This window comes from Cupriavidus pauculus, assembly GCF_003854935.1.
In the GTDB taxonomy this organism is placed as follows: domain Bacteria; phylum Pseudomonadota; class Gammaproteobacteria; order Burkholderiales; family Burkholderiaceae; genus Cupriavidus; species Cupriavidus pauculus_C.
Genome location: NZ_CP033969.1, coordinates 2,676,428 through 2,790,838, shown reverse-complemented (window position 1 = coordinate 2,790,838; position 114,411 = coordinate 2,676,428). Strand labels below are relative to the sequence as shown.

Sequence of the window (114,411 nt, the reverse complement as noted above, 5' to 3'; positions counted from 1 at the left end):
AGGAAGTGCCCGGGGGTGTCCGGCCGGGGATTGATCGCGTCGCGCGCTGCCTTCAGCGCCAGCAGCATCTGGTTGCCTTCCTCGGATGTGATCGCGTGCTGGACTTCGTCGACGATCAGCACGACGTCGGTGCGGCCCTGGTCCACCACTTCGGACAGCGCCTGCGCCAGCGTGGCGCCGCCGGGCTCGCCCAGGTTTTCCAGCTTGAAGCCGAACTTGAAGCTGAAGGCGCCCACGTCGATGCCGGCCACCCGCTTGAGCTTGCGCCGGGCCGCCGCCGGCGGCGACTCCAGGGCTTCGAGCTTCTTGCGCACCGCGTCGCGGATCAGCGTGGCGGGGCTCCGCTGGGTGTCGCTCCACAGGTCGACGTAGATCACGATGGCGCCCAGGTCTTCCAGCGCCGGGATCAGGTCGTTCAGCAGGAACGTGGTCTTGCCGATCCGGCGCAGGCCAGAAAGGAACAGCCCGGACCGCAGGCCCTCGTCCAGCACGCTGGGGTAGAGCAACTGGCGCGCCATCTGGCTGGCCAGCTCGGGGCGCTTGTAGACGTAGCTCATCGGGTTTAGGTGAAATTATGAATTTCCAATAATTATAGGGAATCCATAAAACGAAGTAAAAGTCGGCGTGGAGACAAATCCTAGTCAAAGTGGATGACAGTGCACGTGGGCGTCATGCCGCCGTGGCAAAATCGCCAGATTCCAGCTTCGGGCGCCTTTCCATAGGCGAATTGCCATGCAGATGTCGCAAGCCATTCCGATCCTCCGCATCTTCTCGGAGGACAAGGCAAGGGAGTTCTACGTGGACTTTCTGGGCTTCAAGCTCGACTGGGAGCACCGGTTCGGCGACAACTTTCCGCTCTACGCGCAGGTCTCGCGCTCGGGGCTGGTGCTGCATCTGAGCGAGCACCATGGCGACGCCACGCCCGGTTCGGCGATCTTCATCCCGATCGACGACGTGGACGCGCTGCACGCCGAACTGACCGCGCGCGCGTATCGCTACGCCAAGCCCGGCGTGGAGGATGCCGGCTGGGGGCGGCAGTTGCAGGTCAAGGACCCGTTCGGCAACCGGCTCTGCTTCTGCCAGCAGACCGAGGCGTAGCGCAAGCTGCCGGGCTCAGGTTGCCTGCTGGGCGGATGCCTGGACGGGCACGCCGGGCTGGACATCGTCGAGCCGCACGTCGCGCAACTGCGCGGTGGCCTTGGCGATGGCGCGCGACAGCCGCGCGATCTCGTTCAGGTGCTCGATCATGTCGTTGGCCAGCCGGAAATTGGCCACATCGTCGTGGCTGCTTAGCTGCAGCTCGGCCATGATGCCCTGGCGCGCCGCCATCGCCATGGCTTCCAGCGCCGGCTTGGCGGCGACGATGCGCTGCACGGTGTCGGCGGACGGATGCGCGACGGTGTCCACGGCCTGCGCAAGCTGGTCCAGCACCGAAGCGGCAAAGGCCATGGCGTCGGCGTTGCGCCAGCGGCCGGCATCGGCGCTGTGCGACAGGCGCCGCTGGCTCAGCGCCAGCATGCTCGTGGTGGCCACCTCGCGCGTGGCATCGAGCGTGGCCGCGATGCGTGCCAGGTCCACCAGTTGGCGGCTCTCGTCCTCGCTGCCGTTGCCTTCCGACAGCCGGCCGATATAGCCGATGACCGCGGTGCTCAGCGCTTCGGCGGCCTGGTCCTGGCCGGCCATCGCCACGATATCCTGCGCGGTACCCTCCACGGCGATCTCGGCACTGCGGCGCACCAGCCCGTGTACCTGCCGGCCCAGGCTGGCCAGTTCGAGCTGCACGCGGGCGATGCCCAGCGCCGGCATGTCCAGCAGCGTGTCGTCGAGGTAGCGGGGCACGGCCGGGTCCTGCGCGGTCGTGCGCGTGGACGGCGCGATGCGCTCGGCCAGCCGGCCGATGGGCCCGGTGAACCAGATCAGCACCGTCGTGCTGAACACGCTGAAGATGGTATGGGCGTTGGCGGCCTGGCGCGGCGTCTCGGCCGCCAGCCGCGCGGCGCCCGTCAGTTCCGGCGCCGACGGCGATACCAGCCGCACAAGGTCCGCAAACTGCGGGATCAGGAAGGCGAAGAACAGCACGCCCAACACGTTGAACAGCAGATGGACGACGCCGACCTGCGTGGCTTCCGCGTTCTTGCCGATGGCGGCCAGCAACGCCGTGCCGCAGGTGCCGACGTTGGCGCCCAGGATCAGCGCGATACCGGATTCCAGCGGGATCAGCCCCTGGCTGCCCAGCGCGATCACGATGGCCAGCGTGGCGGCCGAGCTCTGCACGATGGCCGTGAACAGCGCGCCAATCAGGATGCCCAGCGCCGGGTTGCGCATGTCCTGCATCGCCGCGATGAACGGCTCGTAGTTGCGCAGCGGCCGCGTGGCATCGCCCATGAACTCGATGCCGAGGAACAGCAGGCCCAGGCCCAGCAGCACGCCGCCCAGCTGGCGCAGCAGTTCCTGCCGGGCAAAGGCGTGCAGCAGGAACCCGAAGCCCAGCAGGAACGGCGTGACCGCCGAGATATTGAACGCGATGATCTGCGCGGTCAGCGTGGAGCCGATGTTGGCGCCCATGATCACCGGGATCGACTGGCCCAGCGTCATCAGGCCGGCCGATACGAAGCCGACCAGCAGCACCGTGGTGATCGTGGAGGAATTGAGCAGGGCGGTGATGCCCGCGCCCGCCAGCACGCCGCGCAGGCGGCTGGCCGTGAGCGTGCCGAGCAGCGATTGCAGCCGCGCGCCGGCAATCGCCTTGAGCCCGCCCGTCATGCATTCCAGGCCGTAGAGGAAGAGGGCCAGCCCGCCGGTCAGCAGGCCCACGATTTCGAGCAGGTTCAGCGAGGCAGCGGACTGCATGGCATGGGGACCTATCGGGAGGGCGAGGCTGCCATTGTATGCCGCACGCCGGCGGATACAATGCGCTCCTTCGCCCCCGCCCGACACCGCCATGCGCCGCGCCGCCGCCCTCCGAATCCCGCCCCGCCTTGCCGTGACAACCCTGGCCACACTGGCCACCTTTGCCGCTACCGCCGCCGGTGGGCCGGCCTGGGGCGCCGATGCCGGGGCTGATGTCATCCGCGCGGCGGTTGACGCCGCCGTCCGGCCGGTCATGGCCAAGTACGACGTGCCGGGCATGGCCGTGGCCGTCACGCAGGGCGGCCAGCATCGGGTGTTCAACTACGGCCTCGCATCGCGCCAGGGCACCCGGCCGGTCACCGACGCCACGCTGTTCGAGATCGGATCGGTCAGCAAGCCGTTCACGGCCACGCTGGGCGCCTATGCGCAGGCGCGCGGCGTGCTGTCGCTGGCCGACAAGGCCAGTCGGCACATGCCCGCGCTGGCCGGCAGCGCCTTCGATGGCATCAGCCTGCTGGAACTGGGCACCTATTCGGCCGGCGGCCTGCCGCTGCAGGTGCCCGATGCCATCAACACGCTGCCGCAGATGGTGGACTGGCTGCGTCAGTGGCAGCCGGACTTCGCGCCCGGCACCCGGCGGCGCTATTCGAACGTGAGCATCGGCCTGTTCGGCCATGCCGCCGCGCAGGCGCTGGGCATGCCGTTTGGCGACGCCATGGCCGGGCAGTTGCTGCCGAAGCTGGGGCTGTCGCATACCTGGATCGACGTGCCGCGCGCCCGCATGGGCGACTACGCCTGGGGCTACAAGGGCGACAAGCCCGTGCGGGCGTCGCCGGGCGTGTTCGACGGGCAGGCGTATGGCATCCGGACCACGGCGGCGGACATGATCCGCTTTGTCGAACTGAACATCGACGGCCAGTCGGTGGCGGACCCGGCCGTGCGGCAGGCGCTGGCGACCACGCACGCGGGCTATTTCCGCGTGGGGCCGATGACGCAGGGGCTGGGCTGGGAGCGCTATGGCTGGCCGGTGACGCTGGATGACCTGCTGGCTGGCAACGACACCCGGATGGTGCGCGACGCGCAGCCCGTGCAGCGCATCGACCCGCCCGAGCCGGCGGCGGCCGACGTCCTGCTCAACAAGACCGGGTCGACCAATGGCTTCGGCACTTATGTGGCCTACGTGCCCGGCCGCCGCATCGGCGTGGTGCTGCTGGCCAACCGCAACGTGCCGATCCCGGCGCGGGTGACGGCGGCCTACGCCATCCTCCAGGCGCTCGACCGCGCCGGCGCCCCGGCCATCCGCTGAAAACCGTCCGCCCAAAAAAAGACCCGCCTGAGGGGATCAGGCGGGTTTGCAGGGGGAGGTTAAACAGGACGGGTCAGGTCCTGCGATGAAGCTTAGAGTGAGGCACACGCAGTCGATGTAGGCGTTTGTCTGATTTTGTATTTCTAGCATTTTGACCGCAACTTAATCGACCGAATGCAGCCAGTGCATGGTCGTTTCATGGTTGGGCCGCTGGCGTTTTGGCGATCTCCCGGCTACGATGTTGTTATGCAACTGGTTGCATAACAACATCCCGAGGAGACCCGCATGGAAGTTCACGGCCTGATTCCCGCCGCGCAGCAGACCCTGGCCGCCTGGCACGGCCTGCTGGCCCGCAACGCGATGGAGGAACTGGACCCGCTGCTGTCGGACCAGATCGTCTTCCGCTCGCCGGTGGCGCACAGCCCGTATCCGGGGCGGGCCGCCATCAAGCTGGTGCTGAAGACCGTCAATACCGTGTTCCAGGATTTCACGTACCACCGCGCGTTTGCGTCCACCGACGGCCGCAGCGTGGTGCTGGAATTCAGCGCCACGGTCAGCGGCAAGGCGCTCAAGGGCATCGACATGCTGCGCTTCGACGATGCCGGCCGGATCGAGGAATTCGAGGCGATGGTGCGCCCGCTGTCGGGCCTGCAGGCGCTGGGCGAGGCGATGGGCGCGCGGCTGGCCGGGCAGAAGGCCGTGCTGGCCGGCGCCGGCTGATGGCTTGGGCCGTCAGAGCGACAGGTGGACGACGCGCTGCGACGGGTCGTCCGGGCAGGGCGTATCGGCAAAGCCCAGCCGATGCGCCAGCCGCCGCATGCCGGTGTTCGATGCCAGCACGTAGCCTTCGATGGTGCCGAACCCGGCGGCGCGCGCGAATTCGATCAGCGTTTGCAGCAGCACCCGGCCCAGCCCGGTGCCTTGCCAGCCGTCGAGCACGGTAACGGCAAATTCGCAGGCGTCGCGGCCCGGCAGCGCCACGTAGCGCGCGCCGCCAACCAGATGGGCCCCCACGCCGTCCGTGCCGTCCACGGCGGCCAGCGTGCATTCGCTGCCCGGCTCCGGGTGGACCACGTCGTCCAGCAGGGCGTCCGGCAGGTCCTTGATCGCGGCCATGAAGCGCGTGTAGCGCGAATCCTCGGACAGTGCGTGGAAGGCTTCGAGCACGCCGGCCTTGTCGTCCTCGCGGATCTGGCGCACGACGATCACCTGCCCGTTGCGCAGGATTACCTGCATCGGCAGATAGGGCACGGTCGGCGTGTGTGAAACGGTGGCTTGCGGCATGGCAGGGCCCGCGGACTAAGGTCCTGTCATGGTAGGCAACGGGGCAGGGAAGGGCAAAGGGCGCCGCGTACCGCTGCGGCGCCCCAGGGGGGCACAAGACGCGTCCGGCTACGTCACTTGCGCAGGTCGAAGCGGTCCAGGTCCATCACCTTGGACCAGGCGGCGACGAAGTCCGTATAGAACTTGTCGGCGCCGTCGTCGCTGGCATAGACCTCCGACAGCGCGCGCAGTTGCGCGTGCGAGCCGAAGACCAGGTCCACGCGCGAGCCCGTCCACTTGACCGCGCCGGTCTTGCGGTCGGCGCCTTCGAACACGTCGCGCGACAGCGGCGTCCATTCCAGCGACATGTCGAGCAGGTTGCGGAAGAAGTCGTTGGTCAGCGTTTCGGGCCGGTCCGTCAGCACGCCGTGCGCATCCTTGCCGTGATGGACGTTGAGCACCCGCAGCCCGCCGATCAGCACCGTCATCTCGGGCGCGGTCAGCGTCAGCAACTGGGCGCGGTCGATCATCATGTGCTCGGCCGGCACGCGCACGCGCGGGTTGATGTAGTTGCGGAACGCGTCGGCGGTGGGCTCCATCGCGCCCATCGACTTCACGTCGGTCTTCTCCTGCGACGCATCCATGCGGCCCGGCGAGAACGGTACCTTCAGCGTCTTGCCCGCCTTCTCGGCCGCCTTCTCGATGGCCGCGCCGCCCGCCAGTACGATCAGGTCCGCCATCGAGACCTGCTTGCCGCCCGATTGTGACCCGTTGAAGTCTTTCTGGATGCCCGCCAGCGTTTCCAGCACCTTGGCCAGCTTGTCCGGCTCGTTGACGGCCCAGTCCTTCTGCGGGGCCAGCCGGATCCGGCCGCCGTTGGCGCCGCCGCGCTTGTCCGAGCCGCGGAACGTCGACGCGGCCGCCCAGGCGGTCTTGACCAGTTCCCCGATCGACAGCCCCGAAGCCAGCACTTTCTGCTTGAGCGCGGCAATGTCGTTGTCGTCGACCAGCGGGTGGTCCACCTTCGGGATCGGGTCCTGCCAGAGCAGTTCCTCCTGCGGGACTTCCGGGCCCAGGTAGCGCTCGATGGGCCCCATGTCGCGATGGGTCAGCTTGAACCACGCACGGGCGAAGGCATCGGCAAACGCCTGCGGGTCGTCCTTGAAGCGGCGCGAGATCTTCTCGTAGATCGGGTCGAAGCGCAGCGACAGGTCCGTGGTCAGCATGGTCGGCTTGAGCTTCTTCGACGGGTCGTATGCGTGCGGCACCGTCTCGGGCGCGTCCTTGGCCACCCACTGGTTGGCGCCGGCCGGGCTCTTGGTCAGCTCGTACTCGAAATTGAACAGGTTTTCCCAGAAGCCCTGGCCCCACTGCGTGGGCGTGTTGCTCCACGTCACTTCCAGGCCGCTGGTGATGGTGTCCGGGCCCTTGCCGGTGCCGAACTGGTTGCGCCAGCCAAAGCCCTGCAGTTCCAGGTCGGCCGCCTCGGGCTCGGGGCCGACATTGCTGGCCGCCGCGGCGCCATGGGTCTTGCCGAAGGTGTGGCCGCCGGCGATCAGGGCCACGGTTTCCTCGTCGTCCATCGCCATGCGGCCGAACGTATCGCGGATGTCATAGGCCGCCGCGAGCGGGTCTGGGTTGCCGTCCGGGCCTTCCGGATTGACGTAGATCAGGCCCATCTGGACGGCGCCGAGCGGATTCTCCAGGTTGCGGCCGGGATCGGTGCGGCTCACTTCCTCGCCGTGCTTCTCGGCATCGGCGACCAGCACGCCGCCGTCGTCGTCATTGCCCGCCGCGCCCTTGCCGTAGCGCACGTCGCCGCCCAGCCAGGTCTTCTCGTTGCCCCAGTAGACGTCCTGATCCGGTTCCCAGGTGTCCTCGCGCCCGCCACCGTAGCCGAAGGTCTTGAAGCCCATCGTTTCCAGCGCCACGTTGCCGGCCAGGATCATCAGGTCGGCCCAGGAAATCTTCTGGCCGTACTTCTGCTTGACCGGCCAGAGCAGCCGGCGCGCCTTGTCCAGGCTGACGTTGTCCGGCCAGCTGTTGAGCGGTGCAAAGCGCTGCTGGCCGCGGCCGCCACCCCCACGGCCGTCGCCGATGCGGTAGGTGCCGGCGCTGTGCCAGGCCATCCGGATGAACAGCGGGCCATAGTGGCCAAAGTCGGCCGGCCACCAGTCCTGTGAGTCGGTCATTACGTCGGCCAGGTCCTTCTTCAGCGCGGCGAAGTCGAGGCTCTTGAAGGCCTCGGCGTAGTTGAAACCCTTCTCCAGCGGATTGGATTTGTCCGAGTGCTGGCTGAGCAAGTCCAGCCTGAGCTGCTTCGGCCACCAGTCCGCATTGGTGGTGCCGCCGCCCGCGGCATGGTTGAAGGGACACTTTTCGTTAGACATGCTCTCTCCTTTGGGGGAACCATCGGTAGTTCTAGTCTTTCTCGCGTCAACACTTCCACGCGGCCCTGCGTTGGTCAGGTCCTGTCGCACGAGAAATATAGGCGAGAGCCCATGGCAAAAACATGAGAGCTTTGCAATCGCCGCGATAGGGCAACGCTATGACGCGAAAGGCATCGCGATTCGGGTTAGCCCGACCTGATCCCCCCGGTGCATGACCTATAGTTGCGGTACTCAGAACGACAGCGCCACGCGCGCGGAGGGTGCGATCATGACCATGTCAGTCAGGCTCGCGAGATGCCTGAGCCGCAACGAAAGCCATTTCGACACGGTCAGGCGCCCCGGCGACATCCGCGAAGCGGCCCCGTCCACGGCGCCAGCCGTGCCCCAGGACCGCCTGGCGCGCACTGTCCTGTTCGAGGACGAACGCGGCTACCTGACCGCCGTCATCCCCGCCAGCCACCACCTGAAACTGGCCGAGCTGCGCAGGCAGACCGGCCGCGAACTGGGCCGGGCCCATGCGGAAGGGGTGCGCGAGGTGTTCCGCGACTGCGATCCGCGCGCGCTGCCGCCAGTCGGCACGGCCTATGGCACGCAAACGTGGATCGACGAAAGCCTGCTGGCGCACGACGACGTCTATTTCGAATCGGGTGACCGCGACGCGCTGGTGCACATGCGCGTCGACGACTTCGCGCGGCTCATGGCGGACGCGAGGCGAGGGCGGTTTGCCCATCGTGTGATGTAGCGCGGGCCGTTGCCCGCGACGGGCCGCGCCATGGGACCAAGGTCCAATGGCGCGGCCGGCTTGCGTCTATTCCACGGGCTCCAGGTCGCCCGGTTTCCACGTCTTGTCGAACCACGGCTCCAGCGGCCCGTACAGCCGCAGGATCACCTGCCAGCTCTTGCCCGGCCGCGTCTGCACCCAGTTCGACGCCTGGCCCGGCGGCGCCTTCGGGCCGAACCAGATCGTGTAAGAGCCATCGGGGCCCGCCTTCAGGCCCTTGCTGTGGCTGTCGATGCCGGCCGCCTTCTGGTCGGTTTCGAGCATCGAGCGGGTCTGTGCGTCGTAGACCGTGAACGACCAGAACTGCCGGGCCGGCACGGGGCCGGGCAGGGTGATCCGGTAGGTCTTGCCGCCGTCCAGGTAGGTCCCGCGCGCGTCGCGCACGGCGAACGCGTAGGCCGAGCCAGTACCGGGCTTGGCGGCCGCCATGGCCGGCGTGATGCCGGTGGCGGCGTAGTGGAACAGCGTGCGGGCGTCGAGCATCCGCTCGCCGTGATCCAGGAACTGGTAGCTGTTGCCGATAAAGCCGTTGCCCCATTGGCGGTCCGGGAAGAACTTGAGCCGCGGGTCGCGCGACGCGAACAGGATGGCCCGCGCCGACGCATTGCCCACCGCCACGGCATCCACCAGCAGCGCCTTCATGCGGGCATCGGGCCGGAACGGCTGGCCTTTCTTGATGCCAATCGAGGCAAACAGGCCGACGATCTCCGGATCGAATGCGTCGGCTGGCTCGTGCTGGATGACCGCGTCGATTTCCTCGAAGAAACGGAAATCGTTGGCATGGATCGTGTTGAATTTCTTGCCCGACAGGTTCACGAACTTCGTCGGCGGCGGCTTGGCGGCGGCCGCCAGCGGATAGACGCGGGCGCGGTCCTTGACCAGCTTCACGGCCGCGGCCACGTCGTCGTGCTCGACAAACACGCGGCACAGGATCCAGTTGATATAGGTGGGCGATCTGGTGATGAAGTAGCCGCTGTCCGGCAGCGGGCCCTTGTAGTCGGGCGGCACAAACAGGTACTTGCCGCCTTTGCCCTGATCCGGGCCGGTCAGCCCGACGTCGGTCACGAAGCGGAAATAGGCATCGTCCACCGGCCCCAGCGCGTTGGGCGGGATTTCCACCACCACCGGGCCGTCCTTGAGATCGATGCAGAAGAAGTTGTAGACCGTGGTGGCGTTGGGCGTCAGGAACAGCGACCGGGCGTCCATCAGGTTCTCGGTGATGCCGATGGCCTGGTTCGGCGTGACGCCGGCCTCGCGCAGCCCGGTGCACATGGCCTGCAGCGAAGCGGCCGGGATGCCGGACAGGAACGCCTGGATGCCGCGCGAGAAATCAAGCTGGTCGTAGACCTTCTGGACCGTGGCGTCGTTGGGCAGGCCATCGAAGAACTCCAGCGGCCCGATCCGCGTGTCCACGCGGGACGGCGTCACGATATCGGGCGGCACACTGGCCGCGTAGCGCGGTGCCTGCGCCAGGACTGGCAACGACACCAGCCAGATCAGGGCGCCGATGAACAACAGACGTGTCGACATACGTTTCCTTTGCTGCGATGAATGGCCCATGCAGCATAAGGCGCCAGCGTCGCCGCGGATCGGGGTGCCGTATTGAATGTTTTCGGGGGCTGCGTTAAGTGGCTGGGATGGGGTTGGCGACAGACAGGTGTCAGAGGAACAATCTATCTTATGTTAAATGAAAGATGGATAACGACGGCCGACTCTGGTTTTCCCAGTCGAAAGACGCAAAACTATGTTTGATCGCGACGTAAATACGTGTCCGAATGCTCTTCGGCTCATACGCGCCAAAACAAACATACTTTTTCATTTGCATCCCTTACTGCCCACAGTTTTGTTATCGGCCGAATGCCTTCGACCCGTGCGATGATGTCCAACGCATACGTGCCGCAGGAGTTTACATGGCCGCTCAAGAAGATGGGCTAAGCATCTCACCGTTTCCTTCTTCCCTGAGGGATCTCCGAACTCTATGCCAACCAGGGCATCCTTGCGATCCCGTCGATCGCGCTTTACATGATGGCGCGTATCAGGAGCTGGGGACTGTACTGCAGTGGCTGTCTGGATTTGCTACCCATGCTACGGAGCGTGCCTATGAGAAGGAAGTCCATAGGTTTTACTGCTGGGCGCTCTTCATCGATCGAAAGCTGTTGGCCGAAATCACCCCGTCAGACCTAGACTTCTATGATGCATTTCTCCGGGATCCTCCAGACTCCTGGTGCGGAATGCGCAATCGGCGTCGTACTGCCGGAGATTGGCGGCCGTTCGAGGGAGCTTTGTCGGACGCGAGCTGCTCATTCGCATTTCGCGTCTTGGAAAGTTTATTTTCGTTTCTGGTCGATTTCCGGCACATCCAATATAACCTCTTCCGCGAGCGACGAATCCGTCGGAAGAAAAGTGCCATGGGATCCACAAAGCCCTCGAGATCCCTGCCCCTTTTGTCGTTTGTTCGATTACTCCGAGAGCTCGAGTTAGAGTGCGAGAAGTTTCCAGTCGGACATCCAGCGCATGACGAGGCCGAGCGGATGCTCTTCGTAATTCGGTTCATGGGAAACACTGGCATCCGCGGGGAGGAGTTGGCCTGTATCCGCCTGTCCGATTTGTTTTGCTACAAGTCACCAAGCTCCGGAGATGAAACGTGGTCGCTTTCTTTAAGGAACGCGAGCGGGCAGCAGGCAAGGAAGATTGTCCTGAATCCTTCGGCCAAGTATGCCATTTACAGATACTTGGCGGCACGTGGTATCCACATTCCTCCTCCTCCGTCAGCAACGCCCTTGGTATCCCGGCTCCACGGAGACGAGCAAGCTGTTCCTTTAGGCCGGGACTCAATCTATGGAATAGTAAAAAACGCCGTGAACCTCGTTGCCGACAGGATCGAACACAAAAATCCGGATGAAGCTGCCCGTTTTAGGAAGGCAACTCCCCATTGGTTGAGGGTCACGTATCGTCGAATGAACGTAGATTCTCGGCAAAATGTCTACGCAATCCCAAGGATGAGTGCTTAGCTTACGGCATATCGGCACCGCTGCACCCGCCCAGGGCACCACCATTCGGCATATGGATACGCGAATAGTCTCGGCATCGTTGTCACTGGCTGGGTTACCGGCTATACGAGCCTGTGGAGTGTTGTGCCGCCGCCAACTAGCGCTGAATCTGAAAATCCTCTAACTGCTATTTCTCGTTCACACATCGCGCCACGCTCGAGTGCTCAGGTTCGCCTTCAGCGCAATTCTGAGCCATAGAGACGAACAAAAGCCCGCTTGCGCGGGCTTTTGGCGGCCACCAATGAGACATTGGGGTGGCCTCGTAGGCTAGGCCTGCTTCCATTATGCCATCGCGAAGCAGGGCTTCATCTATCTCGCAGACGGGGGCAGATTCCAACTGCCGCCGATAGCCTGAAGATGGGCCGCACTGCCAAGGCAGCCAATTGCCTGGCGGTCACGGCAAAGCGTCGGTGGACGCGAGCAGAACGCTTATGATTGACTACTAGCCACGCATTGCTGCCACGATATCAGCGGATTGCCAAATGCACGTGCGTCATTCATGCGCAACGTATAGGTGATGCGACGAAAGCTGGCCTGCCCTGCCCTACGCGTTGACCCGTCGCCGTCCTATTAGCTTGCCGTTGCCGGTGACACCGTGACGTTTGTGAGCGCTTTCGCATTTGGCTGATGAACGACGAAGCCGGTTCTGCAATAGAGCGCTCCGATCGCGGGCGGCTCTATCGCGCCGCCCTCCCCGGCCAATGCAATTCCCGTTTCTAAGCCATGCTCCAGCACGTTGAGAAATTCAGCCTTGTCTTCCCTGGGAATCTCTCGTGTAGCGGGATACGGCGAGGTATAAGCAAACAACATGTCCGCTACTTGCCGCAACCATCGGGCAAAGCCCTCGCGCATTCCTGTGACGTTATCCTTTCTGCGAAACAAGCCATTGGCGATAAATTTCACGAACTCTACAACTGCGCCGTACTGCATGGACACGTTTGGCATTCCTTGAATCAGGTCGCGCGCTAGGCCGATCGCGTACCGGCGATTGAGCGCGGTTGCGAGGTGGGTGGCAACAAATTCAAGCGTCCGCGCCGCCATCTGCGGCTGCTGGAGTCCCCAAAAGACGTCATCTGCATGAAGGGCGAAAACGGTGCGATTGTGCAGCGCCGAGTTGAGGGCGAACTCTGCGTGATCACCACGTGAGATCTTGCCGTCCTGCAAGCCCTTCATCGCCACGAGATAGGGGAACACACCCTTGATACCAAACACTCCATAGACCCAGTTCCTAAGGCGTTCATCCACCGAGAACAAGGCTGCCCCCTTTTCGAGGCACAACGCGAGCGCGTCATAGGTATCTGTATCGAGAAGATCCTTTAGAAGGATGAGTTCGTGAGGCATTTGCTCCGGCCCATACACCGGGCAAACTTCGCAGTGTTCGTCCATTAGCCTCAATGCTTCGGTATATTGGCTTGCCTTCCACTTGCGAGCCTCTTCCGTGATAGGCAAGAATGCGAACTGCCCATCTATATCGGCCGCATGTCCCTCTGCGCGAGAATCCAACGCCTCGACTTCCGCTTGTTTGAATCGATCGTAGGTCCCCCGGCAAACATACACCCGTGGCAACACTGAGAGAAGATCACCCTGTCCAAAGCGGACAAGTTCAGCCAGCGTGAGCGCGTCCATCACAACGGGGAACGATTGGTCGAGCAACAATGCACTTGCGGCCTCAAGCTCTGGCGCTGTGGTGACACCACTTGCGAGCGGAGGGTTGCGCTGGTCCCAACTGAAGACCATTTGCATGCCGTCGGCGCCGAGCATTTGCGCACACAAGCCAAGCGGAAGCTTGCTCTCGGCGTATTGCTCCATTACCGATTTGCTACGTTGCGTTTGCGCCTTGAGTCGGTCATGGATGGGCGAGACATCCAGGTTCCCATCCTCTTTCTCGGTCAGGCTGAAGAGCTGCAGACCAGGCGCGGGTTCTAGCGATTTCGACAAGAGTTCGTGCGCGTACTCGCCCAGTCCTTGATGAGCATCACTGATCTCACGAATCGTGAAATTGCGAACATCGAACGTTCCCTCGATGTCAACGGTGTCGCCGCATGCCAGTCCTAGCATCGTTTTCGCCAGCGGGCTGTCCGCAGCAAGGAATCTCGCAGATTTCGGCAGATCCGTCATGCCTGCAGGATCGATCACGATTTTTACGATGCTCCTGTCCGCGCCCTCAAGCGTCACCATGGAGCCAGGCCTCACCTCCGGAAAGTGTGTTCTACCGTGTCTGGCTCGGTGACCGATCAAAACTCCCATTAGATAGGAGGAGGCGGCACTGACGTCGTCCATGTTCGAGCGGAACATGCGATAAAGCCGCGCGTACCCGACCTCTGGCTTGCCATACTGCAACTCTGCCGCCGCCAAGTGCGCGATCTGCTTCAGGGTCCCCGTAAGACGCTCGGGCGCCTCGCTGAAGGCGTTTCGGATTTGTGCGGGTGGTCTGGTATGAAGAACAACTTGGTACCAAAAGACCCATGCTTCCGCCCGCTCTGGATGGGCCTCGCGATGCAGTCTCGCAAGCAGTTCGAGCTGGCTCCAGTCATTGGCTTCTTGTGCGACGCCCATCGCTAGGCGGCGGAAGGCGTCATCTGAAAGCCATTCGGGTGGCACTTTTTCCAGGAGGTCTTTTGACTTTCGCCGGTACCCACCAAACAATAGGGCACGCAGTCGTCGCGTCTGAATTGGTAGGCTGCGGCCGCTGGGGTCCACCGACTCCAAGAGGCCGACGGCGTCGGAGAACTGATCGGCGCGAATCAAAATATCCGCGACGATCAGACGCTCGCGCGAACTCGAATGGGTGGAGACTCGCTTCTTTATGACCTCGACAAACCGGAGCGCTTCGCTGTCACGGCCGGCATTGAGCATCAGCCCCGCAAAGGCGCTGAGTGTAATCAGATCAAGGCCATCAGCGGGCGTCTCACTGACTTCCTTGACCACCTTTTCGGATTGGCCGGAGTTGCACGCGCACACCATTTCAAGCAGCTTGACAACCGGTTTCTCGTCCGGCGCATGCTCGCGCAATGCGTGAGTGATGCGAGCAAATGCCTCGGACTCGCCTCGGTTTGCGGCCGTTTCGGCCGCAAGGAGCAATCCGTCTTCGTCCAGCGCATTGAGGTGGGCTATGGAAAATTTAACAAGATCCTCGTGCCGGCGGAGGAAGAGCAAGGATCCGATGTGTAGGGCGGCCACGTTATCGGCATACTCAGGAATTTCCGTTTCGATTCGCTCGCATATGGCGAGCGCCACGCCAGGCTTGCCGGTTAGCATGTGGGCAAGCGCCACGTGCGAGGCAGCTTCGGCCCTGTGCTGGCTATTTTCGATCCGCCATAGTTCTGTTGCCGCAGGCTCGAACGCGGCGATTACCTCATCGAGACCCTCACGCAAATCTTCGGCGTAGGCGTCGAAGTCCGCGGAAATCCCGTCCTTTCCTGCGACGCTAACGATGATGCCTGCGGCCCCTTTGCGGGTGAAAAGGCCTGCATCCTTTGCGCGTAAAGCTCGCCGTGCGTAGGTTACCGCCAAGTCGCTCTGTTGCCGATAAAAGGCGTAGGCCATCATTTGCAGCGCATCTGCTTCTTCTCTGAAGCGCGCCGGCAATTCGGCTTCCGTCAAGTCCTCGTTCTCGCAGATTCGAGCATTGGTAGCCGCTAGCCAAACATGGAGCGAAAGCGGGAATAGGCCTAGCAGGCGTGCCCCTTCAGCGTTGGCAAGCTTGAGGTCTCCCTGGATGATATGCGCTCGGATTTTGTTAGCGGCGATGCGCTCGTCATCCCAAAACAGGTCATAGGCACGTAGAAACCACTCAGCAGCGACCTCCTCACGATTCTGTTGCCAGTGTGCAATGCCATTCTGAAGAGTCCAGCGCGCCTTCTGATGTCTGTCGAAGCTCGCGATCTCGGTTTCGAGAGTGGCAAGCAACTCCTGCGCAGCCTGAAATTTCAGGCCGCGCAGCAGGTCGTTCACCTTGTCAAGCTGCCTCGTCACAAGCCCATTCGGTGAATCTGTCCGACCTGTAGGCAACATCTGCAATAGTGCCGCCTTGAATGTTGCTTCCATCGTCGCAGGCATGGCAGCGATCTGCGCCCCAGTCCTTTCTCCCTGCTCACGTAGCACCGCAATGGCACCGCCCGCGCTGTTTGGGGAGTATTTCGGATGCAATGCGTCGTATCGTTGGATGTGGTTGCATATCTCGGTCCACGATTCCACTTCGACCAAGAATTGGCCATTGGCCTGCCGAAGGTCGCTGACTTCCTGTGCGTGCTTGACGAGCGCCGTGTCGCTTGCAGCTGTCGTGGCAATTATGAGGCGGACAATCTTCCAACCCGCCGCGTCGGCCGCGGCAACCTCATCATCAATTGTCTTGGTGGTCACCCCGCCATCGACATACCGCTTGCACTGGATGCCAATTCGACCGGCTCTTGATGTAACGAAAATGTCTACACCGCCCTGCTTCTGCCCTGATCTGCCGTTCCTCTTTGGAGTCGGATCGTCGAACACGACACCGTAGACATCCGTGCACATGTTTTCGAAGCTGTCAGCATTCGTTGGCTTTGAGATCTCGATCTCGAACGCGCGCATTCTGTAGGCCTTTCTAGTTCTGTGTCGACGGATGACCCTTGCAACCATTCCGCGGTCATTGCTTCCCCGCATTCTGCCAACAGGTCCCAGCGACTCCCCTTCCCTTCGCCGCTTGTTCAGACTGGAGCATCATCTTCGACGTGTTCACACGATGAAGTATTGTCCAATGACTGCCACAGGTCTTGCAGCGTAGGGTTGGCGTTGGCAATCGCCCGGTAGCACCTGATTTCCAATTGAGCAGTCCAGGTGTCGTGGCCCGCCTGGACGAGGCGTCCCGCTGCGATCTCCTCCGCAACCGCGCTTACCGGTAACCACGCAACGCCGTATCGCTCGACCACCATCTTCATCAGCAACATCGCCATGTCCGCCTCGTAGCAGCTACGCAGATGGTACGGTGCGTCGGCGCTGTTCAAGATCATATCGACAACGCGTCCCATGAATGTCGTGGCCGTGTACGCGAGGTACGGGAGCGGAGCGTCGGTCGTGCCCGGCAGCGAAAAGATCGGTTTGCCGCGGTCGTCTGGCGCAGATACAGGGATGAAATCCTCATGGCCTAACGTGATGCCGGCGAACTTGTCGCGGTCGAGCAGGATCGGCACGAGTGGATGGTGATAGCCGATCATCAAGTCGCAACTGCCTTCAGCCAATGCGACGACGGCATCGTGAACGTTCGCTGCGACGACTCGCGCATTGAAATCACCGGTTTGTTGGTGGAACTGCTTCAACCACCTTGGCAAGAACGTCAACGAGAGCGTATGGCCGGCGGCGATCTGGATGGAACGGCCTGGCATCTTTGCCTCCTGGCGCAGTTCCGAACGCAGTTCCGTAACACCCGCGCATAAGGGGGTATGGACATCCACCTCAGAACTTGATGCCCATGGACATCCGCCATCGTGGTCACCTAGTCAACTTCCCCACATTCCTTTTGTCTATCCGCCCTGAGACGGCGAGAAATCGCTCCCCCAGCAATGAGCGTTATTGCCCCGGCTACAAGCGAACGACGCGCATCTGACCCCGAACACCGTCAGGTGTCGACGTTTTCACTTTCAAAAAATGAAACTAGGGCAAGCCGGCATCGCCGGCGCGTCAGGCGTTCGAGTGTGTGCAACTTCGGAACCGCCGATAGGCGGCTGTCCACACCCTTGTGGTGTGGGCAGCGAAGTTGTGCACACGGGGAAGCGCTGAGCCCGAGTCGCGGGGCACATGAGAGCGTTCCGGAGCCAGCTCGTTTTCTGTGGTGCTATTTGATGAGACCTTCGGGGAGCATTGTTGCAACCAGTTGCCTAAGGCGCTTACGCTCGGAATTTGATATGCGACTCCACGCCAGCACTATTTCTGCGAGGTCTTCGTCTTCGCAATAAAAATATGCCGCTGGCACACGCAGCACCTTCGCCAACTTCAAAGCGATTTCAAACGGCGGTTCGTGCACGCCTGTTTCGTAACGGCTAATTCGCGCGCTCGCTGTATGTTCATCAAGTCCAATTTGGACGCCCAGTTTGTCTTGTGGAATATCCTCGTCGCGCCGGGCGGTCCGAAGCCGGCGGCCAAATAGAGACGCTGGCTGCTGTTTTTTCATTCTACGAATATCGTAGAAATCGCTTGTTGAATCTCTACGTAATTCGTAGAATCGATGATGCTACCGACCAACGTCGACGGACCGACTCTCAGCTTTGCTGAGGTCACTCCAACAAATACGTCCCTCAAAAAATGCAGCTAATGCCAAACTCAACCTTTAAAACTCTTGTTGGCCGGTGTCATGCTATTCACTGACAGCAGTTGGGAAGAGCTACATCCCATAAAGAAGAGGCTCATGCAGCCACTTCTTGCGTGGCGCTGCGTTGGATGGACGGACCTCACGCCGAACTTCTTTGTCGTGGCCTCCTCTCGCGGTGCGGACTGCGCGGCCCCGGATGGTTGGGTGGTGGACGGTGCCGAAGCGCTGATTCAATTGGTACTGCAACTTGGCGATGTTAGCTTTTCGGTTCACTTGTTGGCTCGTAGTGAGGATGACGCTTCCGTCACGCTCTGCCGAGTAAGCGGGTTGTGGCAGGAGGCAGAGGGAAACGATAAGGGTGTCGTGAACTACTGGTATTCGACCGCCGACGGAGAAACGAGACGGTGTTCGCCTGTCGCATTCGGTACGCGTGTTGAGAGACCACGGCTGGTGAAAGTATTGAGCTTCGAAAACGGGTGAGCACGTGCGAGATTCGAAATCTGCGGCGGCCTGCAGAACGCGCTTATCCGTGAAGGCCGGCGCAGTCTGGAGACCATGCGGGCTCAAACGCTCTCGCTTAAGTAAGGAATGACCATGCCGCGCTCTACGCGTGCTACAGAAAACGAAACATCGCTCGATGAGGAATGGGTGGACCACATCTTCCATCGCGCCGTGATTGCAGCCATCTTGTTCGACCCGAAGGTCGCTGAAACACTGCTTGAAATCCCTGATGCGGCGCTTGGTCGGCTCTTCAAGAATCATCTTTGCAAGGCCGTTGGCCAGGCCACGGTCTACGGCATCGATTTCCCCGCGCTTTGCGAGGAGGAAGATAGGCTTCGCGAGCGCGTTAGAGCTGAGTCGAAGCAGGCGCTAGAAAATAGGCGCTCCCGTAGGTACCACAATGCGAACCCGGAGCGCTACCCTCTCGTGCTTCAAGGCAAAGTGCTCCGAATGCATGACTTCCGCATCTCGGCAGGCCTCACGGAAAAGAAACTGGCTAAGCTTGTTGAATCGCAGCGAGTATTTCGCGTCTACTTTGGTCCCGAAGCCTTTTACCCAGCGTTCTTCCTCTCGACGACGATTTTTCGCGACGACTTCAGAAAGGTCATACGTGGTCTCGGCAAAGTCGACCCATGGTCTATGTTCGACTTCTTCACGACCGCGATTGAGGCGTTGGGTGGGGCTACACCGCTTCAACGACTATCCGCGGGGGATGTTAAGCCGGTAGTGCAAGAAGCCAAGACCGCCGCCGAACAATATGCCCGACTGTTTCCATAGGTGACCAATATTTCGTACCTCTGCTGGCCATGAAAGAACTTTTGAACTCCACTTTCAACGACTCCGACACTTCTGGTCGTGCCGGCAGTCGGGTTCGCTCTCAGCCTAGTCGGAGTTTCGTTTCGACGCTTGCCTACCGCGGAGCGCGCCAACCGCCCCTCAGAATCAGCGGAAGAAGAGATGAACTCTGATAGCCGTATCGACCTTGAGACTGCGCTTCGCAAGTTCCACGAATTGGGCTTAGAGGACGGGGACCTAGGATATGCCTACTGGTATGAAGTCGGACAGCTACTGAAACGAGCGGCAGGCATGCAAGCGCGAATAGAAGAGCTCAGCAAGGAGTTGGAACAGTGTCGCGCCGCGCGGCGGAAAGCGGATTGAAACGAACGTAGCGCCGCAGTGCCTGTGAGCTAGCCTGGATTAACTTAGGCGCGTGAGGCCGGTTGCTTTGAGAAAGGGTGACCCAAAATGTCGACGAACGCGAAGATTCCACCGCCGCCTGACGCCGACGATTTCATGTCCACCGCCGAAGCCGCGAAGCTGCTATTCGTTTCCCGTCCACATGTCGTGAAGCTGCTCAAGCAAGGCAAACTCAAGCTTCACCATAAAACTCGGAACAACCAGTTTCTAACGAAGGCATCAGTGCTAGCTTATCAGGCGCATCAGGATGCTGCGGTAAAAGCCTACAAAGCTTCGGCAGCTGACGAATAAGCTGAATCTAATAAAGCGTAGTGGTGTCTGAATCGCAAGATGATAATGTTCAGGTGGGCGGGCGATAAATATGGAGGCCGTACGATAGTCGGTTCAGGCAACTGCCGCCGCGATGGAGTAGCGCCGGACGCGAGGAGGCTTCGATGAAGGAAGGAATCGGTGTGGAAGAACGATTGTTCAGAAAATCGGACAAGCCGTCTGAGGACATGAGTTGCAACTGGCACTACAAGAAGTCCCCGCGCTACAACGACTTCGCATCTACCGATGCATCTGGGAAATGGTGCATCTTTGTGAGCCCCGCCGACGTGGACCAAGAATGGAACAAAATCAGCGGCGCTATCGAGAGCAACCAGTTAATGTGCGCCAAGGTATCCACCGCTCTGCGCAGCATTGGTCGCGATGGGCACGTCATCTGTGTCTACACGCGAGACTGGGCAGATAGGCAGGACCTCATGCGCGCACGCGAAGTGCTGCAGTCGCTGGGCTTCGTGAAAGAACTCGGCTACAAGCGTGACATTGATACACGGAACAGGATTTACGGCTCTGGTGAGTGGTACCTACGTGTATAGCCAGCCGTTGCAATCTAGTTCGAGAACCGATGTGTCCCATATGGAAGGTGAGAAGCGGTGTCGAAGCTTGTTGTTGTGGAAGTCGGCGCCGGCAGAGCGTTACCGACGGTACGACGCTTCAGCGAACGGTTCTCGTCGCAGAGGCTCATTCGAATCAACCTTCGGGAACCGAGCACGAAACCGTCGCATGGAGTCGGTTTAGAGGGCGCCGCCGCTGCGACGCTCAAAATGCTTGACGCTCAGTTGTGAGTCTTCGTAAATCACATTCAACCGCGTAGTGCGGCCACACCTTGGCAACTCGGTTCGGGCTCCGCCGAGCGAACTCGCGCGCAGGGCGACGACATGCGAGGCGTGTCGGATGGTCACACCGACCCGGCAGCTGCCACAGTTAGAGAGAGCGAGATGACAGACCGACATGTGCCTGATGATTTTCCGAGGCAACCGGACCCCGGTTCTGTAACCGGGGTTCAACCAAAACTTCTCGTTCGCGAAGTCGACGGACGCTATCAAAGCAGTCTCACTGAAGAACAACGGTGGGTACGCTATGACGCGTGCGAGGACCTTGCTAGTCAGCTAGCCGCGTACGCATCGCGAAAGATTACTACCTCCGGTCTGTCGTCAGACGTGGCGTTGACTCGCGCCGAGAGAGGCGTGAGATTGAAGGTCGACGCTGGCGAATGGGACTTCTCCCAACGTGAGGTGGCTTGGGTCATGAAGCGCACGCGGCAACTGCTACAGGGTGCGACCGATGACTAGCGAACGCGCCGAGAAAACAAGCACAGCATCTCGCCCGAAAGCGCGCGCTCGGTCAGTCGGTGACATACGCCACCCATATTTCTGCCGGCTCCAGGTGGACTCGTATCAACGCTCGAAGGCGTGTGTGAAGTCAAGTCATGCCGACGAACTTGAACATAAGAATCATCGTGCCGTGACAACGCCGTCTCTCTGGTCTCTCACTCACGTAGCGCGAGGGCTGAAAGGAGTTGGTCGCCCGTGTTGAAGACAGTAGCCCAAGCCTTTTTCTGTCGTAATTGCGGCGCCACTGGTCTTAAGTTTTCGGCGCAATCGATGGACATAGACTTCGATGGCATTTGTGGTTACGTCCTCTCCATGTCGGGAAAGTTCAGACGCGAGTTGGTCCTTTGTTACCACGCGACCGGCCCGCGTGGCGAATATTTCGAGAACCTCTATCTCTCGCGACGTCAAATCCAAAATCTGTCGACGGACCGTCGCTGTACGGCCGATGAGGTCGAACGATAGATTGCCGACCGTCACCTCTTCGGCCGGACACCTTGCTCCTCGCCTGATTAACGCACGAACACGTGCAAGCAACTCCGGGATTGAGAACGGCTTTGCCATGAAGGCGTCTGCGCCGCGGTCCAGTGCGTCGACTCTACGCTCGATAGTATCGACCACGCTGAGGGCGAGCACGGGCAGCTTTGACTCGCGACAGCGCAGTCTTGACAAAACCTGTGCTCCGCTTATGCCTTCGACATCCAAGTCCAGTATGAGCAGGTCGAAGGATTTGGCTCGCAACGCAGTGTCAGCGAGATTTCCGGTAGCGACTCTGTCGACCGCGTAGCCCGACAGCCGAAGTGCTTCTCGCACGACTTCTGCAATTTCATTGTCGCCGTCGGTAATCAGAACTCGCATAGAGACCCTTCGAACCTACTTAAGGCTACCCCTGGATGAAGGCGCAGCCCCCTTCGAACCTGCGCGTTTTAAGGCCGTCGAAATGCTCGCGCGACCGTGTTCAGCATGACATTCAGACTTGAGTGACAAACTTCGTGGTGAGATACCCGTCGAAAGTCTCAGTGCCACCTTCGCTACCCATCCCACTGTCTTTGATTCCACCAAACGGAGTTTCAGGCAGTGCCATGCCAGCGTGATTAATATTCACCATGCCCGCTTCAAGCTCAGTCGCGAGTCGATGTGCCGACCGGGTGCGCTCCGTGAATGCAAACGCCGCGAGTCCAAAAGGCAAACTGTTGGCCCGTGCGATTGCTTCATCCAATGTATCGAACTTCGCAAGCGGCGCGATAGGCCCAAATGGCTCCTTCTGCATGAGGTCGGCTGTGTCGTCGAGATTGTCCACCAAGGTTGGCGCAAAAAAGCTGCCGCCAAGCTCGGGGGCGAACCCGCCCGTTAGAACGTTCCCACCTCGCGCTTTCGCATCAGCAACGAACCGCTCCATTTCCTTGACTCGTCGAGCGTGAGCAAGCGGTCCCATCGTGGTTGAAGAGTCGATGCCAGGACCCAACCTGGCGGTTTCGAACGCCTCAATCATCTGGTCTCGAAACTTTGTATAGATGCCCGACTGAACGAAGAGTCGCGTAGGTGCGACACACACCTGGCCCGCGTTGCGCAGTTTCATCCGCATTGTCACTTGTACCGCCGAATCCACGTCCGCATCGTCACAGACAATCACTGGGGCATGCCCACCAAGCTCCATGGTTGCCCGCTTCATATGATGCCCAGCGAGCGCTGCTAGCTTTTTGCCCACATCGACGGAGCCAGTAAATGAGACCTTCCGGACCAACGGATGTTGAATGAGAAAGTCCGATACCTCGTGTGGAACACCCCAAACGATGTTCAGGACACCGGGCGGCAATCCAGCGTCGTGAAAAAGTTTCGCCAGCGCCACAATTGCACTGGGAGAATCTTCCGGCCCTTTGAGAACGATGGCGCACCCTGCACCAATAGCAGCTGTGATTTTTCTTATCGCCTGATTGAATGGGAAGTTCCATGGCGTGAACGCGACGCAAACTCCCACAGGCTCGCGCACGACTATCTGCCGGACGGCTGTGTCTCGCGGAGGAATGACACGTCCATAGATGCGGCGGCATTCTTCCGCGTGCCAATCTGCGTGGTCAGCACATGTGACCACTTCGGCGCGGGCTTCCGCAAGAGGTTTGCCTTGGTCCAAGGTAATGGCTTGCGCAATATCGTCAGCACGTTCCCGAGCAAGCGATGCTGCACGACGCAATATTTCTGAGCGTTGGAGTGGCGAGCTTTTCCGCCATTTCAGGAAAGCCGATTGGGATGTAGCTACGGCATGCGCTAGGTCTGCAATCGTTGCGTGAGGCAAACGTCCCAACACCTCACGTGTGGCCGGATTGGTGACGTCTTCTGATTTACGCTGTCCACCGACGCCAATAAATTCACCATTGATGTAAAGAAATAGCTCGGGATACACAGATGCTCCTGGAGAGTAACGCCGTTTTTGAAATGAGCCTGCCGATACGGTCGCTCACGCGAACGACGAGGACATCGGCCGGAAAGCCGTGTCCTCGCCTTCGTGGCTCGTGGGGATTTGCGGAGGAGCAGACTTGATAACCGGGCGACGACTACGAAAGCTGACGACGGCGGTTCACTCCATCCTCCGTTTGATGCTCGAGGTTTGACCGTACCGCTCGGCGGCCGATGATGAATGCGCACAATGACGACATAACACCTGAACCCGCGACGTAGGCACAAACGAGCCAAGGGCTTCCGCCCGCGAGGGTCACAAGTACCGTCGCAATGATTGGAGTGAGACCGCCAGCCGTGACGCTCGAAAACTGATAAACGAACGAGATGCCTGTGTACCGCACCTTGGCGTCAAACAACTCGCACAGGAAGACCGCGACAGTGCCATAGACTGCAGCGTAGAAGACACCGTAGGGAATCGCGATGGCGGCCCACAGCAACATTGTGTTACCCGCCGCATGCGTGAACACCCAGAACGCTGGATAGACCGATGCTGCAGTGATGAGCGCAGCGAAAGCGTAGAGACGCGGACGGCCCACAAAGTCCGAGATACGTCCGAAAATTGGGATAAATATGGTCAGAACAACGCCGCCAATCATCACCCCAATGAGCGCTTCATTCCGGCTGATACCGATATGACTCGTCAGATAGCTGATGGTGAAGACGCTGAAGATGTTGAAGAACACCCCATCGATGTGTCGCGCACCCAGACCAAGCAGCATGTTGCCCGGGAAACGCTTGCACATATCCAGGAACGGTACCTTCGTCTCGCTGTGGCTGCTCTTGACCTTCGCGAACTCGGGCGTTTCCATCACGTTGAGCCGAATCCAAAGACCAAACATCACGAAGATAAAAGACAGTCCAAACGCGAGTCGCCAGCCCCACGCCATAAACTGAGCGTCGGTCAACAGCGCGGACAGCGAGGCGATAATGGCAGCGGACAGTAGCACACCAACTGAAAGTCCAATCTGCGGCAGGCTCGCATAGAACCCTTTGCTTTCACGAGGAGCGTATTCATACGCCATGAGGACCGCGCCACCCCATTCACCACCGAGTCCAATCCCTTGGATGACCCGGAAAAGAAGAAGAAGACCGGGGGCCCAATAACCAATCATGTTGTAGGTTGGTACAAGCCCGATTGCGACGGTCGAGAGCCCCATAATCATCAAAGTGATGACCAGCATGCTCTTGCGCCCGACTTTGTCACCGAAGTGACCGAAGACTATCCCGCCGAACGGCCGAGCAACGAATCCGACGGCGAACGTTGCGTAAGCGAGAAGTGTCGATGTCGCAGCATCCCCAGGAGGGAAATACAACTTGTTGATGACGAGGCTTGCGACGACTCCGTAAAGGAAAAAGTCGTACCATTCTATGATGGCGCCGATGACGCTCGCAGCTGCAACGCGCCGCAGGGCTTTCTTGTCCGTGCTCATGATGTCTCCACTTCATGAAAATGTTGTCGCGCATCGATGTACGCGTTCTGCTCGGTGAAGCGTCGCCGTTGCGACGCTTTGTCTACAAGTTGGCAAGGCTCGTCAGCTGTGCTGCGCCTCCTGTTTGCTGAGCCCTACAATCTTCTCGGACCCAATCACGTGTGAAGTTTCGACTCGCCGGCGGTCGCCCTTCAGAATCATGTCGGCCGCTTTTTCGGCAATCATCACCGTGGGGATATTTGTGTTCCCAGATATGAGAGTCGGCATGATTGAGCAGTCAATGACACGCAGGCCTTCGACACCCCTAACGCGCAATTCACCGTCAACCACCGCCATAGGGTCGTCGGCCGAGCCCATTTTTGCCGTGCCGGACGGATGGAAAATCGTTGTCCCGTATTCCCGGCAGAACTGCAGGATTTCATCGTCCGTGCGTACGTTCGGGCCAGGTCGATATTCGCGCTTCATATACGCCGCCATCGGTTCTGTCGCCGCGACCTTGCGCGCGAACTTCACGCCGGCGACCGTCGTGCGTCGGTCGGTTTCAGTCGAGAGGTAGTTGCACTGAATACGCGGTGGCTCCAACGCCTCGAGGGAGCGAATCCGCACGAAGCCGCGAGATTCTGGGCGAAGCTGGCAAATCGAGTATGTGCAACCGGGGAAGTCGTGAACTTCTCCCGCCGTGCTATCCGCGGACAAAGCTGCGAAGTGAAACTGAATATCGGGAGTCGCGTTCTCGTCTGGCAACGCGCGGCAAAACATTCCGCCATGATTAATGCCGACCGCCAGAGGGCCACTGCGGCGCAAAAGCCATTGCAGCCCCATCTTCGCGCGACCGGTCAAGCTACGAACCGCATCATTGGTGGTAATCGGTTTGGTCACTTCGTACATCAATCGAACCTGCAGGTGGTCCTGGAGATTTTCGCCCACACCTGGTGAGACATGCACAGGCTTGATGCCGAACTCAGAGAGCAAAGCTGCAGGGCCAACGCCCGAAAGTTGCAATAGCTGTGGGGACTGGATGGCACCGGCACAGAGCAGGACTTCGCGCGTCGCTTTGACCTCGAGAGTTCGACCGTCTCGCACGTACCGAACGCCTGTGGCCCGTTTCCCCTCGAACAACACCTTGGTTGCTTGTGCAAGAGTCTCGATATGGAGGTTGGCTCGGCTCTTCGCCGGCTTCAGATACCCGACCGCGGTCGAGCAGCGGAAGCCGTTCTTTGTGCTGACCTGGAAATAACCTACTCCCTCTTGACGGCCATCATTGAAATCATTCGTGCGGGGTACGCCCAGGCGTTCAGACGCTCCAATGAAAGCGTCGACCAGTTCATGCTCCGGTGGAACGCTAGTCGCATGCATCGGGCCGCTATCGCCGCGGGTTGCTGACGCGCCTAGGTCGTTGGTCTCGAGCTTGCGAAAGTACGGTAGCACGTCGTCCCAACCCCAGCCGGGGTTGCCGAGGTCACGCCATTCGTCGTAGTCACGCTTTTGGCCGCGGATGTAGATAAGGCCGTTAATCGAACTGCTTCCGCCAAGTGTTCGGCCACGCGGTTGATAGATTTTGCGATTCGCGAGTTCCGGTTCAGGCTCGGTGTAGAAACGCCAGTTGTATTTCGGGTGTTGCATCGTCTTCGCATATCCGATGGGAATGTGAATCCACGGATACCGGTCTTTCGGGCCGGCTTCGAGAAGGCAAACGGTATATTTTCCGCTTTCGCTCAGGCGATTTGCGAGAACTGAACCGGCCGAGCCAGCGCCGACGATGACGTAGTCGAATGTTTGCATGCTGCCGTGTCTCCTGATTTCTATCGCGCTTTGGGGAGCGCCTTGCATTTGCAACTTGTATGCAGATGTCTTACCATATTGATACAACGGCACTTTTGGCGGTGCAAGCGAAAACGCGGTTGACTCTGGAATCTGAGCCTGAAGCCGCATTTTTGAACTGAAAAAGCACGCCGTTTGACCCTCTCGGAACGGACCCTGATGCAAGGAAACCCTGAAAAGCGCGGCGCATCGCGTCGACGTTTGACCCCACTTCCCCCGGCGCCGGAAACGACGGAGGATGACAACACAGCGGTTGCTGAAAAGCAGTCTGGAACTGTGGCGGGCGAGTCTCTTCTAAATCGGGAAAGTCCAACGGCGCTGTATATGCAGATTGCCGACCTGTTGCGCTCGGACATCGACTCAGGTTCCTTCGCGACTGACAGCAAGCTACCCGGGGAGAATGAGCTCACTCACCGTTTCGGAGTGAGTCGCGTGACGGTTCGCCAGGCCATTGCCCAGTTGCTGGCTGAGGGGTACGTCGTTAGCAAGCAGGGCAAAGGCACTTTCGTGTCGCGGCAAAAGTTCTTGCACGACCTGAAGCCGATGCGAGGGTTTTACGACGCACTCATCGCGCAAGGTGTGGAGCCGAAAACGAAGCTGCTTGAATTTGGGCCTGCATCTGCTTCAGAAAGCTTACGTCAGGCGTTTGGCGCAACCGATGCCGATTGCTTCCAGCTGCGACGCCTGTATCTGGTTGATGACGAACCCATTGCGCTTGTTGTGTCGACGCTGCCGCCGGAGGCTAGCGGATTAACTTGGGAGCAGGTGAACCGCACCCCCATTTATGGATTGTTGGAAAGCGTCTTGAAGCTAACCGTGACGAGAGCAGAGGTTCGAATTCGCGCTCGCTCTGCGGGCGCCTCAGTCGGCCAACTCCTGGGACTTTCTGCGAAGGCTGCCCTTCTCGTCATGGAGCGCGAGTCTTTCGGCAGCGATGGTGCTTTGCGCGAACGTACTTCGTTCTACATTCGCCCGGAAAATTACGAGTTTTCGCTGAGCGTTCAAGGTCCTTTGCCCGTGGCCTCGTCAATCAAGAACGTGAACGGCGCCGCATCCCGCGCAACAGAGAAATAAAGATGTGCGAAGTCGAGTCTTTCCTCAGAGGAAAGGCTCGACGGTCCATCGTGAGCGCAGGACTGGACTTGTTATTGGTTGGTCATCGCATCTTCGAAGACGCGCTCTCAGGCTCTCTCCAATCCCTTTCTCTTTCATCGCATTGCGGCACCGCTTACGCAATCAAAAATCAGACGAGGTGACTACGAATGCGGCGCAATTCATCGCCCATGCGGGTGAATCGCGCGTCGGTCATCTCCACGGAGGGCTTGGTGGTGCCAAGCGTGGGTGCTTCCTTTGTTACAACCAATTCCACGAAGGCCGGTGCCGGTCCACTCAAAATCGAGTGAAGCTTGCGTTCGAGGTCTTCCAGGTCGCAGATGCGTTGCGACGTCTTATAGCCTGCCGAACGGGCAAGGCCTACGAAGTCCACAGTCTCGGCGCCTGGCGTGTCCAGATTCCCTAAGCCGGAAAACTGAGTGCTGTTGTTGAACAGGAAGTGGACATACTTTCCCGGCGCAGCTTGCGCTACCGTCACCAATCCTCCCAACTCCATGAGAAGGCTGGCGTCTCCGTCGAGGACGAACACGGGACGTTTCGGCTGCGCCAAGGCAAGTCCCAGCCCCAAGGACGCCGCCCCGCCCATCAGGGGAACGCACGCGACGTTCAGCGGGTCGGTGGAAATCTTGTCCAGAGCGTTCATCGCACCCATTGTGCAAACGACGATGGCATCGCCACGGACCTTCTGAATTACTTCGCACGCTTCTGCAGTAGACATGTTCATGATTGGCTCCTTCAAACTGACTGCTTTACCTTGTCGGCATCGTTGGATTGCGCGAATCCCATGAAGTGACCCGCGATAAGTACAGCTGGTCCCTTGCGTTCCCGGGATGCGGCCCAAGCGGCCGCGATATGTCTTTCGTCCCCCGGCGCCTCGAGTCGCCAGTACGGAATATCGAGTGTTTCCAGCAAGGGCTCGAGCATTCGCACCATCAGACGACGGGATTCCCGTGGGTCCTTCCCAAGATTCGCGAACTCGCGTCCGAACTGGCCGACCACAAAAAGCATCGGAATCTTCGAGTCGAGGCCAAGCGCTCGAACACTGTTGATTGCTGCATAGAAGCCCTGGTTTTGCACGAGAATCGCGACACTGCGCCCGCCCGCGTACAGACCCGCGGCCACTTCGACCGCCTGGTCTTCGGTCGTTGTGGGCACTACGCGGATACCATTGTTCTGGTCCTCGAGCGCCTGATGAAGAGCAATCTGCAACATGTCCGGAACCGTCGTGACGAAGTCGATTCCGCACTTATGGAATTCGCCAATCACCTTGGCCGCGCTGACAGAGTGTTGAGTGAAATCGTTGTCCATACTGACCTCATTGCGCTGGCGCGCGTTACATGCCCGCATGCAGGATGGCGAGCGAATAGTTTTTGCGGCGGCTTGGGGCCGAAGCAACGCTGCCGTTCACAGTGACGGAAGCGTCGGAACGCAGCCTTGAACGGATAGAAAGCAGGAGTTGGTGCCACATCACGAAGATGGGCCGGAAGGTACACATTGGGGGTGTCTCCATCGTCGGTCGCTACCCAAGACGCACTGATTCTCGGGTTTACGACTTGTATCTAAATGTCTTATCATCTTGATACAATGCGAAGCAGACGACCGCAAGCAGAAACACGAGATTTGTCGGAATTTGAGACTAAAAATGCTTCTTCGAACAAGAAAGCACGATGCCCCCAGGGAGACGAATGACCACCTCCGATATGCTCCAAGAGCACAAGATGCTCAGGCTACTCAGCCTTCTCGAGCGGGTTTCTGCCTCGAATCAACCGGTCACAATTGCGCAGATAGCGATGCGACTGGATATTCCGAAGGCCAGCGCAGCGCGGCTCGTGGACCTGTTGATTTCTAGTCGGTATCTGGCACGGATGCCGGACACAAGAGGACTCATACCCGGCCCGCGTACCGTCCAACTTGCCGCGTCAACCCTCAGCAACAGTTCGTTCCGACGCGAATGCCGGGCAGTGCTTCGTGGGTTGGTCTCGCGCCTTGGCGAAACATGTAATCTCTCAGCTTTCGATGGTGATTGCGTGCTGTACCTCGAGCGCGTCGAAACGTCGGAGCCGTTGAGGATGCATCTGGAGCTTGGCTCCAGACACCCGCTTCACTGCACCGCAGGCGGAAAATTATTCTTGTCGCAGCTCCCGCCCGTTGAGCGCGCTGCACTTCTGGACCGGCTCACGCTTAGCCCGCGCACGCCACACACCATCACCAACAGAGCGAAGTTGGACGATGAACTCACGCGTCTTGCTGAGAAGGGAATCTCCACCGACAGGGAGGAATTCATCATCGGCATGGTCGGTGTAGCTGTGCCTGTAATTACGGGTTCTTCGCGCAATGCCATTGCGCTCGTATGTCACGCGGCTGCCCCCAGAAGCAGTCTGGAGGAGTTGCTTTTGAAACTGCCAGTTTTGAAGGAGGCAGCACTGCAGTTTAAGGCCCTGTTCGACGCGCAGACCGTGGATTGATGCTCGTGCCGGCACGCGTGCCCGTCTTTTGCGTGTCGTCAGGAAGGACTCATTCGGCCATACGCGTCCAGCAACGACGTCTTGTACACGACCCCGAGAATCGATGAACTGTTGGAGGTCGGGTCGATAACCGGAAGGCGTTCCCCACGAAACTTGAGGAACAATTGCAAGGCTTGGCCCAACGTCATATCTGGGGTAAGGACGTGAAACTCCGGTAAGAGGAAGTCCGACGCAGTTCTACGCCGTGGAATCCGAGGAGCCGCCAAATCAGAAGCGACGTCGTCCAATGCGACTACACCACAGAACTGCTGACGTTCGTCGACGACGTAGAGATACTTCACGGGATGTTCCGCAAACATACGAGTCATCGCCTCGACCGATGCGTTGAGCGGGACGATAGTGTCTGCGGGCCTGACCAACTCCCGCATTCTCATAGCAGCGAGTTTCGACCGGTCTTTCAACTCACGATTGCGCCGTACCGTCACTTCGTACATTGCACTGTGCTCGGCGTTGCGAGCCACGAAGTATGCGATGACACAGGAAAGCATTAGCGGCAGGACTACCTGATATGAGAGGGTCATCTCGAAAATCATGAGAATTGCCATCAAAGGCGCATTGGTGGCCGCTGTCAGGAAAGCGCCCATGCCGACGATTGCGTAGGCGTAGGGCTCGGCGCTCGCCTGTGGCCATATGTTCTGAACACCAATTCCGTAGATACATCCGATGACTGCCCCGACAAATAGCGTTGGCGTGAAAACGCCTCCAACTGCACCTGTCCCAGCTGTTGCGAGCGTTGCGATGATTTTTAAGACCAGCACAACGAGCAGCGCGGTCCACGTCCACGGCTGATGCAGCAGCGAGTTCACAACCTCGTAACCATTGCCCCACACCTCTGGCGCCCAAACGGAGACAATGCCTACTATTAAGCCTCCTAATGCGAGCTTCATCGGAAGAAAAAGTGGCAGCTTGCCAAATCCCTTCTTGGAAATCGCGAGCAGTTGAAGAAATCGAGGGGCCAGAATTCCGCAAAGTAGGCCGAGGACAACAAATGGGAGGACCTCCATCCCGGTGACCGTAGGAAACGACGGCATCTCATAGGGAGGTCTGTAACCAGCGAATTCACGCATGGTAATGTTGGCGACGACTGACGAAACTACGATGGGACCGAACCATTCCATCGCCATCGAACCGAGGACCAACTCAGTGACGAAGAACGCGCCAGCAATTGGTGCGTTGTACGCCGATGTGATGCCTGCTGCCGCACCGCACGCGACGAGCACGCGCAGGCGAGCCGGGTCGAAACGAAACAGCCGGCCGACAACCGAAGAGCACAGGGCCGCGAGTTGAACCATTGAGCCCTCTCGACCGATTGAGCCGCCGCTGGCAATTGAAAAAAGCGACGAAATAGTCCGCCAGATGCTTTGCCACACGGGCACTACACCGCCTCCAACGGTGACAGCTTCCATATAGTCAGCACCCGAGCCTGAGGAACCCCGACGCGCGAGAAGCAAGCACCCGCCAGCTATCAGGCCTCCCACCGTCGGCACAGCAATCCGAACAGGCCACGGCAAAGCCTTCGCAAACTCAACAAAATTCCCGGGCTCCCCCCCAATCGTTCGCTGCAGCAAATCTATACCTTCTCGAAATGCAGCCATCGCGTAGGCGCCAACAATTCCCACGACAACGGCCCAAAGAAGCATTGCGTGCGTGTCGGGTTGGCGCACGGCCTTCCACAAGAAGGTCCGGAGCAGGCAAGAGGCATTTTTCATAGCTAGCTGCGACAGTACGGTCCCCGAGGCTGACCGGTCGATGCGCAGTCGGCATCGAAACTCGTGGGGCAAAGAAGTGGCTCGGTATTGAAGCACCGAGAACAACGCCGCCATAAAGGCGGCGTTACGGTCCAACGGGTTGCAGCGCGCTCAGTGCCGCGGCTTGAGATGGACAGGAGATGTTTCTGATTGTCCGTGAGCAAACGTGGCTGGGGCCGTGTCACCTGAGCCCCCTCGCAGAAGGCGAAGCGTTTTTGTCTCCGGGTCGACTTCAACCAGCGAGCCGTGTGGAATGAGTTCGGTCACATCCTGGTCAAAGCCAGCCAGCATTGAGATTCCCCCGAGGGCTGCGCCTTGCGCCAGAATCGTGTTGACCGTGTTGAAGATGATTGCGACGGGTGCCATGTTCCGCGATTGCATCTCGTGGAGCATCCAGGCACTCGCTACCCCACCTTTCGCTGTGTCTAAAACCAGAACCCGGCCAACGTACGACTGGCCGACCAGCTTATGTGCCGGACGAGAGAAGACACCTTCGAGACGATTCAAGTCGTAGCGAGCGGAAAATCCATCCTTCGCAACCAGTGCTTCTCCCGAGACTTTCTTTCCGAGCGCGTGACGCGCCGTCAATACGAGTTCGCTCATGCCAGTTCTCCTTTTTCCGCAGCAGCGACGCACTCTTCCATCGATGCCAGCATCGGCGTGTATCCGTAGCCACCCAGAATGTTCACAAGCTTTGCGCTATTCGTCGCAAGCTTTTTCCAGCCCTTCGCTTCAGACATTTCACGTGCGTACGACTGGTAGAAGCACATACCAGACAGCACGGTACCTCCAGCGCTTTCGATGCGACGCGTATAGCCGAAGCGCTCCGAGTCGGGCGACACCTGAGGGCTAGTGACTGCAAGGAGCGGGACCTTGAACTTGCGGCCGTCGCAGAGTTCCGCAAGCGAGCGGAGTTCGTACAGACTCAGTTGCGGTGCGGAGAAGACGACGACATCGATAGATTTGGTCACTGCGTAGCTTGCAGCGAGCGCATCGATTTGTTCGCGGTCAATACGGTGATGAACCGGCAGCTTGTCGCCGCCAACGTCTTCGATGCGCTGAGCTTCCGGCGTAATACCGACGAGATGGAAGAGTGCGATGGAACCGAAACTGGCCATCGCGGCGCCGAAGTGCTTCAAGTCGTCGGAGGTCGGCGCACCCTCAATACCTTCAATCACCGGCACTTGCCAGTAGTTACCAGCCAGGCGACCGATAACGCCACCGAGCGCACCCCATTCGTTGAGCGTACGCGGCGTGAAATCAACACGGAAACGCATCGTCGCTTGACGCTGCTCGTCGAGATGGTAGCCGTAGCGTGGCGTACGGCCGGTCAACCCGGCTGACAATGCGGATGGCCCACCTTCAAAGTTCGAGCGTGCGCCGTTCACCGAATTCGAATAAATGACGACGCCGGTGTCACCAAATGCAACATGTTCGCCACGGGTTGCGGCCAGCACCGTCTGATAGTTGATGCAGGTGTCGGTCATGCTGACGCCCAAGCGTTCGAAAGCATGAATAGCGCGGCGCTCGAGTTCAACCATCCAGTCACGCTGACCGAGGTCGTTGGCTTTGCTGAAATCCGTGCCGCGCGGGTCGGTGATGGTCGGGATGCAAACAGTGTGGCGACCGTCGGAGGCCTCTGAGAGACCTTCGAGCCACATCACACCCGCCTGACCCAAGCTTTCCGTATCAGCCATCACGTGCGCCTGCGTCACGGGTACGAAATCGCGCGCTCCGAAGAAGTCGCCGACTTGAACCTGATGGCGCATCGCCATTTGCAGGACCTTTCCGCGCTCTCCGTTGAGCATTGCGGTTTCTTCATCGTTGAGAAGCATTCGCCGTCTCCAGTCTTATCTCGTAAGTGGGGCAGTACGCGTTGAGCTCATTCAGTTAGCTTCCGCGGGGAAGGCGTCACGCTCGATGACTGACTATTGCGATAAACAGTCCAGTTGCGTAGCGTGACCGCCATTTCGAGATGACATCGCCTCGTGAGATGTAAGGAAATGTCTATCTTCGACACCTTGGTTGTCTTAACTTGTATTAAGACAACATGAGCGAATAATAGCCAGTCGTCTTTGGGCTGTCAACAACCGGTTTGAGATATGTGTGACTTGCAGAAAGGCGAACGTGCGATGCCACGTAACCGGCGAAAAATACTGTTTGTGAGGAGTTTGGGCGGCGCAACGAAGAAGCGCGCGGCGAATGGCGCCGCGCGCCACAAACACTAGAACACCCATTACTGTCGCGCTGATTGCGCCACCGCGCTGTGGCAGAACTAGCGACGCCGTTCGGTGTGCCGGCTAGCGTGCTCACATCCTTCGAGGGCAAGGCAGCGCTCCACCTGAAAATGAATGAGCTCTTCAGGATGTTCGCCACGGGTCCGCAACGCGGAGCACCGAGGTTTTTCAGTCCTCAAACCACCCGTTCAACTGGCTCTCGTAGCCCTACGGGAGTGCATCCTCCACCAGCTCAATCCAGTGTCTGACGTCGGTGCGATGAGCGCCACCCAGATGAGTCTGGCACCCAATATTGGCTGTCACAATTAGTTCGGGGTTGCCGCTCTCCAGCGTATCAAGCCTGCACGCTGGGGCGCGCTACTTTGTTCAATACACTGCCGAAATGAGCCGGATTGACGCCTATCGACTGACGCGTCGCTCTGGAAAACTGTCTCATGTTCAAACCACACGAGACACCAATGTCGAATACGCTCCCCCTGATTCACCTCAGTCCCAATGATGTCGTGCGCTTGGTCCACCGCATCGGGCTCCCGCAATGTATCGCAGGCGTGGCTGAACGCATTGAGCAGGACTTTCTGCGTTGGTCGGAATTTGATAAAAGTGCACGCGTAGCCAGCCACTCACCTGACGGCGTTGTGGAATTAATGCCTATCGCCGATGCGACCCAATTCGCGTTCAAATACGTCAATGGCCATCCGAAAAACACCACTCTCGGCCTACCCACAGTGATGGCGTTCGGCGTTCTGGCAGATGTTGCCACCGGTGCGCCCATCATGCTTTCCGAACTTACGCTGACCACCGCGATTCGCACGGCAGCTATGTCCTCACTTGCCGCGCGCACGTTGGCGAGGCCCGGGTGCCGCACGATGGCTCTCATAGGCAACGGGGCTCAAAGTGAGTTTCAGGCAATGGCCTTTCGGCACTTGTTGAACATTCAGAGCATCCGACTCTACGATGTCGACAAGGCCGCAACCAACAAGCTCCTCTCGAACCTTGAAGGCTTTGGATTGGACCTCGTGGTCTGTAATAGCGCAGCGGAAGCTGCACTGGGTGCGGACATCATCACCACCGTGACGGCAGACAAGACGAATGCAACAATCATCTCGCCGGAGATGGTCACGCCTGGCGTCCATATCAATGCGGTCGGCGGTGACTGCCCAGGCAAGACGGAGCTGCATCGAGGCGTCCTTGAAATGGGTAAGGTCTTCGTCGAGTACGAGCCGCAGTCTCGTATCGAGGGTGACATCCAACAGATGGCTGCAGATTTCCCTGTGACAGAGCTTTGGCGGGTTCTGACGGGCCACGTGCCGGCGCGCCATAGCGCGAGCCAGATAACCATCTTCGACTCGGTTGGGTTCGCGCTCGAAGACTACTCCGCATTGACCTTCCTGTATGAGAAAGCTCGCTCGTACGGCTTCGGACGGGATTTGGCCTTGATTCCCGCTCTGAACGACCCGAAGAATCTTTTCGGCGCGCTGGAGCTGGCAAGCATCGCGCCGGAACCGTCGCTGGTCGACTGAAGCAGGCATACTGCGTTCGTGCCGCCGCGAAGTGATGTTCCCGGTTGGTACGAAGCACGCCTTCGAGCGCTGCAAATTGTGCACGAAGTTGCTCGGCCCGCTCGCAAAGCATAGAAAAAGACCCGAGCAAGCGCTCGGGTCAAGGTCTGCTCGCAACATCAGCGGACGAATGAAGACTTCGGGCTGAGAACTTGTGGCGAATCGCTACGAGCGCGCCAGCTTGGTTCTGAAGGCGAACCTGCGGCCAGAATGATGTCGCCAACATAACCAGAAGTGGTCGGATTAGGGGCATAGGAATTTGGCTGCCAGCAGGAGATTCCAGACCGCATACTGTGCTCCATAGCCATATGGGAGGTTGTTTGCGAAGTTCGTGTCTTTGCTGAAGCTATAGGTGCCACCAAATTGAAGTCCACCGAATATCGGACTGGTGTACTTATGTTGCTTACGCGGAGGGTGTTAATAACTATCTGAACGTCTTCAAAAGGATGCTGGTCTCCGTATGGCGGATGCCTTTAGTCAGCCTTATCCGCTCTAATACTTTTGAGAGTTCGGCCGGCGAGCTTGCCCGTAGCTCTGCAAGCAAATCCCACCGACCATTGGTGTCGTGAAGCGCAACGGCGGCAGGCTCTCCGAGCAGGCTTGCGATGACCTCTTGCGTGCGATTTCCGTCTACCTGTACGCCCATCCAGGCACGAATCCGTGTGTCGTCATCTTCGGGACGCAGCTTGAGCGTGTAGCCAACAATGACTTGCTCATCCTCAAGTTTGCGTAGCCTTGCCGTCACGGTACCGCGGGCAACGCCTAACTTGGACGCGAGCGTTGCGATACTGAGCCGCGCGTCTTGGCGTAATAAAGCAATCAATTTCGTGTCGATGTCGTCCATGATGCGCGGCAGGGCTTCAATTTTTTTGACGTCATTCAGCTAAGTAGCCGGCAGGGGAGAAGAACTGCTGTCAAAGGTCTACGAAGGGCAATCACATCGAGCTCGTTAGAGAGTCACCATTTGTTTCGACAACCAGCAGTCTTGCTCTGAGACCAAGCTTAGCCTTCGGGTTACTTCAGGCTTCCGGAAAGGAATTGCCGCAGCCGCTCACTTCGAGGGGAGTTGAGCACTTCTTCGGGAGGGCCTTGCTCCTCTGTACGACCCTGATGTAGAAACATGACATGATTCGACACGTTCCGTGCGAATCCCATTTCATGCGTAACTACAATCATGGTCCGGCCTTCTTCGGCGAGCTTCTGCATCACTTTTAGCACTTCGCCGACGAGTTCCGGGTCCAGAGCGGACGTAGGTTCGTCGAACAGCATGACGTCGGGATTCATCGCCAACGCACGTGCGATGGCAACCCGCTGCTGCTGGCCGCCGGACAGATGCGACGGATATTGCTTCTCGACACGGGGAGGCAAGCCGACTTTTTCAAGGTATTCGCGGGCTCGCTCTTCTGCCTCTTTTCGGCTGAGGCCGAGCACGTGTGTCGGAGCTTCAATGATGTTCTCGAGAACGTTCATGTGAGCCCACAGATTGAAGTGCTGAAACACCATCGACAGCTTCGTCCGCATACGCTGAAGTTGTTTGGGCTCAACGACTACCAAATCGCCTGTCTTGTCTTTCTTCGTTCGAATTTCTTCGCCATCGAGGAAGATTTGCCCCGATTTCGGGCGCTCGAGATAGTTGATGCAACGCAGAAACGTGCTCTTGCCGGAGCCGGACGCGCCGATGATGCTAATCACGTCACCCTTTTTTGCGGTGAGCGACACGCCCTTCAATACCTCGTTATCGCCGAAGCTCTTGTGGATGTCTTGGACTGCGAGCTTGCAGCTCATTGCCTGAGTTGTCTTCATTAACATGCTGTTCCTTCTAAATCGCTGGTCCGTCGTTTGCCCACCAGACAGGACAATGGGGTTGTTTAGTGGGGCCGAACCGCCAGATATGCCAGCCAGCGTTGCTCGGCTTGTCGGAAGAGTGCGACCAACGCAAATGAAACTGCGAGATAGAGCAACGCAGCAATCCCGAAAGACTGAAAGGACTGGTATGTCGCAGCATTGGCGTCGCGGGCGACCTTGAGGATGTCGGGCACTGTTGCGGTGAAAGCGACTGACGTAGCATGAAGCATCAGAATCACTTCGTTGCCATACTGCGGCAAGGAACGACGCAAGGCCGATGGAATGACAATTCGTCGATACATCGTGAACCAGCTCATTCCGTAGGCGCGCGCCGCTTCGATTTCGCCATGATTGGTCGTTCGCATCGCTCCCGCAAATATCTCAGTCGTGTAGGCGCACGTGTTGAGCGCAAATGCGATGATTGAGCAGTAGTAGCCGCTTCTGAAAACGGCACTCAACACTTCGGTCGAACGGACAAACTCGAATCCGTAAAGACCGGTGTAGATGAGCAGGAGTTGCACGTAAAGCGGAGTGCCCCGGAATACATAGGTGTAACACCAGACCGCTACGCTCAGAAACTTGTTCTTGGATATACGGGCTACCGCAAGTGGGACAGCCAGGATAAAGCCAATGAACAGCGACGCGTCGAGCAACCAGAGGGTGACCGCAAGGCCTGAAAACCCCTGTCCATCCCAATAAAGGAAGGCGCGCCAGAATTGGTTGAGAATATCAATCACGAATTACAGCTCCGCGTGCCGTACGCCGGACGAGTAATGCTTTGCCAGCCAAGCCAAGACGAGGTTCGAGAAGGTCGTAATAACCAAGTAGATGAAGGCTGCGCACAAGATGAAGAAGAACATTTTGAACGTACTCTTGCCCGCGTCTTGGGCCGCCTTCACGATGTCCGCCAGTCCGATGATGGAGACAAGCGCCGTCGCTTTAACGAGAACTTGCCAGTTGTTCCCAATTCCAGGAATCGCGAAGCGCATCATTTGCGGAAATAAAATCCGCCTGAATACAAGGGTGCCGTTCATCCCATAGGCCGCGCCGGCTTCGAGCTGACCGCGCGGAACTGACAGGAATGCTCCCCGGAACGTCTCGGTAAAGTAAGCACCGTAAATGAAGCCAAGCGTTAGAACCCCGGCAACGAACGGGTCGATATCAAATTGAGGCAGTCCCACCGCATCGGTCAAATTATTGATTCCGATTTGGATGCTGTAAAACAGCAGCAGCATTAAGACCAAGTCCGGAACCGAGCGGATAAGCGTCGTATAGCACCTACCAAGTTCCCGAAGGGGACGATTGAATGAGAGTTTTGCGGTTGCGCCCAACAGTCCGAGGACGATTGCGGTGGCAAGCGACAAGAGAGACAGCTCAATAGTTCTAATTGTGCCCGCGAGTAATAGCGGGCCGAATCCATACAGGAACACACTCGTCTCCGTGTTTAGTTTTGTATTGCGTGAGGACGTTACTTCGCGTCGAACCGACCAGGTTTGCGCATTCAGCCTGACCCGACCTCACATTCGATGCTTTTGTGGCGCGCGAAGGCCATCGACCGTAGGACATCTCTGATACCCGCGCTCGCCACTATTTGGTATGTATCTTTTGCGCCCGTGGTCGGCGCTGTAGACAACTATCTGGCGGGGCGGCGCATGATGCGCCAGCCCCGAAGCTGCGATGCCCCGTTGTGAATCGACTTACCCGACTCAGCTACCGTAGATGTTGAAGTTGAAATACTTCTTCGCAATCTTGTCGTATGTGCCGTCTTTTCTCAGGCTATCGATAGCGCCGTTGATAGCGTCGCGGAGCGCCGTGTCGTCCTTTCTGACGCCGATGCTAACGCCCGGGCCAAAGATGGAGTCGTCTTTGATAGCGGGACCTTGCGCAAAGACGAAGTCCTTGCCCGGAGGGGTCTTCAGGAAGCCTGCATCTGCTTGAGGAGCAAAGGCCATGGCCGCGTCGATACGACCTGCGATGAGGTCAGGCCAGATGAGGTCCTGCGTTTGGTAAGGCACAATGTCGACACCATTCCCGCCCCAATATTTACGAGCGTAGGTCTCTTGAGTGCTGCCCTGCAGTACACCAACTCGCTTGCCCTTGAGCGACTCAGCTGTAGCCACCAGCGGAGAGCCCTTTTTGACAACCAGCGCCTCGATGGGCGCGTAGAGCTTGCTCGTGAAGTCAATCACCTTGAGTCGTTGCTCGTTCTTCGACATCGAGGAATTGATTGCATCGAACTTGCGCGCCTGCAGAGCCGGAATCATGCCGTCAAAGGAGTTCTTGCGTATTTCGGACGAACGTGACCGGCCGTTTCGGGATGGTGACCGGCGATTTCGGCAACGTGACCGGGCATTTCGGGAACGTGACCGAGCGGACCGGAAGGCAGGATTGGCGTTGCGCATGACATCAACCACGCGGGCTATGCTCGCCGGCTTTTGCCGGAGAGAGCATGCCCGCGCACCGGATGAACATGCGCATGATCAAGGACGTTTTACGACTTAAATTCGACGGCGGCTTCTCGCACGATCGGATCGCCGCATCACTGGGCATATCCAAGGGCGTGGTCACGAAGTACATCGGACTAGCCGGTGCCGCCGGGTTGGACTGGGCAAGCGCCTGCGATATGGATGAAGGCGAGCTCGAGCGGCGGCTTCTCGGCAAACCCACCGGGCCGGCAGGCTACGCCCAGCCCGACTACGGACGCATCCATCAGGAGCTGCGTCGCAAGGGCATGACGCTGACGTTGCTGTGGGAGGAGTACCAGGCCGAGTTCGCGGACCGGCAGACCTACCGCTATACGCAGTTCTGCGAGCACTACAAGGCGTTCACGAAACGCCTGAAGCGCTCGATGCGTCAGATTCACCGCGCCGGCGAGAAGCTGTTTGTCGACTTCGCCGGCCCCACGTTGCCGCTGACGACTGGACGCCGCGCGCACATCTTCGTGGCGGCCATGGGCGCATCGAGCTACACATTCGCCTGTGCGACGCCGGCCGAAACGATGGAGGACTGGCTGGGCGGCATTGGTCGCGCGCTGACCTTCTATGGCGGCGTGCCGCAGTTGATCGTGCCGGATAACCCGCGCGCGATGATTGCCGATCCCGATCGCTATGAACCTCGCGCCGGCGACACCGTGCTGGACTTTGCACGTCACTACGGCACGTCATTCCTTCCTGCACGCGTATATCGTCCGCAGGACAAACCGAAGGTAGAGGTTGCGGTCCAGGTCGTCGAACGCTGGATCATGGCGCGCCTGCGTCATCACCGGTTTGAGTCGGTCCACTCGGTCAATGAGGCGATCCGCCCGCTGCTCAAGAACCTGAATGAGAGGCCGTTCCAGAAGCTGCCGGGATGTCGCGCCAGCGCATTCGCCCAGCTGGACGCGCCGGCACTGCAGCCGTTGCCGGCACAGCCTTATGAGCTCGCGCGCTTCAAGACAGTGACGGTTCACATCGACTATCACGTCGAGATCAACAAACACCGCTACAGCGTGCCGCACGCGCTGGTCGGTCTCAAGCTCGATGCGCGCATCACGGCGGGCGCTGTCGAACTGCTGCATCGCGGTCGCCGTGTCGCCAGCCACGCACGCAACGAGCGCGCAGGCGGCTACACCACCGTCGTCGAGCACATGCCGGCGGCGCACCGCGCTCATCTGGAATGGACGCCGCAGCGGCTGATTCATTGGGGACAGCAGATCGGCGCGGCAACCGGCGTGCTTGTTACCCGGCTGCTGCAGGAGCAACGTCATCCGGAACACGGCTATCGGGCGTGCCTCGGATTGCTCTCGCTCTCACGTCGCTATGGCCGCGAACGTCTCGAAGCCGCCTGTGCGCTAGCACTGGAGCTGGGCGTGCACCGTTACCGCCACGTGCGCGACATCCTGATCAACAACCGTGACCGCGCTGCAGTGGCAACGCCTGCCGACTGGATCAGCCCGAGCCACGCGCATGTACGCGGCCCCAGCTACTACCAATAAAGAAGACCCACCATGATGATGCAACAGACACTGACGCAACTGCGCACCCTGAAGCTGGACGGTTTCGCTGACGGCCTGGAAGAACAACTGACGCAGCCCGGTGCGGCCAGCCTGAGCTTCGAGGAACGCCTGTCACTGCTGGTCGACCGGGAAGCCAGCTGGCGTGATGATCGCCGTCGTACCCGATTGCTCAAGCAGGCGCGCCTCAAGTATCCGCAAGCCGCCATTGAAGATCTCGACACGCGCGCTGGTCGTGGCGTCGATCCGCGCTCACTCACGAGTCTCGCGCTCGGTGACTGGGTCGAAGCCGGCTACAGCCTGCTCATCAGCGGTCCAACCGGCGCTGGGAAATCGTGGCTCGCTTGCGCCCTGGCCCAATACGCTTGCCGGCGCGGGCATTCGGCCTTGTATCTGCGCGTGCCGCGACTTGGCGAGGAGCTTCGCGTTCTGCACGGCAATGGCGGCTTCACAAAATGGCTGCTGCAGGTCGCCCGCGTTGACGTGCTCCTGCTGGACGATTGGGGAATGGCTCCCCTCGACGCGATGGTCCGAAACGATCTGCTCGAAATGATCGATGACCGCTCGGCGGGAAAGGCGACCATCATCACCAGCCAGTTACCGATTGAGCACTGGCATGGATGGATCGGCGACGAGACCATCGCCGACGCAATGCTCGACCGTCTCATGCAGCGTCATCACCGGATCACGCTCACCGGTGAATCCCTCAGAAAGGCATCCCCAAAACCCAGCGTCCTGGAGCCCGAACTCGACCAGAACTAACAAGAAAATCTACAATCAACACCGCGCAACGCCCAACCCCGCCGAATCGGTCACGTTCCCGAAATCGGCGGTCACGTTCGCCGAAATACGCAAGTTCTCGACCCACACGCATTTCGCGTTGAGCTTGGCACAGATTGCATTCCCAAGGTCGATGTCGAATCCCTCCAATTCGCCGCTCGGCGTCTTGGATTCGAACGGAGGGTACGAACTATCGACACCAAAGCGGATTTGCTTGACGGTATCTGCTGCCGCTGCCAACGGCACGCAGGCAACGCACAACGCGGCAATAATCATCTTCAACTTCATTGCAAAACTCCTGTTTGCGACTGGCAGGAGCGTCCGTAAATCGAACGTTCGCCTGTTGCCTGTTATTGACTGATTAGGAGCGACGTTTGTCGCGCTTCGTACGCAGCCTCCGTTGGCGCTAGACATCCGTCGGCGCCCCGCCGACTTCACAGGGCGTGTTGGTTGTCAACGCTTAGGCGAATGATGCGTGGGTCAAGTCAATCGCGTCCAATGCGAATAAATCGACAGGTTATGCAAAAATGAGATAGGGTCGACCGGCAGACGAGCGAGCGGAAGAACAGACAGCTTGGCGGCGATTGCACGCACCAATGAGGCGAGTGTCTGCAGCGTAGATGCAGGTGGGTTGCGATTGATTGGTAATCGACAGCACCGCGGCGCGCGTCGAGCCGTGCCTGGCGACAGTGCTTGCCAGAGCGAGCTGCCCCGCAGCCAGTCCCGAGACGCCAGAATCCACCGATACAGCGTCTGCTATGTCGGACGTAATAGCACGCGCTATTCGACTAGCTGTGCGAAGAGGTAGCAGTGTGCGGTAGCGCCGCGTGCCGATAGGAAGAGCTACTTCTGCCACCCGGCGATTTCTCGCTCGAACTGGTCCCGCAACAGTCCGACGAACTGTTCAGCCAGCTGCGACATTGAGCTATGGGGCGGATATAAGAGGAAATTGGGATAGTGGACGGATGGGGAGAAAGGCAGGATTTTGACTCCTTGCCCCACGAAATCCGAGGCTACCAACGGATGGGCTAACGTCACGCCCAGCCCTACCTTGACCATTTCGCAGCAGCTGGCACTGTATTGTGCTTCGAGCGACATGTTGCGTGAGACGCCCTCCCGTTCAAACAGCCGGTCGGTCTCTTCTCTCGAGCCGTCGCCATGCACCAGTGAGATGTATTCCTCTCCCTGCAGGTCTGTCGCCTTTATTTTGGCTTTCCCGGCGAGTCGATGGTTCTTCGGCAGAATACAAACGACCTCAGAGTCGGGGAGCGCTTCAACCTGGCATGTCGCGGCGGCGGAGACGAAAGCGACGATGCCGATGTCGCAGAACTGTGAAGACACCCACTGCTCAACCGTATTAGAGGTGTTCGTATGAATCGAGACCGTGACATCGGGTCGAGACTGCTTGAATCGCTGAACCACGCGTGGCAGGAAGCTGAGTCCGATTCCTGGGATTGACGCGATGCGCAGCCGGCCGCTGCCAAGGTTGCGGATGGTGTCTGCAGCATAGGTGAGGCTTTTCAGGCCGACGAAGGCTCGCTCTACTTCTTTGAACAACGCCTTCGCCTCGGGCTTCGGGATGAGGCGTCCGCCCGTGCGCTCAAACAGGACCAGCCGAGTGTCGATTTCGAGCTGACTTATGAGGCGACTGACGTTCGATTGAGATGTGTGCAACTCTTGGGCGGCCCCAGTGGTCGACCCTGCCTGCATCACCGCACGGAAAGCTTCAATCTGGCGCAGTTTCATCTCACCTATCTCATTTTGGCATAGACACCGATTGTATTCGCATTTGACCGCATAAACGTGTCGGCTCAAGATTCGTAGCAACACAGAACAACTCTCGGCGGCAGTTGCCGGTACTGATTGGTTCTGAGGCCAAGTCCGCCAATCCCCGATAACTGCAGTTGGATTGTGGCTGGTGGGCTTGCCCTTTGCATGCATGCGCAAGCGCACAAATCCACCGGGGCCCGGCGAACTCTCCACGCCATGGTAGATAGGTTAGTGGCGGGCTGAAGTAATGCGGCCTGCACTCTGAGAATGCGGTAATGACAACACGTGAAATATCAAAGTTCTACGACACAGTCGTCATCGGTGGTGGGCTGGTTGGGTCTGCCGTTGCTTTCGGAATTGCGCGAGAAGGCGCAAAAGTCCTTGTAATCGATGAAGGGGATGATGCCTTCGGCGCCTCCGTTGGCAACTTCGGCTTGGTTTGGGTCCAAGGTAAAGGCGTCGGAAGGCCTAGCTACGCCTCATGGACACGCGCATCCGCAGCGCTCTGGCCGTCTTTTGCCGCTACGTTGCTCGCAGAGACTGAAGTGGACACACAACTACTTCAGCAGGGAGGCTTCGATTTGTGCTTCTCCGACGAAGAGCTCGAGGAGCGCGCAAGCCAGCTTTCGCAGATTGCTGACGAGTCAGATGGCGACTATCCCTTCGAAGTCTTGCAGCCGGCTGAACTTGCTGCGCGGCTTCCGGGTGTTGGAAAGTCTGTCGCCGGAGCGACCTATTCGCCGATGGACGGCCATGTCAATCCTCTCAAGCTTCTGCTTGCCTTGCGCCGAGGGTTTGCCAATCGTAACGGGGATTTGGTCAACTCTGAGCGCGTGCAACGCATCGAGCCGCAGGCCGGTGGATTCGTCGTGCATGGAAAACGTGGTCGATGGACGACGGCGCGCGTCATCCTGGCGGCCGGCTTAGGAAACAAAAACCTCGCGCCGATGGTTGGGCTTAACGCCCCCGTCGTCCCCATACGCGGCCAGGTCTTGATAAGCGAGCGCGTCGCGCCGTTCCTTCATCATCCGACGGTGACCGTCCGGCAAACGAATGAAGGAACGGTTCAGTTGGGTGACTCGTTGGAAGACGTGGGCTTCAACAACGGCGTGACGACCAACGTCATCTCCGAAATTGCTGCTCGCGGCGTGCGGGCTTTCCCGCTGCTACGTGACGTTCGGCTCGTACGCGCCTGGGGCGCACTTCGTGTGATGACACCAGACGGCTTCCCAATCTATCAAGAGTCTGAAGCGCATCCTGGCGCGTTCAACGTCAGTTGCCACAGCGGGGTCACATTGGCGGCTGCGCACTCCCTGCGCCTTGGCAGCTGGCTCACGGGCGGTGCGATACCTCCCGATTTCCAGGCCTTCTCCGCGGACCGCTTTCTGAAACCTTATGAAGCTTTTGCCCATGTCGACTGATTCACTGTTTGAGCAACTACCGACTTCGCAGGGTCCGACGGTACGCATATCGTTCGACGGCATCGACTATCAGGTACCGGCCGGGTCCAACCTCGCCGCCGCGCTACTGCTGACCGGCGTTCGGCGCTTTCGCAGCACGCCGGTGACGGCCGCCCCACGAGCGCCGTTTTGCATGATGGGCGTTTGCTTCGAGTGTCTTGTTGAAGTCGACGGAATGCCAAATACCCAGAGCTGCCTCGAGCCCGTTCAGGAAGGGATGGTCGTTCGTTCTCAACAAGGTGCACGCCAGGTTCGTCAGGGAGTCGATGACGATGCACCAGCAGCCCAACTGCGCCAGGAGTAGCGTTTGTGACGCCAGAATCATTTGATGTAGTCGTAATCGGAGCCGGCCCGGCAGGTATGACTACCGCTACGGCTGCAGCGCAGGCGGGATTGAGCGTCGTGCTCTTGGACGAACAAGAGGCGGTCGGCGGTCAGATTTATCGTTCGATTACTCGCACCGACGATAAACGACTGACGCTGCTCGGTCCGGACTACGCGGCTGGGAAGGACATCGCGTTCGCATTTGAATCGAGCAATGTGCGCCATGAGCGTGGTGCACAGGTGTGGCAAGTCAATGCGGACAGAACCGTCGAATACCTGCAGAAGGAACAGACGAAATCGGTGACGGGCAAGCAGATTGTCGTCGCGACCGGCGCGATGGAGCGCCCCTTCCCGATTCCCGGGTGGTCGTTGCCCGGCGTAATGACCGCAGGTGCTGCTCAAATTCTGTTGAAAGCCTCCGGGACGGTTCCTCGGCAGCCGGTCGTATTGGCAGGTTGCGGGCCGCTTCTGTATCTGCTGGCTTCGCAGTACCTTCGGGCAAAGGCGCCCATCAAGGCGCTCGTCGAAACAACGACTCTCTCCGACAAGCGCCGAGCAGCGAAGCACGTAGTAGGTGCGTTGTTTGGTTGGAGAGACCTTGCGAAGGGCGTTGGCTTGCTGCGCGTGCTGCGCCAGGCTCGCGTGCCGGTGTATCACGGTGCAAAAGACCTTCGTGTCGATGGAGCATCCGTCGCAGAGGCGCTCTCGTTCACCGCAAACAATCAGAGCCATCGGGTTGATGCAAGCTTGATTCTTCTGCATCAGGGCGTCGTTCCGAACACCCAGGCTTCCTGGTCGATTCGAGCGGAGCATCGCTGGGACGATGTACAGCTTTGCTGGGTCCCCAAACGGAGCGATGTTTTCGAGCTCGACGTCCCCGAGTTCTTCGTCGTCGGGGATGGCGGTGGCATTGCCGGCGCCAAAGCTGCGGCGACCCAGGGAGAGATTTGCGGCCTCGAGATTGCGCGGCGCCACGGAAAGATTCGCGACACCGAGTTCTCGCGGCTTGCTGCAAAGTTGCGCGCGCGCCTTTCGCAGCAGCTTTCCATCCGGCCGTTCCTCGACTCGCTCTATCGACCGAGCGACGCGACTCGGGTGCCGACGGACGACGGCGTATTGGTGTGTCGATGCGAAGAGGTGACGGCTGGAGAAATCCGACGTTCCGTCGCTCTTGGATGCGTGGGGCCAAACCAGATTAAAGCGTTCAATCGTTGTGGGATGGGCCCCTGCCAAGGACGCATGTGCGGGCTAACGGTCGCAGAGGTCATCGCGGACGAGCGAAAGGTCTCTCCCGCAGAAGTCGGCTATTACCGCATTCGACCTCCAATCAAGCCAATCACACTGGGCCAGTTGGCCGGTATCTTCCATAACGTCGATTGAGGAAACACAGATGCAGACTGAAATTAAGCGGCACGTGACCAATGCCCGGATGAGCCGAGCGGTGGAGTTCGGCAACTTGGTGTTCGTGGGTGGTCAAACCTCCGATAACGACGATTCGGACATTCGAACCCAGACCCGAGGTGCGCTCGCAAAAATCGACAAGTATCTCGAGATGGTCGGCACGGACAAGTCGCGAATCCTTTCTGCCCAAATCTGGCTCTCCGACATCGACGCAGACTTCGACGCGATGAACGAAGTCTGGGACGCGTGGGTTGAGAAGGATTGCGGCCCGGCACGTGCGACTGTTGAAGCGAAACTCGCCGGCCCCTTGTTGCGAGTCGAGATTGCGGTCGTCGCGGCGAAATAAGGCGATGTGCATTCAGGCGGAATCCGGACGTCATCGCGGAAGTCCTGCTGAGGGCTGAGGGCGCTTGCGAGGGATGTGGGCAGGCGGCACCGTTTCAGCGCGCAGACGGAAGGCCGTACCTCGAGGTGCATCATCGCCAACGGTTGGCGGACGGCGGCGACGACAGCATCGAGAATGTGATGGCCTTATGTCCGAACTGTCATCGCGAACGGCACTTCGGCATCAACTGCACAACCAGTTGATGCTTAACGTACATCAGTGCCAGAGAGCAAGCACCAACTGGGAACTGCTCGACTCGCGTATGGGCTTCACTCTCGCGCCTATGTTGATGCACAGCCCGACATTGTGGAGGCGGCCACACTCTGACGGAGGGAGGTGACGATGCAATAACCGTCGTTGCGGAGTTCGACGACTCGCGCCTAAGGGGCGATGATGTCGAAATCCCGCCTAGCCTCCAGTGTTGTAATTCCCGCGCACAGCCTCTTTGAATCAAGCAAGCGCACACGCCGATGCTCAGCGGTGTTGTCTGGCCAGTTGGCGATTGCGGTCGAACGTACGGACGTAGCATGCTCTCGAGGATGGCGTACTGAGCTGTCAAGTCGGCGGGATTCGGATTGGGCCGGTCAAGACGAAGCAGACGGGAGCGAACACGAAATCAGATGACGCTTCTTGTAGCTGACGAGAGGTTGCCGGGCCAACTCCCTATTTATTTCCGCGCCTTGGTTCAGTTTGGGTTGCTCCTCCACGTACAGATTTGTTGCGATTTCCGGAGCAGTCTGCAACTTGGTTCTTGCCTTTTCAGGCTTTCGCGAAACGCCGACGTCGTCCAGCACCCGAAGCGCTTCGACCTCGGACATCCCTAACGCCATCATCAGTGACGACGACTGGAGATACCGTCGTTCGTCGAGTGTCTTGGCATCGAGCTCTGCATCCCAGAACGTCTCGTATTCATCGTCGCTCAGTTTGAAGGCGCAGAAATCCTTCCAGTTGAAGAATCCATAAATTTTGGCTAGAAGGTCCAGACAAAACGTATGTGTGACCAAATCTTGACCGATGCGTTTCCTCAACTTCTTTGCCTTCCCCTTAAACCAATCGATAGATGGGGCGAAGACTATCTCATCCTTGCTTTCATACATCGAGACTCTCCTAAGAAGTGCATATCACTAGCCGTGCGACATGGCTTCTGACGACGAAGCCCAACTCACTTTAGAACTGCCATTAAAGACTGGGTGGGCCATAAAGCCCCAACGAGAGCGGGCATCGCTCAATACTTCAGTTGCTCGTCTAGGGCGCTAAAGAGTGCGGCCAAGGCGTCGGTTCGTTCGAGGTCGTGCCAAGTGCGCAGCAACCTATGCGTCTGTGGTTCGTCCTTGGATTCGTGCGGAATACTCGAGCTCACGATTTGCATCCTGCAGGAGGTGCATTCGTGTGCCCTGAATGGCACGTCAGTCTTTGTCATACAATTGCCCGTTTTCACGGTTCGCAGTGTCACCGAGGGTCGTTGCGTGTCCGCATCTCCCCCTTTGGGAAACGGAGCAAGATATGCATCTTTGAGGTCCTCCAACCGGATGCAATGACTGAGCAGCGCGAAGTACCGCGCGGTCATCCAAGGATTGGTATGCTCAAGTAGCGCAGCAAGCGCTTGTTGCCGTCTCTCCCGAATCATCCCCATCGCTAGCTCCTCAATTCAATATGACGCACGCTTATGCCTAGGAGGCCACATAGCCCAATACTCCTCGACATAGTCAGCATAAACTTCAAAGTTAGCTTAGCTGGTTAGCGCAGAGAAATCAAAGAAAATTCGGGAGCAGAAAGTACCTCACAAACGAGTCGGTGAAGTCAATTCTGGCACGTAAATTGTCCTAATTATTTTATGTTATACATCGATTGAAATTGTGGGTGATGGTACGTATAGCGTGAATATATATCTATCGGATAAAGAATGTAAATTTCATGGTATAGCAATTATCATAAGGATAACGAATATAAAATTGTATTGGTCAGGTAGATAGTACCGTTGATGGAAATTCGTGCATCGGAGGCGAGTTGCAAGTCCTATAGCATCAAATGCTGAATTGACCTTCGTGAATGAAATCCTTGTCGATGACGCGGGAAGAGTTGCTTCACGTTGGATATGTCCAACATCACTCCGGAGTCGTCAGAGTGATAAAGATACGGTCTGAACTGAGTCGACCATACCCTTGAATAAGGACAGAGCTTTTGCTAGATTGGTGACAGGACGCAATGTCCATAGGTTGTTCTCGCATCCGAAGACGTGACTGCCCGTTATAAAGTAAGCCCGGTCTGGCTATTTATGAGAGGGGTACGTCGGAGAGAATGCGATGCAGCGTGAAGTCATGGAGTTGGATTTCCCCAAGAGGACAAGATTCGAACGGTTCTTCTCAGAACAATACTTCATAAGTGAGGTTCCGTCGTATCCTTGTCGCTGCTCAAGCAGCGCACGCTCGCACGGCTCGTTGCTGACATTCCCGCACGACTGCCCCGATTCAATCCAACATTCATCCATCATTCCTTTTGACGCTTGTGGATTTGCACTGATTCCATCGGATTCTCTCTGTTGGAGCGCTCCGGCTTCATCTACATGCGCACCGACCGGTTGTAGCGGACGACCCATCGCCTACGTCGAAGGAGTCAACCATGGCGTGGCTTGATTGCATCCAACACGAATTTCAGGAGGCGACGCTTGACGAGTGTGGTCGGCTGGTCTGGACGAAGTCGCCTGATAAGAAGCCTGTTGAGCGGCTACCACAAATCTTTTGGGCAGACCACAGTCCTTGGGATGAGGCAAACGCCTGGAGCACGGAAAGGACAGCCTCGTCTGCGGTCGACGCAGAAACCGTCAGGCGCGAAATGAAACACCTGTATCGATACGCGAACTGGCTTGAGAGCAAGGGACTTGATTGGCGGCACTTCCCTGTACGCCAGGCAGAACAGGTACTCCGAATATTCAGAAAACATCTGGTCGATGAGCGCAAAGCCGGCAGGCTACGGGGTAGTACGGTATCGAATTGCATGAATGCAGTTATCCGCTTCTATCGATTCGCAAACTTGCACAATCTTGTCGGCAATACTGTCCCAATGTGGCATGACCGCCACATCGCTATTCCGATTGCTGATTCGTGTGGTTTCAGGCGAGCCGTGCTTAGGATGAGTAGCGACCTGTCAATTCCCTATCGCAGAGTAGTGGGCGACCAACTCGAGGACGGTCTTTTACCCCTTCTTTCCGAGGACATGAATCGGCTGCTCAGGTACACCGCAGAGCATGAAACTGAGGAGCTGCATCTAATGCTTTGCCACGGGTTCTTCACCGGTGCACGAGTCGGTACGAACGTCACTTTGACCGTTACTGGGCTTGAAATTGCGCGAGAAGACCCGTTCATGCCTGGCGTATTCCTGCTTGCCGTTGGGCCGGGGACAGGGATAGCAACGAAGGGCTCGGTCTCAGGCAATCTCTGGGTGCCCAAAGTGGTTTTGGATGACCTGAAGCGGTATGCGACGTCGACGAAGCGTTTGATGAGGGAAACAAGGGCGCTTCCGAAGCATAAGAATTTACTTTTCCTGACGCGGAGCGGTCGGCCATACACCGTCGCAACCGTAGACCGACTCGTCCTTGATATGAGAGCACGTGCGGTCATGGCCGAAATGCGCTTCATGGAGCAATTTAAATTTCATCAGTCGCGGGCAACGTTTGGCACATGGTTTCTTGACATCCTGCTCAAGAGCGGCGCAAGCACGACTGAAGCAGTTGGTGTCCTTCGAGATGCCATGCTTCATAAGCACGAGCAGACAAGCCTTCGATACGTGAAGTTCCGCGAGAAAACCCGGGTGAAACAGGAGGTCTCAGCTGCATTCAGCGCAGCATTTACCGGAATCCGACGTAGGAATTGGAACCACGTTCAAGCGTAACGGCCTAGTCTATGCGAATCGATGAAGTGCTATTTGATTTTAGCTTTCCCAGTGTCCATTTTGGAGACCAGGAAACACCATGGAACCTGCATATCCTCCTCTATGAAGGTGGGGCGCAGGCGCGGACTGACTGTGTCGAGGAGATGATAGCCAGTGGAGCGCTTGGAAAGCCGAAACTTGAACGCTTGGAGCTAGTACGTGCATTACACGAGCAAATCAACTTAGAACTGGAGGGAGGAGGCTCGAGAGAATACGCTGACAAGCAGATTCTGAACTTGAGATATTTTTTCAGATTTGCCGAGAGCAAGCGTCATCCTTTGACCATGGAGGCGGTTACCGGAACCTTCTGCGCTTGGGCTGATTTGTTGCTGTACAGGACACGCAATGGAAGACGGCCTCCACCGGGCATACGCAACTCCGATAGCTATCGCATCTCGATGGGTACGGCATATGGATATGCCTCAGCAGTGGGAAATTTGCTGGATAAGATTTTCGACCGGCATACCTCCGCAATGGACCTAACGCGACTGGAGCGGAAAGGTCATCGAAAATCCGCAGTTGGCATCCGCGCTGAAAAGCAGAATCTGAGCGACACTTTTGCTTTTGGGCACTTGCTACAGGATATTTGCGATGGTCTGCCTCTTCAGACCGTTCTAAAGGCTCCCCTACCTGTCAAAATTGCGCTGAGGAGCGGGAAGTCGATAAAAAGAATGGGTCACTACACAGGTCTCCGCGAGATTGCGCAGGAGACAAGGCTAGGGGAGCGATACCCTCTTGCAAACTTGAGGATAGAAGCTGAACTACACATGTTCATCGGCCAGACGGGGATGAATTTGACTCCAGCCGTTGACCTCAAGCTACGTCGGTTCTCATACAGTAGCTACCTTAACGGTTATCAGGTGAAGGAATATAAAGCTCGGCGCGGGGGTGACGTCTTATTTGAAATATTCGCGGAGTACAGACCTCATTTTGAGCGCTATCTCGAGTGGCGAAGAAAAATTTTTCCTCGTTCAAAGCTTCTTTTCCCTTTTATTGGGATGAAGGGAAGCCGGCTAGGGGTGAGTTCCAGCGGACACCGTCTACGGAAAATCTGCAGGGAGCAGGGAATTGCCTTTGTCTCGCCACTCATATTGCGGAACACTCGAATCAACTGGCTGCTTCGTGAGACTGCCAATCCGGAGCTAACCGCAGAAATGGCGCAGCATTTGAAGGGGACCTTGCTTAGCGTCTACAAACGGCCAAGCGTTCAGACGGCCATCGTTGAGTCGGCAAAGTTTTGGTCGAAAAACGACCCACATTCGGCCCGTACGCAGGCAGTGGCTCCAGGTGGTTGTACGGGCAAACCTAAAGAGATTGAGAGCATTCCAAGAGGGGCGCCGCGACCGGACTGCGATAAGGCGTCTGGATGCCTATGGTGCGTAAACCATCGGGATGTGGATTCGTTTGAGTACGTTTGGTCGCTAGCATCGTTCGGACAACTAAAGCTAATTGAGCTTAGCAAGGCGAGATTGCCCCACGCGGATGAGCCTGAACCCCCGTCTAAGTTAGCTCGAGACAGAATTCTGGAGAAGTTGAGGTGGTTTGAACGGTCAAACGATGCGAGGCGGAGTTGGGTGCACGAAGCACAAGAGCGTATCAATGAGGGTGATTATCACCCGGACTGGCGGCAGGTGCTGCTTGAATTGGAGGGGATGGAATGAATATGCTCGTCACCCAACTTGCTTTGAAAATATCTGGCGACCCTATCTCGCCCGACTGGGCTTGCTATCGTCCACCGCACTGGCCACCACCGGACGATTGGGTAGTCAGCGTAGACTTGAATGGGATACCTGTATCACGATGGCGCGAGCCGAGTTGGGACTACTCTGTACAAGTAGGAAGAAGCTTCGTACTGGAGTTGACCCTGTAACTCAGGACACCCGGACACCGTTAAGTTGATGATGTTGCCGCTCGCCGGAACTCCCGAGGCGAACGATATTTCAACGCTTTATGCGGATGCCAGTCATTGTATTGCTCGAACGCGACCGTTAGCTCAGAGAGGGCAGTTGGTACGTCAGGCTTGTTCATGAACGCGATGTAATCGCGCTTCATGGTCTTGACGAAGGATTCGGCCATACCGTTGCTCTGCGGGGAACGCACCGGCGTGGTCAGTGGCTCCAGGCCCAACTCCCGCGCGAAGCTGCGCGTACGATGGTCGATGTACGCCGAGCCGTTATCCGAGAGCCATTCGATGGTTTGCAGAGTTTGCACAGCGCCAAAGCGCTGCTCGACGGCCGCCAGCATGACATCCCGAACAATGTCCCCACTGTGGCCGCCGGTGGTTGCCGCCCAACTGATAGCTTCCCGGTCATGGCAATCGAGCGCAAAGGTGACGCGTAGCGGCGAACCATCATCGCAACGGAATTCAAAGCCGTCTGAACACCAGCGGGTATTGCTACGATCGACAGCGACACGACCATCATGGCGACGTGTATCGAGTCGTCGCCCAGGCCGGCGAAGCAGCAACTGGTGGTCGTGCATCACACGATAAACACGCTTGGCGTTCACGGGCGATGCCCCGCTCAGCTCATGACTGCGCCGTAGCAAAGCCCAGACCCTTCGGTAGCCGTATGTCGGCAGGCCCGCAACCAGTTCATGGATTTCAGTCACCAGCGCCGTGTCGTCGTATTGGCGGGCGCGGCGGCCATCCCGCCATTCCGACGAACGGGCCTGTTTCGCTGCCACCGCAGAGCGCGCCACGCCGAGGACATCGCAGACCGTCTTCATTGGTCGTCCCCGGGCAGTAAGGGCGAGCGCGCAATCCAGTTTTTTGAGCGACCGTACTCCACGGCTTCTTTCAGGATTTCTGCTTCCTGCGTCTTCTTGCCCAGCAGTCGCTGCAGCTCCCTGATCTCTTTGAAGGCTGCCGCCAACTGGGAGGCTGGGACTACAGCTTCGCCAGCGCTCACGGCAGCCAGGCTTCCGTCCTGGTACTGCTTGCGCCAACCAAACAACTGATTGGGATTGAGCCCGTGCCGCCGCGCGACCGCTGAAACGGTGGCTCCTGGCTCCATCGTTTCCTGAATGATGGCGAGCTTTTCTTGGACTGAACGGCGCCGCCGCCGCTCAGGTTCGGTCAAAACTTCGATGCTTTCCACGATTTGCCTAGGCTTGAAACTAGTCACAAGACTCCCTCTTATTGTAAGAGGTGCCGGGTGTCCTGAGATTCAAGGGGCCGCTCCACGTACTCAAATTTACTGGAGGGCACCATCCTAAAGTACCACCATTGGGCTCAAAAAATGAACAATTGCTGAGGCTGGCGACTACCTGGATAATGTGGGGAAGCCGCGGTAGCCAAAGTTGGAGCTCAATTGATGTCGCGTTCAGTTCTGTGCGTCGCATTGTCGTTCTTTGCGAGCATGAAGGCATTACGGCGGACCAGCTAAGCAAATTCCCTCGATTGTTTCCGAAGGTCATCGGATTATTCCCGAGCAAACATCACAAGAAGCGTGTCCTTGTCCTTCTCGACCGACTTTTTAGAGCGCGAGAAGAGATTGGATTTGTTATATTCGATGAGATAGCGCTTCGTTACTTTTCGCGACATATCAGTGAGTCCGCAGATGACGAGCACGTCCAAACCGCCTACATACCACCTCGAATATGGGTTTACCAAGTTCAGCGACTAAGACTATTTCTCGATGATTTTATCGCACATAAGCGAAAAATAGAGGCCTGCTTTGAATTTTGCGTAAAGGCCTACGAACACAACTTCGGTTCGCTTGAGAATGCAGTCTCAATGGTCAGTCCATCAGATACATACCTTCCTTTTACGAAGCAGAAAAAAGGAGCAGGAAAGTGGACTAAGCGAGAAAGCTATGGTCGCTTCGAAACAACCGCAGAGAACTATGGCATCGCTCCGCTCCTTAAGCGATGGGTAGGTTCGGGGGATAACGAGGACATTGACGTAAGGTCTCTGTCGACATATTTTACGTTGGTTCAAAACGTGGGTCTTGCGTACGTTTTGAACTTTACGTTTCAACGGCTTGAAGAGGCGGCCGGATTGAGGTCGGATTGCTTGCTGTGGGAGGAGAACTCGGTCTTGGGGCGATATTTGATTGTTCGAGGTGAGACCACCAAGACCGACCCCGATAGCGACGCGTGGTGGCCGACAAGTCCCCACGTCGAGGTGGCGATAGAGGCGATTTCGACGGTCGCCAGAATGCGTGTGCGATGCGCTGAAGCAAACCCAGCTGCCTCATGTAGTGACGACGACAAAGCTAACCCATACCTATTCCACGGTTCTTTTGAGCCTTGGTCAACCTCAAGGCGCAACAAACCGTACGCTGTGCGACCGGTTCCTCAATCCTATCAAAGTGTTATCAAAGGATGTCCAGCCTTGTTTGACGACGAAGAGCTGAGGATTACAGAAGAGGATATGAGAATAGCAAAAATGTTTACTCCAAACTTGGAAAAAATGGGGAAATTCACCATTGGTGAAAAATGGCCATTAGCTTGGCACTGTCTCCGCAGGACCGGAGCAGTCAATATGTTCGCGAGTGGACTACTTAGCAACACTTCCATCCAGGTGATTCTGAAACATCTCACTGTGCTTCAAACTCAATACTACGGCGCTAACTACAGCCGCATGCGCCTCAATGGCGAATATGAACAGCTGACTATTGCTGCCCGTTATGAGGTGGTTGCAAAGCAGATTCAAGCTCTAACCAGCGACCGATATGTCTCACCTTTAGGCATGCAGCGAAAGCAAGAGATTGTAGAGCTCGTCAAAGTCAACGAATTCCGCGCTCTTGTAAAGGCTGCTCGCAAGGGAGAAGTGACGTTTCGTGCAACTCGACTTGGAGGGTGCGCAAAGAGAGGCGACTGTGAGTACGGAGGGATTGAATCTGTGTCACCGTGTGCAGGAGGCGATGGAAGGAAGCCTTGCAGGGAGGCATTGTTTGATAGTGAGAAGCGGGAATCTGTGAAGCGTCAGCTTGCCGCCCTCGAACGTGAAATTGAACAAGCTAAGCCGGGCAGTCCAAGAGTACGGAAGCTCGAAATCGAAGCGAACGGCCTGAGGAACTTTCTAAATGTCATCGACGAGTGAAACCGCAGAAGAACGATTCCGTCAAGCCTTTGAACGTCTGAGAGACGGTCATCCTCGGCTGCTTCCGCGCGGCACCGTCGTTAGTCAGAACAATGTGGCTAGGGAGGCTGGTGCTGACCCTTCGGCTCTGAAAAAGAGTCGCTATCCGGTTTTGGTTCGCGAAATTCAGACGTGGGTGGAGATTCATGACCAACTTCGGGAGGTAAAGGCGGAACGCCAACGTCGACGGCGCGAGCGAGAAACCCTTGAAAGCAAAGTCAAGCGGCTCACGATGGAGCGAGATAGTGCGCAATCAAAGCTGGAGAATGCACATCGCGCGGTGCTCGAACTCTTGCAAGAGAATGCGCTGTTGCGAGTCCAAGTTGACGAGTTGCAGCCTCCGCCGACGCCCTTGAGAAGGTAATGCGGTGCATCGCTGTAAGTAGTGTGGGTGTAGCCATTGCAAGCGCAGCGGAGATTGATTCAAACCCAGCGTCGCATCCCGAATCGCGTGACGAGCGCGATTCGCATCGCCTCGAAATCATCAGCACCTAGCCCAATCATGGACATGGACACGACAAAGGACGCCTTTGGTGAGCCATAGGTATGGACATGCTTGCGGGCCAATAAAGTGCTACGAATTCAATGGGTTACGCGATGTCCATGCCGACCTAACTCTGGGGTGCTGCGTTGGCACCGACGGATTCTTTGCTTTGCTCGCAGAACCTGCGGCCAGCAGGCGTCAATTCGACCGGGTAGGTGCCTCGGTCTACCAATTCGACGCCAACCCAATCTTCCAGCGACTTTACGCGTCGAGAAAGTGCTGATTGCGTAACAAATCGGAGCTCTGAGGCCCGGGAGAAGCTGTGCGTCTGTTCGATCGCCAAAAGATCTTCGATCCACTTCAGTTGCATTTGGCACCTCTTTGCCGCTGAGGGTCACACGTACCCAAGTGGGCAGCCGAACGCCCACGTAAACCCCATGTATGGACCGAAAACGCAAGAAATAAGCGAATCCTGATCATCAAAGTACAGCATAAAGTGCGCTATGTGGCGCTCCAAGCAAAACTATTCTGGTATGGAATAGTTTCAATTTACATCCTCATAAAGTGGATTCCATTGCGCTCCTAGAATCCGGTTGGCAAACAAGGCGCACTGATGAGGAATGCGATGGCTATTCAACAAGATTTCAAGGGAACGCGGCGCGAGCATGACTTGCTTGGCTACCGCGAGGTGCCGGCAGACGCGTACTACGGCATTCATACGCTGAGGGCACTGGAGAACTTCCCGATCACTGGCGACCCAATCTCGCGTCCAAGGACCAGGATCACATTAAGATGGTCGTGGAGCAGAATCCGCAAATCCCGGATCGCACGGCAAATCTGCTGCGCCACGAAGCGGACCCGACAGTTGCACTCTACGCAACCTGCAAACGTCTGGAATCTGAGGGGGCAAACGCCATTGCGATCCCCTGCAATACCGCCCATGCGTATGTTGAGCGGATTCAGCCGCATCTCTCGATTCCGATCGTCAACATGCTGACGGAAACCATCGGACACATCGTCGGCAAGTATGGAAAGGGAACGAAAGTTGGACTTCTTGCGACGTCGGGCACGGTGGAGAGTCGGGTATATCACGATGCTGCCGCAGGGCAGCTAGAACTGATCACACCGTCGCCCGACTTCCAGGCGATGGTGATGGAGGCAATCTATGGCCCGACAGGCGTGAAGGCTGGCTACACGCAGGGGCACTGTGCAGCGTCGCTTCGGGCAGCCATCGAGCACCTCCAAAATAAGGGTGCGCAAGTCCAGATCCTCGGCTGCACCGAACTCCCGCTCGTTTTCTCGCAGACCGACAGCTTCCCGGTCGGAAGCGCGAGCGTCGCACTAGTGGACCCAACTGATGTCCTTGCAAAACGGTGCGTCCAGCTAGCGTCCTCCGCCCAGGCGTAGTCACCTACACAATGCTCTCCTCGAGGCGGCCTCACGCCTCGGCCCACGCACGACAGTTCATTGATGCCTTTTTTGCGCTTCACTCGTTTTCTTGCCGCCTCGGCATTTGCTTTCGGCGCCCTCCCCCTCCCCGCAACGGCCGCGCAGGCTCCACAGATTGCAGCACGCTCTTACATTTTGCTCGACAGCGGCTCGCATCGCGTCATGCTCGAGAAGAATGCTGACGAGCGTCTACAGCCCGCGTCGCTAACTAAAATGATGACAGCCTACGTCGTGCTTGACGCCCTGAAGGCGAGCACGATCAAGTGGGAACAGTTGGTGCGTGTGGAGGCCAGCGACCTTGCTCATGTGGGCGGCGACGAGGCAACCATGCGCCTCCAGGCCGGCCAGATCATCAGCATTCAGGACCTACTGACGGGTCTCATTGTTGTCTCAGCAAACGATGCGGCAATGGTCCTGGCCCGTACGGTCGCCGGGTCGGAGGACGCATTTCTAGGGAAAATGAACGATTACGCCAATCGTCTAGGGCTGAGTGCCAGTCACTTCGCCACCCCTTCCGGCATTACCACGCCAAACCACTACTCGACTGCCCGAGACATTGCCCACCTGTCGGTGCGCTTGACGGAGGATTTTCCGGTCTACCTGGCCTTCTCCGCTCAGCGGGATTTCAGCTATGGCAGCTTCACCAGACACAACAAGAATCGGCTGCTGGACGATCCAACTATCGATGGCCTGAAGACGGGCCATACTGCCAAGGCAGGCTATTGCCTGGCGGTCACGGCAAAGCGCTCGGTGGCCAAGGGCAAAGCGATGCGACGTGTTTTCGCTGTGGTTCTCGGCGCACCCTCCAACGATGGGCGCTTCGTCGCGGGCAGGCAACTGATCGATTACGGCTTTCATTGAGCCCGCTGCGGCTCTGAGCCGCTCGTCGCTGGGGATGGTCAACGGCAAGCAGCGGTATAGCCCTCTGACTGCATGTTGTGCCGGCGTATGGGGGCGCGCAATGCGAAGCACGAGAACTCCAGGTCGCCGTTGACGGGAGTTTGTGTAATTCCTGGCACGTTAAGACTCTCCCTCACTAGCGGGTTGACGATGCTCACCCCTGCGCTTGGCGAGCGTGATGCGAACCGGTGCCGGGGCAAACGCAGTCTCATGCCGGATGCGCTAACTCCCCTTTGCCCTGCGCCCGCGCGACGTCGGCTTCGCCGGCACACTTCTCCCATACTCATTCCACCACGCTGTCAGCGCCTCCATCGTGGCCCCCAAGCCGCGCGCCTTTGCCGTGATCTCGTACTCGACGCGCGGCGGCACCTCAGCAAACACCGTGCGCGATATTAGGCCATCCGCCTCCAATTCACGAAGCTGTGCCGTCAACATGTGCTGAGTGATCCCCGGTATGGCCTTGCGCAGTTCCCCAAAGCGATAGATCCGCTGGTTGAGCAGCCACATGATTTCCAGCTTCCACTTTCCCGACAGTAGCGCAAATGCCCGGCGCATTTCCTCGTGCATGTTGATCTCATCGCCGCCATTAGTCTTCTTTTCCATACTAACCACCAGTTTTTCATCCTACTTGCTGACTTTTAGCTTAGACGACATTCTGTTGCGTGTCGATGCAATCCCCCAGCTTTAGGAAACCTCATGACTCAAAGTTACGTGTACTGGATCAGCACGGCGCTGCTCTCCTTGCTCTATCTCGCTTCCGCGACGATGTATTTAGCCAAACGGGCTTGGGTTGTCCAGGCACTTACAGACCTTGGCTATCCCGGCTATCTCGTACCGTTTCTCACTGCGGTAAAGCTCCTGGGCGTGGCCGCCATTTTGGCGCGCGTCAGCGCGCCGCTAAGCGACCTGGCCTACGCCGGCATGTTTTATCACCTGCTGCTGTCTGGTTTGGCTCACCTTGGCGTCCGTGAACTGAGAGGTGCGCTGCCTGCGGTAGTCGGCGTTGTGCTGCTCGTTTCGTCGTTCGCAACACAGAACATCGCTCGCGAGACCCCGTCCCCCTACGCTCCATTTGCGGAGCGCCAAACATCCCTCAACTAACGGAGATCAACCATGGCTCGACTCAACGGAAAAGTCGCGATCATCACTGGTGCCAGCCGCGGCATCGCAAAACTGTTTGCCGCAGAAGGCGCCAAAGTGGCCGTTCTTTCGCGCACCCTGGCCAATGTGGATGCGGTCGTTGCCGACATTCGCGCTGATGGCGGAACGGCAATCGGCGCGCTTTGCGACATCGCCAATGCCGGCGAGATTAAGGCAGCGGTGGATAAAGTCGTCGCTACCTATGGCGGGATCGACATCCTCGTCAACAATGCCTTCGACTCATCCGCGCCGTTCTCTTCCATTACCGATCTGTCGACGGAACAGTTGCAGCGCAATTTCGAGATGGGACCGATTGCGTATCTGCGGACGATGCAGGCGGCGTACCCCTACCTCAAGGCGAGCGGTGAAGGACGTGTCATCAACTTCGGCTCAATGGCTGGTGTCCTGGGCTTGGTGGGATATGGTCCGTACAACATGGCCAAAGAGGCAGTGCGCGCTCTCACCCGCACCGCTGCCCGTGAGTGGGGCCCCGACAAGATCACGGTGAATAATGTACTGCCGGTGGCCGAGACATGGGGTCCGGAAACCAACGTCCCTCCGCCGACCAACCCGCTCGGCCGCTATGGTTCGCCGGAAGACGATATTGCGCCTGTCGTCCTGTTCTTGGCGAGTAAGGATGCCCAGTTTTTGACCGGATACAGCCTTACCCCCGACGGCGGCTCGATCATCGACAGCGCTCGATAGCTCGGAGCAACTGTCCGTGGTTCGAACACGTATGCAATGCTATCAAATTTGATCGGGCCACTAGCACCTGAGGCTGTGAAGCGGCAATTGAGAGAGAGATGAAAGTTACCCTTTTCGGAGCGACCGGGAAAACCGGGCCATCCCTTGTAAACGAGGGCCTGCAGCGCGGCTTCGAACTCACCGTCTTTGCACGTTCCAGCAGTAAGTTTGAGAACGCCAATGTGCAGATTGTCCGAGGCGAGTTTACCGATATTGACTTGTTGCGAGACGCAATCCGTGGATCAGATGCGGTGCTTTCGGCGCTGGGCCCTGCCAGGCAGCCACACCCGAAAGGTATGCCAATCACTACGGCGACCCGGGCAATCATCTCAGCGATGGAACGCGAGCAGGTGAAGCGGTTCATCGCGGTCTCGACCGGGACAGCCGCTGATCCTGGCGATGATTTCGACCTCAAGATCTGGCTGCCTGCCGCAATCATCAAGTTCGCGATGCCAAGTGCTTACGAAGATATGATCGGACTTGCAAGAGCGATCCGTATCTCGTCGCTTGATTGGACAATGGTTCGAGCGGCTGTATTGAAGAATCGCCACGCCGCGGAGCAACTCAACGTCGGCTTGTATGGTCACGCCAAGCATTCGCTGACGGTCGCCCGTGAAGACTTGGCCAAATTCATGTTTGATCAAATTGCGAACCACGATTTCGTTCGCCGGGCTCCCGGAATCAGCACCCGACAATGACTTCGGGGAGGAGACCGCTAAGCGCTTAACTGCCCGGCCCAGTGTTCATGAACGCTGATTTTCCGTCCTGCTTACAAAGCGGTAAAACACATCGATTTCCGGGACTGTTGGGAGTTGCACCGCCTTTCAGTCACGAACTGGACTCTCGGCGCATGAATGATGAGCGACCAAGAGTGTCGTACGGGACGGCGGCATTTGACGTCGGTGAAGGGCGCCTCCTACGGCCGTTCTCGTCAGTCCACAGCGCTGCCTCGAACTCTAATGGATGGCCTCGGCACGCAGCAGCTTCCACGTGCCAATTTGGTGGTCGAATACGGCCCCATCGGGAGCCACCGCAGATCGCACATCCCAAAATTGATACCGGTCTGCCTTCCCGCCGATGGCGATAGTTTGTCCGCGGGCAATGCTCGCGCCCTTCACCAACAAATGCCGGGTAATGATTCCGACAACATTCGCACAGTTTGGGATTTCGGCCGGGGCACTGACTTCCTTCATCCCAAAATTATGCATACCGCAACTATAGGCACCGCTGCCGGCCCCATCGACCGTCACGACAAACGCCCGAAGAATCCCATCGACGCCCTCGCTCGCGAAGTCCAGCCATTTTTGCGGCGTATGGGCAATGCCGACGTGCTCGACGAGCACACCCAGCGCCCCAGCTTGAACCACAGCGCTTGCCGCAGCCATCAGATGCATCATCCGATGCAAACTGCCCCCCGCGCCCTTGATAATGACGCACGACGCGTGCTGCCTCACTGCACGCATCTCGCTGGTGTCGTGCCAGTGCAGACCAAAACACCAAAAATCCAGCACGGTATTCCTACGACGTCCTTTCCGAAACTCGATGAGGACGCTCTCCCCCGTGTGCAAATCCGTGAGCATGCCGTCAACAAGACGATACTTTGGCGCTTGAGAACTTAGCGCGGATAGAAATTCGGCACGGGAGACCCACGCGCCCGGAAGGGAAAGAACAACGAGAGAGTTTTGCATCGGACGGCTACATGAAAGTTGTCGAAGCGGCGGCGGAGCGATGCTCGTCACATACCAACTTCGATTTGATCTAATCGACAAAGCAAGGCGTCGGTTAGCCAGGACAGGAAAGCGCACCATCCGCCGTGTGAGAGACCCTGGCCGTCAGGCGTATCGATCAGCCACCCCGACGACTGGCCCGGCGCGCAATCGAGTTGCCACCGTAGCCATCGACGGAGAGGCACCGTGAACTCCGACGGCACGTCGTCAAGGCGGATGTATTCTTCGGGTTCAGATTTGATGGTTTGCAGTCCGCCCGGCAACCAATTCGCCAATGCGCAGTGTCGTTGCGCTGGTGTCGACGTTCGTTCCTCCCTCGGAGGATCTTCGTAACCTACGGTCACCGCCGTCACGCAATCTTCGCAACTGAGCGCACCATCATTCTTTGCGCGTTGGATGTTGCGCAGAATCTCCTGCGTGCGAAGAAACTGGCGCTCGGAAATCTCCCGGGTCGCCCGGAGCCGGCGATTCGCCCGGTACAACGTTTCCAGCGGGTAGCGTTGGGCGAGTTGGACCACATCAAACAGGGTCGGACGCGCGAGGATGATAGGGATTTCCGCCGGGGTGCCGCGCAGTTTGGGGTTGGACCATAGGTGTGCACCCGCGCGAAACGCCAGGTCTCGGAATACAAATTTTTCAGCCATGGTACCCCTCCCAGCAACTCGAAACCGTCTTAGATCGACTCGCGCGATAGCACGGTGCCCTGCGGCACGTCCTCCGAACGATGCATCGTGCGCTTAACCGGTGCCACGACGCTAAGCGCCATGCCGACCAATTGCATTGGGCGAACGAGGTCCCGTTCCACATTGTCTAGCGATGCGATGGTCCGGAACGTTGTGCGCGGCCCCGGGCCCCGCGCATCGAACTCGTCCATGACGATTCGGTAGGCACCGGTCACCAGCGAATCGCCCGCGATGTTCTCGATCTCAAGCTGCCCAAGTGTTCGGCGGCAGTCTTCCTGTCCGTCTGGAATGAGTTCCACGGTCACGCGTAGCATGGTGTTCACTTCCCGCTGAGCGTGCTTGCGGCCATCCCCTGCAGTCGCTGGGTCAGGTCGCACCGTGTCGACGCGCTCGCAAGCCCCAGCGCCCCATCCGTCTCGACCAAGTGGTCGCGCAGCGCGACGGGCCAGCCCTCGCTGTCGTCGTCGATGGCCAGCCAATGTTCGGCCCGCAGCCCAGATCGCGCAACGTATCGCGCGATCTGGGCATACCGCGTGAGTTCGCTGAACCAGCTCGCGTCGATGCGGTGCGCACCCTCATGGTGTCGCGCCATGGCCGAATGCCAAGTAGCGCCGATCACGCGCGCCTGCAACGCAGCGGGCAGATAGGCTTGGGTTCGGCTGAAGCTCTTGAGCACGCGCACCCACGACGTGGAGAGAACAATCTGGACCTGGGGATAGGGGGCGAGAGCTTCCACGAGAATCGGCGCCCACATGAACAGCGAGCCTGCCGCACGCAATTGAGGCCGGCCATTGACCAGATAGGCCGCATCGGGGTGCAGAACACCGTCGTAGTCCAGAAACAAAATCATCGTGCATCGTGTCGTTGCGCTGACGCAGGGCAATGCGTAGCCGCTCGTGCCTGCCGCCCCAGATCCGCCGTTCGGCGGCAGGCCCTCTCGGTGCTATGCGCGCGGGGCGGCGATCGGTGTGCGCAGCAGTGTGACGCCGCGCGAAGCCCTTGGTTAAGGGCCGCTGCAAAGGCGGCATTGTGTCTCAACGACTACAGAATGAGAAGACCTTGACGCAAGAATATGTTCGGAAAGCCTTGTCTTTCATGGAAACGGCGAGCTTATATAGCAGGAAAATATTGTGACTCAACGACCACTGACAGATAAGGGAACGGTCCGCAATATGGACGCATGTCCCGTGTCCATCAGCCCTCCGCTCGTGAATTGCTCGCCCTGAATATTCGGCGACTGCGCGCGGCCTATGCATGGACGCAGGAAGATCTGGCCTGGCAAGCGGACATGGACCGTTCGTTTCTGGCACACGTCGAAAGGGCGGCCCGCAATTTGTCGATCGACGTCATTGAACGGCTGGCGCTCGCCCTGGAAGTCCCGGTCGCGGAACTGTTTCGCGTGCCAGACGTGACGCCCCCGCGCAAGCGCGCCCCGCGTCATTGAGCCAGGGGCGTTTGGCGCAGATTCCTCAGTCGATCTGAAAGAATTCCGGCTGCTGTCCGGCGTTGATGGCCCGCTGAAACCAGTCGGGACGCTCCCCTCGCCCATCCCAGGTTTGCCCCTCGGCATTTTGCGGTAGCGTGGCCGTGCCGCTGTGGGCGCGAAACAGCCGGCCGCCAATAAATCGGCCAGTGTCAGGCCCGATTGCGCCATCTTGATACGCACCCAGCGAATGGCGTCGGCGCGGGCAATCTCATGGGGCGCGTGCATGGGCGGTGGCTCGAAGCGGTTAGGCGGCGGCCTTGCGCCGTGCCCCGGATCGCACCTTGGCGCCGTCGCGCCAATTGCCCAGCAACTCGCGCGACAGGTCCCGTTCAGTCTCGGCACGCTCGGCCCGCCGGGTCATTTCTGCCAAGGCCTCCTGGGCGGCACCCAGTTGTTGCTGTCCGCTCTCCTGCGCGTCCTGCAGCGCCGCGCAACGTACCTGCGCCGCCTGCGCCTGGGCTTGCCAACTACCCAGCGCTTCGGCCGCGGCCACCGCTTCCTGCCGCTGCATGTCGCGCAAGCGATCCACCTCCACCCGCGCCGCATCGAGTCCCCGGTCACTCTGGCGCCGCGCCGTGCGTTCCTGGTCCAATTCCAGTTGGGCACGCCGCACGGCAGCGTCCCCGCGCGCCTCCATCGCTTCGAGTTGCTCGCGCATGCGCTCCAGCTCCGCCAGGAAATCACTGCGCGCGGCGCCCGCCTGCTCGCGCGCCGCCAGCAGTTCGCTCTGCAAGGCCTCCCGGTGCGTCGATGCGGCTGCTTCGGCGCCGCGCGCCTGCGCCACCTGCTCCTGCAACTGGCGGCATTCAGCCCGCAACGCCTCGCGCTCGCGCTCGAGCGCGGTGAGCGCGGCTTGAGCGTCGGCGAAAGCCATCTGCGCGGCATCCCGCTCGGCCGCGACGACTTGCTCCTGCGCCTCTATGTCTTGGCGCGTCGCGGCGAGTTCGGCCAAGACGGCTTCGCCGGCGGCGCGCCAGATGGTCTGGACGGCGTCGGCAGCCACCTGCTTCAGGCTGTCGGGGAGATCGGGATGGTCAATCGTGACCCGCGAACGGGCGCGCAGGTCTTGCCAGAACTGCTGCAGCGCCTGGGCCGGCGTGCCCATGCTGCCCTTGCGCACCAGTTGATAGAGCTTGTTGGTGGTGGGCGTGATGCCGTAGCGAAAGAACAGCAGCCCGCACACCTCGCGGTAGAGCGTGCGCGTGTCGGCGTGAAGGTGCCGCAACTGCTCGACCTCGGCTTCGAGGCGAAGGGGATCTACAGCGTCTGGCGTCATGGTCGAGCACCTTTTTGGACATTCAGAGTTAAATATTACTACGTAATACGTAGTGGATAACAAGATTCGTGTAAAAGTTTAGACATAAGTACGCTTATGTCTATAATATTGGCTCGAATCGCCTCCCCACGCTGCCCCTGTCGGTATGCATAAATTTGTGCCCTCTTTTTGCAGAATTTTGTTCCCGACCCCCATGGGCACGCCTGGCTGGCGCGCTGGAGCGCACGCACCGGCGGCAGGCGCGGCGTGACTCGGCTAGCTTGCGTGGCACGCCTGACGGCGAACGTCATCGCTTTGCGCAGCTGAATCCCGTCCATCGGATCGCCCCGCGCCGTCGGCGGGGTGAAGGCTGACGACGGACCGATGCGTTGGGGGAAGGTACAAAATTGCTTCAAGTGTCGGCTGGGGGAACAATTTCTTGCAGCGTTTCTCGACGCAATATTGTTACCATCGCCCTGCAATCGGCTTGCTGGCGTGCGACCAGCGGGAACAAATTTGTGCAAACCGACGCTTAGGCCGATACACCATGGAACTGCTCCCGATTAAACCTTTGGATGGCCTGGCCGCCCCGCTTCCCACCCCGCTGGAGCGCCTGCGCCTGACCCCGGCGCTGTCCGGCGCGGCCGGCAGCAACCGCGCGCCCGCCAGCGCCACGCGGATCGCCGCGGCCGACGACCTGGCCGCCGTCACCGCCTGGCTCGCGCGCTATGCCGACAGCACCGCGACGCTCACCACTTATCGCCGCGAGGTGGAGCGGCTGATCCTGTGGACCGTGCTCCAGGTGGGCAAGCCCTTGTCCTCGCTGACGCACGAAGACCTGCTCGCCTACGAGCGCTTCCTCGCCGATCCGCAACCCGCCGCGCGCTGGGTGCTGGCCGGCAGCAAGAAGCTTGCACGCGGCCACCCCGACTGGCGCCCGTTTGCCGGGCCGCTGTCGCCGTCCAGCGTGCGCCACGCGATGGTGATCCTGAACGCGCTGTTCGCCTGGCTGACCGAGGCGGGCTACCTGGCCGGCAACCCGCTTGCCCTCGCCCGCCGCCGGCGCGCCCCCACCCGAGCGCGCATCACCCGCTATCTGAGCCACGACCTGTGGGAAACGGTCAAAGACACCGTCGCGGCCATGCCGACCGAGACCGCGCGGGAACGCCGGCACGCCGCGCGCTGCCGGTGGGTGCTGACCGTGCTCTATCTGGGCGGCCTGCGCGCCTCCGAGCTGACGGCGACCCCCATGGGCGCGTTCTTCTGCCGGCGCGATGGCCAGGGCATCGAGCGCTGGTGGCTCGAGGTGACCGGCAAAGGCAACAAGACCCGGCTGGTGCCGGCGACCGACGAACTGATTGCCGAACTCGCGCGCTACCGTCGCGCCCACGACCTGCCGCCTACCCCGCAGTTCGGGGAGACGCGGCCACTGGTGCTGCCGGTGATTGGCAGAGAGGGTGGCGAGAAACCCCTGTCACGCGGCGCGCTGCACCTGATCCTGAAAGAGGTGTTTGGCATGGCCGCGGAGCGCCTGCGGGCGCGCGGGCCCGAGTGGGGGGCGCAGGCCGCGGTGCTGGCCAGCGCCTCGGCCCACTGGCTGCGCCACACCGCCGGCTCGCATATGACCGACCAGCAGGTCGACCTGCGTTATGTGCGCGACAACTTTGGGCACAGCTCGCTGTCGACGACGAGCGGCTATCTGCACAGCGAAGAGGATGCGCGGCACGAGGCCACGCAGGAGCGGCACCGCATCGGATGGATCAGGAAAGCATAAGGCGCGTCAGCACACCAAGCGAAGTGCATTTCCGCACCGATCTGGGATCGCATCAGAGATTGATGCCCAGCCTGATCGCAGGCCTCTACTACTCTTCCAGCCAGGCGTGCTGTCGCCTGGCCGCGTCCTCGCCGATCTTGGCCGTATGGGCCGCTGCCTGTTCAAGCCAAGGCGCATGCGCCCTGGGAACGACCAGCATCGCCAAACCCAGTCCGTCCAACGCACGCAGGGCGTGCTCGAGATTGACGCCCTTGCCGTTCTCGAGCTTGGACAGCATGCCGACCGAGACCCCGCAATGTCTTGCCGCCTGGTCAATGGGCATCCTTTTCCCTGCCCGCGTTGCTCGAATGCGGTCGCCCAGTTGGTGAATGGTGCGAATCGTCGCACGCGACGGTGGCTTCGGATCAGGTAGTGGTCGTGGCATGGAGGTCGTTCTTGCAAAAGGAACACCAGCGTGGAGAGCGGTTTTCTGTGTTGTTTCACTATCGTGAAATTATACTCTCACAATGGCGGCCGGATGCCGGCAAAGATCTGCGCCTGCTAATAAGCACTTCGCAGAGGGTGGCAATTGCAGACACGGCATCGAAAGACCCCAGAAGAGACCGAACACTACGGTCCTGGACGCAACCTCCGTAGTCTCTACTGGGGCCAGGCCCCAACACCTTGACTGCTCTCGGGAGAGCTAGCGTTCTCTTCGCTGCGTCGGACCCGTCGCGATGAAAGGATGCTTAGAAAGCGGTGAAGCCCGTCAACGCGGATATCTCGCGCGTTGTCCGCAAGACCGGTATCAGGACAGGTGGAGGTTGATCGGTGCGAGTTTAACTTGATAGGACTGGGTGAACGATGACCTCATGTCCACGCGTCGCGGGCGCTCAAAGTGAGCGCTCATCTCATGGAAGAGCGCGCATCATGTTTGTTGAGGAAGCACAACAGCGCTAGGCCGGTGAATGCCGCTGCTGCTTCGATTCCAAGCAACATTCGAACGAGATCATTTGGCCACCCGTCAGCGGAAATGCTGACCAGCCGCCCGAGCACCAGGCCGCTGGTGAACACGACGTTGATCCACATCGAGGGCTTTCGCCACGCCTTCGAGAGTAGACCCAGGGCCAGCAACAGACTGATACCGAGATGCATGCCACCGTAGTTGGCACGGATCTCATTGAAGGCATTCACCGAATGGGGTTGCATATCGAGGCCCGCCATTGCCGTAGCGGGGTCGTGAAACGTATGCAAGCCAATTAGCAGGAAAGCCAGTGCCGAAACGGCCAGGTATATTTGAGAGAGGCGATGCATGAGTTGGCTCTCAGGTAGCGGACGTTGACGGAGTGGGTGTCGACTCACTGCCGGTCGGCTCGTTCCTGTCCACCGTCCATGTGTGGATGGGTTCATGACCACGGCGCACCCATTCCGGCGGCCGCCACAGGTGTTGCAGTCGCTGCCACACGGGCCCCGGTGACATCACGTCACGCCACATGTCGACAAACTCGTGGAGATTCAGCACCAGGATATTGTAGGACTTAATCTGTTGGGTGATGCCGTATTGCACCGTCTCCCGTTCTTCTTCGAAAGTGCCAAACATGCGATCGAAAATGATCAACATGCCACCGTAGTTCTTGTCGATATATTGGTCGTTTCGGCCATGATGGGCACGGTGATGGGACGGTGTATTGAAGATGTACTCAATCCAGCCAGGAAGGCGGCGGATCAGTTCGGTATGAATGAAATACTGATAGGACAGATTCACGGCCAGGATGAGTGCGACTGCGGCCGGCGGCACACCGAGGAGCACGGGAGGAAGGAAAAAGATGAAACTCCCAGCGACCACATTGAGCATCGATTGTCGTGCCGCCGTAGTGAAGTTCATGTTCTCGCCGGTATGATGAACGACGTGCGCCGCCCAAAACCAGCGGATTCGATGGCTGGCGCGATGAAACCAGTAGTAGCAGAACTCGACCGACAGAATGATTGGGAGAATGGTCCAACCGTCCACCGGGATATCAAACAAACGTTTTGAATATACCCACGCATAGATGGATCCTGTCACAAGAGCCACTCCCAGGGGCTCCATGATCTGGTAAGTGGTGCCCAATGCGATGTTCGCCCACACCTCTTTCCAGTTCAGTGTCGATTCGGCTCTACGCCTTCGATTGATCAGGGTCTCGAGACTGAATGCAATGATGAAGAGAGGAACCATGCTGAGCATGAACGCCTGCTTCCAATCCACGGACTTCCCAAATATGGAATGCAGCCAGTTCATCATATCGGACGGCAATTTAGACTCCTGTTCGCTTGGCTTGCCGACAGTTTGATCAAACTGGTGACCCTCCGCATTGACAGTCCTCGACACTTTCTTGACACTTCGCGACATTGTTCATTGTCATCCCATGTCCGCGCCCACCGCTTACTACGCCAGCACCTACGTGAACCTGCTTTTCGACTACTTGCAGGACCAAGGGCTGGATGCCGTGCATGTGCTGGGGGAATCCAGCCCTAATTGCCAGGAAGTGCGACTCTACGCGCTCGATCACTGGCGGCGTTTGCTTGAGCGTGCCGCCGAGGTTTGCAATGATCCGCTCCTCGGATTGCACGTTGGCCAGCGCATTGCGCCTGCGCATCTCGGCGTGCTTGGATACGCACTTGGGGCTTGCCCTGACGTCGGGGCTGTCTTGCAACGCTGGCAACAGTACGACCGTGTGGTTGCAAACGTTACGCCGGCGGAGCTAAGAACCGAAGGTAAGTCCGTCGTGATGACGTGGCCCCGTTCGACGGAACCAACGGGGCCGCTCGTTGACGAAACGGCCTTGGCTGCGATGACCCGTTTCACGCGAGCCATGACAGATGGTGATGTGAGGCTGGAGGAGGTGTGCTTTGTTAACGCAACACCTCAAGACACCACCCCTTATCTTGCATACTTCGGCTGCCCGGTGAAGTTCGACCAACCGGAGACGAGTCTGCGCTTCCCCGTCGACCTTTTGCAGGCGCCTCTGCGTCAACCTGATGAAGCGCTACTGCGAATCATGGAGCTTCAGGTACAGGCTCTGCTGGGTGCCATGCCGAAGATGGATGACATGGAACATGCCATCAGGCAAGCGGTAGCCGGGCTCGCGCGTCAAGGCGAAGTGAGCCTTGAAACAGTGGCTTCCTCCATGCACATGACCCCCCGCACGTTGCAGCGGCGACTCGACAAACTGGGTCTGAAATTTCGCGAGCTACGTGACGACACGAGACGCCGGATTGCAGAGAATTACCTAAAAGATCCACGGCTTTCGCTCGCTGAGGTGGCCTGGATACTTGGGTACTCGGAGCACAGTGCATTTACTCGCGCATTCCGGAGATGGACATCGCAGAGCCCGCAAGCCTGGCGCCGCGAAATGGATGCGTGATCCGCTACGGGCAACAGCGCAGTCGCCCATGTGATTGCAGCGCTGAAGGTTTTAGGCTGGCCTCCTCGGCCCAAGTCCCAAGCTCTCGCACCGGGTTGCATGGCCTTCCATCGCCGCTACGGCGGAGTAAGCGACCCGCCCTGGCCCGTCGCCTCACGTGGCGGAGAAGCTGTTGAGCTTCTACCCGACTCATCTTTGAGACGACGGGAAAGCAGGTACTTCCATGCCGTCTACTTACTGCGAATCACCTCGGTGATTGGCTCGAAATAGCAACCATATTTGACATCGCCCACCGTGTCACTCATTTGCATCTCCGCTGTGTTGACGCGAGCCTGGATCCCATCTGTGACGACCTGCGGGTCAGCGGCCTCGCAGTTATAGAGTGCCAGGTACTGCCACGGATGAGGCCCCGCTTTTCGCTGCTGCTCCGTGCGACTGAAGCGCTGTGCGCTCACCACGCCCGGTACGCGCAACACGTCTGGAAGGTGCTGCTCGGTATACCAGCGATTGAACTCTTCTTCACGCCCCGGAACCGCGTTCGTGAGTACCAGATAGGTGAACTTGACCATTCTTATCTCCTTAAGGTTATTGAAGTACAGGGAATGTCCAGCGGCCGATGCCCTGTGACGCGCCCGTGATGGGTATGTGTTGACTGGCGAGTCCCTTGTTCACGTGGTCCTCTTTGCTGGAACCCGCGCTTTGGCATTCCGGCGGTTTCGGCGCTTGAGAGAAAGGGTGTGGCCCAACGCTTCCATCAAACGACGCAAGCCCGTAGACGTTCCCATTCGATGCTGGGAAATCTATGCTGCAACCTTTCGTCCCCGTGTAAGGGGACAACCGGGAAGAAGGCGACGGAGCAAGCTCGAAACGCCAGTGAACAGAGTTCTCCGAAAACTTCAACGAGCGGATGTGCGTGAATTTCGTATCAAGTCTGCGGCCTTCTCTGCCATGGCCATAATGGGAAGGTTCGTGTTCCCACTGATGATCGTTGGCATCACAGATCCATCAATTACTCTCAAGTTCTCAACCCCGCGCACTTTCAACTCCTCGTCAACAACAGCGTTGTCGTCGACTCCCATGCGACACGTGCCAACCGGGTGATAGATGGTTTCCGCATGCGAGCGTATCCATGCCTTACGGGCTGCACCGGTGGAGAAAGCATCGATGTCGAGCCTTCGTTTGATGTACTTCCGGAGCGCCGGCTGGTCGACAATCTCGCACGTGCGTTCCACGCCGCGCACCAAACTCTCCAGGTCAGACTCGTCTGAGAGGAAGCGAGGGTCGATTCGGGGAGAATCGGACGGATCTGAAGAACGCAGTCGCAGCACGCCTCTACTTTTTGGACGCAGCTGGCATACGCGGACTGCAAATCCGTGGGGAACTTTTTCGTTAGGCGGTGGATTGCGCAGCGCAATGATCAGATGGGCCTGCCACTCAGGCAGATCCGGATTTCTGTCGGAGTTGTAAAATGCTCCTGCCTCAACGCCTTGAGAGGAAGCCGGCCCGCCTCCTGAAAGAAGATAGCGAGCTCCTGCCATTCCGCCTCTTACCAGGCCGATATAGGGCGTGAGCGTATTGGGCTGCGACGCTTCTAAGCGAATCGCGCAATCAAGATGGTCCTGAAGGTTCTCACCGACGCCTTGCAGATCGACCACGGGAGCGATACCAATCGACTGCAGATGTTTGGCCGGTCCGATCCCCGAAAGCATCAGGAGTTGCGGTGAGGCAATGGCCCCTGCTGTCAGAATCACTTCGCGGTCCGCGCGAAGCTCCACCTCCTCCCATCCATCCTCAATCACTACGCCTTGCGCTCGCTTTCCGGCAAGGAGAATCCTGCGGACTTTACAGTTCGCCATCAATGTCAGATTGGATCGGTTACCTGCTCGATCCAGGTAACGATAAGCACCGGATCGCTTTCCCTCGGCAATCGTAAGCTCGTAGAATCCTGCGCCTACCTGCGACGCCCCATTGAATCCGTTGTTCTCCGGCATACCGGCCGATACTGCGCTCTCTATGAACGCAGTCGATATGGCGTTTTGCTGCGTGCCGTATGACAGGCGAATCGGACCCGCGTACCCGCGATCGTCATTCCTCGCCTTCGTTACCAGTGATGCATCCTCAATCTTTCGAAAGTACGGACGAAGGGATTCATAGTCCCAGCCCGACAGGCCCTGAGATGCCCAGTTGTCGTAATCGGATCGGTTCCCCCGGATAGCAATCATGGAATTGATCGAGGATGAACCGCCCACCACCTTGCCCCGGGGTATATAAATATTCCGATTGTCCAGTTGTGTCTGGGGCTCCGTCCAATAGCGCCAGTTGAATTTTTGGCTCTTATAGAGAACCCGGATCCCTGCCGGCATCTGAACAAAGATGGATGACGCGGGAGCGCCCGCCTCTATCAGCAGTACCTTGACGCTGGGATCTTCACTCAGCCGAGAAGCGAGAACACACCCTGCCGAGCCGGCGCCGATAACAATGTAGTCGTATGTAGCGGTTTTCATAATCAGGAGATCACTCAACGCGAGCCGATGCCTTGAGCGCCATGCGCACGCGGCGAATGTGCTCGTCCGACTGTCCGAGCTCATCAATCGGTACTCGTGACGTTTCAGGAGACGCCAAGATGGCAAAAATAGACAACACTGCGCCCCCCATCATGAAATAGGCGGGTGATGAAGGGTTTCCGGTCAGCTTCGTCAGAGAAGCGCTGATTAAAGGAGCGGTGCCGCCAAATAGCACCATGGCCACGTTGTAGCCTACCGACATGGCGCTGTAGCGTGTGCGTGTCGGAAACAACTCCGTCATCATGCAGAACGGCGCGCTGCCATACATCCCCATCAATACCCCGACGCTAGCCATCGTGGCAATTACCACCTCTGGTGTCGAGCCCACGACGATCCGGAACAAAGGAAGCGCAACGACGAGGTATGCCAATGCCGCCGTAAAGGCGACGGGTCGTCGACCCACGCGGTCGGATAGCGCTGCAGCGAATGGGATCACAATCACTGAACCCAGAAAGGCCAGGCCGGACGCCGCTAGAGCTTGCCCGCTACTCAACCGTCCAGTTGACACGAGATAAGACGGGAGATACGCCAGGATCAAGTAGTAAGGGATGCCGTGTGAGATCGCTACGCCAAGACATTTGACAATGCTTCGCCAGTCGTCACGAAGGGCTTCGCGCAATGGTGCTTGTGCCGCGCCCTCGCGTTCCAAGTGCAACCGGAATGCCGGTGTTTCCTCGATGCGCAGCCGCAGCCAGAACGCACCCAACCCAATCGGACCAGCGATCAGGAAGGGCAATCGCCAGGCCCATGCCTCAACTGCCGTCTGACCAAAAATGCTGGTGATCGCCAGAACAAGACCGGATCCGCTCAACGCACCAATTCCAGCCGACATACCGAAGAACCCGATCACAACGCCACGCCGGCGTGTCGGGGCGTACTCGGCAAGGAATGCGAGTGCTCCACCTGCTTCGCCTCCCGCGGAAAATCCCTGAATCATGCGTAGGGCTACCAGCAGCAAAGGAGCGGCGATGCCAATCGCCTCGTATCCCGGTAGGACACCGACCAACCCCGTCGAAACGCTGATCAAACCAACGACAATCGCGAGCGTATCGCGCCGTCCAAGCCGGTCTCCCAGCGATCCAAAAAACAGAGCGCCGAGTGGTCGGGTAACGAATGCGACGGAGAATGCCGCGAAAGCCGCTATCAGGCTAACGATCGGGTCGCTGCTTGGGAAGAACACCTTCGCCAGGGTGGCGGAAAGATAGCCATACAACGAGTAGTCAAACCACTCCAGCATGTTTCCCACGGCGGCACCGGAGATCGGCTTGAGAACATCCCGGACCCGCTGGGGGGTGGGGGTCGAACCTCTTCGGGGATGATGTTGCATTGATTTTGTCTCCACTTCTATAAGCAATGTTTGAAAAACCGAAGCGCGCTTACTCTTATTTGTGGTAAATATTAGGTAGCCTACCTATTACAATCAAATAGGCGTTTACCCTCCCATCAACGAAGTCAGGTGGCTGATTTTGAGCCGCAAATGACACTTTTACGCTTTATCTTGACAGACCATCGTGGCGACCTACGCTCTATGTAATCGATTGCATCGTGGAATGGGCTATGCGCCGATGCGAACGAGTGTTGAAAGACCTGCTTTTTTCTTGCGGTGCCCCCCCTAACTAAAGTCGATCACCCCGGAGGTAGCTATGTCACTGATGGCAGCGGTACGCGAGGCGTTCAATCAATGGGAGCGCTTTCGATTCATGTCGATGTTCGAGTACCTCAGTGCCGAGTTAGGGGAGAGCTGGAGCCTATTTATTTGATTTGTAGGCTGCCAAAGCGAGGTCGCTTCGGCTTTCTCGCTTGCCTTCTTGCACCGGCTTCACTGTCCCCCCGCGCCTCTTTAACAACGCGTCGTGAGGCTGCCCCCTTGGTCAGCGAGTGGTGGCGATCGCGCACTTCTAACCCCACGTCCATGCGGGTGTTTTTTCACGCCTATGCATAGGTAAGAACCGAAGCCCTGCGATCCCGACCTTACGGAAGGTCCCGGCGTCAAAGGTGGCCTCCAGCAGGTCCCAAGCGGGCCTCCGGCCGCGCCTCACTCGGTACCGACCTCTGTCGTCAGCCAGCCCGGCCGGACCGCATATCTACCCTGGGACGAGCTATAACAACCAGAAGGCAAACAGTCCTCGCGCATACCCAGTGGGTCACCGGCGGCATATCTTGACCACTGAAATCGGCGGTCGCCCGCCTTCAGGCCAACTGGGCTCCCCCAGTCTAGCCACGCCCTCCTCTCCCACCCCTGGTCCCGCTCGAGATTTGTGACGCGAGGTCAATCCTCTGCACCGATTAGGGTAAACCCCTTTTGCATATAGTAGGTAGGCTACCTAATATGTACTCACAATTTCCCATCGGAGACATATTCATGACCGCCCCCCAAACCCCCACGCAGTCGACTGGCTGCCCGTTTCACGCGGCCTCACCTGCGCAGTCCACGTGTCCGATGCACGCTGGCGGGGACAGCGGCATCCCCGACTTTCCGCCCGAACGGGTCGATCCTTTGTCGCCGCCGCCGGTGTACTTCCAGATGCAGCAAGGAAGCGGCTTGGGGCAAGCTAGGCTCTGGGACGGAAAGATCGCCTGGCTGATTACGCGCTATGACGACGTCCGCTCGGTCCTGTCTGACCCTCGCTTTAGTTCTGACATTACGAATCCCGGCTATCCCACTGTCAGTGCTGCAATGAAAGTTGCCCGGGGTAGTAACCGGACCTTCATCACCATGGATGCACCCAAGCATGCAGAGCATCGGCGCATGCTGACAGGTGAATTCTCGATCCGCAAAATCGAGGCCCTTCGCCCGCGGATTCAGGCGATCGTAGACAAGCTGCTGGACGACTTCGCAACAAAGCCTCAACCCTCCGACCTGGTTAGCGCCTTTACGTTGGCTACGCCGGCATTGGCGATCTCAGAGTTGCTTGGCGTTCCGTACGAAGACCATGACTTCTTTCAGGAACTGGCGATGGTCCTGACGTCGAGTAGTGCGACGCTTGAGGAGGCCATCGCCGCAAATCATGAGTTGTGCGAGGTGTACCTGAAGGGCCTGGTGGCGAAGAGATCGGAGAACCCCGGGGAAGATATCCTCAGCCGCCTCATCGTCAATCACGTACGAAAGGGCGATATCACCGAAACGGACGTTGTTTCCCTTGCAAGGCTCTTGCTGATTGCCGGCCACGAGACCACGGCGAATACGACCGCAATGGGAGTGCTTTTCCTCCTGCAACGACCGGATATCTGGAATGAGCTTCGACAAGACACAAGCCTCGTTCCAAATGCGGTGGAAGAAATTCTGCGCTATCTGGATGTCACACATTCAGGAAAGCGTCGTGTCGCGACCGAGGACATTGTCGTGAACGGACAAATGATCCAGGCGGGCGACCCCGTTGTAGTGCTGAGTGTCTCGGCCAATCGCGACAGCTCGAAATTTGAAGATCCGAATGTGTTCGACCTTCGCCGAGATTCAAGGACGCAGGTCTCGTTCGGATACGGCCCGCATCAGTGCATCGGTCAACCCCTCGCACGGCTCGAAATGCAGATCATGTTCACCGCCTTGCTGGAGCGGTTTCCGAACCTCGAGCTTGCTGTTCCCGTGGAAAGCCTTGAGTTCAAGGGCGATTCACTCATGTATGGCGTCAAGGAACTCCCTGTTCGCTGGTAATCCCGACTTAAATGAGAAGCATCATGAAAATCACAATCTACCCCGAAAAGTGCTGCGGTTCTGGTCAATGTGTCGTCAACGCGCCGGATCTGTTCGACCAAAAGGACAATGGCATCGTCATTCTCTTGAACGCAGAGCCGTCGGCTGACCAATTCGAATCAGCACGCCTGGCGGCTGGCATCTGCCCAGCGCTCGCCATCGAGATTCACGAGGATCAGTGATGAACTCCCCCGAGCACATCGTCGTTGTCGGCGCCTCGGCCGCCGGCATCACGGCAGCACGAGCGCTGCGCGCACAGGGCTGGGGAGGGCGGCTCACGCTGATTGGAAAGGAAGGCGGCATGCCCTATGACCGCCCTCCTCTTTCAAAGCGGCTGATGGCAGGAGAATGTCCGGTAGAGGCGCTCAACCTTGTGTCCGAAGACGGCATGAAGGCGCTGAACCTGCACTACCTGGACGGGACATCGGCCACCGGCCTCGATACGGACGCCAGTTCACTGCAACTCAGCAACGGCTCCACACTTCAATATGATCGCTTGCTGATCGCCACGGGCGCGGACGCTCGAGTGATTCCCAACCTCAGCCAGGCGGCGAACTGCTACAGCCTGCGCAACTTAAACGACGCGCTGGCGATTCGGGAACATCTGACTGCCGGAAAGCGGGCACTAGTAGTCGGCGCGGGCTTCATCGGCACAGAGTTAGCGGCGATTGCAAAGACCAGCGGCTGTGAGGTGACCGTCATCGACAAGTCGAAAGTTCCTCTCGGGGCGCGAGTCGGGGATATCGTTGGGAAGCGGATCGAAAAACTCCATGAAGCCAACGGCGTGGTTTTCCACAACGACTGCGAACTCAGGGAGGTGAAATGGCGTGACCGCACCATTACCGAAGTCCGCTTGGACACTGGGGTTGTGATTGCTTGCGACGTAATTGTTGTGGCTATCGGCGCAGTTCCCAGCGTGCAGTGGTGCAGCGGATTAAACATCCGCAGCGGCGTAGTCTGCAATGAATACTGTGAAGCAGCCCCGAACGTATATGCCGCCGGCGATGCTGCAGAGTGGTTTCACAAAGGCTACGGCGAGCACATGCGTATTGAACACCGGACGAATGCAAGCGAACAGGCGATGGCCGCGGCAAAGAACATGCTCGGCTCTCGCGTTGAATACGCTCCGCTGCCGTTCTTCTGGTCGGATCAGTACCAGGTCCAAATCCACAGCTACGGACGCATCGGCCCTCAATACACCGTTGAAGTTGTCGAAGGGGATCAACTGAAAGACGACTCCTGCATCTTTCGCTACTACCAGGGAGACGTTTTGATGGGCGTTCTTAGTTGGAACGCCAGTAGAAAAGCGCGTGAGCACATCAAGCTGTTGAAGGAGGAGTGGACGAAGAGCCACGCTCCAGCTGCGGTAGCAGGTTAAGGCTGTATTTCATAATAAAAGAGGAGACAACATGACAAAACCCGCTTCGGCTATCCGCAGAGCAGTCCTACTCTGCTCCCTGGCCCTGCCCTCCATCCTGTACGCCCAGCAATCTGGCCCGTTGCCGGTCCGGCTCTTTGTTGGCTACGGACCGGGCGGTGGCACCGACGTAGTTGCACGCGCAGTTGGCGAAGAGCTGGCAAAAATCTGGAATCGGCCCGTAATCGTCGAAAATCGGCCAGGCGCAAACGGGGCGATCGCCAGCAAGGCTGTCGCGCGAGCTGAACCGGACGGTTCGATCCTTCTGGTCATGCCCCCGTCCACGTTGATCATCGACGCAAACTTGCGCCCCACTGTTGCTGTCGATCCCACCAAGGAACTCACCCTTGTGAGCGGGCTAGCCGCAACCCCACTCGTTGTGGTGACCCCGGCTTCCGCGCCATACAACAACCTCGCTGACCTCATTAAGGCAGCTCGTGCGGCCAACGGGAAGTTCACGTACGGATGGGCCAACTTGGGCATGCGTGTCGGTATGGAGGAGTTCGCGCAAAAGACCGGGGTAAAGATGACCCCAGTCGGCTACAAGAGTGCTGGGCAAAGTGTCCCCGCTATCGTTTCAGGCGAGATCGATATGCTCATGATCGATATGGCACCGATCGCGCAACTCGTTAAGGCTGGAAAAGTGAAGGCCTTTGCCGTGTCGACGCCAGAACGCTCGCCTATGCTGCCAAACGTCCCTACATTCAAGGAAGCGGGGATTGACGTCCAGCTTACGGGAACCATCGCCCTGTATGCGCCTGCCAAGATGCCCCAGAACGCAATCAAAAAAATGCAGAGCGATGTCGCTACGATTTTGAAGAACGGCGAGCTTCGCACGCGGATGCAAGGCACTGGAATGGAAGTCATTACGCAGTCCCCGGAGGATTTCGAGGGCTACCTTAAGCAGCGCAAGAAGAGCATTGATGCAGTAATTAAGGTCGGTGATTTTAAGCTCGAATAGATCGACCTCCGTCACAAGCACAGAATTTCGTAGCTAACCTCTTAGTCATTGGAGTACACGCTGTGTATCCAGAATTATCCCTTTACATCAATGGCGAATTTCTCGGCATTGAAGGCCGGCGACACCAGGACGTAGTCAATCCTGCGACGGAGGAGGTCGTTGGGCGACTGCCGCTCGCCACCCGCGAGGACCTCGACACCGCCGTCGAGGCGGCTCATCGAGCTTTCCTGACGTGGCGCGACTCATCGCCTTTGGAACGCAGTGCAATCTTGCGTAAAGTTGCGGAGCTCGCCCGTCAAAGGGCGCCGGAAATCGGCCGCAACATGACCATTGACCAGGGGAAGCCTCTGCACGAAGCCGTGGGCGAAGTAACGGTTTGTGCAGAGCATGCGGACTGGCATGCAGAAGAGGCTCGGCGGATCTACGGCCGCGTGATCCCCAGCCGCAACCCTAACGTCCGCCAGCTCGTGCTACGTCAGCCGGTCGGAGTCTGCGCAGCCTTCACCCCTTGGAATTTTCCCTTCAATCAGGCGATCCGGAAAATCTCTGCCGCGCTTGGCGCAGGCTGTACGATCATTCTGAAGGGACCAGAAGAGACACCGAGTGCCGTGCTGGCGATCGCTCAACTGTTCCATGATGCGGGCCTTCCTCCTGGTTGCTTAAACATTGTATTTGGCGTCCCGGCGGAGGTGTCAGCACACCTCATTGCATCTCCGCTGGTCCAGAAGATCTCCTTTACGGGGTCCACTGCTGTTGGCAAACAACTAGCAGCTCTAGCAGGATCCCATATGAAGCGAATCACTATGGAGCTTGGTGGTCACTCCCCTGCAATCGTCTTCGACGATGCGGATGTCCATACCGCCGCCGAGATGCTTGCAAACTACAAGCTGCGAAACGCTGGTCAGGTATGCGTCTCGCCCTCCCGCTTCTTCGTCCAGCGCGGGGCTTACGATAGGTTCCTCAGGCGTTTTACGGACGTCATTGGCGCAGTGCGGGTCGGCAACGGTATAGACAGCTCGACACAGATGGGACCGCTCGCAAACCAACGCCGTGTTGCTGCAATGGAAGGGTTGATTGCCGACTCCAAAGCGCGCGGCGGAAAGGTTGTCGTGGGAGGGACCAGGTGCAGCGACACAGGACATTTCTTCGCGCCCAGCGTCGTTATAGACATTTCAGACGACTCCATGCTCATGACTTGCGAGCCATTCGGCCCTGTCGCCCCGGTTGTAGCGTTCGACGATCTGGATGAGGTGCTGGCACGGGCGAACAAACTGACTTACGGCCTGTCGTCTTACGTGTTTACCGAGTCAGCGAAGACAGCGCATGCTGTCTCTACCCGCCTTGAGGCCGGCATGGTCAACATCAACCACTTTGGAAGCGCTCTCGCCGAAACACCGTTTGGAGGCATTAAAGATAGCGGTATCGGGAGTGAGGGTGGGACCGAGACGTTCGACGGCTATCTCGTCACGAAATTTGTAACTCAAGTGTAGATCGGGGGCCGCAAAGGGCGATACGTCGCCCTTTCCCCCGAAGCTACGTTCCCAGTCAGGTTTTGGCGCCTAAGTGAGTGTTAGGCGCCTTTTTTATTAGCGTATAGGTCGCGGCAGTGCGCCCCATATTGGGCGATGCGGTTGCTCTCGGCGACTCTGACAACTCCCTGCATGGCTCCGCAGTTGCAGCGCAAGCGCGGCCGGCTAGCGATAAGCCTTCTCGAATCGTGTCGTCTTCCAGGAAGATTTCGTTGGTATTACTCGTGGTCCAGCCACGGTTCTCTTTTGAACATCTTATCGATGATGGGGAACATCGCGATCACCGTCTGCAACTCCTCGGGCGTCAATCCCTCCATGCGCTTGCCCAGTGCCGCCGTCCGCTGTGCGGCCAATTTGCCGGCCACAGCCCGGCCTTCATCAGTAATCTGAATCATGTTGTTGTACGAGCCGACGGGTGCGGAGCGCGCGATTAACTCGGCGTCGACCATCCGCCCGACAATCTGCGTCATCGTAGGCAATCTGACGCCTTCATTCCTGGCCAGATCGCTAACTCGCATCGGCCCTCTTACGAGCAATGCACTAAGAACAGCGCTCTGCGCGGGGGGCACGTGCGCCGCTCTCATTTCCCGCCGCAGCGCTACAACGATCCGCATCAAGCGGGGTCTAAGTTCGTCCGCAAGCATTTCAACCGTAGGTTCTGTCATGTCTACAAAAAGGGGGCAATCACTGAGCAGATGATATAACGATTCAGTGAAGAATGATCGCGCGAAGTACCTGGAGGCACCGAGTCGATATGGTCCGACTGGTGAGGGTAGCGACCACGCAGACAGCGGCGGCGCGTGAAGGGGTTCTGTGCCTGTGGCCGGGTAGCAACTCAAGGCCGGGCCTTGTCGCGTTCGTTCGCGATGGCCGGAGCACCAATCTTGATGGAGAGGGATGACGAGACGAGGCGCTGGCTGGCGCTCTCGTCTCAAGGCGTCGACGCTTGATCCGCCGACGCGCGGAGCTTGCTAACTCAGCTTGACCAGGTCCTTCTTGTACGTCTTCGCCTTGTTAATGTAGTCGTCAGCGTTCTTCTCGATCGCAGCTTTGACTTCCTCCGTTAGTTCACGTACCTGCTTTGCAGGTGTGCCCATGACCAAGCCTCCTGCCGGGAAGTTCTTGCGCTCGCCGATCAAGGATCCGGCCCCCACGAGGCATTGTTGTCCGAGTTCGGATCCATTCAGGATCACAGCCTGAATGCCGACCAGACTACGTGCTCCGACCTTGCAACCGTGAAGCATCGCCTGGTGTCCAATGGAGACCATCTCGCCTACCTCGACGGGAAAGCCAGGATCGGTGTGCAACACAGCCCCCTCCTGGACGTTCACGCCTCGCCTAATCGTGATCTTTTCATTGTCGCCGCGGATCACAGCGCCGGGCCAGATGGACACGTCTTCGGCGATTTCCACGTCGCCGATGATTACCGCATGCTCGGATACATACGAGCTCGGATGAATTGTCGGTTCTTTCTCTCCAATTCGATAGATCGCCACAAAATGCTCCTCTTATCTTGATGTGACTAACTTTTCGCCGACCGCGTTACTTGCAGGAGGCGAAACACTACTGCATGGGCCGCTCTCGCAGCCCGTGCCGACTTCGACGCCGTTTCTTGCCCTGCCGCTAGATAAATACTTGTTCCTCTGGTTGGACTGCCGGCTCGATTGCATCATCCAGTACCTCGATCCAGTGCTTTACTGGCGTGGGCGTTCCACTTTGCAAATGCTGGATGCAACCGATGTTCGCGGACACGATGCAGTCAGGTTGCTTCTCGCTCAGATGCTCGATCTTGCGGTCTCTGAGCTGGAGTGAAATTTCGGGCTGCAGAACGGAGTAGGTGCCGGCTGAGCCGCAACAAAGGTGACTCTCCACGCTGGCACGATGAACGGAAAAGCCCAACTGTCCCAGATGCTCCTCCACCACTCCCCGCAGCTTCTGGCCGTGTTGCAGCGTGCACGGCGGATGGAACGCCAAGGCCGGCTTGTCGCACGCTTTGACTTTGCCGCGCAGTCTTGGCAGAAGTTCAGGAAGCAATTCGCTCAGGTCGCGGGTCAACTCGCTAACCCGAGCTGCCTTCTCGGCGTACTCCGCGTCATGCTTTAGCAAGTCGGCGTAGTCCTTCACGGTCGCGCCGCAGCCGGACGCGTTCATGACAATTGCCTCGACTTCACCGCTGGAAATCGCCGGCCACCAGGCGTCGATGTTTCTGCGCATATCATCGAGGCCGCCCTTGTGATCTCCGGTGTGCAGCCGGATCGCGCCACAGCAACCGGCTCGAGGAACACTTACAACCTGAAAGTCGGCTGCATCGAGTACCCGCGCGGTCGCAGAATTGATGTTCGGCATCATCGCCGGCTGCACACAACCTTCGAGCATGAGCACTTTCCTGGCGTGGCGGCGCGTTGGGCGCTGACCCGCAGGTCTGCTCGGCGTAAGCTTGTTGGCGAGCTTGGAAGGAAGTAGCGGCCGAACCATTCGGCCAATCTTCATGGCCGGCAAGAACAATGGCGAAGTTAGCCCCTCACGCAGCAGCCAACGCACCGCGCGGTCTTTTGGCGGACGAGGAATTCGCTCATCGACTAGCTTCCGCCCAATGTGAACTAGCTTGCCGTACTCGACACCGCTGGGACAGGTGCTTTCACAGTTCCGGCACGTCAAGCAGCGGTCTAGATTCTGTTGGGTGCTTGCTGTGACCTCTTCCCCCTCAAGCAACTGCTTCATCAAGTAGATGCGTCCCCGGGGTCCGTTACGTTCATCGCCCAGAAGCAGGTAAGTCGGACACGTTGCCGTACAAAAGCCGCAATGCACGCACTTGCGCAGAATCTCTTCGGCCTCCGCCCCTTCTGGAGTGTTGGCAAACTCATGACTTAGTTTTGTCTGCATATGGAGCCCCTTACAGGCCGGGGTAGAGTCGACCAACATTGAAGATGCCATCGGGATCAAACGCTTGCTTGAGATTGCGATGAATCTCGAAGAGCGCATCGCTCGGTGGCGTGAACACGCCGCTCCTATGATGCGGATCCCTGAACAGCGTGGCGTGACCACCAAGCGATGACGCCATTTCCCGAACGTCCTCGATGGGATCGTCGGTGTATAGCCATCTCAATGCACCACCCCATTCAATAAGCTGATTCGCGGCCAAGAAGGGTTGGGAGACTGCCGGAACGGAAACACGCCAGAGAGGCGCGTCGCTCTGTGAAAAGAAGTCGTGGCGGTGGTCGCGGACGGCATCCCACCAGGACAACGCTTCGTCTGGTTCCAGCTCAGTCCCGCCCAAACGCTTTCTGGCTTCCGTGACAGCAGAGGCTGCACCACTCAGTCGGAGGAACAGCTTTCCGTCGTGCCAGGCACTCGCATTGACTGGCAATGCTTGCCGAGTCAGCCCGTTTAAGAGAGACAACGCCCCTGCTTCGTCGCGTTCAATGAACAGGGTGATCCTCGATGAATGAATGGGCAGAACCTTCAGCGAGACCTCACAGATAACACCGAGTGTTCCCATTGAGCCCGCCAGGAGACGCGAAACGTCATAACCGGCAACGTTCTTCATCACTTGCCCGCCGAATGTCAGAAGCTCGCCTTTGCCGTTAATCATGGTCGCGCCGAGAACGAAGTCCCGAATGGACCCTACCCCGACGCGTGCTGGCCCGCTCAGACCTGCCGCGACCGCTCCTCCGACAGTACTTCCTTTAGCAAAGCGTGGCGGCTCAAAGGCAAGGTACTGATTGTGCTCGGCCAGCACGGCCTCAAGTTCTTCTAGCGGTGTGCCTGCACGAGCGGTGACAACCAGCTCAGACGGTTCATAGCTGCAAATTCCGCTGAGGCGCCGGACATCACACGGTTCACCCGACGGCTCTTCACCGTAGAAGCATTTCGTACCGCCGCCAACGATGTTGAGAGAGGTCTTCGTTTTTCTTGCATGCAGGACTGTCTCAATCAGATGAGACACTTCCGTGGGGATCGTCGTCATTCTAGAACCTCGGGATTTCTGGATGCGGCAGCATCCCACGCCGAACAGTCATGCGACCATATTCGGCACATCGATGCAGCGTCGGAATTACCTTCCCAGGATTCAAGAGCGATTGCGGATCGAATGCACGTTTCAGCGCAAACATTTGTTCTCGCTCTGCGCCTGAGAACTGAACGCACATTGAGTTCAGCTTCTCCACGCCCACACCGTGCTCTCCGGTCACCGTCCCGCCAAGCGTGACGCTTGTTTCCAGAATCTCAGCGCCGAATTGCTCCGCCTGGTGCAGTTCTTCGGGATTGTTGGCGTCGAAAAGGATCAGCGGATGTAGATTCCCGTCGCCGGCGTGGAACACGTTCACGCAGCGAAGCCCATAGCGCACCTCCATCTCGCTGATTGCTCGAAGGATCGCAGCGAGACTCTTGCGAGGAATCGTGGAATCCATGCACAGGTAATCCGGGCTCATGCGCCCCGTCGCGGGAAATGCATTCTTTCGCCCGCTCCAGAAACGAAGACGCTGCGCCTCGTCCTGACTTGCTTCAAGACGAGTGGCCCCGCTGGCGGTGAGGACGGCATTCATCTTCACAATCTCGTCCTCGACCTCCAACGCCGTCCCATCACTCTCGCACAATAGGATTGCGGCCGCGTCCAGGTCATAGCCAGCATGCACGAAGTCCTCTACGGCGGCGGTCATCGGCTTGTCCATCAGTTCCAGGCCGGCTGGGATGATGCCGGCCGCGATGACGTTGGCTACGGCGTCACCAGCGGCTTCGACGGTGTCGAAGCTTGCAACGATGCATCGCGCAAGTTCTGGCTTAGGAATTAACTTGACGGTGACTTCCAATGTCACTGCGAGCATCCCTTCACTGCCTACAACGACGCCGAGCAAATCGAGCCCAGGGACATCAAGGGCTTCCGATCCAAACTCTATCGCCTCGCCCTGAATGGTGTATCCCCGTACTTTCATTACGTTCTGCAACGTGAGTCCGTACTTGAGGCAATGGACGCCTCCGGAATTCTCGGCCACGTTTCCACCGATCGTGCAGGCAATCTGGCTGGACGGATCGGGGGCGTAGTACAGCCCATACGTAGCGGCTGCCTCACTGATTGCGGCGTTGCGTACACCGCATTGGACCACTGCGGTACAACTCACAGGATCTACCCTGACGATCCGGTTAAAACGAGCGAGCGAAAGGAGCACGCCCATCTCATGTGGGAGCGCACCGCCTGACAATCCCGTGCCTGCGCCCCGAGCCACGACGGGCGCACCGAGCGTCTTGCACGTTCGCAGAATGGCAACAACCTGCTCTTCTGTTTCGGGAAGCACCACGACGAGCGGCTGCGCCCGATAGGCCGTAAGGCCATCGCATTCAAATGGCTGGGTGTCCTCGCGCTGCGACAGGATAAGGTCCCTAGGCAGCACGCCTTCTAGCGCGGAAACCACTTCCGCACGCCGGGCTTCCCTCCGCTCAGCGTCAGTAGGATGTGCCAACCAGCCGTCACGCGTCGCATTCATGACTTTGCCCTCCTGGTGCGATGAAGCTGCGTCGTGCTGTGCCGGTCTATTGGATAATCAGTGCGGAGCGACGGCGCGACCGTAGCGAGCCGGCGAACCGCGCAATCAGCCTGGACGGATGCTGCAGCTCCAAGGCGGAGCGTTGCTTCCGGGCGCTGAGGCTCAAACGTTGAGCGATGAATGCGATGCATTGTGTGGGGAGGTTCTAATACACTTCTGTCAAAGGCGTCGACGAGACGCCATGACTTGACTGTAGACAATCACGCGATATAGCAGGTTGAGAGTTATTTGCGGTTGAGTTGCAGAAAACTTGATTGCCGTGTTTGGGCCGCTCAACTTAGCGAGTCGGTGAGCCACTCCATAAAGGCGGCGCACTCCCATCTCTCCAGGGCCCCAGGTTCCCAGCATAAGTAGTGCGCCATCGGTGAAGGCACGGATCGATCCGATATGCGGATGAGTCGCCCCCCCTCTAGCCATGACTGCGCCATACGGGTCCTCACTAGTGCCACGCCGAACCCGCACGCGGCTGCGTCATAGAGAAGCCCTAGATCGTTGAATTGAGCGCCCACATGCGGCTCCGTTCTCGTCAATCCACATGAGGAGAACCATGTCGTCCAAGGCTCAAGCGGGCTACGTATCAGACGCGCCTGGTCGATTTCACCCGCCATTTCGAAGCCTTCGAAGGGGCCGAACTCGTTGAGATAGGTAGGGCTGCAAGCCGGCGCCACCTCCTCCGAGAGAACGACGCGATGATCGACGTCCGCATATCCGCCGGCGCCGTACCGGATTTCCAAATCGGATGGCTCGGCTGTGACGTCCAGGAATGGGATGGAGACCTGCAAGATAAGGTCGATGTCCGGATACTTGTTGCGGAACAGTTCCAGTTTGGGCATCAGGAACTGCCTGGAGAAAGTTGGGGTCACCGCGACCCGCAGTCGCGTGGAAGAGGCTTTTCCATTTTTGACCGGCATCTGCTGTAGCGCAGCGAGGCCGCTTCGGACATTCGCCAGGTACGCTGCACCATGTGCAGAAAGCGTGAAGTCACTCCGCCCGAAGAGTTCAACACCGAGGTGAGATTCAAGCTGGCGGATTCGATGACTCACGGCGCTGGTTGTTACACACAACTCGTCGGCGGCACGTGTGGCGCTCCGAAGCCTTGCAACCGTCTCGAAGGTGACAAGACATTGAATGGGCGGGATGTGTTGCAGGGCCATATCTTCTCTCCGTTTGGTGGGCTACCCAGGGCGGATATGCCGCATGTCATCGCTTGAGGCCTAGGGAGCGGCCACACTTCTTGCTGCTCTGTCGCTCGAGCACCATGCCAACGCTGCAACGAGCAAGCGCCCCCAGATTGCTTGCTCAGGATCGACTCACTGGGTCCTCAGGCAAGGACGTACGTGACGCCCTGCAAGGGAAGACCACCAAGTAAGTCGCTCTCCAACCCACAGTGACCTCGCCGCGGGAAGGTCTCTTAGCGATCCGATCTCTTCGTCGACTCCTGCTCCAACCCATGGCCGCGACTGCGTTAACTGCTTGACATTATGCCGCACCAATCTAAACTTATGTAATCGATTGCACGCAGTGCTGTTTTCGCCTCATCACCGTACTGGCATTGGTTATTTACAGTCTCTGATGCAGGTTACCGTAACGTATGTAATCGATTACCACATCACACAGGAGGCAACAATGCAGGAACGTCGTCGTAAGTTTTACGGGTGGGGCTATGAGGGTGACACCGTCACGCCGGACGAAATCCGGGAGTTCGAGGCAGCGTGGACACGCTTGCTGGGTGTCGAGCACTTCGAAGCGACACCTTTTCCGACGCCCGAAGAAATTTCGCTGCGCAAACCTCGCGTACAGCTGCCCGCGTCGCTTCGCGAAATCTGCACAAGCGATCATTACGACCGCCTGTATCACACCTACGGCGCGGGCACCATGGATGTTGCGCGCGCAATGCGCCGGGAATTTTCCAACCCGCCGGACGTCATCGCCTACCCGCGCACTGAGCAGGACATCGTGGACCTGTTCGACTGGTGCGGGCGCCAGAACGTTGCTGCAGTTCCGTACGGCGGCGGCACCAGCGTCGTGGCCGGCGTGAATCCGCCCGAGCACGATCGTTACCGTGGCGTGGTGTCCATCGACATGAAGCACTTCAACAAAGTGCTGGAGGTAGACCAAACATCGCAGGCCGCGCGCATTCAAGCGGGCGTCCTTGGCCCGGAGCTGGAACGACAGCTCAAGCCCACCGGCCTGACCATGCGATTCTTCCTGCAAGCGTGGGAGTTCTCGTCACTGGGGGGTTGGATCGCAACGCGAGCAGCAGGCCACTTTGCGACCGCGTTCACTCAGATCGACGACCACGTCGAGAGCATGCGAGTGGTAACGCCCCAGGGTGCCATTGAATCCCGACGTTTCCCGGTATCGGGTTCGGGACCCAATCCGGATCGACTTTTCCTCGGCTCCGAAGGCGCACTGGGCATCATTACCGAGGCGTGGGTCAAGCTTCACCGCCGGCCGGTCTTCCGCAAGCAGGTGACCGTACGTTTCCGTGACTATGCGCGCGCTGTCGAGGCCACACGGGTACTGTCTCAATCTGGACTGAACCCTGCCAATGCCCGCCTTGTGGAACGCGAAGAAGCCTTGTACACGGGTTCGAGCGACGGCAGCTATGACATTCTCGTGCTGGGATTCGAGTCCGCCGACCACCCGGTCGAGGCACGCCTGAAGCGAGCACTGGAAATTTGCGCGGAGTGCGGCGGCGAATGGGACGATGATCCGGTCAGCGGAAACCAAGGTGGTGCGGACGCTGCGACATCGAGCTGGCGAAACAAGTTCCTGCGCGGCCCATACCTGCGCGAGTACGCCATTGCTCGCGGCGTCATGCGCGAGACCATGGAAACCGCGTGCACGTGGGACAAGTTCGCCGCTCTTCACGCGCACGTCAAGGCAGAAACGCATCGGGCCATTCGCGAAGTTACCGGCCGCCCGGGTTCGGTGACTTGCCGCTTTACCCACCTCTACCCTGATGGCCCTGCGCCATATTTCACGTGGTTTGCCTATGGCGATAAGGCTCGATTGCCCGAGCAGTTCCAAGCGATCAAACGCATTGGAGAGCAAGCCATGGTGGACGCAGGCGGTACGGTGACCCACCACCATGCGCTTGGTCGGGACCATCGCCCTTGGTACGACAAGGAACGGCCGGAGCTGTTCTGCACCGCGCTAAAGGCCGCCAAGCAGGCCTTTGATCCGCACCAGGTCTTGAACCCTGGCGTGCTGTTCGACCCGAGCTAATTAGTTAGAAACTCAAAAAAGAGGAGTAGGAGATATGGCAGGCCCCCTTGCAGGTATCAAGGTCCTAGACTTGAGCCGGATCCTTGCTGGACCCTGGAGCACGCAACTATTGTCCGACCTGGGCGCTGACGTGATGAAGGTTGAGCGTCCCGGCACCGGCGATGACACGCGAGCTTGGGGCCCGCCGTTCCTTACTCGTGAGGATGGCACGACGACGGAAGAGTCGGCGTACTTCCTTTGCGCCAATCGCGGGAAGCGTTCGATCACTCTGGATGTCAGCAGCAAGGTCGGTCAGGATTTGCTGCACGAGCTAGTCAAAGATTGCGACGTCTTCGTTGAGAACTACAAGTTCGGCGATATGCAACGTTACGGGTTGGACTTCAAGACCCTGAGTGAGATCAATCCTCGGCTCGTCTACTGCTCCATCACCGGCTTCGGGCAGACGGGCCCATACCGCAAGCGGGCTGGATACGATTTCGTGGTGCAAGCCATGGGCGGGCTGATGAGCATCACAGGCGAGCGCGACGGCGTCCCCGGTGGCGGCCCGCAAAAATGCGGGGTGCCCATATCGGACTTGATGACTGGCATGTATGCAAGCGTTGCAATTGTCAGCGCGCTATTTGAGCGAGTCGGCAGTGGCCGCGGGCAGTACATCGATATGAGCCTGCTGGATACGCAGGTGGCGTGGCTGGCAAACCAGGCCTCGAACTATTTGGTGGGCGGGAGCCACCCGCGTCGTTGGGGCAACGCGCACCCCAATCTCGCACCTTATCAGTCATTCCCTGCAAGCGATGGCTCTCTGATCGTAGCAGTCGGTAATGACCGGCAGTTCCGAGCCATGTGCGAAGCGCTGGGTTTAATCAATCTTCCGGATGATGACCGCTATCGACGCAATGCGGATCGTCTAAAGAACCGTGAAAGTCTTGTGGAGGTGCTCTCGGCTCGCTTTGAAGAAGAAGAGAGAGACACGTGGCTCAAACTGCTGGAATCGGTCGGCGTACCTTGTGGCCCGATCCAGAGCATTCCAGAAGCACTGGAGGATCCCCATATCCGGGCGCGTGAAATGGTTTTCTCTTTGCCCCACAGCAGCGGTGCAAGCGCGCCCCAGGTTGCGAACCCTATCAAGTTCTCTCGCAGCAGTATCGACTACCTTCGCGCGCCCCCAGCGCTGGGCGAACACACTGAAACCATCCTGAAAAATGAGCTCGGGAAGTCTGTGGAGCAAATTGAGGCAATGCGCCGCGATGGGACGATCTGACGTGTAATCCGCCCGACCACAGTGATCACCATAAAGATCACGTTCAAAGGAGACAGACATGCATCGATTGCTACGAATTGCGGGGGCATTAGCCGTTTGCGGAGTGACACTGACCATCGGTCTGGCCGCCGCCCACGCTAAGGAATGGCCGGTCCAGCCGATTCGGGTCGTTCTTCCATATCCCCCTGGCGGCGCCTCAGACGTGACCGCCAGGCTCCTAAGCGCTAAGCTTAGCCAGGCATGGGGAGAGTCTGTTGTTGTGGAGAACCGGCCTGGCGCAAACGGCATCATCGCTAATGAAGCCGTTGCGAAGGCGCAGCCTGACGGCTACACCGTGCTGATGGCCAACCTTGGGCCGAATGCCATCAACCCGGCCGTATACGGGAGACTTCCTTATGACACGCTGAAAGACTTTACGCCAGTTGTCTTGGTGACAAAGGTGCCGCTCATTATCGTCACGGCAGCAAATTCGCCGGTGAAGGACCTGCGCCAACTGGTCTCATTAGCAAAGGCCAAGCCAGGACAGATTACCTTTGGATCTGCAGGCAACGGTTCGGGCAGCCATCTGGCCGGGGAACTCCTTAGTACCATGGCTGGCGTCAAGATGAACCACGTTCCCTATAAGGGAGACGCGCCTTCGCTCACAGACGTGCTCGGTCAGCAGATCAATGTTGCCCTTCCCACCGCGCTTGCTGGAATGCCACATGTCAAGAGTGGAAAACTCAGGGCTCTTGCGGTCACGAGCAAGACTCGATTGCCGGCACTGCCCGATGTGCCGACGGTAGATGAAGCGCTCGGGATAAGCGGATACGAAGCCGTTTCTTGGGGTGGATTTATGGTGCCGACCGGGACCTCACCAGCCATCGTTGCTAAGATGAACAGCCAGTTCAACAAAGCCCTTCAGGATCCGGAGGTCCGCGACAAGCTGATGGCTCAAGGCGCGCAGATCGCAGGCGGCACCCCGGAAGCATTCGATGCGTTTCTGCGCACCGAAGTTACGAAATGGAAGCGCGTGGCTGATTCAGCAAAGGTCCGGCTCGACTAGCCCTCACCGGGAATGCCGGTCCGTCGTCGGGATACCCCCCGACGACGGAAACTGCCTGTGGACTACCAAGGTCGTTACAATGACGGCAGTCGGCCGATATCCCAGGCTGAAGATAACCGCTGATCCGATATGGTGAATGTCAAGCAAGTCGCCCTCCTCGCCGGCGTTTCCTCGGCAACAGTCTCCCGTGCACTGACATCGCCGGATCGGCTGCGACCTGACACGCTGGAGCGCGTGCAGAACGCCATCGCAAGCCTCAACTACGTCCCGTCTTCCTCGGCTCGGGACCTGCGTCAAGGGCGCACGCGATCGGTCGGCATCATTGCGCCGACACTGATGAACGAGCTTTACGCGAAAGCGGTCGATACCTTAGAGGCGCAGCTCGATCGGCTCGGATACACCGTTTTATTGACGTGCCACCGGGACGACAGTGAGACAGAACTACGCTGCGCGCGCGCGCTTTTGGAGCGCAGAGTCGACGGAATCGCCATTATCGGGTCACAGCATCACCCTGACGTCTTCTCGCTAATCCACAAGCATGCCATTCCGTATGTCCTAATGTGGGCCGTCGATCGTGAGGGTATGCATCCCACGGTGGGATATGACAATCGCTTGGCGATGCGCAGGTTGACGAGCTATTTGGTCAAACAGGGACATCGAAAGTTTGCCGTCCTCCCAGGGCCACTAGAGACTCAATTTCTCTCCTCTCAACGACTTCTGGGCATCCAAGACGTCCTCAGTGAGAACGGCATTTCGATACCCGACGACCGCATTCTCCCGACACCGTACGAAGCATCTGCCGTCCGGCAAGCGGTTCGGACCTGTCTCGAGCGTAATGACTCGCTGCCGCATCAGGAACAGCCGACTGCCCTGATATGCATCAATGACTTCGTTGCTGTGGCAGCGATCGCGGAGTGCCGCACATTGGGACTATCGGTTCCGAGCGACATCTCAGTTACAGGCTTCGGCGACTGGCAGATGGCGGAACTGATGACGCCCGCACTCACGACCGTACACTCGAATCCCGTTCTGATTGGCGAACTTACTTCTCGTAACCTGGTTGATCAGATTGAAGGCGGGTCCAAACGCATTCAGACCGAGTTCGAGCCTGACCTTGTAGTTCGCGAAAGTACGGCGCCGCCCCAATAGTTGGTGAGCCAAACTACGTTTTGTCGCTACGGACGGAACTCAGCCGTCGCTCTAGCTAGGCCCTCACCGGGCACAAAGCGGTCGAAGCATACGTTGTCCAGCTATTAAATGAAGCGTTGCAGACAACGTTCTGAGGGAATTCTTCAGTCATGCGGGGCGCCTAATGGATATCAGTCTCTGCTCCATCCTGATGTCCGCTTAGGGTGGGCCGGTAAGCGCCGGTCATGCCACTGACCTTTGATTGAGGCGTCAGGGTACCGCCGTTGCCAACTAAGTCGAACGTGTCCCAAAAAGCGGACACATTCGTCCCCTCCGGCGCGAGCCAGAAGCGTCACCGCACGAAAAGGGAGTTCGAACCTATTTCGGCCACCCCGCTTTGGCTGCCGCCGCATCCAGCGCACGAGAAAATCGCCCGATGTCTTCCGGCCGGAACTCGGCCAGAAACAGTTCTTTGACCGCCGCCTCGTAGATGCCCCACATCTTCTTGCGCAAGGCCTTACCTTGCCGTGTGACGGACACGAACGCGGCGCGGCCGTCTTCCTCTGACCGGATACGGGTCACCAGCTCTTCACGCTCCAGCCGGTCAATCAGGCGAGTCAGGTTGTACCGCTCGATGGCAAGCACATCGGCCAGCTCATGCATCCGGCGGCTTTCCTCCGGCCCGCTTTCAATCCCCCACAGCACGTCGTACCACGCGTAGACAGGCAGTCCAGCCTCGGCAAGACGCCGATCCACCTCACGTATCAAGGCCCGGTGCGACCGTACAAACGAAAACCACAAATCCGGCTTCTCAGTCGACATGGTATCTCCAATAGTTGCAGTTGCAATTATGCCGCAGAGCGCTCACAATGCCCAGACGATTGCAACTGCAATTTATTTGAAGCGCAATGGCCACGCCTATCCGACCGGGCCTGATGCGAACCGAAGCCCCGTCAATCCCATGGAGACAGAGATGAATGCCCCGGTGTTGCCGCTACACGTATTGCCGCTGGATGTGGACCCGCAGGAAACCCAGGAATGGATTGAGGCCCTGGCCGCCGTGACCGAAGTGGAAGGCCGCGAACGCGCCCACTACCTGATCGGCCGCCTGCATGAATCGGACGCGGCCCGACACGGGGATTTCCATGGCGCAATCACGACGCCCTACGTCAATACGATTGCCGAATCGGGCGAGCAGCCTCCAGGCGACACCTCGATCGAGCGCCGACTGGCCGCCATGGCGCGCTGGAATGCCATGGCGATGGTGTTGCGGGCGGGCAAGCACTCCAACGTCGGCGGGCATATCGCCACATATGGGTTCTCCGCTTTCTTCTGATGTCTACGGGTCGACCTTCGATTCTGTTGTTGAGGGTAAACCCCCCTTTGCGCCACATAGGTAGGCTACCTAACATTAGCCACCAATCGCCCTCGGAGATATTTCCATGACGGAGTCGCCTGCTCCCACCCCTTCCTCCAACCCATCTTCCGCGGTAGAAGGGCGCTGTCCTTTTGATGCGGCTGCGAACGAGCCGAAATCAGCGTGTCCTTTTCACGCTGAGGGCGACAGCGGCGGAATCCCAGATTTCCCCCCTAAGCGCGTAGATCCCTTGGCGCCGCCGCCGGTGTTCTTCCAGATGCAACAGAAGGGCGAATTGGCACAAGGTAAGCTTTGGGACGGAAAGATCGCTTGGCTTGTCACGCGTTATGACGATGTTCGCGCTGTCTTGTCGGACTCTCGCTTTAGCTCCGACGTCTCACATCCGGGATTTCCCTCTTCCAGCGCCGCAGTAAAGGTTGTTCGGAGTAGTAACCGGACCTTCATTACCATGGATGAACCCAAGCATTCAGAGCAACGGCGGATGCTGACCAGCGAATTCACGATCCGAAAGATCGAGAATCTGCGGCCGCGACTTCAGGCCATCGTGGACAAGCTCTTGGAAGATTTTGCGATGGGGCCGCAGCCTTCTGACCTGGTTAGCGCCTTTACATTGGCGACACCAGCATTGGCTATCTCAGAGTTGCTTGGTGTTCCATACGACGATCACGACTTCTTCCAAGAACAGGCGATGATCATGACGTCGAGCACCGCGACGAGGGAAGAGGCTAGCGCCGCGAATCAAGCGTTGTGCGAATACCTGCGTGAACTGGTGGCGAAGAGATCCGAAAGCCCCGGGGAGGACATCCTCAGTCGCCTTATCGTTAATCATGTACGGAAGGGCGATATCACTGAAACAGACGTGGTCTCGCTTGGAAGGCTTCTGCTGATTGCCGGGCACGAGACGACGGCAAATACGACGTCGATGGGGGTGCTCTTCCTACTTCAGAGGCCGGACATCTGGGAAGAGCTTCGCCAGAATCCAAGCCTCGTTCCAAACGCGGTGGAGGAGATGCTACGCTTCCTGGATGTCATACAGTCCGGGACGCGACGTGTCGCACTGGAGGACGTTGTCGTGAATGGGCAATTGATCCGAGCCGGTGATCCCGTTGTCGTGCTTAGTATTTCCGCAAATCGCGACCAGGAGCAGTTCAAAGATCCCCACGTCTTTGACCTCCGCCGTGATGCCCGGACACAGATCGCATTCGGATACGGCCCGCATCAGTGCATGGGACAAGTTCTCGCCAGAGTCGAAATGCAGATCATGTTCACCGCCCTACTGAAGCGCCTGCCGAATCTTCGGCTGGCCGTGCCCATCGAGAGCCTCGCGTTCAAGAGCGATTCGCTCATGTATGGTGTTAGGGCACTGCCCGTTAGCTGGTAAATCCACTACGGCGAATCACGATGAAAATCACAATCTATCCCGAAAAATGCTGCGGTTCCGGCCAATGCGTCGTCAATGCGCCGGATCTGTTCGACCAAAAGGATGACGGAATCGTCATTCTTTTGAATGCCGATCCGTCGGCCGATCAATACAAAATCTGCACGCTTGGCTGCTGGGATCTGTCCGGCGTTGGCAATCGAGATTCACGAGGCTCTCTGATGATTCCCCTAAGCAAATCGTAGTCATCGGGGCAACGGCCGCCGGCATCACGGCGGCACGAGCAGCCTGCGCGCGCGAGGCTGGGGCGGATGGTACTTCCATCGCAAAAGAGGGCGGCCTGCCCAACGGCCGCCCATCTCTTTCGAAGCGGTTGATGGCTGGCAAACGTTCAGTAGAGCTCCTCTAAATAGATCGCCTAGCGGGCATAAAATTTCATTCCGCAAATAACATCTGCCGAAACTTTAAATCTATTATAGAAAGATGACTCAAAGTCATAGGATTGGCTCCACCCAATTCTGTTCGAAATATCCGGTATAGATCTTTCCAGTCCTGCCAATTCGAACAGCGAACGCATAAGCCGCTGCGTGTTACATATTTCCGTGAAGCAATTGCCCTGGCTGAAGAGGGTCCGCCTGACTCTCGAGGATGTTGTCTGCAAACTATCCGCTATATCTGCAATATTCCAAGCTTCCTTTGGATTCATAAACACCGACAATGAAATTGCCTCCCAAAGCGGCCTGGAATCCCACAGATCGTGCATTGGTTGATCACGCACCACAGAATAACTAGTTACATCCAGATCGAAGCTGCAATGCGAGCTCTTAAAAATAGAGCCGCCCAAGAACAGACTCGCAGGAGAAAAAGCGGGGAGCTTCACGAACTTCCCCTCTTTAATTACGCGTGAATAGCCTTGTCGGATGATTATCTGCTCGCCACTCAACGAAGTCACTTTCATTGGAATTGGAAGAAAAATATCATGGATCCCGACTTGGCTTCGTGACTGAAGTTGCGTCTGCATCAATTACGCTACTATCCCGGTCCGATACTATGAGCAGCGCGAGGATGTACCACCGCGCTGCCGGAAACGATGAGGGTCACCCGCCATCGCAATTCATCGAGCACTTACTCTTCGCGGCGCCTTAGGCAGCCTTGTCAAGCTCGGGATGCATGGAGTCCGACATCTGCGCCAGATGATGCAGCGTATCTCCGAACACCGATTCCATTTGGGTAAGGCGTCTAAAATAGTGGCTGACGATATACTCATCCGTCATTCCAATCCCACCGTGCAATTGCACGGCCTGCTGGCCGACGAATCGCATCGACCCGCCCAACTGATATTTCGCTTGTGCCATGGCGCGACGTCTCTGGTTCGCCGGCGCGTTGACGTTGAGCGAGGCGTAGTAGCTCATAGACCTCGCGAGCTCTAGACTCATCTTCATATCTGCGACGCGGTGACGCAACGCTTGGAAGCTCGCGATAGCGACGCCGAACTGCTTGCGCGTCTTCATGTAATCCACCAGAGCCTCCAGGGTTACGTCCATCACGCCCACGGCCTCTGCACACGTCATTGCAATGCCAAGATCCACGGCATACGACAGGCAATCCTGGCCTTCGCGGGTGACTAGCGTGCCCGGCGCCTTCGACAACGTCAGCTCCGCGGCGCGCGAGCCGTCGACAGTTTGATAAGGGTGTACCAATACACCTGGGGCGGAGCGCTCCACAAGGAACGCTCCGAGAGTGTCAGCAATCATGGCGGGTACAATGTACGCAGCAGCATGATCGCCAACCGGCACGAGGCTCTTACTCCCAGTAAGCTCCCAACCTTCCGCCGTCTCGACTGCTCGCGTCTCGCACGTATCGATGCGATAACGATTCGCGCGCTCCTGCTGGGCCAGTACGACCAGACTTTCTCCAGAAGCGATCGTAGGCAGCCACGCCGCACGTACGCTTGCTTCGGCGTAGTTCGACAGCACTGCACCCGCAAGTAGAACTTGCGCCAGCGGTTCGAGTACGATGCCCCGCCCCAGTTCCTCCATAACCACCATAACGTCGACCGGCCCCATACCGACGCCGCCATACTCTTCTGGGACGTAAAGTCCAGTCAGCCCAAGCTCCGCAAGCTCCGAATACGCGTCCGGGGAAAATCCGCCGCTGCTCTCGGAACTGCGACGGTGCTCAAACGTATAGCTACGCTTTACCCACTTTCTTACTGCATCTCGCAGTTGGTCCTGGTCGTCAGTGAATTCGAAATCCATGCTCTACTCCTTTATCCGAGGACCACTTGCGAAACAATGTTACGCTGCACTTCATTGGAGCCACCGTAGATAGTGGTTTTCCGCAGATTAAAATATGTCGCGGCAAGCGGAGCGTTCCGTCGCTCTCCACCTGGGAACTCGCCATCCCACTCCGTCAACATAGCGTCTTGAATAAATGGGAGGCTATAGGGACCTGCAGCCAGCATCATCAATTCACTGTAGCGCTGTTGAATCTCACTGCCTCGGATTTTCAGTAGGCCTGCGATATCCAATGGATTCTTCCCGGATTTTTCTGCCGAGATAACGCGAAGAACCAGCATTTCGAGCGCGATAATATCTACCTCGAGCTTCGAAACCTCGTCTTTGAAACGAGGGTCGTCCATCATGCCTTCTGCAGCCGCGATTCGCTTCAGGCGTCGGAGCTCACGCTTGGCACGCCCGACTTCTGCAATGTTCGAGCGTTCGTGACTGAGAAGGTGTTTGGCATAGGTCCAGCCCTTATTTTCTTCGCCAATCAGGTTCTCAACGGGGACCTCAACATTGTCGAACCAGACCTCATTGACCTCGCACTCGCCGTCCAGCAGCTTAATGGGCCGAACCGTGACGCCAGGCGAACGCATGTCAATGAGCAGGAAACTGATCCCTGCCTGCGGCTTCCCTTCTGTATTGGTCCGGACGAGACAGAAAATCCACTCCCCGTACTGAGCCAACGTGGTCCAGATCTTTTGACCATTGACTATGTACTTGTCTCCCTTTCGCTCCGCTCGTGTCTTGAGCGAAGCCAGGTCGGAACCCGATCCCGGCTCGCTGTAACCCTGGCTCCACCAAACATCGCCCGTCACAATGCCGGGCAAGAAGCGCGCCTGTTGCTCAGCGTTACCAAATGCCATGATGACTGGTGCCACCATGACAGGCCCATAGGGCACGAGTCGCGGTGCTCCTGCCAACGCGCACTCTTCCTCGAATATGTGCCGCTGCACTGGTGTCCAGCCCGTGCCGCCGAACTCGACTGGCCACTTATACGTCAGCCAACCCTTTTTCCCCAGAATTTGGTGCCAACGCTGCATATCGGTGCGGGATAGCTGCAGTCCGTTGTGCACCTTGTGCGAGATCTCCTTCGGCAAATGGGCGTCGATCCACGCATGTACCTCTTTTCTAAATTCCTGCTCTTCTTCTGTGAAATTCAGATCCATTTCTCAGTCCCCTACTGTGTTAGTTAGTCCTAGCGGCCCACGAAAACGGGAGCGCGACGCTCCTTGGCCGCCAACGCCCCTTCCCGGGCGTCTTCACTCCTGGCCAGCATCTGAGCTTGGTACTGGGCGCTATAGCCTGCCTCAACCAGTCCTACCGGAATCGAGTGTCTCGCCGCCTGTTTGAGGAAACGCAGTACCAGCGGCGCTGCGCTCGCAATCTGACGCGCTGTCACTAGAGCTGCCTCTGTTTCGCTTCCTGGTTCACAGAGTTCGTTTACGAATCCGACTTCATAGGCCCGTTGGGCGGATACCGGGCGCCCGGTCAACATGAGCTCCATCGCGATCTTGTGGGGAATCCGACCGACCAGCGAGCTAATCAAGCCGGCTGCCATGCCTAGGCGACCTTCGGGATAAACGAAGGTCGTTGCCGAAGTCGCTACACAAAGATCGCAGAATGCAAGCATCGATACGCCCGCCGCTATCACGGGGCCATTAACCGCTGCAATAACCGGCTTTCCAATGTCAAATGCGACATTGGGAATGGCATGCCAAAAGGAATCCGGTGGATCGTTCGTGTCGAGGCCTGCCGTAAACACCGACCCCTCTGCACGTAGCAGGGCAACGCGATCCTCTGAGCCCGCGAAGTCTTGCCACGCGTCGTGCAACGCGTCGCACATTTCCGAGTTCAGCGCGTTTCTCTTATCCGGCCGATTCATCGTAATGACCCGGACGAAATTTTCTGATTCGATTTTTATCAACTCGGCCATGGCGTTCTTAACGCTTCTTGTTCAGGAAGGATTTGAAGATTTCCTGAGTGGCTTCGGTATTCAAGAGTTCGGCGAACATCTTCACTTCCAGGTCGAGCGCAGAACCCACAGCGGCACGATTCTCGTGGTTCAACATCCGCTTTGTCGCGCGTACCGAAGCCTTGGGAAGCTTTGCCAGTTCGGCAGCCGTTTCGCGCGCCCGTGCAAGGGCTTCCCCGTCCTGCGTCAGCGACGTCAGAAGCCCGGCATCGAAAGCTTCTTCTGCATCAAAGAACTTTCCAAGCATCAACCACTCACGTGCCTTCCGGACACCTACCAGCGATTCGAGCAGGTAGCTGGATGCGCCCTCGGGGCACAGACCCAGCGATACGAACGGCATGCGGAAGCGCGCATCTTGGGATGCGTAGGCAAAATCGACGTGTTGCAGCATCGTGGCGCCGATTCCAATCGCCAGTCCCTCGACTGCTGCGATTAGCGGCACATCGATCGCGGCCATCTTCCGGAGAAGCGTGACAGCAGGGGAATCTTCATTACCCCGCCGGGTCTGGAAATCATTGATATCGGCACCGACAGTGAAGTGTCCGCCCGCACCATGCACGATGACTGCGGCACATTCCTTGTCCGCGTTGGCCTCATCCAGAAGACGGGTCAGTTCCTGGTACATCGCGGCGCTGATCGCATTGCGCTTTTCTGGACGCGCAATGCAAATCTCCAGGACGTTTCCGACATTATTAGCTTGGATGCTCATGATTGCTCCTGAAGTGTCTTTTTTGACGTTTGGCAACTAATCACCCCACGTTCTTCGAGACCGGCGATGTGGTCCGCGGAAAGTTCTAGCAAGTCGGAAAGCACGTCTTCTGTGTGCTGACCGAGTTTCGCGGGCGCCCGAACGTAGTGCACCGGCGTTTTACTGAATTTGATGGGATTGGCGATGCCCCGTACCGAGCCGATACCTTTGTCAACCGGCACGTCGATCGCCATCTGACGGTGGATGACCTGTGGGTGAGCAAAGGCTTCCTTGTAGGTATTGATACGACCGTGCGGGATATCCGCTGCGGAGAACGCGGCAAGCCAATGCTCGGTTTGGCGCGCCGCAAGAACCGACGACACCTGCGCAATTAGCGCCTCTCGATTCCGAATGCGTCCGGATGCGGAATAGAACGTCGAATCCCGGGCCAGTTCTTTGGCGTCGATCGCTTGGCAAAAGCGTTGCCACTGGGAATCGTTCCCCACAGCAACTACCACCTTACCGTCTGCCGTATCAAAGACTTGATACGGTACGAGAGACGGATGCGCGTTCCCCCACCGGTGCGGTTCGGCGCCATTGATCAGGCACGACAATCCCTGATTCGACGACAAGCCAACCAGACAATCGAGCAGTGCCAAATCGATGTGCTGACCTTCTCCCGTGACATTCCTGTGGTTCAACGCGGCGAGGATCGCGACCGTCGCATACAGTCCCGTCGTCAGATCAGCAATGGCGATCCCGACCTTCTGTGGCCCACCACCAGGCTCGTCATCACGCTCGCCCGTTATGCTCATCAGCCCGCTTTCCCCCTGGAAAACGAAGTCGTAGCCGGGGCGGTCAGCGTACGGCCCGGATTGGCCGTACCCGGTGATAGAGCAATAGATCAGGCGCGGATTGATCTTTTTCAGACTGTCGTAGTCAAGCCCTCGACGAGCCAGATCACCAACCTTAAAGTTCTCTACAAAGATGTCGCACTCAAGAACGAGCTTACGGATCAGATCCGCACCGTCTGGGTTGGCGATGTCCACGCCAACCGATCGTTTGTTCCGATTTGCGGAAGCGAAGTAGGTGGAATCCTCAAGCACTTCCGCTTCACTCGTCATCGCATACGGCGGCCCCCACTGCCGCGTATCATCCCCTCGCGATGGGTGCTCAATCTTGATGACATCGGCTCCCATGTCGCCCAGCATCTGGGTACACCATGGCCCTGCGAGCACTCGCGTCATATCCAATACGCGAATGTTCCCTAGAGCTTGTTTCTGCATAAGAGACATCCCGTCATCCCTCGTTCATTTGGATAGATTTGTACTCGAGGAACTCATCCAAACCGACGTGACCCGCCTCCCGGCCAACACCGCTTTGTTTGAAGCCGCCGAAGGGCGCTACGGGGTTGAATCGGGCGCCGTTAATATCGACCTGTCCTGCACGAATCTTCTTAGCGGCGTCGAGTGCGAGGTCAGGATCGCCCCAAACGGCCGCCGCCAGGCCATACACCGTTGCGTTGGCGATGCGGATGCCGTCGTCGATTTCGTCGTAGGGAATCACGCAGAGCACGGGGCCAAACACCTCTTCCTTGGCCAGATAGTTATGTTGATCTGTGAGAAACACCTTCGGGCTGACGAAGAATCCTGCAGGCGGAACATCCTGGCCTGACGCGATGAGCGTGGCGCCCTCCGCTACCCCTTTTTCCGCTAGTTCCTGCACGCGGTCACGCTGCTTGCCAGAAATGAGCGGGCCGATCCGATGGCCTTCGACGAGGCTGGATCCGACAGAGAACTTGGCGAGTTCTTGCTTCACCAGGGCTTCGACGGCCGACACATCACGCGAGTGAACAATCAACCTGGTCAGCGCGCTGCAAGTCTGACCGTTGTTGAGGAAGCAGGAAGCGAGCGTTCCCTTGACGGCCACAGTCAGGTCCGCACCCGGCAATACCAAGGAAGGCGACTTGCCGCCCAATTCCAGCGTCACCTTCTTAATGGTCGACGCGGCCAAGCAAGACACTGCACGACCCGCTTCCGTGGATCCTGTGAAGCTAACCATGTCCACGCCGTCAGCTCGCGCCAACGCTGCGCCCACTACCGCACCCAAGCCGTTCACAACGTTCACCACGCCCGAAGGAAAGCCTGCGTCATTGATGGCATCGCAGATAAGGCGCGTTGTTCGGGGCGTCAATTCACTTGGTTTGAGCACGACTGTGTTCCCGGCCAGAAGCGCGGGCACCACCTTCAGAATGATCTGATGAAGCGGGAAATTCCATGGCGTGATACATGCCACGACGCCGAATGGCTCCCGGACGATGACAGATGGGCCCGTTCGCGATTGCCATGGAAATCCTTCCGCCAGCTTTACGAAGTTCCCAATGTTCCGAATGGGCGAGTCGACTTGAACGATGCGTGAGATCTTCAAGGGCGTGCCAACCTCAGCCGCGATAGCATCGGCCAACGACTCCTGCCGATTTGTGAGTTGGTCTTTTAGGCGATTAAGAATTGCGCATTTGTCCGACACGGATGTTGCGGACCAGCTGGCCAATGCGTTCTGCGCGGCACCCAAGGCGAGACCGACGTCCTCCTCGGTACCTGGAAGAATTTGGGCCGATACCAGGCCAGTATTCGGGTCCTCTACGTCGATGAGCTGTGTGCCAGAAGCACGGCGCCACGATCCCCCGATGTATTGCTGATCGAAGATCTCCGGCATCACGACTGCACCTCTGAAATCTCTTCGACTTTCTCGGGGCTACCGGACCATCCCCACGCCAACGAGGTTCGGGATACACCAAGTAGGACGCCATTCAGCGCGCTCGGATGGATCCAGAGGCCGTCCTGCTCGGGCTTGCCCGTGTCGGTCCTTCGGGTCCACTTTGCGTTGCGCGATTCGAGTCGCCTGATTACGTCCGCCAAATCATGCGTTTCGATGTAGCACATGTAAAGTGCGTCACCTCGCTTGCCCGAAAACCTGCCCATGGCAAAGGCGGGATCATGCGCTTCAGCCAATTCGATGCGATCGAGACGATCCGGCGCGAACATCAGCAGCGTGCCTTCATAGCCAAATCGCGCGAACGTGATGTCTACTGCCTTGTCGCGCTGCAGGCCCAGTTTTCGCGCGTAGCAATCCGCGACTTCTCGCCAGTCGGTGCTGAGAACCATGGTGAGCTCGTACAGAAACGACACAGGACCATTCGCTCGAACCCGCGCTGCCGCTTCGCTGACAACGAGTGGCATGCCATAGAGGCCGCCCGCGTTCAAATAGAGACGGCCGTCGGCTTCAGCAAATCGGATACCTTGCTCGGCAAGGAACCTCTGGCATTCAGCCAGGCTAGCTGTCGAGACCCCTCCAAAGAAGAGGCCTTCCCCGAAGCTATCAAGATGATCACTTACGACCCCTGCTCCCCGCGGGGTCCAAAGTTCGACCGTGCTTTCGCCGATTACCAGGCTACGGCCACGGGCATTCAGATGGTCGCTTGCAAGCTCATCAAGATACTGCGCCCCAAGTACTTCCCTGTAGTTCTGCTCTGCTTGATCGAGGTCGCGCACCGCAACGAGGATTCTGTCAACCGAGTTCAACATTGCTTCTTCCTTAAAGTAACTGACCTACTGCACGGTGATGTGCGCGGTACGAATGAGCTTTTGCCATTTCGCCGACTCCTGCTGGATGAATCGGCCGAACTCATCTCGTCCTGCGCCAGAGATGATTCCGCCGATGTCGCCAATCTTGCTGCGGACGTCAGGCATCTTGAGTACAGCTTGAATTTCGGCATCCAAACGGGTGACGATCGGCTTCGGCGTTGCGGCAGGTACCAAGACGCCGAACCAACCAGTGATCTGATAGTTGCTCAGACCAGCTTCAGTCATCGTTGGGACGTCCGGCAGCAACGGGGAACGGACAGCACTCGTGATGGCGAGTGCGCGAACCTTTCCGCCTTTTACGAGATTCAATGCCGAAGGCATGTTGTCAAACATGATCGGTACATGGCCTGCCATCGTGTCGTTCAGGCCGGGGCCGCTACCGCGGTATGGCACATGAACCATGCGCAGGCCCGCTGTCGAAGCGAACAGTTCACCCGCCAAGTGCAAAGATGTTCCGTTGCCAGGCGTTGCGTACGACAAGGGATTGGGCTGTTGCTTCGCGTACTGAACGAGTTCCTTCACCGATTTGACCGGCAGTTGCGGGTTGACCACCAGCAGGTTGGGAACCTCCGCCAGGAGCGTCACCGGCGCGAGATCTCGCGTGGGAGAAAAGCGAGCGTCGGGAGTAAGCGTGGGGTTGATGGCAATAGGACCAATATTGCCCATAACGATGGTGTATCCATCAGCGGGCTGTTTCGCAACATAGGCCGTGCCAACATCGCCCCCAGCGCCTGGCTTGTTCTCGATCACCACGGGCTGCCCGAGTCGTTCAGAGAGCTTGGCACCGACGATACGTGCCAGCATGTCAGTGGTGCCGCCCGGCGGATACGGCACGACCCACTTGATCGGGCGACTCGGCCAGGACTCGCTGGCGTTCGCAACAGATTGACCGGTCGCTGCCCAGCACCCCACCACAGCGGCGCTAAAGCCCAATATCCATCGTTTCATTCGTTGTCTCCTGACCTCAAGAAGCAGGTTGCATCTCAAGGGCACCTGGTTTATGATGTTCACTAGGTGAACTAGCGGTACACAGGGTGTACGAATGAAGAATAATAGATCGATCCAACGCTGTCTAGCGGTGCTGCGCGCTTTCCGAGAGAACGGGCGACCTACGTTGGCGGAGTTGTCGCGTGCCGTAGACCTGCCGCACCCGACCGTTCTGCGCTTTCTATTGACTTTGGAGGAGGAGGGATATGTCGCGCGCGAGGGCAACCAATGGCGCTTGACTACCCGAGTCTTCGAAATCGGCTTTGCTGCTTTGGAAAGTTTGGGAGTGACAGACTCGGTTCAGCAGATGCTCCAGCAACTGGCTGACACGTACGCAGGAACATCCAACCTGGGTGAAGCGAACCCCGACGGGGTGATCATTATTGGAAGGGCGATGGCACTCGCGGAACGCCGTCGCCTCGTGGTGATGAATCTCCGGGTTGGAAGCATCCTGCCTCCAAGTAGCGCGCTCACACAGGCGTTGACCCTCGGGGTCGGTGAATGGGCGATGGTCGAGTATCCAGAGAGCAATCAGATCTCAGTTGCAGTCCCGCTTGCTCGGGTTGGCAACCGCCAGCTGGCTATCGGGATTTCCACATCGCCAGCCGAGGCGACACCCGAAAGGATCGAGAATGAAATCATTCCAACACTTCAGAATGCCGCAGCGATGGTCTCAAGGCTTGTTGGGATGGGGCCAGCGTAGGGAGTTCGCTCATCGCCCCGGGTGCGGAACCGTCGACTGATCAACACGAATCTGCCCGCTTGGCCGCTGGGATCTGTCCGGCGCTTGCAATCGAGGTTCACGAGGATCTCTGATGATTTCCCGTGAGCACATCGTAGTCGTCGGGACACCCGCCGCCGGCATCACGGCATCACGGCATCACGGCGGCACGAGCGCTGCGGGCGCAAGGGCTGGCCCGGACGCCTTACTCTCATCGGAAAAGTAGGCGGCTTACCCTAGCATGGCGCTCATTGGACACGCCGACGAGGCCAGTTTCGCGACGGCTTGTGAAACGCGACGCATCATACTGACGCACGATTCTGATTTCTTGGATGATCAGCGCTTCCCATTTCACCGTAACCCAGGCGTGGTCGTTCTACTAGCTGCAACTGGCAATGGGACGCTGGAAATCGCATTAGCAGATCACTTGCGCATACTAACGCCCCGTACGGCAACGCCCATGTTGGCGCCAATATCTTCGCAACAGACGATCGAGAATGGACCGTCCGCAGGCATACTCGCGCCGAAGGAACGCACGTTGAAACCCGCATCAAGCTGCATCCAGGAGATGACGCCCTAATTTGGGAGTAGCGGAGGCGTACCTAGCTACGCAGACGATTCTGCGACATGAAAGTTGCCGGGCAGGATCAATCTTCGAAGCTGTTCTGATGCGTGGTGTCTGCGACACTGCCGCTTTGGCTGGCGGTCAACGTAAAGGCATTGAGATCTGGGGCCGCTCAGTAGCCAGTACTTTGAGCCCGCATCCGATACTCCAGATCAATGCGGCCACCTTGGTTGTCAGCGTGCTCGTACTGATGATGGCGCGACAACCCGGTGTTCTGGCGATGCACAACTGTCATAGTTGCTGCGGCGCGATCCGTCACTAGGGAATCGCCTTATGTGGACGCCTCCCGGATTGCAAGCCGATTGACATGGTGGTCGACAGGTGAAGGCAGCACGCCTATGTCCGGCCCTTTTGTGCAGGCCGCTCAGCCTGCTGGCCCATATGGAATTCGCTGGCGAGGTCCTCATCTGATCATCGAGCGTTGCTGCTCACATTCCCTATCGGGTTTTCCTCGCCCCGGTCCAACCTGTTAGCCATCATGCGATCAATGCTTGCGCTCCTTGAGAAGAAGTCAGTTCAGGCGGGCCACGCACCTGGCTATGCAGCCATGGCGGGTGCCGTGTATCTCGTATCCCTTGCTAGCACCGCCCAGATGGTCCGGGCGAGTTTGTTGGCTACGGCAGCCACCACTACATTGAAAGGACGTCGCTGAAGCAATCCGTCGAGCCAGGCGGTTCATGCGCCTTTGATGATCACCGATCTGGCGCCGTGTATGAGTAGGGTGCGCAGGTAGGTGTCACCTCGCTTGCTAATGCCAAGCTGGCGCACGTGACCACCGGTGCCCGTTTGTTTCGGTACCAAGCCTAACCAGGCAGCGAACTCACGCCCGGAGCGAAACGTTTTGGCATCGCCGATCGCAGCCACCGCAGCCGTGGCGGTTAGCAGCCCCACGCCAGGAATTTCAGCGATCTTCTGGCATTCCTGATTGTCGCAAAGCGCAACCTTGAGCCGACGTTCCAGCACAGCGATTTCCTTGTCGGTTGCCTGCACGCGTGCCCATTGCTCTCGTAGGCTGTCGATCAGTATGGCTGGCAAGCGATTCGCGATCTTGGCAAGCGCACCAGAAATTTTTTCGGCAAATTCCCGAGATCCTTCCGGAAGGACTTCACCAAACTCATAGAGTAAGCCGCGCAATGCGTTCGTCTGCATGATCCGGAACTTCATCAGTTGAGCCCGGATGCGGTGCAGCGCCAGAATGGTCTGTTGCTGCTCGCTCTTGATCGCAACAAACCGCGCCTCGGGCTGCTGGACTGCTGTCCAGATAGCTCTGGCATCGGCAGCGTCGGTTTTATTACGCAACACAAAGGGACGAACCGATCGCACAGAGATGAGCTTCACTTCGTGGCCGAGCTTCTGCAGTTCTCGTGCCCAACGGTGGGCGCTGCCGCAAGCTTCGATGGCAATGAGTGAACGCTCCCGCTGAGCAAGGAAGTCGGTGACCTGGCTCCGCTTCAACTTGATGCGCTCGATTTCACCGGTGTTGGCATTCACCGCATGAAGTTGGAAGACATGCTTGGCAATATCCATGCCGATGACGGTAAGCTTCATTTTGGATCGTCCCGATCAGGGTCGTTTGCAATCGACACCTCCACTTTGGCATAGGGATGCCATGGCAGCGAGGACCCTTACAGTTACTCTTGCAGGTAAGCGGCGCCCCGTTGCCGGGGGGAGGCGTCCATACCATCTGATTAAATCAGTGCGCGAGTCATCGAGGCATTGGGTGAGCGCGTTGTCATGAGCGTGTCCATGATTCAGGTCCTGTGATGAAGCGACAGATCAGTTTTGCGGAAGCGGAAAGTCACGGCAAGAAGCGTGTGACGCGCCGCCAGCGCTTCCTGTCGGAGATGGAGAGCGTGGTGCCGTGGGCGCGCCTGATTGCGGCGGTCGAGCCGTACTACCCCAAGGGCAAACGTGGCCGGCCGCCGATCGGCCTTGAGCGGATGCTGCGCATTTACTTCCTCCTGCAGTGGTACGGGCTGTCGGACGAGGCACTGGAAGACGCGCTGTACGACAGCATGGCGATGCGGGCGTTTGCCGGGATCGACCTGGCAGTCGAGGCGGTGCCAGACGCGACCACGCTGCTGAAGTTTCGCCGCCTGCTCGTCGAGCATGAACTGACGCGAAAGCCGACGGCTTCGGGAAGAGTTTGCCAAGTTGCAGGTCGAGGTCAATGAAGAGAAGAGTCGCACGGTGGATTTGGACTGCGGTGAGAGCTTTGGCTTTCTGGGATTCGACTTCCGTCGATTGCGCAGCATAAAGAGACAGGTGTGGCGAGCGCACTATACGCCCAAGTTGAAGAAACGCACGGCGTTGCTGCGCAAACTCAAGGAGGTGTTCAGGCGATACCAGTCGCAGCCGGTGGATCGGGTGGTGCAACTGATAAATCCGGTGCTACGTGGCTGGGTGAACTACTTCGCGGTCGGACACTCCAGTGAGTGCTTCAGCTTCATCCAGGACTGGGTGGAAAAGAAGGTCAGGCGCCATCTGGAGCGCTCCCGGAATCGTCGGGGCTTCGGCTGGAAGACGTGGAGTAGGCGGTGGCTCTATGACGAACTGAAGCTGTTCAACGGCTATCGGGTTCGTCGTCGACCATCGACGAAAGCGGCCCCGGCATGATAGGTCCCATATACCTTGACATGAAGCAAACAGGAAAGCGTAGTGCGGGAAAACCGCATGCTGCGTTTGACGTGGCGGGAGTTGGAAACGTGACTATGGTCGCCGGATTGCGGGCCATCGCGAAAGCGGTGGAATCACCACCGGCACCTGAAGGTGCGCGCGCCAGTTCTCGACCCTACCTTAGGGGGCAGTGGCGCAGAAATGCGCCGCTGCTACCCGACGTCGGCGTGGATGCGGCCTCTGGGCTGGTGCATAGCGTGGTGGGCACAGCGGCCAAGAGTCGGACGTGTCGCAGGCCCATGCCTTGCTGCATGGCCACGAGGAGCATGCGTTTGGCGACGCGGGCTACACGGGCGTGGACAAGCGCGAGGAGATGCAAGGCAAGACCGTGAAGTGGCAGGTGGCCGTCAAGCGCGGCAAGATCAAGGCGATGTGTGACGGAGCCGTCAAGGACTTGCTGATCGCCGTCGAGCGGGTCAAGGCACAGATTCGGTCGCGGGTTGAGCATCCGTTCCACGTTATCAAGAATCTGTTTGGTCATCGCAAGGTTCGCTACAAGGGCCTGTTCAAGAACACGGCGCAGTTGTTCAGCCTGTTTGGTTTGGCGAATCTGGTGTTCGCCAGGAGGCTGTTGTTGTCCTTAGAGGGGAGCAATCCGTCCTGAGCGCGCAAAAGCGCGACCAGGAAAGGTGCGAAACGCGAGAAAGACGGCTTGAATCGGCCCATCTCTCCCGGATTGCGAAAGCTGAAGTCCTTGGCTTGTGCAACATCAAGCGCAAACCTCATTGATCAGCAATTCCTTAGTGACAACGGTGCCGCTCATTATCGTCACAGCAGCAAATTCGCCAATAAAGGACCTGCGCCAACTAGTCTCGATGGCAAAGGCTAGGCCAGGGCAGATCACCTTTGGATGCGCCGGCAATGGTTCGGGCAGCCATCTGGCCGGGGAACTCCTTAGTACCATGGCTGGCGTCAAGATGAACCACGTTCCCTATAAGGGAGACGCGCCTTCGCTCACAGACGTGCTCGGTCAGCAGATCAATGTTGCCCTTCCCACCTCGCTCGCGGGAATGCCGCAAGTCAAGAGTGGAAAGCTCAGGGCGCTCGCGGTCACGAGCAAGACTCGATTACCGTCACTGCCCGATGTGCCCACGGTAGATGAAGCACTCGGGATAAACGGCTACGAAGCCGTTTCCTGGGGCGGGTTCATGGTCCCGAGCGGGACATCACAGGCCATCATTGCTAAGATGAACAGCGAGTTCAACAAAGCCCTTCAGGATCCGGAGGTCCGCGACAAGCTGATGGCTCAAGGAGCGCAGATCGCAGGCGGCACGCCTGAGGCGTTCAATGCGTTGCTTCGCGCCGAAGTTTCGAAGTGGAAGCGAGTGGCAGATTCAGCAAAGGTCCGGCTCGACTAGCCTCACCAGGGATGTCGATCCGTCTTCGGGAACCCTCCAACGACGGGAACTGCTTTCGACTACCAATCGTTACAATGGATGGCAGACGGCCGTCATTCCGGCTGAAGATAACATCTGACCCGATATGGTGAATGTCAAGCAAGTCGCCCTCCTCGCCGGCGTTTCCTCGGCAACAGTCTCCCGTGCACTGACATCGCCGGATAGGCTGCGACCTGACACGCTGGAGCGAGTGCAGAACGCTATTGCAAGCCTCAACTACGTTCCCTTCTCGGCGGCTCGCGAACTACGTCAGGGGCGCACGCGATCGGTGGGCATAATTGCGCCGACACTGATGAATGAACTTTACGCCAAAGCAGTAGATACCTTGGAGGCCCAGCTCGACCGGCTTGGATATACCGTTCTGTTGACTTGCCATCGGGACGACAGTGAGACCGAATTGCGCTGCGCCCGCGCCCTATTGGAGCGTAGAGTGGACGGGATCGCAATAATCGGTTCACAACATCATCCCGAAGTCTTCTCGCTGATACACAAGCACGCTATCCCGTATGTACTAATGTGGGCCGTGGACCGCGAAGGGATGCATCCGACGGTGGGGTATGACAACCGCTTGGCTATGCGCAGGCTAACCACCTACTTAGTCAAACAAGGACACCGGCAGTTTGCAGTGCTCCCAGGTCCTCTCGAAACTCAGTTTCTATCGTCTCAACGGCTTCTGGGGATCCGAGACGTCCTCAGCGAGAACGACATTTCCTTACCCGATAACCGCATTTTTCCGACCCCTTACGATGCATCTGCTGTGCGACAAGCGGTGCGCGTCTGCCTGCAGCGCAAGGACTTGCTGTTGCATCGGGAACAGCCGACCGCCCTGATATGCATCAATGACTTCATTGCTGTGGCGGCGATCGCGGAGTGCCGCACATTGGGACTTTCGGTTCCGAGCGACATCTCTGTCACAGGCTTCGGCGACTGGCAGATGGCGGAACTGGTAACACCCGCGCTAACGACAGTGCACTCGAATCCCGTTCTGATTGGCGAGCTTACTTCGCGCAACTTGATTGAGCAGATCGAAGGAGGAGCCAAAAACATCCAGACCGAGTTCGAGCCTGACCTAGTAATTCGCGAAAGTACTGCGCCACCTCGACAATAAATGGCGGCCTCAAATCAAAAGTGCAACACCTTGCCATCATGCATTACTGTCCTGATCGTCCCAAGGCTTCCCATAGCCGCATGATTTCGCGAGCCTTGGTCTGACGGTCGATGACGTTGAACGGTCTTCCATCGAGGCCCATCGCCTCACGAGGGAATTCCGCACATCCTGCTGGTGCAAGTTGGACGATCGAGATGCCCTTTCAAAACGGCATAAAGCTGCCTTGCGGCAGCGACGCATTCTTGTGGCGTTGTTGCTTGTGACACGACCCCGGTCCCCTTTGATGCAGTGGGTAGGATTTTATCGCGCGAGACCTATGTGCCACACGAGCAAATGGGGCACGAAGCAACTGTAGGCGCAGGCAGGACATGGTTCCAGATGGATCGCGGCGATCCAATCGGGTTACATGGCGGTTACATAGACCGCAAAATGCACAAGGGTTTACAGGAAAACCCCTGTAAACCCTTGATTTTATTGGTGCGGCTGCAGGGCTCGAACGCGCCGCCCGATTTCCCGACACAGCGCAGGCAGCGCCACTATGGATTCAAAGATCCATCGCGCAGGCAGCCCAATGAGGCCCGCCACATCAGCTCGATTCGGTCTGTGCAACTTGCGCAATTTGCTCCTTCAGCCATTGCAGACCAGACATGTGTTGTTGTTGACGGTGCCATATCAAGCTGACCTGCACCGCAGGCGTTTCGAAAGGAAGCTCCGCGAGCTGCAAGCCATAGTTGTGCACGAAATGCCTGGCCAAGTGCCAGGGCACGGTACCCAGCAAATCGGTGCTGGCGACGATGGCTGGAATGGTCAGGTAGTGCGGAACTTGCAACTGCACATGGCGCTGCACTTTGGCCGAGCCCAGGACGATCTCGAGCGGACTGCCGCGGCCGGCTCGCGGCAAGAGCGAGACGTGCTGTGCGGCCAGATACGCCGTCTTGTCGAGGCCTTCCCTGAATGCAGGGTGGCCCGGTCGGCCGATAACTGCGAGGCGCTCTTCGTGAATCGGTTGGTAGAGCAAATCGGCGTCG

General features: G+C 58.3%; 100 protein-coding genes and 8 pseudogenes (2 of these 108 only partly in view). 48 read left to right on the top strand and 60 right to left on the bottom strand.

The features are described 5' to 3' along the window. Window positions 1-557 carry the start of an ATP-binding protein gene (locus EHF44_RS14365; RefSeq protein WP_124684280.1) on the bottom strand. 607 nt of this gene lie to the left of the window's left edge, so only the first 557 of its 1,164 coding nucleotides appear in the window; it begins with the start codon at window positions 555-557; its stop codon lies beyond the left edge, outside the window. A 175-nt stretch (window positions 558-732) separates the two neighbouring features. On the opposite strand from EHF44_RS14365, the gene EHF44_RS14360 reads away from it, so the two are divergent. Next, entirely contained in the window at window positions 733-1,098 is a 366-nt protein-coding gene (locus tag EHF44_RS14360; protein WP_124684279.1) for a glyoxalase superfamily protein, read from the top strand. 15 nt (window positions 1,099-1,113) lie between these two features. Here the strand turns inward: EHF44_RS14360 and EHF44_RS14355 are convergent, their stop codons facing one another. Next, entirely contained in the window at window positions 1,114-2,850 is a 1,737-nt protein-coding gene (locus tag EHF44_RS14355) for a Na/Pi cotransporter family protein (protein ID WP_124684278.1), read from the bottom strand. A 91-nt stretch (window positions 2,851-2,941) separates the two neighbouring features. Between EHF44_RS14355 and ampC the strand changes: the two genes are divergently transcribed. Then, complete coding sequence (gene ampC / locus EHF44_RS14350; protein ID WP_124684277.1) at window positions 2,942-4,156, top strand: class C beta-lactamase; 1,215 nt, start codon at window positions 2,942-2,944, stop codon at window positions 4,154-4,156. A gap of 285 nt (window positions 4,157-4,441) precedes the next feature. Beyond that, window positions 4,442-4,876, top strand: coding sequence for a nuclear transport factor 2 family protein (locus EHF44_RS14345; protein ID WP_124684276.1), 435 nt, complete (start codon window positions 4,442-4,444; stop codon window positions 4,874-4,876). A 12-nt stretch (window positions 4,877-4,888) separates the two neighbouring features. Here EHF44_RS14345 and EHF44_RS14340 read toward each other — a convergent pair whose 3' ends face one another. Next, a complete protein-coding gene (locus EHF44_RS14340) occupies window positions 4,889-5,440 on the bottom strand; it encodes a GNAT family N-acetyltransferase (RefSeq protein WP_124684275.1) in 552 nt (183 codons plus the stop codon). A gap of 113 nt (window positions 5,441-5,553) precedes the next feature. Then, window positions 5,554-7,809: a catalase/peroxidase HPI gene (gene katG / locus EHF44_RS14335; RefSeq protein ID WP_124684274.1), complete on the bottom strand. Its 2,256-nt coding sequence runs from the start codon at window positions 7,807-7,809 to the stop codon at window positions 5,554-5,556. 268 nt (window positions 7,810-8,077) lie between these two features. Here katG and EHF44_RS14330 point away from each other — a divergent pair, with 268 nt between their 5' ends. Continuing rightward, window positions 8,078-8,551 (top strand): aminoacyl-tRNA deacylase, encoded by a 474-nt coding sequence (locus EHF44_RS14330; RefSeq protein WP_124684273.1) that lies wholly within the window; start codon window positions 8,078-8,080, stop codon window positions 8,549-8,551. A 66-nt stretch (window positions 8,552-8,617) separates the two neighbouring features. Here EHF44_RS14330 and EHF44_RS14325 read toward each other — a convergent pair whose 3' ends face one another. The 4 genes from EHF44_RS14325 to EHF44_RS14310 all read right to left on the bottom strand — a co-directional run bounded on the left by EHF44_RS14325 (window position 8,618) and on the right by EHF44_RS14310 (window position 17,785). Beyond that, window positions 8,618-10,120 (bottom strand): DUF1254 domain-containing protein, encoded by a 1,503-nt coding sequence (locus EHF44_RS14325; protein WP_124684272.1) that lies wholly within the window; start codon window positions 10,118-10,120, stop codon window positions 8,618-8,620. A 2,090-nt stretch (window positions 10,121-12,210) separates the two neighbouring features. Next, window positions 12,211-16,209, bottom strand: a complete 3,999-nt coding sequence (locus EHF44_RS14320; RefSeq protein WP_043355224.1) for a PIN domain-containing protein — start codon at window positions 16,207-16,209, stop codon at window positions 12,211-12,213. Between the two features lie 116 nt (window positions 16,210-16,325). Further along, entirely contained in the window at window positions 16,326-17,000 is a 675-nt protein-coding gene (locus tag EHF44_RS14315; protein WP_124684271.1) for a LysR substrate-binding domain-containing protein, read from the bottom strand. 449 nt (window positions 17,001-17,449) lie between these two features. Then, a complete protein-coding gene (locus EHF44_RS14310) occupies window positions 17,450-17,785 on the bottom strand; it encodes a helix-turn-helix domain-containing protein (RefSeq protein ID WP_082055155.1) in 336 nt (111 codons plus the stop codon). A 732-nt stretch (window positions 17,786-18,517) separates the two neighbouring features. Here EHF44_RS14310 and EHF44_RS14300 point away from each other — a divergent pair. The 3 genes from EHF44_RS14300 (at window position 18,518) to EHF44_RS14285 (ending at window position 20,481) form a co-directional block, all read left to right on the top strand. After that, complete coding sequence (locus tag EHF44_RS14300) at window positions 18,518-19,201, top strand: hypothetical protein (RefSeq protein ID WP_043355286.1); 684 nt, start codon at window positions 18,518-18,520, stop codon at window positions 19,199-19,201. Between the two features lie 468 nt (window positions 19,202-19,669). Continuing rightward, window positions 19,670-19,912 carry an excisionase family DNA-binding protein gene (locus EHF44_RS14290; RefSeq protein ID WP_043355281.1) on the top strand — a complete coding sequence of 81 codons (243 nt, stop codon included), beginning with the start codon at window positions 19,670-19,672 and terminating at the stop codon, window positions 19,910-19,912. Window positions 19,913-20,055: 143 nt separating this feature from the next. Further along, a complete protein-coding gene (locus EHF44_RS14285) occupies window positions 20,056-20,481 on the top strand; it encodes a putative phosphothreonine lyase domain-containing protein (protein WP_052495065.1) in 426 nt (141 codons plus the stop codon). Window positions 20,482-21,438: 957 nt separating this feature from the next. Here the strand turns inward: EHF44_RS14285 and EHF44_RS14270 are convergent. The 4 genes from EHF44_RS14270 to EHF44_RS14255 form a co-directional block, all read right to left on the bottom strand. After that, complete coding sequence (locus EHF44_RS14270) at window positions 21,439-22,134, bottom strand: response regulator transcription factor (protein WP_082055154.1); 696 nt, start codon at window positions 22,132-22,134, stop codon at window positions 21,439-21,441. 112 nt (window positions 22,135-22,246) lie between these two features. Further along, entirely contained in the window at window positions 22,247-23,677 is a 1,431-nt protein-coding gene (locus EHF44_RS14265; RefSeq protein ID WP_043355278.1) for an NAD-dependent succinate-semialdehyde dehydrogenase, read from the bottom strand. Between the two features lie 151 nt (window positions 23,678-23,828). After that, complete coding sequence (locus tag EHF44_RS14260; protein WP_172966118.1) at window positions 23,829-25,166, bottom strand: MFS transporter; 1,338 nt, start codon at window positions 25,164-25,166, stop codon at window positions 23,829-23,831. 99 nt (window positions 25,167-25,265) lie between these two features. Beyond that, window positions 25,266-26,945 carry a GMC family oxidoreductase gene (locus EHF44_RS14255; protein ID WP_082055153.1) on the bottom strand — a complete coding sequence of 560 codons (1,680 nt, stop codon included), beginning with the start codon at window positions 26,943-26,945 and terminating at the stop codon, window positions 25,266-25,268. 198 nt (window positions 26,946-27,143) lie between these two features. Here EHF44_RS14255 and EHF44_RS14250 point away from each other — a divergent pair, with 198 nt between their 5' ends. Then, complete coding sequence (locus EHF44_RS14250; protein ID WP_124684269.1) at window positions 27,144-28,058, top strand: GntR family transcriptional regulator; 915 nt, start codon at window positions 27,144-27,146, stop codon at window positions 28,056-28,058. Between the two features lie 169 nt (window positions 28,059-28,227). On the opposite strand, the gene EHF44_RS14245 is transcribed toward EHF44_RS14250, so the two are convergent. Continuing rightward, complete coding sequence (locus EHF44_RS14245; protein WP_043355275.1) at window positions 28,228-28,821, bottom strand: thiamine pyrophosphate-dependent enzyme; 594 nt, start codon at window positions 28,819-28,821, stop codon at window positions 28,228-28,230. A gap of 11 nt (window positions 28,822-28,832) precedes the next feature. Beyond that, window positions 28,833-29,405, bottom strand: a complete 573-nt coding sequence (locus tag EHF44_RS14240) for a thiamine pyrophosphate-binding protein (protein ID WP_052495062.1) — start codon at window positions 29,403-29,405, stop codon at window positions 28,833-28,835. A gap of 377 nt (window positions 29,406-29,782) precedes the next feature. Between EHF44_RS14240 and EHF44_RS14235 the strand changes: the two genes are divergently transcribed. Beyond that, window positions 29,783-30,562, top strand: coding sequence for an IclR family transcriptional regulator (locus tag EHF44_RS14235; RefSeq protein WP_043355272.1), 780 nt, complete (start codon window positions 29,783-29,785; stop codon window positions 30,560-30,562). Window positions 30,563-30,600: 38 nt separating this feature from the next. Here EHF44_RS14235 and EHF44_RS14230 read toward each other — a convergent pair whose 3' ends face one another. The 4 genes and pseudogenes from EHF44_RS14230 to glcF (EHF44_RS28695) all read right to left on the bottom strand — a co-directional run. Further along, window positions 30,601-32,331 (bottom strand): ClcB-like voltage-gated chloride channel protein, encoded by a 1,731-nt coding sequence (locus EHF44_RS14230; RefSeq protein ID WP_043358183.1) that lies wholly within the window; start codon window positions 32,329-32,331, stop codon window positions 30,601-30,603. 150 nt (window positions 32,332-32,481) lie between these two features. Beyond that, window positions 32,482-32,973, bottom strand: a complete 492-nt coding sequence (locus EHF44_RS14225; RefSeq protein ID WP_052495060.1) for an aconitase X swivel domain-containing protein — start codon at window positions 32,971-32,973, stop codon at window positions 32,482-32,484. Further along, entirely contained in the window at window positions 32,970-34,205 is a 1,236-nt protein-coding gene (locus EHF44_RS14220; RefSeq protein ID WP_043355268.1) for an aconitase X, read from the bottom strand. Before EHF44_RS14220 ends, EHF44_RS14225 begins: the two co-directional genes overlap by 4 nt. 609 nt (window positions 34,206-34,814) lie before the next feature. Continuing rightward, window positions 34,815-34,949: pseudogene (gene glcF / locus EHF44_RS28695) on the bottom strand (glycolate oxidase subunit GlcF); the annotation flags it as partial. Between the two features lie 116 nt (window positions 34,950-35,065). Between glcF (EHF44_RS28695) and EHF44_RS14210 the strand changes: the two are divergent. Beyond that, complete coding sequence (locus EHF44_RS14210) at window positions 35,066-36,127, top strand: ornithine cyclodeaminase (protein ID WP_043355252.1); 1,062 nt, start codon at window positions 35,066-35,068, stop codon at window positions 36,125-36,127. A gap of 291 nt (window positions 36,128-36,418) precedes the next feature. Here the strand turns inward: EHF44_RS14210 and EHF44_RS29025 are convergent. From EHF44_RS29025 to EHF44_RS14185, 6 genes and pseudogenes are all read right to left on the bottom strand, one after another. Next, a pseudogene (locus EHF44_RS29025) lies at window positions 36,419-36,562 on the bottom strand (porin); the annotation flags it as partial. A gap of 28 nt (window positions 36,563-36,590) precedes the next feature. After that, on the bottom strand, window positions 36,591-37,010 hold the full coding sequence (locus tag EHF44_RS14205; RefSeq protein ID WP_043355251.1) for an Lrp/AsnC family transcriptional regulator: 420 nt from the start codon (window positions 37,008-37,010) through the stop codon (window positions 36,591-36,593). 170 nt (window positions 37,011-37,180) lie between these two features. Beyond that, window positions 37,181-37,975, bottom strand: coding sequence for an ABC transporter ATP-binding protein (locus EHF44_RS14200; protein ID WP_043355249.1), 795 nt, complete (start codon window positions 37,973-37,975; stop codon window positions 37,181-37,183). A 59-nt stretch (window positions 37,976-38,034) separates the two neighbouring features. Next, window positions 38,035-38,748: an ABC transporter permease gene (locus tag EHF44_RS14195; RefSeq protein WP_043355248.1), complete on the bottom strand. Its 714-nt coding sequence runs from the start codon at window positions 38,746-38,748 to the stop codon at window positions 38,035-38,037. 3 nt (window positions 38,749-38,751) lie between these two features. Then, window positions 38,752-39,441: an ABC transporter permease gene (locus EHF44_RS14190; protein WP_043355246.1), complete on the bottom strand. Its 690-nt coding sequence runs from the start codon at window positions 39,439-39,441 to the stop codon at window positions 38,752-38,754. A gap of 276 nt (window positions 39,442-39,717) precedes the next feature. Then, window positions 39,718-40,275, bottom strand: coding sequence for a transporter substrate-binding domain-containing protein (locus EHF44_RS14185; protein ID WP_233474030.1), 558 nt, complete (start codon window positions 40,273-40,275; stop codon window positions 39,718-39,720). Between the two features lie 185 nt (window positions 40,276-40,460). On the opposite strand from EHF44_RS14185, the gene istA reads away from it, so the two are divergent. Beyond that, window positions 40,461-41,984 (top strand): IS21 family transposase, encoded by a 1,524-nt coding sequence (gene istA / locus EHF44_RS14180; RefSeq protein ID WP_043355244.1) that lies wholly within the window; start codon window positions 40,461-40,463, stop codon window positions 41,982-41,984. 12 nt (window positions 41,985-41,996) lie between these two features. Then, window positions 41,997-42,764, top strand: coding sequence for an IS21-like element helper ATPase IstB (gene istB, locus EHF44_RS14175; protein WP_035927402.1), 768 nt, complete (start codon window positions 41,997-41,999; stop codon window positions 42,762-42,764). Between the two features lie 93 nt (window positions 42,765-42,857). Here istB and EHF44_RS14170 read toward each other — a convergent pair. Both EHF44_RS14170 and EHF44_RS14165 read right to left on the bottom strand, forming a co-directional pair. Next, a pseudogene (locus EHF44_RS14170) lies at window positions 42,858-43,058 on the bottom strand (transporter substrate-binding domain-containing protein); the annotation flags it as partial. A 567-nt stretch (window positions 43,059-43,625) separates the two neighbouring features. Next, window positions 43,626-44,528, bottom strand: coding sequence for a LysR substrate-binding domain-containing protein (locus tag EHF44_RS14165; RefSeq protein ID WP_043355240.1), 903 nt, complete (start codon window positions 44,526-44,528; stop codon window positions 43,626-43,628). A 299-nt stretch (window positions 44,529-44,827) separates the two neighbouring features. Here EHF44_RS14165 and EHF44_RS14160 point away from each other — a divergent pair, with 299 nt between their 5' ends. Genes EHF44_RS14160 through EHF44_RS28865 form a run of 5 tightly spaced genes read left to right on the top strand, consistent with a single transcriptional unit; the run spans window position 44,828 to window position 48,325 of the window. Continuing rightward, entirely contained in the window at window positions 44,828-45,973 is a 1,146-nt protein-coding gene (locus EHF44_RS14160) for an NAD(P)/FAD-dependent oxidoreductase (RefSeq protein WP_124684267.1), read from the top strand. Then, window positions 45,963-46,316 (top strand): (2Fe-2S)-binding protein, encoded by a 354-nt coding sequence (locus EHF44_RS14155; protein ID WP_082055307.1) that lies wholly within the window; start codon window positions 45,963-45,965, stop codon window positions 46,314-46,316. The genes EHF44_RS14160 and EHF44_RS14155 overlap by 11 nt, the downstream gene beginning before the upstream one ends. A gap of 5 nt (window positions 46,317-46,321) precedes the next feature. Next, the gene (locus EHF44_RS14150) at window positions 46,322-47,716 is read left to right on the top strand and encodes an NAD(P)/FAD-dependent oxidoreductase (RefSeq protein WP_043355236.1); all 1,395 of its coding nucleotides are present in this window, start codon (window positions 46,322-46,324) and stop codon (window positions 47,714-47,716) included. A gap of 10 nt (window positions 47,717-47,726) precedes the next feature. Then, window positions 47,727-48,083 (top strand): RidA family protein, encoded by a 357-nt coding sequence (locus EHF44_RS14145; RefSeq protein ID WP_043355234.1) that lies wholly within the window; start codon window positions 47,727-47,729, stop codon window positions 48,081-48,083. Then, the gene (locus EHF44_RS28865; protein ID WP_082055150.1) at window positions 48,080-48,325 is read left to right on the top strand and encodes an HNH endonuclease; all 246 of its coding nucleotides are present in this window, start codon (window positions 48,080-48,082) and stop codon (window positions 48,323-48,325) included. Before EHF44_RS14145 ends, EHF44_RS28865 begins: the two co-directional genes overlap by 4 nt. Window positions 48,326-48,706: 381 nt before the next feature. On the opposite strand, the gene EHF44_RS14130 is transcribed toward EHF44_RS28865, so the two are convergent. Continuing rightward, window positions 48,707-49,219, bottom strand: coding sequence for a hypothetical protein (locus EHF44_RS14130; protein WP_043355233.1), 513 nt, complete (start codon window positions 49,217-49,219; stop codon window positions 48,707-48,709). 1,522 nt (window positions 49,220-50,741) lie between these two features. Here EHF44_RS14130 and EHF44_RS14125 point away from each other — a divergent pair. Further along, a complete protein-coding gene (locus EHF44_RS14125) occupies window positions 50,742-52,010 on the top strand; it encodes a site-specific integrase (protein WP_043355229.1) in 1,269 nt (422 codons plus the stop codon). A gap of 11 nt (window positions 52,011-52,021) precedes the next feature. Continuing rightward, the gene (locus EHF44_RS14120; protein WP_124684266.1) at window positions 52,022-53,710 is read left to right on the top strand and encodes a site-specific integrase; all 1,689 of its coding nucleotides are present in this window, start codon (window positions 52,022-52,024) and stop codon (window positions 53,708-53,710) included. Window positions 53,711-53,939: 229 nt separating this feature from the next. Here the strand turns inward: EHF44_RS14120 and EHF44_RS14115 are convergent. Further along, window positions 53,940-55,138, bottom strand: a protein-coding gene (locus EHF44_RS14115) for an IS3 family transposase (protein WP_124685108.1) whose coding sequence is annotated in 2 segments (ribosomal slippage) — window positions 53,940-54,823 and window positions 54,823-55,138 — 1,200 coding nt in all. Because the reading frame shifts where the segments join, the coding sequence is not laid out codon by codon here. A gap of 311 nt (window positions 55,139-55,449) precedes the next feature. Here EHF44_RS14115 and EHF44_RS14105 point away from each other — a divergent pair. After that, window positions 55,450-57,096, top strand: coding sequence for a hypothetical protein (locus EHF44_RS14105; RefSeq protein WP_124684265.1), 1,647 nt, complete (start codon window positions 55,450-55,452; stop codon window positions 57,094-57,096). Continuing rightward, window positions 57,080-57,499 carry a hypothetical protein gene (locus tag EHF44_RS14100; protein WP_082055149.1) on the top strand — a complete coding sequence of 140 codons (420 nt, stop codon included), beginning with the start codon at window positions 57,080-57,082 and terminating at the stop codon, window positions 57,497-57,499. Before EHF44_RS14105 ends, EHF44_RS14100 begins: the two co-directional genes overlap by 17 nt. A gap of 247 nt (window positions 57,500-57,746) precedes the next feature. Here EHF44_RS14100 and EHF44_RS14095 read toward each other — a convergent pair whose 3' ends face one another. Continuing rightward, complete coding sequence (locus EHF44_RS14095) at window positions 57,747-57,989, bottom strand: LysR family transcriptional regulator (protein ID WP_124684264.1); 243 nt, start codon at window positions 57,987-57,989, stop codon at window positions 57,747-57,749. A gap of 410 nt (window positions 57,990-58,399) precedes the next feature. On the opposite strand from EHF44_RS14095, the pseudogene EHF44_RS14090 reads away from it, so the two are divergent. After that, window positions 58,400-59,026: pseudogene (locus EHF44_RS14090) on the top strand (aspartate/glutamate racemase family protein); the annotation flags it as partial. 63 nt (window positions 59,027-59,089) lie between these two features. Beyond that, complete coding sequence (locus EHF44_RS14085; protein WP_052495066.1) at window positions 59,090-59,929, top strand: D-alanyl-D-alanine carboxypeptidase family protein; 840 nt, start codon at window positions 59,090-59,092, stop codon at window positions 59,927-59,929. 261 nt (window positions 59,930-60,190) lie between these two features. Here the strand turns inward: EHF44_RS14085 and EHF44_RS14080 are convergent, their stop codons facing one another. After that, on the bottom strand, window positions 60,191-60,571 hold the full coding sequence (locus EHF44_RS14080; protein WP_043355288.1) for a winged helix-turn-helix transcriptional regulator: 381 nt from the start codon (window positions 60,569-60,571) through the stop codon (window positions 60,191-60,193). A gap of 93 nt (window positions 60,572-60,664) precedes the next feature. Here EHF44_RS14080 and EHF44_RS14075 point away from each other — a divergent pair, with 93 nt between their 5' ends. The 3 genes from EHF44_RS14075 to EHF44_RS14065 all read left to right on the top strand — a co-directional run bounded on the left by EHF44_RS14075 (window position 60,665) and on the right by EHF44_RS14065 (window position 62,550). Then, complete coding sequence (locus tag EHF44_RS14075) at window positions 60,665-61,069, top strand: DoxX family protein (RefSeq protein WP_043355290.1); 405 nt, start codon at window positions 60,665-60,667, stop codon at window positions 61,067-61,069. 12 nt (window positions 61,070-61,081) lie between these two features. Then, the gene (locus EHF44_RS14070; protein ID WP_043355291.1) at window positions 61,082-61,813 is read left to right on the top strand and encodes an SDR family NAD(P)-dependent oxidoreductase; all 732 of its coding nucleotides are present in this window, start codon (window positions 61,082-61,084) and stop codon (window positions 61,811-61,813) included. Window positions 61,814-61,911: 98 nt separating this feature from the next. Further along, complete coding sequence (locus EHF44_RS14065) at window positions 61,912-62,550, top strand: NAD(P)-dependent oxidoreductase (RefSeq protein WP_043355292.1); 639 nt, start codon at window positions 61,912-61,914, stop codon at window positions 62,548-62,550. A 258-nt stretch (window positions 62,551-62,808) separates the two neighbouring features. Here EHF44_RS14065 and EHF44_RS14060 read toward each other — a convergent pair whose 3' ends face one another. The 4 genes from EHF44_RS14060 to EHF44_RS14045 are packed head-to-tail and all read right to left on the bottom strand — an operon-like array spanning window position 62,809 to window position 65,112. Continuing rightward, complete coding sequence (locus tag EHF44_RS14060; RefSeq protein ID WP_066735637.1) at window positions 62,809-63,540, bottom strand: hypothetical protein; 732 nt, start codon at window positions 63,538-63,540, stop codon at window positions 62,809-62,811. A gap of 47 nt (window positions 63,541-63,587) precedes the next feature. Continuing rightward, window positions 63,588-64,223, bottom strand: a complete 636-nt coding sequence (locus EHF44_RS14055) for a hypothetical protein (protein WP_043355296.1) — start codon at window positions 64,221-64,223, stop codon at window positions 63,588-63,590. A gap of 29 nt (window positions 64,224-64,252) precedes the next feature. Further along, window positions 64,253-64,576 carry a hypothetical protein gene (locus tag EHF44_RS14050; protein WP_066735635.1) on the bottom strand — a complete coding sequence of 108 codons (324 nt, stop codon included), beginning with the start codon at window positions 64,574-64,576 and terminating at the stop codon, window positions 64,253-64,255. A gap of 5 nt (window positions 64,577-64,581) precedes the next feature. After that, window positions 64,582-65,112 carry an HAD domain-containing protein gene (locus EHF44_RS14045; protein WP_043355300.1) on the bottom strand — a complete coding sequence of 177 codons (531 nt, stop codon included), beginning with the start codon at window positions 65,110-65,112 and terminating at the stop codon, window positions 64,582-64,584. A 330-nt stretch (window positions 65,113-65,442) separates the two neighbouring features. Here EHF44_RS14045 and EHF44_RS14040 point away from each other — a divergent pair, with 330 nt between their 5' ends. Then, window positions 65,443-65,706 carry a helix-turn-helix domain-containing protein gene (locus EHF44_RS14040; RefSeq protein ID WP_043355301.1) on the top strand — a complete coding sequence of 88 codons (264 nt, stop codon included), beginning with the start codon at window positions 65,443-65,445 and terminating at the stop codon, window positions 65,704-65,706. A gap of 25 nt (window positions 65,707-65,731) precedes the next feature. On the opposite strand, the gene EHF44_RS29020 is transcribed toward EHF44_RS14040, so the two are convergent. Together EHF44_RS29020 and EHF44_RS14030 are read right to left on the bottom strand one after the other, a co-directional pair. Then, the gene (locus EHF44_RS29020; protein ID WP_370459387.1) at window positions 65,732-65,872 is read right to left on the bottom strand and encodes an H-NS family nucleoid-associated regulatory protein; all 141 of its coding nucleotides are present in this window, start codon (window positions 65,870-65,872) and stop codon (window positions 65,732-65,734) included. A 120-nt stretch (window positions 65,873-65,992) separates the two neighbouring features. Continuing rightward, window positions 65,993-67,024 carry a DNA-binding protein gene (locus EHF44_RS14030; RefSeq protein WP_043358190.1) on the bottom strand — a complete coding sequence of 344 codons (1,032 nt, stop codon included), beginning with the start codon at window positions 67,022-67,024 and terminating at the stop codon, window positions 65,993-65,995. A 526-nt stretch (window positions 67,025-67,550) separates the two neighbouring features. On the opposite strand from EHF44_RS14030, the gene EHF44_RS14025 reads away from it, so the two are divergent. Then, window positions 67,551-68,777, top strand: a complete 1,227-nt coding sequence (locus tag EHF44_RS14025) for a tyrosine-type recombinase/integrase (RefSeq protein WP_043355303.1) — start codon at window positions 67,551-67,553, stop codon at window positions 68,775-68,777. Between the two features lie 88 nt (window positions 68,778-68,865). On the opposite strand, the gene EHF44_RS14020 is transcribed toward EHF44_RS14025, so the two are convergent. From EHF44_RS14020 to EHF44_RS14010, 3 genes are all read right to left on the bottom strand, one after another. Beyond that, window positions 68,866-69,099 carry a helix-turn-helix domain-containing protein gene (locus tag EHF44_RS14020; protein WP_231108948.1) on the bottom strand — a complete coding sequence of 78 codons (234 nt, stop codon included), beginning with the start codon at window positions 69,097-69,099 and terminating at the stop codon, window positions 68,866-68,868. 563 nt (window positions 69,100-69,662) lie between these two features. Next, window positions 69,663-70,070: a DUF4345 domain-containing protein gene (locus tag EHF44_RS14015; RefSeq protein ID WP_043355321.1), complete on the bottom strand. Its 408-nt coding sequence runs from the start codon at window positions 70,068-70,070 to the stop codon at window positions 69,663-69,665. Window positions 70,071-70,080: 10 nt separating this feature from the next. Next, complete coding sequence (locus EHF44_RS14010) at window positions 70,081-71,145, bottom strand: sterol desaturase family protein (protein ID WP_306418434.1); 1,065 nt, start codon at window positions 71,143-71,145, stop codon at window positions 70,081-70,083. A gap of 16 nt (window positions 71,146-71,161) precedes the next feature. Here EHF44_RS14010 and EHF44_RS14005 point away from each other — a divergent pair, with 16 nt between their 5' ends. Continuing rightward, window positions 71,162-72,160 (top strand): AraC family transcriptional regulator, encoded by a 999-nt coding sequence (locus EHF44_RS14005; protein ID WP_043355323.1) that lies wholly within the window; start codon window positions 71,162-71,164, stop codon window positions 72,158-72,160. Window positions 72,161-72,390: 230 nt separating this feature from the next. Here EHF44_RS14005 and EHF44_RS14000 read toward each other — a convergent pair whose 3' ends face one another. The 3 genes from EHF44_RS14000 to EHF44_RS13990 all read right to left on the bottom strand — a co-directional run bounded on the left by EHF44_RS14000 (window position 72,391) and on the right by EHF44_RS13990 (window position 76,051). Continuing rightward, window positions 72,391-72,729, bottom strand: coding sequence for a DUF4286 family protein (locus tag EHF44_RS14000; protein WP_052495067.1), 339 nt, complete (start codon window positions 72,727-72,729; stop codon window positions 72,391-72,393). 327 nt (window positions 72,730-73,056) lie between these two features. Then, a complete protein-coding gene (locus tag EHF44_RS13995) occupies window positions 73,057-74,682 on the bottom strand; it encodes a GMC family oxidoreductase (RefSeq protein ID WP_196765235.1) in 1,626 nt (541 codons plus the stop codon). Then, window positions 74,675-76,051, bottom strand: coding sequence for an MFS transporter (locus tag EHF44_RS13990; protein ID WP_063778466.1), 1,377 nt, complete (start codon window positions 76,049-76,051; stop codon window positions 74,675-74,677). The genes EHF44_RS13995 and EHF44_RS13990 overlap by 8 nt, the downstream gene beginning before the upstream one ends. A gap of 1,035 nt (window positions 76,052-77,086) precedes the next feature. On the opposite strand from EHF44_RS13990, the gene EHF44_RS13985 reads away from it, so the two are divergent. From EHF44_RS13985 to EHF44_RS13965, 5 genes are all read left to right on the top strand, one after another. Beyond that, window positions 77,087-78,376: a cytochrome P450 gene (locus tag EHF44_RS13985; protein WP_196765234.1), complete on the top strand. Its 1,290-nt coding sequence runs from the start codon at window positions 77,087-77,089 to the stop codon at window positions 78,374-78,376. Window positions 78,377-78,399: 23 nt separating this feature from the next. Next, a complete protein-coding gene (locus EHF44_RS13980; RefSeq protein WP_043355325.1) occupies window positions 78,400-78,597 on the top strand; it encodes a ferredoxin in 198 nt (65 codons plus the stop codon). After that, entirely contained in the window at window positions 78,597-79,793 is a 1,197-nt protein-coding gene (locus EHF44_RS13975; protein WP_062794398.1) for an NAD(P)/FAD-dependent oxidoreductase, read from the top strand. The genes EHF44_RS13980 and EHF44_RS13975 overlap by 1 nt, the downstream gene beginning before the upstream one ends. A 31-nt stretch (window positions 79,794-79,824) precedes the next feature. Beyond that, entirely contained in the window at window positions 79,825-80,793 is a 969-nt protein-coding gene (locus tag EHF44_RS13970; RefSeq protein WP_043355327.1) for a Bug family tripartite tricarboxylate transporter substrate binding protein, read from the top strand. Between the two features lie 62 nt (window positions 80,794-80,855). Beyond that, the gene (locus EHF44_RS13965; RefSeq protein WP_062794397.1) at window positions 80,856-82,283 is read left to right on the top strand and encodes an NAD-dependent succinate-semialdehyde dehydrogenase; all 1,428 of its coding nucleotides are present in this window, start codon (window positions 80,856-80,858) and stop codon (window positions 82,281-82,283) included. Window positions 82,284-82,540: 257 nt separating this feature from the next. On the opposite strand, the gene EHF44_RS28680 is transcribed toward EHF44_RS13965, so the two are convergent. The 6 genes from EHF44_RS28680 to EHF44_RS13935 form a co-directional block, all read right to left on the bottom strand. Beyond that, on the bottom strand, window positions 82,541-82,792 hold the full coding sequence (locus tag EHF44_RS28680) for a hypothetical protein (RefSeq protein WP_058698236.1): 252 nt from the start codon (window positions 82,790-82,792) through the stop codon (window positions 82,541-82,543). 501 nt (window positions 82,793-83,293) lie between these two features. Beyond that, window positions 83,294-83,818 carry a gamma carbonic anhydrase family protein gene (locus EHF44_RS13955; RefSeq protein ID WP_043355330.1) on the bottom strand — a complete coding sequence of 175 codons (525 nt, stop codon included), beginning with the start codon at window positions 83,816-83,818 and terminating at the stop codon, window positions 83,294-83,296. A gap of 127 nt (window positions 83,819-83,945) precedes the next feature. Beyond that, the gene (glcF, locus tag EHF44_RS13950) at window positions 83,946-85,205 is read right to left on the bottom strand and encodes a glycolate oxidase subunit GlcF (RefSeq protein WP_043358198.1); all 1,260 of its coding nucleotides are present in this window, start codon (window positions 85,203-85,205) and stop codon (window positions 83,946-83,948) included. 10 nt (window positions 85,206-85,215) lie between these two features. Next, entirely contained in the window at window positions 85,216-86,289 is a 1,074-nt protein-coding gene (gene glcE / locus EHF44_RS13945; RefSeq protein ID WP_062794395.1) for a glycolate oxidase subunit GlcE, read from the bottom strand. A gap of 1 nt (window position 86,290) precedes the next feature. Beyond that, a complete protein-coding gene (locus EHF44_RS13940) occupies window positions 86,291-87,802 on the bottom strand; it encodes an FAD-linked oxidase C-terminal domain-containing protein (RefSeq protein WP_043355338.1) in 1,512 nt (503 codons plus the stop codon). Window positions 87,803-88,134: 332 nt separating this feature from the next. Further along, on the bottom strand, window positions 88,135-89,016 hold the full coding sequence (locus EHF44_RS13935) for a LysR substrate-binding domain-containing protein (protein WP_043355340.1): 882 nt from the start codon (window positions 89,014-89,016) through the stop codon (window positions 88,135-88,137). A gap of 472 nt (window positions 89,017-89,488) precedes the next feature. On the opposite strand from EHF44_RS13935, the gene EHF44_RS13930 reads away from it, so the two are divergent. The 4 genes from EHF44_RS13930 to EHF44_RS13915 all read left to right on the top strand — a co-directional run bounded on the left by EHF44_RS13930 (window position 89,489) and on the right by EHF44_RS13915 (window position 94,545). Further along, a complete protein-coding gene (locus EHF44_RS13930; RefSeq protein WP_043355342.1) occupies window positions 89,489-91,093 on the top strand; it encodes an FAD-binding oxidoreductase in 1,605 nt (534 codons plus the stop codon). Window positions 91,094-91,127: 34 nt separating this feature from the next. Beyond that, the gene (locus EHF44_RS13925; RefSeq protein WP_043355344.1) at window positions 91,128-92,351 is read left to right on the top strand and encodes a CaiB/BaiF CoA transferase family protein; all 1,224 of its coding nucleotides are present in this window, start codon (window positions 91,128-91,130) and stop codon (window positions 92,349-92,351) included. A gap of 58 nt (window positions 92,352-92,409) precedes the next feature. Further along, window positions 92,410-93,396 carry a Bug family tripartite tricarboxylate transporter substrate binding protein gene (locus EHF44_RS13920; RefSeq protein WP_043355346.1) on the top strand — a complete coding sequence of 329 codons (987 nt, stop codon included), beginning with the start codon at window positions 92,410-92,412 and terminating at the stop codon, window positions 93,394-93,396. A 129-nt stretch (window positions 93,397-93,525) separates the two neighbouring features. Further along, on the top strand, window positions 93,526-94,545 hold the full coding sequence (locus EHF44_RS13915) for a LacI family DNA-binding transcriptional regulator (RefSeq protein ID WP_043355348.1): 1,020 nt from the start codon (window positions 93,526-93,528) through the stop codon (window positions 94,543-94,545). A 357-nt stretch (window positions 94,546-94,902) separates the two neighbouring features. Here EHF44_RS13915 and EHF44_RS13910 read toward each other — a convergent pair whose 3' ends face one another. Then, complete coding sequence (locus EHF44_RS13910; protein ID WP_043355349.1) at window positions 94,903-95,346, bottom strand: MarR family winged helix-turn-helix transcriptional regulator; 444 nt, start codon at window positions 95,344-95,346, stop codon at window positions 94,903-94,905. A gap of 151 nt (window positions 95,347-95,497) precedes the next feature. Between EHF44_RS13910 and aceE the strand changes: the two are divergent. From aceE to EHF44_RS13895, 3 genes and pseudogenes are all read left to right on the top strand, one after another. Further along, window positions 95,498-95,857, top strand: a pseudogene (gene aceE, locus EHF44_RS13905) (pyruvate dehydrogenase (acetyl-transferring), homodimeric type); the annotation flags it as partial. Window positions 95,858-95,966: 109 nt separating this feature from the next. Beyond that, a complete protein-coding gene (locus tag EHF44_RS13900) occupies window positions 95,967-97,283 on the top strand; it encodes a cytochrome P450 (RefSeq protein WP_081201625.1) in 1,317 nt (438 codons plus the stop codon). Between the two features lie 20 nt (window positions 97,284-97,303). Next, window positions 97,304-97,525, top strand: a complete 222-nt coding sequence (locus EHF44_RS13895) for a ferredoxin (protein WP_196765233.1) — start codon at window positions 97,304-97,306, stop codon at window positions 97,523-97,525. A gap of 173 nt (window positions 97,526-97,698) precedes the next feature. On the opposite strand, the gene EHF44_RS13890 is transcribed toward EHF44_RS13895, so the two are convergent. The 9 genes from EHF44_RS13890 to EHF44_RS13850 form a co-directional block, all read right to left on the bottom strand. Beyond that, the gene (locus tag EHF44_RS13890) at window positions 97,699-98,301 is read right to left on the bottom strand and encodes a hypothetical protein (protein ID WP_124684263.1); all 603 of its coding nucleotides are present in this window, start codon (window positions 98,299-98,301) and stop codon (window positions 97,699-97,701) included. A gap of 121 nt (window positions 98,302-98,422) precedes the next feature. Then, entirely contained in the window at window positions 98,423-99,538 is a 1,116-nt protein-coding gene (locus EHF44_RS13885; RefSeq protein ID WP_043355352.1) for an acyl-CoA dehydrogenase family protein, read from the bottom strand. An 11-nt stretch (window positions 99,539-99,549) separates the two neighbouring features. Further along, window positions 99,550-100,731, bottom strand: a complete 1,182-nt coding sequence (locus EHF44_RS13880; RefSeq protein WP_043355354.1) for an acyl-CoA dehydrogenase family protein — start codon at window positions 100,729-100,731, stop codon at window positions 99,550-99,552. Window positions 100,732-100,760: 29 nt separating this feature from the next. Then, window positions 100,761-101,498 (bottom strand): enoyl-CoA hydratase/isomerase family protein, encoded by a 738-nt coding sequence (locus EHF44_RS13875; RefSeq protein WP_043355356.1) that lies wholly within the window; start codon window positions 101,496-101,498, stop codon window positions 100,761-100,763. A 7-nt stretch (window positions 101,499-101,505) separates the two neighbouring features. After that, a complete protein-coding gene (locus tag EHF44_RS13870; protein ID WP_043355358.1) occupies window positions 101,506-102,246 on the bottom strand; it encodes an enoyl-CoA hydratase/isomerase family protein in 741 nt (246 codons plus the stop codon). After that, entirely contained in the window at window positions 102,243-103,511 is a 1,269-nt protein-coding gene (locus EHF44_RS13865; RefSeq protein WP_043358200.1) for a CaiB/BaiF CoA transferase family protein, read from the bottom strand. Before EHF44_RS13865 ends, EHF44_RS13870 begins: the two co-directional genes overlap by 4 nt. A 13-nt stretch (window positions 103,512-103,524) precedes the next feature. After that, on the bottom strand, window positions 103,525-104,940 hold the full coding sequence (locus tag EHF44_RS13860) for an aldehyde dehydrogenase family protein (RefSeq protein WP_043355360.1): 1,416 nt from the start codon (window positions 104,938-104,940) through the stop codon (window positions 103,525-103,527). Continuing rightward, window positions 104,940-105,809, bottom strand: a complete 870-nt coding sequence (locus EHF44_RS13855) for a VOC family protein (protein WP_052495072.1) — start codon at window positions 105,807-105,809, stop codon at window positions 104,940-104,942. The genes EHF44_RS13860 and EHF44_RS13855 overlap by 1 nt, the downstream gene beginning before the upstream one ends. A 24-nt stretch (window positions 105,810-105,833) precedes the next feature. Next, window positions 105,834-106,817 (bottom strand): Bug family tripartite tricarboxylate transporter substrate binding protein, encoded by a 984-nt coding sequence (locus EHF44_RS13850; protein ID WP_043355363.1) that lies wholly within the window; start codon window positions 106,815-106,817, stop codon window positions 105,834-105,836. 166 nt (window positions 106,818-106,983) lie between these two features. Between EHF44_RS13850 and EHF44_RS13845 the strand changes: the two genes are divergently transcribed. Together EHF44_RS13845 and EHF44_RS29015 are read left to right on the top strand one after the other, a co-directional pair. Beyond that, the gene (locus EHF44_RS13845; protein ID WP_231108946.1) at window positions 106,984-107,559 is read left to right on the top strand and encodes a helix-turn-helix domain-containing protein; all 576 of its coding nucleotides are present in this window, start codon (window positions 106,984-106,986) and stop codon (window positions 107,557-107,559) included. Window positions 107,560-107,818: 259 nt separating this feature from the next. Further along, on the top strand, window positions 107,819-108,157 hold the full coding sequence (locus EHF44_RS29015; RefSeq protein ID WP_373424146.1) for a DUF5615 family PIN-like protein: 339 nt from the start codon (window positions 107,819-107,821) through the stop codon (window positions 108,155-108,157). 582 nt (window positions 108,158-108,739) lie between these two features. On the opposite strand, the pseudogene EHF44_RS13840 reads toward EHF44_RS29015, so the two are convergent. Next, window positions 108,740-109,750, bottom strand: a pseudogene (locus tag EHF44_RS13840) (IS110 family transposase). 215 nt (window positions 109,751-109,965) lie between these two features. Between EHF44_RS13840 and EHF44_RS13835 the strand changes: the two are divergent. The 5 genes and pseudogenes from EHF44_RS13835 to EHF44_RS13815 all read left to right on the top strand — a co-directional run. Then, window positions 109,966-110,328, top strand: a pseudogene (locus tag EHF44_RS13835) (IS5/IS1182 family transposase); the annotation flags it as partial. Window positions 110,329-110,356: 28 nt separating this feature from the next. Next, entirely contained in the window at window positions 110,357-110,818 is a 462-nt protein-coding gene (locus EHF44_RS13830; RefSeq protein WP_224039293.1) for a group II intron maturase-specific domain-containing protein, read from the top strand. A gap of 221 nt (window positions 110,819-111,039) precedes the next feature. After that, window positions 111,040-111,482, top strand: a pseudogene (locus tag EHF44_RS13825) (transposase); the annotation flags it as partial. Between the two features lie 121 nt (window positions 111,483-111,603). Beyond that, window positions 111,604-112,236 (top strand): tripartite tricarboxylate transporter substrate-binding protein, encoded by a 633-nt coding sequence (locus EHF44_RS13820; RefSeq protein ID WP_231108945.1) that lies wholly within the window; start codon window positions 111,604-111,606, stop codon window positions 112,234-112,236. A 124-nt stretch (window positions 112,237-112,360) separates the two neighbouring features. Then, complete coding sequence (locus EHF44_RS13815; RefSeq protein ID WP_043355368.1) at window positions 112,361-113,383, top strand: LacI family DNA-binding transcriptional regulator; 1,023 nt, start codon at window positions 112,361-112,363, stop codon at window positions 113,381-113,383. Window positions 113,384-113,969: 586 nt separating this feature from the next. Here the strand turns inward: EHF44_RS13815 and bsrA are convergent. After that, window positions 113,970-114,411 carry the 3' end of a LysR family transcriptional regulator BsrA gene (bsrA, locus tag EHF44_RS13810; protein ID WP_043355370.1) on the bottom strand. 473 nt of this gene lie beyond the right edge of the window, so the window shows 442 of its 915 coding nt (coding positions 474-915); its start codon lies off the right edge, out of view — the gene reads right to left on this strand; the stop codon is at window positions 113,970-113,972.

What these genes read in the sequence shown, in the direction of transcription:
- EHF44_RS14155 (WP_082055307.1), top strand. Translation starts at nt 45,963, where the DNA reads ATGTCGACTGATTCACTGTTTGAGCAACTACCGACTTCGCAGGGTCCG.
- EHF44_RS14315 (WP_124684271.1), bottom strand. Translation starts at nt 17,000, where the DNA reads ATGCCAGGCCGTTCCATCCAGATCGCCGCCGGCCATACGCTCTCGTTG.
- EHF44_RS14040 (WP_043355301.1), top strand. Translation starts at nt 65,443, where the DNA reads ATGTCCCGTGTCCATCAGCCCTCCGCTCGTGAATTGCTCGCCCTGAAT.
- EHF44_RS13920 (WP_043355346.1), top strand. Translation starts at nt 92,410, where the DNA reads ATGCATCGATTGCTACGAATTGCGGGGGCATTAGCCGTTTGCGGAGTG.
- EHF44_RS14125 (WP_043355229.1), top strand. Translation starts at nt 50,742, where the DNA reads ATGGCGTGGCTTGATTGCATCCAACACGAATTTCAGGAGGCGACGCTT.
- EHF44_RS13935 (WP_043355340.1), bottom strand. Translation starts at nt 89,016, where the DNA reads ATGGCCCTGCAACACATCCCGCCCATTCAATGTCTTGTCACCTTCGAG.
- istB (WP_035927402.1), top strand. Translation starts at nt 41,997, where the DNA reads ATGATGATGCAACAGACACTGACGCAACTGCGCACCCTGAAGCTGGAC.
- EHF44_RS14200 (WP_043355249.1), bottom strand. Translation starts at nt 37,975, where the DNA reads ATGTTAATGAAGACAACTCAGGCAATGAGCTGCAAGCTCGCAGTCCAA.
- EHF44_RS13910 (WP_043355349.1), bottom strand. Translation starts at nt 95,346, where the DNA reads ATGTCGACTGAGAAGCCGGATTTGTGGTTTTCGTTTGTACGGTCGCAC.
- EHF44_RS13925 (WP_043355344.1), top strand. Translation starts at nt 91,128, where the DNA reads ATGGCAGGCCCCCTTGCAGGTATCAAGGTCCTAGACTTGAGCCGGATC.
- EHF44_RS14020 (WP_231108948.1), bottom strand. Translation starts at nt 69,099, where the DNA reads ATGCCCATTGACCAGGCGGCAAGACATTGCGGGGTCTCGGTCGGCATG.
- EHF44_RS14000 (WP_052495067.1), bottom strand. Translation starts at nt 72,729, where the DNA reads ATGGTCAAGTTCACCTATCTGGTACTCACGAACGCGGTTCCGGGGCGT.
- EHF44_RS14130 (WP_043355233.1), bottom strand. Translation starts at nt 49,219, where the DNA reads ATGTATGAAAGCAAGGATGAGATAGTCTTCGCCCCATCTATCGATTGG.
- EHF44_RS14045 (WP_043355300.1), bottom strand. Translation starts at nt 65,112, where the DNA reads ATGATTTTGTTTCTGGACTACGACGGTGTTCTGCACCCCGATGCGGCC.
- EHF44_RS13865 (WP_043358200.1), bottom strand. Translation starts at nt 103,511, where the DNA reads ATGCAGAAACAAGCTCTAGGGAACATTCGCGTATTGGATATGACGCGA.
- EHF44_RS13975 (WP_062794398.1), top strand. Translation starts at nt 78,597, where the DNA reads ATGAACTCCCCCGAGCACATCGTCGTTGTCGGCGCCTCGGCCGCCGGC.
- EHF44_RS14065 (WP_043355292.1), top strand. Translation starts at nt 61,912, where the DNA reads ATGAAAGTTACCCTTTTCGGAGCGACCGGGAAAACCGGGCCATCCCTT.
- EHF44_RS13815 (WP_043355368.1), top strand. Translation starts at nt 112,361, where the DNA reads ATGGTGAATGTCAAGCAAGTCGCCCTCCTCGCCGGCGTTTCCTCGGCA.
- EHF44_RS14325 (WP_124684272.1), bottom strand. Translation starts at nt 10,120, where the DNA reads ATGTCGACACGTCTGTTGTTCATCGGCGCCCTGATCTGGCTGGTGTCG.
- EHF44_RS13860 (WP_043355360.1), bottom strand. Translation starts at nt 104,940, where the DNA reads ATGCCGGAGATCTTCGATCAGCAATACATCGGGGGATCGTGGCGCCGT.
- EHF44_RS13900 (WP_081201625.1), top strand. Translation starts at nt 95,967, where the DNA reads ATGACGGAGTCGCCTGCTCCCACCCCTTCCTCCAACCCATCTTCCGCG.
- glcE (WP_062794395.1), bottom strand. Translation starts at nt 86,289, where the DNA reads ATGACGACGATCCCCACGGAAGTGTCTCATCTGATTGAGACAGTCCTG.
- EHF44_RS14145 (WP_043355234.1), top strand. Translation starts at nt 47,727, where the DNA reads ATGCAGACTGAAATTAAGCGGCACGTGACCAATGCCCGGATGAGCCGA.
- EHF44_RS13895 (WP_196765233.1), top strand. Translation starts at nt 97,304, where the DNA reads ATGAAAATCACAATCTATCCCGAAAAATGCTGCGGTTCCGGCCAATGC.
- EHF44_RS14245 (WP_043355275.1), bottom strand. Translation starts at nt 28,821, where the DNA reads ATGAACATGTCTACTGCAGAAGCGTGCGAAGTAATTCAGAAGGTCCGT.
- EHF44_RS13875 (WP_043355356.1), bottom strand. Translation starts at nt 101,498, where the DNA reads ATGGCCGAGTTGATAAAAATCGAATCAGAAAATTTCGTCCGGGTCATT.
- EHF44_RS13855 (WP_052495072.1), bottom strand. Translation starts at nt 105,809, where the DNA reads ATGTTGAACTCGGTTGACAGAATCCTCGTTGCGGTGCGCGACCTCGAT.
- EHF44_RS14160 (WP_124684267.1), top strand. Translation starts at nt 44,828, where the DNA reads ATGACAACACGTGAAATATCAAAGTTCTACGACACAGTCGTCATCGGT.
- EHF44_RS14055 (WP_043355296.1), bottom strand. Translation starts at nt 64,223, where the DNA reads ATGGCTGAAAAATTTGTATTCCGAGACCTGGCGTTTCGCGCGGGTGCA.
- EHF44_RS14210 (WP_043355252.1), top strand. Translation starts at nt 35,066, where the DNA reads ATGTCGAATACGCTCCCCCTGATTCACCTCAGTCCCAATGATGTCGTG.
- istA (WP_043355244.1), top strand. Translation starts at nt 40,461, where the DNA reads ATGCCCGCGCACCGGATGAACATGCGCATGATCAAGGACGTTTTACGA.
- EHF44_RS14345 (WP_124684276.1), top strand. Translation starts at nt 4,442, where the DNA reads ATGGAAGTTCACGGCCTGATTCCCGCCGCGCAGCAGACCCTGGCCGCC.
- EHF44_RS14060 (WP_066735637.1), bottom strand. Translation starts at nt 63,540, where the DNA reads ATGCAAAACTCTCTCGTTGTTCTTTCCCTTCCGGGCGCGTGGGTCTCC.
- EHF44_RS14165 (WP_043355240.1), bottom strand. Translation starts at nt 44,528, where the DNA reads ATGAAACTGCGCCAGATTGAAGCTTTCCGTGCGGTGATGCAGGCAGGG.
- EHF44_RS14025 (WP_043355303.1), top strand. Translation starts at nt 67,551, where the DNA reads ATGGAACTGCTCCCGATTAAACCTTTGGATGGCCTGGCCGCCCCGCTT.
- EHF44_RS13980 (WP_043355325.1), top strand. Translation starts at nt 78,400, where the DNA reads ATGAAAATCACAATCTACCCCGAAAAGTGCTGCGGTTCTGGTCAATGT.
- EHF44_RS13890 (WP_124684263.1), bottom strand. Translation starts at nt 98,301, where the DNA reads ATGCAGACGCAACTTCAGTCACGAAGCCAAGTCGGGATCCATGATATT.
- EHF44_RS13940 (WP_043355338.1), bottom strand. Translation starts at nt 87,802, where the DNA reads ATGAATGCGACGCGTGACGGCTGGTTGGCACATCCTACTGACGCTGAG.
- EHF44_RS14230 (WP_043358183.1), bottom strand. Translation starts at nt 32,331, where the DNA reads ATGAAAAATGCCTCTTGCCTGCTCCGGACCTTCTTGTGGAAGGCCGTG.
- EHF44_RS13880 (WP_043355354.1), bottom strand. Translation starts at nt 100,731, where the DNA reads ATGGATCTGAATTTCACAGAAGAAGAGCAGGAATTTAGAAAAGAGGTA.
- EHF44_RS13850 (WP_043355363.1), bottom strand. Translation starts at nt 106,817, where the DNA reads ATGAAACGATGGATATTGGGCTTTAGCGCCGCTGTGGTGGGGTGCTGG.
- EHF44_RS14120 (WP_124684266.1), top strand. Translation starts at nt 52,022, where the DNA reads ATGCGAATCGATGAAGTGCTATTTGATTTTAGCTTTCCCAGTGTCCAT.
- EHF44_RS14100 (WP_082055149.1), top strand. Translation starts at nt 57,080, where the DNA reads ATGTCATCGACGAGTGAAACCGCAGAAGAACGATTCCGTCAAGCCTTT.
- katG (WP_124684274.1), bottom strand. Translation starts at nt 7,809, where the DNA reads ATGTCTAACGAAAAGTGTCCCTTCAACCATGCCGCGGGCGGCGGCACC.
- EHF44_RS13915 (WP_043355348.1), top strand. Translation starts at nt 93,526, where the DNA reads ATGGTGAATGTCAAGCAAGTCGCCCTCCTCGCCGGCGTTTCCTCGGCA.
- EHF44_RS14085 (WP_052495066.1), top strand. Translation starts at nt 59,090, where the DNA reads ATGCCTTTTTTGCGCTTCACTCGTTTTCTTGCCGCCTCGGCATTTGCT.
- EHF44_RS14330 (WP_124684273.1), top strand. Translation starts at nt 8,078, where the DNA reads ATGACCATGTCAGTCAGGCTCGCGAGATGCCTGAGCCGCAACGAAAGC.
- EHF44_RS14310 (WP_082055155.1), bottom strand. Translation starts at nt 17,785, where the DNA reads ATGAAAAAACAGCAGCCAGCGTCTCTATTTGGCCGCCGGCTTCGGACC.
- EHF44_RS14255 (WP_082055153.1), bottom strand. Translation starts at nt 26,945, where the DNA reads ATGCAAACATTCGACTACGTCATCGTCGGCGCTGGCTCGGCCGGTTCA.
- EHF44_RS14355 (WP_124684278.1), bottom strand. Translation starts at nt 2,850, where the DNA reads ATGCAGTCCGCTGCCTCGCTGAACCTGCTCGAAATCGTGGGCCTGCTG.
- EHF44_RS14235 (WP_043355272.1), top strand. Translation starts at nt 29,783, where the DNA reads ATGACCACCTCCGATATGCTCCAAGAGCACAAGATGCTCAGGCTACTC.
- EHF44_RS14360 (WP_124684279.1), top strand. Translation starts at nt 733, where the DNA reads ATGCAGATGTCGCAAGCCATTCCGATCCTCCGCATCTTCTCGGAGGAC.
- EHF44_RS14285 (WP_052495065.1), top strand. Translation starts at nt 20,056, where the DNA reads ATGAAGGAAGGAATCGGTGTGGAAGAACGATTGTTCAGAAAATCGGAC.
- EHF44_RS14010 (WP_306418434.1), bottom strand. Translation starts at nt 71,145, where the DNA reads ATGTCGCGAAGTGTCAAGAAAGTGTCGAGGACTGTCAATGCGGAGGGT.
- EHF44_RS13970 (WP_043355327.1), top strand. Translation starts at nt 79,825, where the DNA reads ATGACAAAACCCGCTTCGGCTATCCGCAGAGCAGTCCTACTCTGCTCC.
- EHF44_RS14290 (WP_043355281.1), top strand. Translation starts at nt 19,670, where the DNA reads ATGTCGACGAACGCGAAGATTCCACCGCCGCCTGACGCCGACGATTTC.
- EHF44_RS13885 (WP_043355352.1), bottom strand. Translation starts at nt 99,538, where the DNA reads ATGGATTTCGAATTCACTGACGACCAGGACCAACTGCGAGATGCAGTA.
- EHF44_RS14015 (WP_043355321.1), bottom strand. Translation starts at nt 70,070, where the DNA reads ATGCATCGCCTCTCTCAAATATACCTGGCCGTTTCGGCACTGGCTTTC.
- EHF44_RS13985 (WP_196765234.1), top strand. Translation starts at nt 77,087, where the DNA reads ATGACCGCCCCCCAAACCCCCACGCAGTCGACTGGCTGCCCGTTTCAC.
- EHF44_RS14185 (WP_233474030.1), bottom strand. Translation starts at nt 40,275, where the DNA reads ATGATTCCGGCTCTGCAGGCGCGCAAGTTCGATGCAATCAATTCCTCG.
- EHF44_RS13870 (WP_043355358.1), bottom strand. Translation starts at nt 102,246, where the DNA reads ATGAGCATCCAAGCTAATAATGTCGGAAACGTCCTGGAGATTTGCATT.
- EHF44_RS14240 (WP_052495062.1), bottom strand. Translation starts at nt 29,405, where the DNA reads ATGGACAACGATTTCACTCAACACTCTGTCAGCGCGGCCAAGGTGATT.
- EHF44_RS14270 (WP_082055154.1), bottom strand. Translation starts at nt 22,134, where the DNA reads ATGCGAGTTCTGATTACCGACGGCGACAATGAAATTGCAGAAGTCGTG.
- EHF44_RS29015 (WP_373424146.1), top strand. Translation starts at nt 107,819, where the DNA reads ATGGCGCTCATTGGACACGCCGACGAGGCCAGTTTCGCGACGGCTTGT.
- EHF44_RS14250 (WP_124684269.1), top strand. Translation starts at nt 27,144, where the DNA reads ATGCAAGGAAACCCTGAAAAGCGCGGCGCATCGCGTCGACGTTTGACC.
- ampC (WP_124684277.1), top strand. Translation starts at nt 2,942, where the DNA reads ATGCGCCGCGCCGCCGCCCTCCGAATCCCGCCCCGCCTTGCCGTGACA.
- EHF44_RS13930 (WP_043355342.1), top strand. Translation starts at nt 89,489, where the DNA reads ATGCAGGAACGTCGTCGTAAGTTTTACGGGTGGGGCTATGAGGGTGAC.
- EHF44_RS13990 (WP_063778466.1), bottom strand. Translation starts at nt 76,051, where the DNA reads ATGCAACATCATCCCCGAAGAGGTTCGACCCCCACCCCCCAGCGGGTC.
- EHF44_RS14225 (WP_052495060.1), bottom strand. Translation starts at nt 32,973, where the DNA reads ATGAGCGAACTCGTATTGACGGCGCGTCACGCGCTCGGAAAGAAAGTC.
- glcF (WP_043358198.1), bottom strand. Translation starts at nt 85,205, where the DNA reads ATGCAGACAAAACTAAGTCATGAGTTTGCCAACACTCCAGAAGGGGCG.
- EHF44_RS14300 (WP_043355286.1), top strand. Translation starts at nt 18,518, where the DNA reads ATGCCGCGCTCTACGCGTGCTACAGAAAACGAAACATCGCTCGATGAG.
- EHF44_RS14080 (WP_043355288.1), bottom strand. Translation starts at nt 60,571, where the DNA reads ATGGAAAAGAAGACTAATGGCGGCGATGAGATCAACATGCACGAGGAA.
- EHF44_RS14070 (WP_043355291.1), top strand. Translation starts at nt 61,082, where the DNA reads ATGGCTCGACTCAACGGAAAAGTCGCGATCATCACTGGTGCCAGCCGC.
- EHF44_RS14005 (WP_043355323.1), top strand. Translation starts at nt 71,162, where the DNA reads ATGTCCGCGCCCACCGCTTACTACGCCAGCACCTACGTGAACCTGCTT.
- EHF44_RS14075 (WP_043355290.1), top strand. Translation starts at nt 60,665, where the DNA reads ATGACTCAAAGTTACGTGTACTGGATCAGCACGGCGCTGCTCTCCTTG.
- EHF44_RS14095 (WP_124684264.1), bottom strand. Translation starts at nt 57,989, where the DNA reads ATGCAACTGAAGTGGATCGAAGATCTTTTGGCGATCGAACAGACGCAC.
- EHF44_RS28680 (WP_058698236.1), bottom strand. Translation starts at nt 82,792, where the DNA reads ATGACGCAGATTGTCGGGCGGATGGTCGACGCCGAGTTAATCGCGCGC.
- EHF44_RS14220 (WP_043355268.1), bottom strand. Translation starts at nt 34,205, where the DNA reads ATGCTTCTCAACGATGAAGAAACCGCAATGCTCAACGGAGAGCGCGGA.
- EHF44_RS14205 (WP_043355251.1), bottom strand. Translation starts at nt 37,010, where the DNA reads ATGGACGACATCGACACGAAATTGATTGCTTTATTACGCCAAGACGCG.
- EHF44_RS14050 (WP_066735635.1), bottom strand. Translation starts at nt 64,576, where the DNA reads ATGCTACGCGTGACCGTGGAACTCATTCCAGACGGACAGGAAGACTGC.
- EHF44_RS14340 (WP_124684275.1), bottom strand. Translation starts at nt 5,440, where the DNA reads ATGCCGCAAGCCACCGTTTCACACACGCCGACCGTGCCCTATCTGCCG.
- EHF44_RS14030 (WP_043358190.1), bottom strand. Translation starts at nt 67,024, where the DNA reads ATGACGCCAGACGCTGTAGATCCCCTTCGCCTCGAAGCCGAGGTCGAG.
- EHF44_RS14320 (WP_043355224.1), bottom strand. Translation starts at nt 16,209, where the DNA reads ATGCGCGCGTTCGAGATCGAGATCTCAAAGCCAACGAATGCTGACAGC.